Consider the following 115,343-nt stretch of genomic DNA (forward strand, 5'->3'; position numbering starts at 1 on the left):
CACCTCGCCGCCGGCCTGCCAGAGCAGCGGGTAGAAGGTCTGGTTCAGGGTCTGCTTGGCGTCACCGGCGTACGCGGTGATGTCGTAGCCCTTGGCCTTGAACTTCGGGGCCAGCGTGAGCAGGTCGTTCCAGCTGGTCGGGTAGGTCGTCTCGCCGACCGCGGCGAAGACCTTCTTGTTGCAGATCGGGGTGGCGGCGCTGGTGAGGATGGGTGCGCCCATCATCTTGCCGTCGATGCTCACCGACTGCACCACGTTCTCGTGGTAGTCGCTCTTGGCCGCGTCGTCGAGGTACTTGTCGATCGGCTCGATGTTGCGAGCGTACTTGGGCAGCTGGTCGGGGATGAGGTAGACCGCGTCGGGCCCCTTGTTGCCGGCGATCGCGGTGGCGAGCGCCTGGTCCCGGTTGGCCCAGGGGAAGATCTCGACCTTCACCTCGATATCGGGATTGGCGGCCTGGAACGCCTTGATGGTCTCGTCCCAGTGCGCGCGGTGCTTCGCCTCGTCGGCGATCACCGGGTATGTCCACATCGTCACGGTCGCCTTACCGGAGTCACCGGATCCGGAACCGCCGCAGCCCGTCGCCGCGAGCGCGGCGACGAGCGCCACCGCAACGGCCGACAGGCTCTTCCGAACACGCATCTCGCATCCTTCCGGGGGAGTCAGGTTCGCAGTACATTAACTTACGGTCCTGTCCGATACTAGTAGTGGAAAGTACCGAGGTCGTGTCGTCACTGATCGTGCGCACGTGTGGACAGATCGATCCAGCCCCGTAATGAGTGAAGGACACCGATGACCGTCTCCCTGGCCATCGTCGGCGCGGGCAACCGCGGCAGCACCTACGCCGGCTACGCGCTGCGCTCCCCCGACCGGGCGCGGGTGGTCGCCGTCGCCGACCCCCGGGACGCGCACCGCAGCGTGCTCGCCGACGCCCACCGGGTGCCGAAGGCCGACCGGTACGACTCCTGGCAGGCCCTGGCCGCCCAGCCCCGGCTGGCCGACGCGATCGTGCTCGCCACTCCCGACCGCGAGCACGCCGAACCGGCCGCCCGCTTCGCCGAACTCGGCTACCACGTGCTGCTGGAGAAGCCGATCGCGCCGACCGAGGCCGAGTGCACGGCGGTCACCGAGGCAGCGGATCGCACCGGCGTCCTGCTCGCCGTCTGCCACGTGCTGCGCTACACCCGCTACACCGACGCGGTGAAGCGGTACGTCGAGACGGGCGCGCTGGGCCGGATCGTCGGGGTGGAGCACCTGGAACCGGTCGGCTGGTGGCACTTCGCCCACTCCTACGTACGCGGCAACTGGCGCCGCGCCGAGACCTCGTCCAGCAGCCTGCTCGCCAAGTGCTGCCACGATCTGGACTGGCTGCGCTACGTGGTGGACGACCTGCCCACCCGGGTCAGCAGCGTCGGCGGGCTGCACCACTTCCACCCCGGCAACCGGCCCGCCGGCGCCGCCGCGCGCTGCCTGGACTGCCCGGTCGAGTCCCGGTGCCCGTACTCGGCCGCCCGCTTCTACCGCGACTGCCTCGCCGACCCCCAGCGGCACGAGTGGCCGCTGTCGGTGGTGACCCGCGACCTGACCGAGGCGGGCGTGACCGCGGCGCTGCGCGAAAGCCCGTACGGGTGCTGCGTCTACGCCGGCGGCAACGACGTCGCCGACCACCAGAGCGTCACGGTCTCCTTCGCTGGCGGGGCGACCGCGACGCTGACCATGAGCGCGTTCACCCCGGCCGGCCACCGGCGCACCCGAATCATGGGCACGCACGGCTACCTGGAGGGCGATGGGGAGCAGGTCAGCGTCACTGACTTTGTCACCGGCGCCACGGTCACCACGGACACCCGCGGCGGTGGGGCGGACGCCGGCTCGGGTCACGGTGGCGGGGACATGCGGCTGATGGCGGCCTTCGTCGAGGCGGTGGCCACCGGCGACCGGAGCGCCGTCCGCTCCGGGCCGCGGGAGTCGCTGGACAGCCACCGGATGGCCTTCGCGGCGGAACGCAGCCGGCTGGCCGGCGGTGCCCCGGTCGACCTCACCGAACCCGTGTCGCTGGTCTGAGCCCGGGCGGGCTCCGCAGCCGGGGAGAGCGCCCACCCCGAACCACGCGGCCCCGCCCTCCCCATCGGGAGAGGGCGGGGCCCACGGTGGCCGGGAAACCCGCCGGCGCGGCCGGGTGACCGGGTCAACGGCGGGGTCAGCGGCCGGTACGGCCGGTGGTCAAGTCAATAGCCGGGTCAGCGGCCGATGTTGGAGCGGCCAGCCGCCGCCACGATCGCATCCTGTTCGGCGCCGCTGAGCAGGCCGGCGTCGACCAGGTCGTCGGTGACCGCGGCGACGTGCGCGACGAACGCGCCGTGGCTGTCCCAGGACGCCTCGTCGCGGATCAGGTCGTTGACCGTGCACCCGCGCTCGGCGTACCGGTTCGGCACCCCGGTCGCGTCGCCCGCGTACACCTGGGCCCGCAGGTCGGAGCGGCGGCAGTCGTCGGCCTCCGGCACGTACCGCAGCAGGTGCGAGCCGTACTGCACAGCGCCGTTGGCGGCCTTGACCCCGTTGCGGAACCAGAGGTTGCCCTGGCCGTCCTGGGTCAGCCGATAGGTCTGCGCGTCCCGGATCACCCGCACGTCCTTGGTGAGCGGATCGATCCGGTGCAGGTAGCCGTCGAGCGCGGCGTAGACGTGCTCGTCGGCGGTGCTGACCACGAGTTCGTCGGCCACCCCGGAGGAACGGCCGGGCACGTCGACGCGGTGCGTCACCGCGCCGGACGCCGGGTCCAGGACGAACACCTCGCCGTCGGCGAGCCCCCAGATCATCCCGTCCGGGCCGGCCACCAGGGAGGTGATCGCGTCGGCACCGGGAACCGGCGTGTACTCGGCGGTCTTCTCCCCGGTCACCAGGTCGGCGGTGAACACCTTCGCCTCGGTGGCGCGCGGCACGGTGCCCCCGCCGCCGCCGATGGTGGTGCCCGCCCAGAGCCGGTCACCGACCACGGCCAGGCTGATCACACCCTGGTCGGCGACGATGTTCCGGTGGGTGGTGCGGGCGCCGGTGGCGGTGTCGTACACGGTCAGCGCGCCGCCCCACAGCCCGTAGTCCGGGGTGCTGCCGACGTAGATCCGGCTGCCGGCCGAGGCGAAGGCGATCGGTCGGTTCTGGCCGTCGGGCTGCAACCGGAACAGCTCGCGCGGGTTGGTGCCGAGCCGGTACGGCTGGGCCGGGTCGTACACCAGCACCCCACCGTACGGGTACACGCCCTGGTACATCAGCCCGCCGTGCCAGCCGAAGCCGTCGGCCTGGCCGAGCCGGCCCACGTTCGTCGCGGTGCCGGTGTCCGGGTCGAGGACGGCGAGGTTGCCGTTGATGTAGAGGTTGGTCCAGATCCGGCCGTCCGGGCCGGCGGTGATGTTGTTGATGTCCAGCGCCTGCGGCGGGAACGGCAGCCGGTAGCGCTCGCTGGCGCCGGTGGCCGGGTCGTAGCGCAGCGCCTGCCCGCCGTAGTTGCCGATCACCGCGTAGAGCTGGCCGTCGAGGAAACCGAACCCGATGCCCGCGCCGTCGCTGCGCACCGGAGTCCCGGCGGCGTCGCGCACCGGCCCGACGGTGTCGGTCGGCAGGTCGTAGCGCCACAGGTCGGTGCCGGAGGTGAAGTAGACCGACCGGCCGTCGGGCGCGAGCGCAGAGGTGCCGCGCGAGCCCATGGTGAACCCGTCGGCCAGCACCGCGCCGGTGTCCGGGTCGAGCACCAGCCCCTGGAGCTTGTTGCGTTTGACGAAGAGCTTCCCGCCGACCAGGTTGATGTCGTAGGGGTAGTTCGCGTCGCCGCGCATCGTCTCCGGCCAGATGTCGCGCTTCTCGCCGGTGGCCAGGTCGAGCCGGATCAGGTGGCCGGCGGTGCCGACCGCCGCCCAGAGCAGGTTGCGCGTCGGGTCCACGGCGACGTCGACGACGTACTGCTCGCCGGCGTACATCCGGCCGTGGTCGCGGAAGCCTTCGCCGGGGGCGTAGGAGAAGACGTGCGCGCCCGGGTAGGTGCCGCCGTAGACCCGGCCGTCCGCGCCGGGGCGCAGGCCGTAGAGCACGGTCTGGCCGGCGACCGGGGCGCCGAGGTCCACGGTGGTCCGGGTCTTCGGGTCGTACGAGTAGAGGTGGGCGTTGGGGTAGCTGCCGGCGTACACCGTGCCGTCGCTGCTCTGGGTGATTCCCCAGGCGCCGGAGGACTCGGGCAGGTACGCGGTGTCGAGCAGTTCCCTGGTCACCGGGTCGGTCACGCTGAGCACCCCGGGTGATCCCATCTGGACGCCGTAGACGACCGGCCGGTCGTCGGCGCCGGTTCCGTAGTGCGCCTCGAAGACGGTGAGCGCGGTCTGCTGGACACCGAAGTCGGTGACGGTGCCGGGGGTCGCCTCCGCCGGGGCGGCCGACGCGGGAGCGGTGGCCGGCAGCAGGGCGGCGGCGAGGGTCAGGACGGTGGCGGGCACGAGGGTACGGCGGAACGGCGGCACGGGCGACCTCCACGATCGACGATGCCGGCACCCTATTACGGTGGCGGCCGGAATTCCAGAGCCGCAGATCGATGCTCACGATCGGCGAGGAACTTACGGGTCGGGCCTCGACAGCACGCCACCCGGCGTGGTGCGCTGTAGCAGTTACAGCCCTGACCGAAACTAGTTTATGGAGGTCGTGTTGCGACGTACCGCGCTGACCGCGGCCCTCGCGCTGGTCGCCGCCGCCTTGGCGGTCCCGACCGGCACCGCCCATGCCGAGGCACCGGCGGCAGTCCAGGCCGAGGCGGCCCCGCCCGGCACCGTCACCGACCTCGGACCCGCGTCCGAGGTCACCTCCGTCAACGGCTCCGAGCTGATCGACGGCACGATCTACACGGCCACCGGCGGCGTGTCGCCGATCGTGGTGGGCGGCTACGACCTGGCCGAGCAGCGGGTCGACAAACGCTACGAACTGCCCACCGGCGGCGGCGCCTGGGCCACCGCGGCAGTCGGCACCGACCTGTACGTCGGCACCTACGAGCCGGGTGACCTGTACCGGATCGACACCACCGGCACCGCCGTCACCAAGGTCGCCGACGTCTCCCCGGACCGGTACATCTGGGCGCTGGCCACCGCGCCCGACGGCGTCCTCTACGGCGGCACCTATCCCAACGGGCGGGTCTTCTCCTACGACCCGGCCACCGGCGCCACCCGCGACTACGGCGTCGCCGTCCCCGGCGAGCAGTACGTGCGCAGCATCGCCGTCGACGCGACCACCATCTACGCCGGCGTCGGCGCGCACGCCCACCTGATCGCCATCGACCGGGTCACCGGCGCGAAGCGGGAGATCCTGCCGCCCGAGTTCGCCGACCGCACCTTCGTCGGCACCCTCGCGCTGCAGGACGGGCTGCTCGCCGCCGCCCTCTCCCCCACCGGCACCATGCTGCTGATCGACACCGCGGACCCGTCGCGGTACGAGGTGGTGCAGACGCCGGACAGCTTCATCACCGCGATCGCCATCGACTCGGAGCGCAACGACGTCTACGTGGGCACCCGGCCCTCCGGCACGCTGCGCCGGTACGACCGGGACACCGGCCAGCTCAGCACGCTCGCCGTGCCCTACGACGGCGCCGCCTTCGGCCGAATCTTCGTCACCGGCGACCAGCTGCGCGGAGTGGTCACCAACACCGTGGTCACCTACGACCTGAACACCGGTGAGCTGACCGGCGTCGACCTCACCGAGGCCGGCATGCCGCCGGCACCGGAGCTGGCCATGGCGATCGCCACCGACGGGGGCCGGGTGTACGTCTCCGGCAAGGCCGGGGTGCAGGTGCACGACCTGGCCGGCGGCACCTCCACCCGCCGGTTCCTGCCGGGCGAGGCCAAGGCGATGACCCCGGTCGCCGGTGAGATCTGGATGTCGGTCTACACGCTGGCGTACCTGTTCCGGATGGCGCCTGACGGTGACCCGAGGCGGGTGACCACCATCGGCCACGACCAGACCCGGCCGCTGGACGCGACCTGGTCCCCCGCCGACAAGCTGCTGGTCGTCGGCACCGAACCGGAGTACGGCCGGTACGGCGGCGCGGTCTCCTTCTACGACCCCCGCTCCGGCGCCCTGGACGTGCACCGCGACGTGATCACGGACCAGTCGATCCGGTCGGTGGCGGTGAAGCACGGCACCGCCTTCCTCGGCAGCAGCATCAACGCCGGCCTCGGCACCACGCCGCGCGCCACCGAGGCCCGGCTCGCCGGCTTCGACCTGGCCACCCGGACGAAGACCTGGGAGATCACCCCGGTGCCCGGCGCCAAGCAGATCGTCGACCTGGTCGCCACCGGCGACCGGATCCTCGGCTTGACCGAGACCAGTGTGCTCTTCGCCGTCGACCAGCGGACCCGCCAGGTGGTCGCCACCACCACTGTCGCGTCCGGACAGAACACCCTGGTGCAGGTCGGCCCGGCGATCTACGGCAGCAACGGCCGCGACGTCTGGAAGCTGGACCCGGCGACGATGACGGTCACCCCGTTCGTCACCGGCCTGAACGCCCAGTGGTACGGCGGCGGGGCGCTGCTCACCGCCGCTCCGGACGGCTCGGCGCTGTACGCGCTGCGCGGCCGCAACCTGGTCCGCATCCAGTTGTAGACCCCGCACCCCGGTGCTCACGACGGCGGGCCGGCGATCCCGAGGGGGGATCGTCGGCCCGTCTGGTGTCGCTGCCCGCGCCGCTCGCCGCGGAACGGGCCGTCAGCCGGTCACGGTGAGCCGGGACAGGTGCTCACCCGCGCCGAGGAAGACCCGGCCGTCGGGGTGCACGGCGAGGTACTCCGCCGGCTGCGCCAGCAGTTGCCGGCTGGCGCCGGTGGCCAGCTCCACCCGTACCACCTGCTGCCCGCGGACCAGCGCGTACAGCAGGTGGCGCGCGGCGTCGTAGCCGAGCTTGCCGCGACTGTCGGCGACGCCCGGCGCGAGCTGGATCCGCTGGACGACCGACCGGCTGGCCAGGTCGACGGCGAAGAGCTGCCCACCGGCCAGGCCCCACAGCAGCCCGGTCCGGTCCACCACCAGCGCCGGGATCGCCGTCGCGCCCGGCACCGGCACGAACTCGAACACCTTGACGTCGCCGGCGACGTCCCAGCCGAACAGCTTCGCCTCGCTCTGGGTGGGCGGCGGGACGCTGTAGCCGCCGGAGATCGAGGTGCCGCCGACGAGCAGGCCGTTGACGTGGGTGAGGCTGACGATCGACTGGTCGGTGACCACCGGCCGGTGCATCCGCGCGGCGCCGGTGGCCTTGTCCACGATGGCCAGCACGCCGCCGAGGGTGGTGTTCGGCATGGTGCCGTAGGCGACCTTGTCGCCGGCGTCGGTGAGCGCGCGGGCGCGTACCTGGTCGGCGGACTTCAGGTCGAGCAGCTTGGCCGGGTTGTCGGCGCTGCCGGGCAGGCCGGGCGAGTACTCCGGGCTGTGCCACGGCGCGGCCGGGTCGTACCGGTACAGCCGCGAGTCCGGGTACGCCCCCACCCACACCCGGTCGCCGGTCTCCAGCACGCTCTCCACCTGGGCGAAGCGCTGGAAGGTCGAGACGCCGGTGTCCGGGTCCACCCGGGCCAGACCGCCGTTGAGGTAACCGCCCACCCAGACCGTGCCGGTCGGGCCGACGTGCAGCGCCGCGATCGGGATCGGCGCGCCGGGCACGTCGGTCTGCACCACGTCGGCCCGCCCGGTCACCGGGTTCCAGCGGAACATGTCGCCGCGCCAGAGCAGCCCGACCAGGGTGCGGCCCGGCCAGTCCGGGTCGGCGAGGGTCACCCAGCCGATGCCCCGGTTGTTGACCACCCGGCCGGGGAAGACCAGCGGGGTGTCGGTGAACGTCCGCCGGCCCGGGTGGTAGCCGGTGAGCCGGCCGGCGCGGGTGAGGTAGACCAGGCCGCCCGGGCCGGGTGCGGAGACGTCCAGGCCGGCGACGTCGTCGATCAGGTCGGTCCACCGCTGCCCGGCGATGTCGTACACCCCGAGCCGGCCGTTGATGGCCGAGCCGAACCGCGCGTACACCCGGCCGTCGTGGGCGTTGAGGTCGTACACCGTCTGCCCGGTGCCGGTGCCCAGGCCGTCGGGCAACGGCAGCTTGCGCCGCTCGCCGGTGGCCTTGTCGATCTCGAACAGGTGGGCGTCCGGCTGGGTGCCGGCGTAGATCTTGTCGGCGGTGACGGCGAGGCTGCGAACGTACTGGGCGCCGGGCAGCACCTGGCCGTAGTCGCGGGTCGTCCCGGTGGCCGGGTCGTAGCCGAAGACCCGCGCGCCGGGGAAGGTGCCGCCGTAGACCACGCCCGCGTCGTCCACGGCGATCCGCCAGATGTACGTCTCGGACGGCAGCGGACGGCCGAGGTTCTCCACCGGGCTGTCCGGGCCCGGCCGGCGACGGTACAGGTCACCGGTGTTGTACGCGCCGACGTAGACGGTGCCGTCGGGCGCGGCGGCCACCGCGTACGAGCCGGGGGCGCCGGTGAGGTCCTGGGCGGAGACGGTCCGGCCGGTGGCCGGGTCGATCGCGGCCAGCCTGGCCGGCTCGCCGGAGACGGCGGACCAGAGCACCGGTTCGCCGGTCGGGCCGGGGGCGACGGTGCCGCCGATGAGCAGTACGTCGCGCAGTGGGATGCCGAAGTCGTCCACCGTCACCCCGTCCGCGGCGGGGTTCGCGGTCGCGGGTCCGGCGGACCAGGCGACGGGCAGGGCCGGCGCCGCGGTGAGGGCGACGGCGGAGCGGAGTAACGTGCGGCGGTTGGTCATGGGCGCCTGCTTCTCTTCCAGCGACCGCCGGGTAGCCGGCGGCCGAGCCGTAACGGTCAGAACCGGAATCTCGATGGGTCCGGGAGCGGCGGGCCACACCCGGACGATTGAGGAGCTGCTACTGGCACGTTTGGCCATGAACCATATTCGGCCAGGGCCGTAATGACCCTAGGATGCTGTCACATCGACGTCAACGCCCCGAAGGGGCGGCGTCGGTGCCGCCCGGCTCCGGTCCCCGCCGGCCGCGGCCATTGGCGGGTCTCGAAGGGCTATGCGGCGCCGCGGCGGCCGGGTACGGTCCGGATTGACCGCGATCACGGCGGCGACCGGGATCGCCGGAGGCGTCGGTCACGAGGGGGACGTGGTGAAGATCAGAGCTGGGCTGTGCGTGGCGGCGATGGTCACGGCGGGGCTGGTGGTCGCGCCACCGGCCGCCGCCGCCGAGATGGGCAGCGCCACCGTGGTGCCGATCCAGGTGACCGGCGATCCGGCCAAGCGGTTCAACCTGGTGCTGCTCGGCGACGGCTACACCGAGGCCGACCTGCCCACGTTCCGGTCGCACGTGGACAAGCACCTCAACACCCTCTGGACCATCGAGCCGTTCAAGTCCTACCGCAGCTACTTCAACGTCTACGCGGTGGAGATCGTCTCGGCGGAGTCCGGGGTGGACTGCGATCCCGGCCTGACCGGCCCGCGGCGGGACACCGTCCTGGGCATGGGCTTCTGGGGCGGCTGCAACCCGAACAGCGTGCAGCGCCTGCTCTCGGTCGACGGCGCCGCCGCCAACACGTACGCCAACCTGGCGACCGGCACCAACCCGGGCAACCGGCAGCTGATCGCGCTCGCCAACAGCGGCACGTACGGCGGCGCGGGCGGCGCCAACGCGACCGCGTCCGGCGGCAACGCGCTCAGCGCGCTGATCAGCCCGCACGAGCTGGGGCACTCGCTGGGCGGCCTGCAGGACGAGTACGACTACTACGCCCGTGGCGTGGCCGGTGACACCTACACCGGGCCGGAACCCTCCTCGGTGCACCACACCGTGCTCACCGAGCAGCAGATGCGCGACACCCAGGCCAAGTGGTGGCGCTGGCTCGGCGAGCCGAGCGAGTCCGGCGGCACGATCGGCCGCTACGAGGGCGGGCTGTACCTGCAGCGGGGAGTGTGGCGGCCCAGCCAGCACTCGATGATGAAGTCGCTGGGCTTCTACTTCGACCAGGTGGCGCGCGAGCGGATGACCCAGCGGATCGCCGGCAAGGTCAGCATCCTGCAGGGCGGCACGCCCGCCGACCGGCCCGTCGGCGCGGACCGGGTCCTTCGGGTGCAGACCCTGCACCCGGTCAGCCACGAACTCGCCGTCACCTGGTCGGTCGACGGCGTCACCGTCCCGGGCACCGGCAACGCCCGCGACCTGGACCTGCGGTCGTTGCGGCTGGCGCCCGGAACGCACACCGTCACCGCCACGGTGACCGACCCGACCCCGTTCGTCCGCGACCCCGCGGTGCGCGACTCGGCCGCGCTGACCCAGCGCCGGACCTGGACCGTCGACACCGCGCTGACCACCCCCGCCGGCGGGGAGCCGCTGGCGATCACCGCGTCGACCGCGACCGACCGGCCGGTCGGCGCGCGGGACGTGGTGTACGTGGAGAGCACCCAGCCCACCGACCGGGTGCCGACGGTCACCTGGACCCTCGACGGTCAGCCGGTGGCCAACCCGGGGCACGACGGTGACCTCGAACTGGCTCCGCTCGGCCTGGCCCGGGGCACCCACCGGCTCACCGCCACGGTCACCGACCCGGTGACCCGCGAGTCGGTGAGCCGCGGCTGGACGGTCGACGCGACCCGGCCCGAGGTGGACTACCAGGTCTCCGCGCCGCTGCTCACCACGACCAGGCCCGGCAGGCCCACCGAGTACCTGTACAACGGCCCGTTCACCATGCGGCTGACCGGCGCGGACGACGGCGCGGGGCAGGTCACCGCGGAGTTCCGGCTGGACGGCGACGGCTGGCACAACTACTACGGCTGGCCCACCGACGCCGACGAGCCGTTCCGGTTCACCGCCACCGGCACCGACGTGGACGGCCTGGTCTACGGCAACCTCGGCTCGGGCGGACTGTCGGTGTCGCCGTTCGCCGAGCGCTCCCCCGGCTACGGCCGCCACACCGTCGAGTACCGGGGCATCGACGCGGTCGGCAACATCGGCGCCCCCGGGTCGTTCGTGGCCACGCTGATTCCGTCGCCGCCGGCCTGCACCAACGTCGTCACCGGACGCCACACCGGCCCGCTGGTCGTCAGCACCGGCGTCACCTGCCTGCGCGGGGCGACCGTGACCGGCGCGGTCGTGGTCCGGCCCGGGGCCGCCCTCGTCGCCGAACGCGCCACCATCTCCGGCGCCCTGGCGGCGACCGGCGCGGGCGCCGTCGAGCTGTTGAACAGCAGCGTGCGGGGCGCGGTCACGCTGACCGGCACCACCGGTCACGTCACCGCGGTGGGCACCCGGGTGGACGGTCCGCTGGTGCTCTCCGGCAACGTCACCGGCGACACGGCGGCGATCCTCGCCGGCAACGACGTCGCGGCGCTGCACTGCGCGGGCAACAGCCCGGCCCCGGTCGACCTCGGTACGCCGAACACCGTCCGGGGCGCCGCGTCGGGCCAGTGCCGGGCGCTGTAGGCGCTCGACGGCGGGTCGCGGGCGGCAACCAGTCCCCCGCGACCCTGGCGGTGCACGCCGGTGAGGGCGAGGAGGCCGGCGGCGGCGCCCGGGGCGAGGCGGGCTACGCCCACTTCCCCTCGAACAGCGGCGTCACCGGGCGCTCCCGGCGCCCGATGCGCAGGTCCCCGAAGATGGTGCTCCGCTCCGCCCGTTCGACCTCCGCGTCCAGGTCGAGCCGCAACTCGGCGGACGCGTCGTGCGCCGCGCCGACGAGGACGACCTCGGTCCCGGGGTGGTCGAGGAAGGCGGGCGGGTCGAGCGGGGCGAAGCCGCGGCCGTGGAACTTCGCCCGCAGCGCGGCGGGCAGCTGGACCTTCCGGGATCCGCGCAGGCCGACCCCGTGCGGGGACGGCGCCTCCGGGTTCTTCACCGTGATGACGTAGCTCGCCTCCGGTTCGATGCTGAGCCCGTGCTGCGCCGGGCCGGGATGCAGGGGTAGTTCCAGCTGGTACGCCAGGTGCGTGTGGTCGTCGTGCCGGGCGATCACGTACGCCCCCTCCGCCGCTGGCCGCGTCGCCGGCTGCTCCCGCTCGCCCCGGGTCCTCGTCCGGTACCGGCGCGCCTGCAGCGTCTCGTGCAGCTGTTCCGGCCGTGCCACCACCTCGTCGACGAACGCCCAGAACCGGTCGTGCTCGTCGATACCGGGCAGCCGCTTGCGCCCGACCACGAGCAGCCGCAGGTGCCGGCCCTGCCACGGGTGCAGCACCACCAGTAGCCGTTGCACCTCGTCGAGCGAGTCGACGTGCTCCTCCGCCACCCGGGGGCGGTAGAGGAAGTAGATGTCCCCGTCCTCCAGCAGCTCGGCCACGCGTGCCGGGTACCCGCCTCGGCGGGGCCGACACCGGGACGAGCGGGGTGGCGTACGGGGATCGGGGTGGGGCGAGTCCCCCCGGTCCCTAACGTCCGGCGAGGTGGGTGCCCTAATCCGGCGGGCAGGGTTGCGGGCTCATCCCCGATGCCCGGCGGGGGCCGCCGGCCATACCGTTGCCGCCGACATCAGATCCGCCCAGGTCCGAGGAGCACCCAGATGGAAACGCAGCAGAGTGTGTCCGTGGACGCGAACGCGTCCCTGCAGGACTTCGTGCTGAACCTGCTCGCCGATGCGGGCGCGCGGTCGGCGTTCGACCTCGACCCGGAGGGCGCGTTGCGGGCCGCCGGCCTGAACGACATCACCGCCGCCGACGTGCAGGACGTCGTCCCCCTCGTGGTCGACTACGCCCCCGTCCACGGCCTCAACCCCGTCGGCCCCACCGCCGGGCAACTCGGCGTCGACCCCCTGCTCGCCGACACCACCGACGTCGTCGGCCAACTCCAGAACGTCACCCACCAGCTCACCCTCACCACCAGCGACAACGGCCTCGACGTCAAAGCCGGCGTCCTCGGCGCCATCGCCGTCGACCCCACCGCCGTCGGCGTCGGCGCCACCGTCCTACCCGGCATCGGCCTCGGCATCGGCCCCGGCGGCCTCAGCACCGACCTCACCGGCGCCCACGACCTCGCCCACACCCTCGACGCCGACGTCATCGGCGCCACCGACACCATCGCCGACCCCGCCGTCAGCGACCTCACCAGCACCCTCGGCAACCCCACCACCGCCCTCGACAGCGGCGACAACGGCCTGCTCGGCACCGGCGTCCTCGGCGGCGACGGCCTCCTCGGCGGCACCCTCGGCAACACCCAGAGCCAGGTCGACGGCCTCGTCGACGGCCTCGGCGTCGACGACACCCTCGGCGGCCTCGGCATCACCACCGGCCCCGGCAGCGTCGTCCCACCGATCGACGTGCCATCCACCGTGGACGGCGTCACCGGCCAGGTCGACGGCGTCGTCTCCGGCGCCCTCGGGTCCGTCGGCGGGATGTCCACCGGGGTGGCGCTGCACGGCGAGGCGTCCGCCTCGGCCGGCGGCACGCTGGGCATCACCGACGGCCTGCTCTGAGCAGCTGTCGGCGTACGCCGAAGGGCCGGACCACCGCGGTGGTCCGGCCCTTCGGCGTCCGGCGGACCGCGCCGGAGCCCGACCGCCGCGTTCGCGTGCCTTCGACCCGAACTCCAGCTCGACGTTACGGGCCACACTCAAATCTGCCGATGAAAATCCCCCGTCGCCCATACCGGCGAGGCCATCGGCGACGCTAGACTCTGGCGCAATTCCGGTCCCGACCGAAAGGCTGCGCCCATGGTCGCCCGTCGTCGTCTACTGCAGACCGCCGCGCTCGCCGGCGGAGTCGCGCTCCTTCCCCCTTCCCCGGCCCACGCCGACACGTCAGCCGATCCCGAAGGCACCCTCACCGACCTCGGTCCGGCCAGCGTCACGACCCCGCTGGGCAACGGCGAGTTCGTCGGATCGGTGCTCTACGCGGCCACCCGCGGACTCTCGCCCAACGTGGTGGGCGCGTACGACCTCACCGCCGACGCCGTGACCTCCCACACCGACGTGCCCACCGGCATCGGCGTGTGGGCGATGTGCCGCGTCGGCACCGACGTCTACATCGGCACCCACAGCCGCTCCGACCTCTACCGGCTCGACACGGTGACGGGTGCGCTGAACCAGGTGGGCGCCTACCCGTACCACTTCATCTGGAATCTGGCCTCGTCGCCGGACGGCAAGGTTTACCTCGCGATCTCCGAACCCGGCCGGGTCGTCGAGTACGACCCGGCGACCGGGGTGAGCCGCGACCTCGGCATGCCGGTCGAGGGCGAGGCGTACGTGCGCAGCATCGCCGCCGACGAGACCACCATCTACGCGGGCGTCGGCGCGCACGCCCATCTGATCGCGATCGACCGGGCGACCGGCGCCAAGCGCGACATCCTGCCGGCCGCGCTCGCCGGCCGCGACTTCGTCGCCAGCCTGGCGCTGTCGGAGACCCACCTGGCCGGCGGCATCTCCTCCAACGGCGAGGTGCTGGTGCTGAACAAGACCGATCCGGCCGACCACCGGGTGCTGGCAACGGGCGAGAAGTACGTGACCTCGGTGCTCATCCACGACGGCTACGTCTACTTCGCCGGGCGACCGTCGGGCATGTTCTACCGGTGTGCCATCGACGGCGGGGCCGTCGAGGCCCTGGGCGTGGCCCAGCCCGAGGCGGCCACCCACCGGCTCCTCGTCCACGACGGCCGCGTCTACGGCGTGCAGGACGGCGCGATCGTCGTCTTCGACCCCGCCGACCGCTCGCTGCGCTACGTCAACCTGGTGCAGCGCGGCTTCCGGGCCGCGCCCGAGCAGCCCATGTCGGTGCACAGCGACGGCGCGCGCGTCTACGTCGGCGGCAAGGGTGGCGCGGACGTCCACGACCTCGCCACCGGCACGCGATCCCGGCTGGGCATACCCGGCGAACCCAAGACGGCGCTGACCGTCCGCGGCGCCACCTACCTCGGTGTCTACACCCAGGCCCTGCTCTACCGTCACCGGGCCGGCGAGACCGAGGCGACCCTGCTGGCCAGGACCGGTAACCAGCAGGACCGCCCGCGCGATCTGGCGTACGACGAGGCCACCGGTCTGATCGCGATGACCACCCAGCCGGAGCCGGGCCACCTGAACGGGACCCTGGCCCTCTACCAGCTGCGGACCGGGAGGTTCGACACCTACCGGCCCGTGGTCGAGCGGCAGAGCCTCTACGCCGTGACCTGCCAGGCCGGCGTCGCCTATCTCGGTACCAACATCCAGGAAGGGCTCGGCCTGCCGCCGGTCACCGCCACCGCCCGGCTCGCCGCCTTCGACCTGCGTGGCCGCCGGCTGCGCTGGCAGGTCGAACCGGTGCCCGGGGCGAAGGTCATCCCGGGTCTCGCGCACACCGCGCTCGCCGTCTACGGCATCACCGACACCGGCGTGCTGTTCGAGTACGACCTGCGGCACGCCCGGGTCACCCGGATCACGAAGGTCAGCGCCCGCGGCTCCGATCTGCACATCGTCGGTCGGGTCGCCTACACCACCGACGGCAACGCGATCTACAAGATCGATCTGGTCACCTTCACGGTCAGCACCGTCGTCGACGGGCTGGCCGGCGAATGGTTCGGCGGCGAACCCAAGCTCGCCCTCGACCCGTCCCGGAGCGCGCTGTTCGGCCTCAAGGGGCGCAACCTGGTCCGCGTCGCGATCTCCGGCCGCTGACCACCCGTGACCGGCATCCCGCGCGCCCGAACGACAACCCGGCGGGGCGACGGCGTCTCGACCTCCACTCCCCCAGGCCGCACCGAAGAGGAGCTTGCCCATGACCCAGCTGAACCGGCGTAACCTCATCCAGCTCACGGCACTGTCCGCGGTCGGCGGCGCGGTGCTCGGCGAACTGCCGGCCGCGGCGGAGGGCCCGCGCCAGCCGGGGCAGTACGGCCCGGCCTCGCTGAGCGCGGCGATCGTCGGCATGGCGGTGGACGGCACCACCGGGTACTTCGTCACCCGGGGGCAGACGCCGCCGAAGGTGGTCACGTACGACATCGCGGCCCGCGCGGTGACCGACGTGGTGCCGCTGGAGCGGGGCGACGGCGCCTGGGCCTGCACCGTCTCCGGCGGCAAGGTCTACATCGGCACGTACTCGTTCGGCGACGTCGTCGAGTACGACCCGGCGACCAAGACCGCCCGGCGACTCGGCACCATCGGCCCGTCGGGCACGATCGTGTTCGCCGCCACCACCGCACCGGACGGCGTGGTCTACTTCGGCACCTATCCCCGGGGCGAGGTCTGGTCCCTGCAACCGGCGACCGGAACCCTGACCAACCTCGGACGCGCCTTCCCCGGATCCCAGTACGCCCGGCTGCTGGCCGCCGACGAGCGCTACGTCTACGCCGGCACGATTCCCGCCCACATCGTCCGGATCGACCGCGCCACCGGCGAGAAGGTGGACATCATGCCCACCGGCACCCCGCTGGACGCGGGACTCGGCGCGCTGGCCGCGGCCGGCGGCCGGGTCTACGCCGCGTCCGCGTTCGGGGTGCACGACATCGCCAGCGACGGTTCCGGCCACGTCGAGGTGCCCGCCGACGGGGAGTACCTGGTCGACTCGCTGAGCGTCACCGGCGACGGCGGGCTGCTCGCCCTGGGCCGGCTGACCGGGTCGATCCTGCGCCGGGAGGGCGACCGGCTGGTCACGATCGCCCAGGGCCCGGCCGGCGACGAGGGACGCGGCGTGGTGGAGCTTGCCGACGGCACCGTCTTCGCCGCCAACGGCAGTGGCCGGGTGTCCATCCTGGCCCCCGGCCGGGACACCGTCGAACAGCACGACCTGACCGACGACCCGCGGGCGGCCGGGCCCGAGCTGCTCCAGTCGATGTGCGCGGCTCCCGACGGTTCGGTCTACGTCGGCGGGCACTTCGCGATCACCGTGCACGAGCCCGCCCGCGGCGTCAGCCGCCGGTACCCCGTCGGCGGCGAGGCGAAGGACATCGTCGCCTGGCGGGACCGGATGATCAGCGCCCTGTACCCGAGCGGCGAGATCGTCGAGCTGAACCCACGCACGGGTCAGGTGCGCAGCTTCGGCCAGATCGGCCACAACCAGCAGCGGCCCTGGGACGTGGTGCACCACAAGCCGTCCGGCCTCGTCCTGGTCGCCTCGGCCCCGCGGTACGGCAGCCTGCAGGGCGCGCTCACGCTGCTGGACCCGGCGACCGGCGAGCTGGAGGTACGCCTCGACATCCTGCCCAACCAGGCGCTGAACGCCATCGCGCTGGACGGGGACCTGGCCTACATCGCCGGGGACACCTGGGGCGGCAACGGGACCCCGCCCACCGAGCCGACCTCCCAGGTGGCGGTCTTCGACATCCGCCGCCGCGAGGTGGTCGACCGGTTCGCGCCGCTGCCCGGCCAGCCCAGCATGCAGCACGTCGAGGTGTTCAACGGGGTGCTCTACGCGTCGTACAAGCGCACCAGCGGCACCTGGATCGCGTACGACCTCACCACCCGCACCGTGCTGCACTCCGGCAAGCTCAGCGGGTACGGCGAGATCGTCGCGCACCACGGCCAGGTCTACGCCGCGACGAACTTCGGCGACACCATCTACCGGCTGGGACCGGGGTTGGCCGCGGCGGAGCCGCTGTACAGCGGCATCGGCACCAACTGGTACACGGTTCCCCGGATCGAGCCGGTGCCCGGAGCGCGCAAGGCGTGGACAGCCGTGGACCGCAACCTCGCGCTGGTCGAACTGCCGGGCTGACCGGCGCCGTCGGGCCGAGGTCCCCGCGCCGCGACCAGGCGGGGGGACCTCGCGGCCCGCCGGGCCGATCGCACATCGACCGCGGCGTCAGCCGTCGGCGTACACGAGGTCCATCGTGTCGGTACGCCCGGACCAGCGCAGATCGAGGTGCCAGCAGCCGGGCTGCGGCAGGTCGATGATCGACGGGCCTGGACCGCCGGTGACCTGGCGGGTCACCCGGGTGTCGGTGCCGTGCAGCGTCGCGGTGATGACCAGCGTCGGCGAGGACGTCGGATCGGGAGAGGTGGTGGCCGGGCGGGGAACCCAGAGGATCTTGTTGTTGGAGCCGTCCGTCCGGGGCTGCCGCAGCGGGTGGCCGAACAGCACCGCGACGATCTCGCCCTTCGCACCGAAGACGTGCGCGATCCGGGGCTCCCCGCGGAACCCGCCGTGCGCCCATTCGGGCAGCAGGCCGGTCTCGACCCGGGAGCCGCAGCCGGTCGCGGCCGGCGCCGCCGCGCTCGGCGGGGCCGGGGTGGCCGCCGCGCCGGCCGGCGTGGCCGGCCCGTCGGTGGGCGTGCACGCCGCCAGCAGGACCACCGCTGCCAGCACCAACCTGCCCCGTGAACCCATCTCGTCCCCCTCCGGATGGACGCCTGGCGGAACTGACCCGTCCCGTTCTCAGGACACCGGCCGGGCGCTCCGGGTTCCCGGGCACCGGTCACGGGCCGCCCGGGTCCGGCGGGCGGATCGCCCGAAGGCCAGGTGCCGGCGCGTCGGGTTGGTGATGATCGAGGCGTGAGTGCCAGGATGCCGACCCTCGTGCGGCCGATGCTCGCCACCAGTGGCGCGCTGCCCGGCGGGCCGGGGTGGGGATACGAGTTCAAGTGGGACGGCGTTCGCGCCATCGGGTACGTCGCCGACGGGGTGCGGCTGCTCAGCCGCAACGACCGCGACGTCACCCCGGCGTACCCCGAACTGGGCGAGCTGGCGCGGCTGCTGTCGGGCCGGCGCGCGGTGCTGGACGGGGAGATTGTGGCCCTGGACGGCAAGGGGCGGCCCAGCTTCGCCGCGCTGCAACGCCGCATGCACGTCCGGGCGCCGTCCGCCGCCCTGGTCGGCGGCACCCCCGTCCGGATGTACCTGTTCGACCTGCTGCACCTCGACGGTCGGGACCTGACCTCGCTGCCGTACACCGAGCGCCGCGCCGCGCTGCAGGAACTGGACCTCAGCGGGCAGAGCGTGGACACGCCGCCCTACTGGACCGGGGACGCCGGCCGTGATCTGGCCACGGCGGCCGCCGACCTGGGCCTGGAAGGAGTGGTCGCCAAGCAGCTCGACTCGCCGTACCAGCCCGGTCGCCGCTCGCCGGCCTGGGTGAAGGTGCCCCTCAACGACACCGTCGAGGTCATCGTGGGCGGCTACCAGCCCGGTGCGGGCCGGCGCGCCGGCACCGTCGGCTCGCTGCTGCTCGGCATGTACGACCAGGACGACAAGCTGACCTTCATCGGCCACGTCGGCACCGGCTTCACCCAGGCCGCGCTGCGCGACCTGCAGCAACGCCTGGACCCGCTGCGCCGACCGGATCCACCGTTCGACTCCCCCGTGCCGCGCGAACACGCCCGGCACGCCGTCTGGGTCGATCCGGTGCTGGTCGGCGACGTCACCTTCCGGTCCTGGACCCCGGACAACCGGCTGCGCCACCCCTCCTGGAAGGGACTGCGCAGCGACCGCGAGCCGACCGAGGTCCGGCTGCACCGCTGAGCCCGCCGCACGCCCGGCAGCCGCGATCAGAGTCCCACCCGGCAGCGCCGCCGGTCGTCGTCCGGACCCCGCACAGCCCGGCTGAGGACTTCGACGCGCTAGCGGTCCGGGCGGTCGGCGGGGGCCATGATGCGCAGCGCGTTGGGGTCCAGGCCGATCCGGATCGGGGTCTCGCCGTACAACTCGCCGTCGACCTCGACCGGCGCCGGCCGGTCGGTCTCCAGCCACAGCTGGCGTACGGCGAGGAAGGGCTCCTCGCGCAGCGTGCGGCGATGCCCGGTGGCGGCGTTGCGGGCCGTGTCGCGCAGCAGCTCGCGACGGGTGGCGCCGCCCACCGGGTAGCCGACCAGCAGCCGGTCGTCGGCGTCCGCGTCGGCGGTGATCGGCCGGCCGGCGTGGAAGCCGCCGTTGGCCACGTAGAGCTGGTGGGTGACGAACTCGCGCTCCCGCCCCTCGGCGCGGACGGTGGCCCGCAGCGGCCGGTGCCGGGTCAGCAGTGCCAGCGCGGTGAGCGGGTACGCGAGCCGGCCGGTGGCCCGCTTCAGCCGCGGCGGCGTCCGGAGCATCACGTCGGCGGAGAGGCCGATGCCGACGTGGTTGGTGAACCGCATGTCGCCCACCAGGCCGAGGTCGACGTCGATCACCTTGCCGGTGGCGAGCACCTCGACCGCCGCGTCGAGGTCGAGCGGGATGCCCACGGTGCGGGCGAAGTTGTTGGTGGTGCCCAGCGGCAGCAGGCCGAGCGCGATGTCGCGGTGGGCGAGCAGCCGGGCGGCGGTGCCGATGGTGCCGTCGCCGCCGCCGGCGACCAGGAGGTCCGGCCCGAGGTCGGCGGCCGCGGCGAGGGTCTGCTCCAGCTCGCCGGGCCGGTCGACCGGGTACGCGCCGAGGAGCGTGAAGCCGGCCGCCGCGAGCCGCGCCCGGGCGCCCTCGTAGAGCCGCCGGCCCCGCCGGGAGTGGGCGTTGACCACGAGCACCGCCCGCCGTTCCCGGCGGATCGTCGCACTCAGCTCCGGCTTCGTCCGCATAGGAGCAGACCCTATCGCCGGCAGGCTGCGTCGACCTCACCTTCCCCCACGGTGGCCAACGCGCCACCGGCAGCTGCGTCGCCCTCACCTGTCGATGCCGGCGACGCCGCCGCTGGGCGGGCCGGACACCACCGGCACGGCGGTCACCGTCAACCGAGGTCGGGCGTCGGATGGGTGGGCCGGTGACCTGCCGCGGACAGGTCGGCGAGGGCCTCGTCGCGGCTGTCGAAGACCGGGAGGACGCCGTCCAGGCGCATGGTGTGCAGGACGGTGCGGACGAACCGGGAGGGACCGGCGAGGCACAGCATGACGCCTCGGTCGTGGGCGTCGCGGTGGGCGCGGACGAGCACACCCAACCCGGTGGAGTCGATGACGTGCACCCGGCTGAGGTCGACCACCACGTGCCCGCCCATGTCGGCGGCGTGTCCCAGGGCGGCGCGGAGCGTGTCGCCGCTGTCGAGGTCGATGTCGCCGGTGGCGGCGACGACGGTGGCGCCGTCGACGTGGTCGATGCCGACGATCCCACCCGGGCCGTGGTCCCGGCAGGGAACGGGACCGCCACCGGCGGGCGGCAGCAGGCTGCAGTACGGACACCGGTGGGGGCCGGTCGCGAACGGTGAGCCGCTCCAGCCGTGCTCGGCGATCAGCGTCCAGACGACCTCGGCGTCGGGCGGCACACAGGCCGTCACCGTGGTGGTGTGGCCGCAGGTGTCGCAGATCAACGCCATCAGCTGGTCGTCCGGGACGACGCTCATCGTGCTGTCCTTCCTGCCCGTCCGGGACCCGGTCGGCCACCACCCTGCCCGGCCGGATTCGCGGCCACCACGCGGGTCTGTGACAGTCGCGTGACAAAGTCGGACCGGGGGTGGGGGGTCAGCGCGCCGACGTGGTCTGATCCGGTGCGCTCGACGTGGGACCGGTGGCCTCGGGCGGAGCGGTGCCGCCCGGGGTGGCCGGCGGACCGGATCGGCCGGTCACCCCGGTCCACCGCACCCCGGCCGGCGGTCAGTCCGCCGAGGCACGCAGCCGGTTGTTGACGTCGTGCACGCCCGGGGTGCTCCAGGCGCGGTCGTGGGCGGCGGCGCTCACCTCGGCCGAACTGACCACGCCGTCCAGGATCACCACGCGGTTCTGCACCTCGATGCAGATCCGTTCGTGTCTGAGCAGCGGGTCCCGCTGCATCCGGTCCAGCAGGCGGCAGGCCAGCCGGGCGTCCTCGGAGGTGGGTCGGGTCTCGAACAGCGACGGGAATTCGTGGGGGAAGAACCAGGGGTAGGTCATGTCGAGCTCCTCGGGTTGCTGCGGCGTGCCGGTGGCCGGCTGTGCGGCCGCCGCGACCACGCCGCGGGGGTGATCCCCCCGCACTACCCCGCGGGGCCCGCGGCCAACACGACGAAACGATGACGGTTCGCGCCCAGCCTCATGACGGTCGCTGCCGTGCGCGTTCGCACCAGGGCAGCCACGCCCAGACCCTGGCCCCGGGCGACGGTCAGCTCGCCGTGAGCGGGCGGAGGGCGCCTTTCGGCGGGTCGGCCGCCACGAGACGCCCGACCGGGCGGCCCCCGCCCGCTCCCCCGCGGCGTATCCGGCCGTCGGTGGTCGGGCGGGCAGGCGGGCAGCGGCGGCGGCTACAGGTTGTGGCGGTCGTCGGACGGCAGGCGCGGCGGCTCCGCCGGCTGCGCAGACTGGCCGGGCTGACCGAGCTGCGCGACGTGGGTCGGGTCGAGGACCCGGGAGAGGAACGAGCGGGTCCGTTCGTGCCGGGGGGCGCCGAGCACCTCCTGCGGCGGCCCCTGCTCGACCACCACGCCGCCGTCCATGAAGACGACCCGGTCGGCCACGTCGCGGGCGAACGCCATCTCGTGGGTGACCACCATCATCGTCATGCCGTCCTCGGCGAGCTTGCGCATGACGGTGAGCACGTCGCCGACGAGTTCCGGATCCAGCGCGGAGGTCGGCTCGTCGAAGAGCATCAGCTTGGGGTCCATCGACAGCGACCGGGCGATCGCCACCCGCTGCTGCTGCCCGCCGGAGAGCTGCGCGGGGAACGCGGTGGCCTTGTCGGTCAGGCCGACCCGCTCCAGGTTCTCCCGGGCGATCCGCTCGGCCTCCGCCCGGCCGCGCCGGAGCACCTTGCGCTGGGCGACGGTGAGGTTGTCCAGCACGGTCAGGTGCGGGAACAGGTTGAACGACTGGAAGACCATGCCGATGCCGCGGCGGACCGCGTCGATCTCGACGTCCGGGTCGGTCATCTCGATCCCGTTCACCCAGATCTTGCCGGCGGTCGGCTCCTCGAGCAGGTTGACGCAGCGCAGCAGGGTCGACTTGCCGGATCCGGACGGCCCGATGACGCAGACCACCTCGCCGTGGCCGACCTCGAAGTCGATGCCCTTGAGCACCTCGATCGGGCCGAAGGACTTGTGCAGGTCGCGGATCTCGACGGCGGGTCGGGCTTCAGGAGTCGTCATGTGGGTCACCGAGCCTTGGCGTAGCGGAGTTCGAGGCGTCGTACCACCTGGGACAGGGGCAGGGTGATGATCAGGTAGGTGAAGCCGGCCACCAGCAGCGGCGTGGCGTTCACCCGGTCGTTCAGCGTGTCCCGGCCGAACTTGGTGATCTCGATGGTCGACGCGGTCACGCCGAGCACGTAGGCCAGCGACGAGTCCTTGGTGAGCAGGATGAGCTCGTTGGTCAGCGGCGGGATCACGATCCGGAACGCCTGCGGGATGACGATGGTGCGCATCGCGGTGAAGTGCGACATGCCGAGGGTGCGCGCCGCCTCCATCTGCCCCTTCGGCACGGCCTGGATGCCGGCGCGGATGGTCTCGGCCATGTACGCCGCGGCGGTCAACCCGAGACCGATCGCGATGGAACCGAACACGCCGCCCGGGATCTCCCGGTCCGGGAAGGCGATCGGGATGCCGTAGCCGACCAGGAAGAGGACCAGCAGCGCGGGCAGACCCCGGAACAGTTCGATGTACCCGGTGGCCACCCAGCGGTACGGCGCCACTCGGGACAGCCGCATCAGCGCGAGGATGGTGCCGAACACCAGGCCGAAGGCGAACGCGCCGAGCGTGTAGAGGATCGTGTTGCGCAGCGCGACGGTGATGATCGTCGGGAACATCGACTCGATGATGTCGACGCGGAAGAAGGCCTCTTTCAGCCTGCCCCAGTCGGCCGCGAAGATCACCACGGCGAGGACGGCGATGAAGGCCAGGTACTGCAGCCAGAGGGACAGCCGCTCTCGCTGGCGGCGGCGCAGCTTCACCGTTCGTTGCTCCTTGCCCACGCGGAGGGCGCGCGACGGGCGCGCGCCCTCCTGCCACGAGTTCCGATCACTTGGCCGGCTGCTTGCCGATCCACTTCTCGTAGATCTTGTCGTACGAGCCGTCCTGCTTGGCCTTGGCCAGCGTCTCGTTGATCTTCTTGAGCAGCTCCGGGTTGCCGTCCTTCTTCACCGAGAAGCCGTACTGCTCGCCGGTGTCGAACTCGGCGGTCACCTCGAACCCGCCCGGGTTCTCCTTGATGTACTCGGTCCAGACCGGCAGGTCGTTGATGGCGGCCTCGACCTGGCCGTTGGCGAGGGCCTGCTGCAGGGCGGCGAGGTCCTCGAACTCGACGAGCTGCAGGCCCTTCTCCGCCTCGAACTTCTTGGCGTAGTCTCGGCCGGTGGTGGCCGCCTGGACGCCGAGCTTCTTGCCCTTGAGATCGTCGAGCGACTTGTACGCCTTACCGGTCTTCACCAGCAGCGCCTGGGTGGCGTCGAAGTAGGGGTCGGAGAAGTTCATCACCTTCTGCCGCTCCTCGGTGATCGTCATGCCGGCGGCGGCCGCGTCACACTTGCCGGTGTTCAGGTCCTGGCCGGACTTGATCCCCTCGAACGGCGTGTCGACGATCTTCTGCTCGACGCCCAGTTCCTTGGCGACCAGGTCCATCACGTCGACGTCGAACCCGACGACCTTGCCGCTGGCGTCCTTCGACTGGAACGGCGCGTACGGCAGGTGGGTGCAGACGGTGAGCTTGCCCGCTTCGATGAGCTTGACCCCGCTCGCCTGGACCTCGCCCTCATCCTTCTTGGCGCATCCCGCGCTCACCGCGAGGGCGGCGATCGCCGCGATCAAGCCAGCCTTGCGGACTGCGCTGTGGAACGTCACTGCGGTGTCCTCCCCGATTCGGCCGCGTACGACTGGCGGCCCGTGTTGGTGCAAAGACGATGTGCCAGGGGACGCTACCCGATCGGACCAGCCGTACCTAGATCAAGTCGGGCGGTTGTGGCCATGCTGTTGCCATCACGGTGCGTAAACCCGGCAGTCGGTCCGCAACCGGGCGGCCCCTGCTGGCATCGGGGAGCCCGGCACAGCCTCACCAAGATCGCCACTTTGGGTGACTGTCCGTGGTGTCGCCCCACCGGGTCGTCGCCGACGACGTGCGGGGCCGGAGCAGGCACATCCGCGGGTCGGGACATCCGTGGCCGGCCGGCGGTCCGGTCCGGTCCGCCACGAGACCAGGGGCCAGGAATGGGGCAGTTGCGGGCGCGACGACGTCCGGAGAGCCGAGAAGGGCGTCAGGCCGCGGCGGACGCCCAAAAGGAAAGGCAAGGAGATGTCACCCCTTGCCACCTTTAACGTATAGCGCACCGGGGGGCTTGCGGCAAGACCCCTGTCGTGGCGCAGAATCGTCGGCCCGAGGCCACAACCTGCGGAAATGGGGGCACGACGTGCGTGTGTTGGTGTCGACGTTCGGGGGACGCGGTGACGCCGAGGCGGCGGTGGGACCGGCGGTGCGGCTGCCGGCCCTGGCCGCGGAGGAGTCGCGATGAGCGGGCCGTACGTGTTGGGTCTTCACGAGGTTGACGAGACGCAGCTCGCGGTCGTCGGCGGTAAGGGCGCGCACCTGGGCGCGCTGTCGCGGATCGACGGCGTCCGCGTGCCGGCCGGCTTCTGCGTCACGACGGACGCCTTCCGGCGGACCATGGCGGCGGCGCCGTCGATCGACGATCGGCTCGATCAGTTGTCGCGCGTGAACCCGGACGACCGGGAGGCGATCCGCACGCTCAGCGCGGAGATCCGCCGGACCATCGAAGGGATCACCGTCCCCGACGACCTGGCGGCGGCGATCACCCGCGCGCTCGCCCCGCTCGGCGAGCAGGCCGCCTACGCCGTCCGATCCAGCGCGACGGCGGAGGACCTGCCGACGGCCTCCTTCGCCGGCCAGCAGGACACGTACCTGAACGTGGTGGGGCCGGCCGCGGTCCTTGAGCATGTCAGCCGGTGCTGGGCCTCGCTGTTCACCGAGCGGGCGGTGACCTACCGCCGGCGCAACGGCATCGACCACCGTGCGGTCCAGATGGCCGTGGTCGTGCAGCAGATGGTCTTCCCGCACGCGGCCGGCATCCTGTTCACGGCCGACCCCGTCACGGGCAACCGGACGGTCGCCTCCGTGGAGGCCAGCTTCGGCCTCGGCGAGGCGCTGGTCTCCGGCCTGGTGAACCCGGACGTCTACCAGGTGCGCGACGGCGCGGTCGTCGCGAAGGCGATCGCCGCCAAGCAGCGTGCGGTTCGCGCCGTGCCGGCCGGCGGGACGCGGGAACAGGCGATCGACCCGGAGCGGCAGGAGCAGCCGGCGCTGACGGATGCGCAGGTCGTGCGGCTCGCGCAGCTCGGCCGGCGGATCGAAGCGCAGTTCGGCCGTCCCCAGGACATCGAATGGTGCCTGGTCGACGACGGCTTCCAGATCGTCCAGAGCCGGCCGATCACCACGCTGTTCCCCATCCCCGAGTCCGACGATCGGGAGAACCACGTCTATCTCTCCGTCGGGCACCAGCAGATGATGACCGACGCCATGAAACCGCTGGGGCTCTCCTTCTGGCAGATGACGACCCCCGCGCCCATGGCCGAGGCCGGCGGCCGCCTGTTCGTCGACGTCACCCAGCGGCTGGCCGCACCGACGAGCCGCGCCAACCTCCTGCAGGTCGTGAGACGTTCCGATCCACTGACCGCGGACGCGCTGCAGACCATCCTCGACCGCGACGGCTTCATCCGGCCGCTTGCCGACGAGGGTTCCCCCGGGCCACTGTTCGGCGGCGCACCAGCGCAGATCGAGACCGACCCGGCCATCGTCACCGAGCTGATCGGGCACAGCGAGGCATCCGTCGCCGCCCTGCGACGCGACATCCGCACGAAGTCCGGGGAGGCGCTGCTCGACTTCATCCAAGCGGACCTCCAGGAGCTGCGGCGGATCCTGTTCGATCCGCGGAGTCACCAGGTGTTCATGTCGGCGATGGAGGCCACGGCGTGGCTCAACGAGCAGCTGGAGGCGTGGCTGGGCGAGAAGAACGCGGCGGACACGCTCACCCAGTCCGTGCCGCACAACGTCACGTCGGAGATGGGGCTGGCGCTCCTGGACGTCGCTGACGTGATCCGCCCGTATCCGGACGTGGTGGCGTTCCTGCAGCAGGTCGAGCACGACGGTTTCCTGGATGAGCTGCCCAGGCTCGCGGGCGGGCGGGAAGCGCGGGACGCCATCGAGGGCTGGCTCGACCGGTACGGCATGCGCTGCGTCGGCGAGATCGACATCACCCGGCCGCGGTGGAGTGAACGCCCCGCCACGCTCGTGCCCCTGATCCTCGGCAACGTCAGGAACGCCGAGCCGGGCGCCGGCGAGCGACGCTTCGAACAAGGGCGGCAGGAGGCCCGGAAGAAGGAGCAGGAGCTGCTGACCCGCCTGCGGGCCCTGCCGGACGGGGAGCGCAAGGCCGAGGAGACGAAGCGGATGATCGACCGGGTCCGGACCTTCACCGGGTACCGGGAGTATCCGAAGTACGGCATGGTCAGCCGCTACTTCGTGTACAAGCAGGCCCTGTCGGAAGAAGCCGAGCGCCTCGTGCGGGCCCACGTCCTGCGTGAGCGGGAGGACGTCTTCTACCTCACGTTCGCCGAGCTCCACGACGTCGTGCGCACGGGCCGGGTGGACGACCAGCTGATCCGCCGGCGCAAGGAGGCGTTCAGGTCGTACCAGGCGCTCACGCCGCCCCGGGTGCTCACCTCCGAGGGCGAGGCCATCACCGGGGCGTACCGACGCGACGACCTGCCGACCGGCGCGCTGGTCGGCCTGGCGGTCTCCGCCGGGACCGTCGAAGGGCGGGCCCGCGTCATCCTGGACATGGCCGAGGCCGATCTCGAACCGGGCGACATCCTCGTCACGGCCCACACCGACCCCAGCTGGACGCCCCTCTTCGTCGCCATCGCGGGCCTGGTGACGGAGGTCGGAGGGTTGATGACGCACGGCGCGGTGATCGCCCGCGAGTACGGCTTGCCGGCCGTCGTCGGTGTGGTGGACGCCACCCGGCTTATCGCCGACGGGCAGCGGATCCGCGTGCACGGAACCGACGGGTACGTCGAGATCCTGTCGTGACCGACCATCACCGAGGAAGGCCCGTCCCCTGGTCGGGCGGCCGGGCCGGACGATGACCGTCCGGCCCGGCCCACCGGCCGCGGCTGCCGCCGACCACCCCGGTGACCGCGCCGGCCGGACGTCCGGCAGGCTCTGGGCATGGCTGGACAGGTGATGATGGCAGGGTCTGCGTACCGCCGTCGCGGGAACCGGGGATGACCCGGCCGCCCCGCGTCGCCCCGGCGGCGGTCGTGTTCGACCTCGACGGCACGCTGGTCGACACGATGACGATCGCTCCGGCCGTGTACGTCGACACGATCCGCGCCCTCGGTGGGCCGGACGTCTCGCCGGCCACCGTCGTCGGCACCTGGCACATCGGCCACACCCCGGTGGTGCTGGCCCATTTCCTGCAACGGCCCGTCACCGCCTCGGACGTCGAGTGTTTCCACCGCCGTTTCCAGGCCGCGATCGCCGACATTCGGCCGTTTCCCGGCGTGTTCGACCTGGCCGAGGACCTCCGTCGGGCCGGCTGCCGGCTCGGCATCTTCACCGCCGCCCTGCGCCGGACCACCACCCTGGTGCTGGCCGGCACCGGGCTCGACCGGCTGTTCCCGGTCGTGGTCTGCGGTGACGAGGTCGCCGCGCCGAAGCCCGCGCCGGACGGACTGCGGCTGGCCTGTCGCCGGCTCGGCGTCGGCGTCGCCGAGACCGCGTACGTCGGCGACGCGGCGGTGGACCTCGCCTGCGCGGAGGCGGCGGGAGCGGTGGCGGTGCACGCCCGCTGGAGCGTCACCGCCACCGCCCGCGCGGACGTGCCGCTGGTGGCCCACCGGCCCGCCGACGTCCTCGACCTGCTCTCGGCCCCCGCGTGACCGGTCCCGCTACCGCCGGCCGACCCAGCTCGGCTCCCAACTGTCGGACGGCCGGGCCGGCCGGGTTGCCACCAGGTGCCGGCGGAGCGCGGTGAGGGTGGGGTGCCGGTTGTCGGTGCGGTGCACGAACGAGTGCGGGTAGACCGGCGTCGGGCCGTGCAGCGGGATCCGGCGCAGGTCCTGGGTGGCCGGCCAGACGTGCCGGTCACCGGAGCCCACGAGGGTCGCCACGTCGGCGGCGTCGGCTATCGCGTCGAGCAGCGCCGCGCTGCCGAAGTTCGGGCCGATCGCGTCGATCCGTAGGTCGAACGCCTCGGTCAGCTCGTCGTAGTAGGCGGCCCACTCGGCGCCCGGCCGGATGCCCGGGATCCAGATCCGGTGCCCGGCCAGGTCGTCCGGGGTGAGGGTCGCGGCGGCGGCGAGCGGGTGGGCCGCGCCGACGAGCAGTTGCAGCGGGTCGTCCAGGACCCGTTCGACCAGGATGCCGTCGGGCAGTTCGCGGGCGGGTAGCGGCACGGCCCGGAAGCTCGCGTCGATCTCGCCTGCGTGGACCGCCTCGATGGCCGCCTCGACGTTGGCGTCCGGCAGGGTGACCACGTCCAGGTCGATCCCCGGGTGGGCGCGGTAGAAGCGGTGCAGGGCCTCGGCCGGGGCGCTCCGCCGGTTCAGGACGTCCACCCGCAGCGCGCGGTCGCCGGGCCGGACCGAGGCGGCGGCCCGTTCGGCGGCGCGGAGCAGCTCGCGGGCGTGCGGGAGGAACGCCTGCCCGTCGACGGTGAGCCGGACGCCGCGAGCGGTGCGGGTGAAGAGGGTGACTCCGAGGCTCCGTTCCAGGTTGGCCACCCGCTTGGAGACCGCCTGCTGGCTGATCCGCAGGTCGACGGCGGCTTCCTGGAACTGCCCCGTGTCGGCGACCGCGAGGAGGGTGCGTACGGCGTCGATGTCCACCGGCGGATGGTACGGAGGCACAAGCGTTGGTTGTGGCTCGCCCGCCCGGCGGTTGTTGGATCCCACGGCCCCCGGCCTGGTCGAATCCTCGCCGTCGACGACCGGCTGGGACGGGGGGATGCGGCGTGGGGCGGCAGCGGCTGGGGCGCTCGTTCGGATGGCTGTGGTCGGCGTACGCGGCGAGCACCGTGGGCACCTGGTTGGGGTTCGGCGCGTTCCCGCTGCTCGCGATCCAGGTGCTCGACGTCGGTCCGGCCGCGGTCTCCGCCCTCGCCGCGGCCGGGCTGGCCGTGGGTGCGCTGCTGGCGCTCCCCCTCGGCCCGTGGGTCGACCGCCGGCGCGGACCGGCGGTCATGATCGCCACCAACGCCATCCGGTGCGCGGCCCTGCTGAGCGTCCCGATCGCGTTCTGGCTCGGGCTGCTCAGCTACCTCCACCTGCTGATCGTCTCGGTGGTCGGGGCGGCGGCGAGCATCGCCTTCACCGCCGCCAGCGGCGCCTACCTGAAGTCGATCATGCGTCCCGACCAGCTGCTGGTGGCCAACGGGCGGTTCGAGTCGACCCTCTGGACGGCCACCGCCGTCGGGCCGACCCTGGGCGGTGCGGCCATCACCCTGCTGGGGCCCGTCGTCACCGTGGTCGCCAACGCGGTCGGGTTCCTGCTCTCCGCGCTCGGCATCGGCATGATCCGGGACAGCGGACCGCGCCCGGCCGCGAACCGGCCACCGCGGCCGGCCGGTGGTGGTGCCGCCGCGGGTCGGCCGCGCCGCGACGACCTGCTGGCCGGCTGGCGGTTCATCCTCGCCGACCGTGAGCTGCGCCGGCTGTTCCTGAACACGGTGACCGTCAACGCGCTGATCATGGCGACCGAGCCGCTGCTGGCGGTGCTGCTCCTCGGCGACCTCGGCTGGGCCGCCTGGCAGTACGGCCTGGCGTTCGGACTGCCGTGCGTCGGTGGGTTCGTCGGCGCCCAGCTCGCCCCGCGACTGGCGGCCCGCCACGGGCGGCGGCGGGTCCTGCTGGTCTCGGGCGTGCTGCGCGCACTGTGGCCGGTCGGCCTGGTCCTCGTCGTACCCGGCACGGCGGGAGTGGTGCTGGTGATCGCCGTCGAGTTGGTGCTGATCACCTGCATGGGCGTGTTCAACCCGCTGTTCGCCACCGAGCGGCTCCAGCGGGTGCCGGCTGACCGGATCGCCCGCGTGCTGGTCGCCTGGCGGGTCACCGGCGCCGGGACGATCGCGCTGCTGACCGCACTGTGGGGCGTGCTGGCCGCGGCCACCGGTGCCCGCGCCGCAATCGGGCTCGCCGGCGCGGCGCTGCTGGCCACGCCACTCCTGCTGCCACACCGCGGGAGCGGGAAGTCGCCGCGCGGCGAGCCGGTCCCGCCGCCGCTGGCCGCCGTGCGGTGAGGGTGCCCGGTCGGCGGATCGGGCCGGGGCGGCCGGGCCCTTGCCGAGATTCCTTGATCGGCGTAGGAAGAACACCACGCCCCACCCCCGGCTCCTGCCACCAGCGTCGGCCGCGTGGCTCCGTCCACTCCGGCCACCGTCGAAGGAGATGGTGTGACCACCCCCGGACGCCTCCGTCTCGCCGTGTCCGTGCTGGTGACGGTCGGTGCCGTACTTCTCGGCACCGCCGCCGCCGCCGAACCCCCCGCGCGGCATCCGGCCGCGCACGGCGCGTGCGACCCGATCGACCCGACGGCCTGCCTGCTGCCGTTCCCCAACGACTACTTCACCGTGCCCGATCCCGTCAGCCCCACCGGCAAACGGGTGCGGTTCACGGCCAACGCGATGCCGGCCACCGTGCAGGGCACCCCGATCGACCCGACCGAATGGAACCGGCAGGACGGGTTCAGCCCCGGCTCGCCGATCCTGGTGCACGTGCCCGGCCTGGACGCCGCGGCAACCGGGGTCGCTCCGGTCACCGACATCGGCCGGTCGCTGGCGCCGGACGCGCCGATCGTGCTGCTCGACACGGCCACCGGGAAGCGCACCCCGTACTGGGCGGAGCTGGACGCGCACGCCGCCGGCCAGCCCGACCGACAGTTGCTCATCATCCGGCCGGCGGTGGCGCTGGCCGAGGGCACCCGGTACGTCGTGGCGCTGCGCGGCCTGCGCGACCGCAACGGCAAGCTGATCCCGGCCCCGACGGCGTTCCGCGCGTACGTCACCGGCGCCGGCCACGGCCCGCGGGACCGCCGCGCCCCGCAGATCAAGCGGATCCTCGCCGAGCTGACCCGGGTCGGCGTGAAGCGGCACAGCTTGCACCTCGCCTGGGACTTCACGGTGGCCAGCCGGCAGGGTCTGACCGGACGGATGCTGGCGATCCGCGACGGCGCGTTCGCCACCCTGGGCGCGGCGGCGCCGTCGTTCACCGTCACCCAGGTGACCGACTATTCGGAGCAGCAGGACGCGCGGATCGCCCGGCAGGTGACCGGCACCGTCGCCGTGCCGTCCTACCTGACCGGCAGCGGCGGACCGGGCTCGCGGCTGCACTACGGGCCGGCCGGCGGCGACGGGACGCCACCCACGACGTACGCCCGGCCCACGCCGTCCGGCACGACGCTGCGGGCGGACTTCGTCTGCAACATCCCGCGCAGCGCCTCCGCCGCCGAGCCGGCCCACCTCTCGCTCTACGGCCACGGACTGCTCGGCCGGCCGACCGAGATCAACGCCGGCAACGTCAAGACCATGTCGGCGGAGTACGACTTCACCTTCTGCGCCACCAGCTGGATCGGGATGGCCGCCGCCGACGTCCCGTACGTGGCCGGCGCCTTCACCGACCTCAGCGCCTTTCCCGCGGTGGCCGACCGGCTGCAGCAGAGTTTCCTGAACTTCCTCTTCCTGGGCCGGACGATGATCCACCCGGGCGGGTTCGCCGCCGACCCGGCGTTCCAGGACGCCGCCGGGCGACCGCTGATCGACGTGGCCGGCGGGTTGCACTACGACGGCAACAGCCAGGGCGGCATCAACGGCGGCGCGCTCACCGCCATCGCCCAGGACTGGACCCGGTCGGTGCTCGGCGTGCCGGCGATGAACTACTCCACCCTGCTGCAGCGCAGCGTGGACTTCGCCCCCTTCCAGTCGATCATGGATGGGTCGTACCCGGACAAGGTCGACCAGCAGCTGATCTTCGCGCTGCTGCAGATGTTGTGGGACCGGGCCGAGGCCAACGGGTACGCCCAGCACATGACCGGCAACCCGTTGCCGCGCACCCCGGCGCACCAGGTGCTGATGCACGTCGCCTTCGGCGACCAGCAGGTCTCCCCCGCCGCGGCCGAGGTGCAGGCGCGCACCATCGGCGCCCGCCTGCACACCCCGGCCCTCGCCGACGGCTGGTCGCTGGACGTGCGGCCGTACTGGGGCATCAAGCCGATCCGGTCGTACCCGTACACCGGCTCGGCGATGGTGGTCTGGAACAGCGGTGCGGCGTACGCGCCGCCGCCGACGAACCTCGCCCCGGCCGGGCCGGAGTACGGCGAGGACTCGCACGAGTTCCCCCGCGCCCAGCCCGGCGCACAACGGCAGAAGGCGACGTTCCTGCTCACCGGCAGGATCATCGACGTCTGCGCGGGTCGGCCCTGCCCGTGACGCGGTGACCGGTCGCGCCGCGCAGGCGCGGCCGGTCAGCTTCCGGCCGAGGTTCGCAGGGCGCGCCAGACGCCACGACAGCGGTCACTGCCCGCCGGAAAGGTTGCCCTGCGAGTCGGGTCCGGCCGCTTACGCTGACGCGCTTACGGACGTCATGGGTGCCGATCGGCGCCGGTGGCGGCCTTCGATCACTTCTCGTCGAGAAGGTGCTCCAGAAGGAGAGCGGTGACGGCTTGTCGCTGCTCGACGTTGGCGAGGTGCGCGGCCGGCGAGAGCACCTCGAGACGTGCGTTCGGGATGCTGGCGGCGATCGCGCGACCGTGCTCCGGTGGCGTGGACGGGTCCTCGTGACCTGCGATGACGAGTGTTTTCGCGCGGATACGAGGCAGAAGGTCCGTCAGGTCCATGGATTGGATCGCGTTGCAGCAGGATGCGTAGCCTTCTGCGGGTGTAGCCGCCACCATCGCTCGCATGTCCCGGGCGGTTTCTGGGTGCGCCTGCGCCCAGCCGGGGGTGAACCATCTCGTCACGACGCCGTCGGCCACCGCTTCGACTCCCTCGCGGCGAACCAGGTCCGCCCGTTCCGCCCAGAACCGCGGCGGTCCAAGGCGGGCGGACGTGCAGCACAGCACGAGCCGGCGGACCCGCTCGGGGGCATGCGCTGCCAGCCACATACCCGTCATGCCGCCCAGCGAGAGCCCGCAGAAGTGAGCCGACGAGATGCCCAACCTGTCTAGCAACCGCAGTACGTCGGCGCCCAGGTCGGCCAGCTCGTAAGGTCCAGGTGGGACGGGTGACCTGCCGTGGCCGCGGTGGTCATAGCGCACCACGCGGAACCGAGCCCGGAGTGCTATCGCCTGCGGCTCCCACATGGCGTGGGTGCTGCCGAGGCTCGGGGACATGACGACTACCGGGGCATCTTCCGGGCCCTCCACAACGGCGTGAACGTCGACCGTGCTGCGGTCGGTGAGATCGTGCACGGGATAGGCGACGTTCGGCACGTGCTCCTCCTGCTCGCGGTGCACTGGTCGGTGTGGCTGCGCGGGGTTGCTCATCAGCACGCCTCGAGTACGACGGCGAGCCCTTGGCCGGCGCCGATGCAGAGTGCGGCGAGGCCCCAGCCGCCACCACGGCGGCGGAGCTCGTGGGCGAGGCTACCGAGAATGCGGGCGCCCGAGGCGCCGAGTGGATGACCGATGGCAATGGCGCCGCCGTTGGGGTTCACGATCTCCGGGTCGAGCTCCTTCCACTCGGCGAGGCAGGCCAGGGCCTGTGCCGCGAACGCCTCGTTGAGCTCGACGACGGACAGGTCGTCCCAGCCGATTCCGGCGCGCTCCAGCGCGGTATGTGCGGCGCGAACGGGGCCGATCCCGAACATGTGGGGATCGACAGCGGCTGCTGCCCGGCCGGCAATGCGGGCCAGCGGCTCACGGCCGATGCGGCGTGCGCCGGCCTCGTCGCTCAGCAGCAGGCCCGCCGCTCCGTCGTTGAGCGGGGAGGAGTTGCCCGCCGTTACCGTCCCGTCCGAGCGGAAGACCGGTTCGAGCCTGGCGAGCGCCTGGATCGAGGCGTTCGCGCGGATACCCTCGTCGATGGTCAGTTCGGTTCCATCGACGGGAACGACTTCGTCGTCGTAGCTGCCGTTCTTCCACGCCGCCGCGGCGCGGGTGTGGCTACGGAGCGCGAACGCGTCCTGGGCCTCGCGGGAGATGCCGTAGATCTCGGCCATCAGCTCCGCGCCCTCACCGAGGCTGATCGTCCACTCCTGCGGCATGCGCGGATTGACCATGCGCCAGCCCAGGGTTGTCGAGTACAGCGTCTCGTGTCCACGCGGGAAGGCCCGACCCGGTTTGGGCAGCACCCAGGGCGCGCGGCTCATGGACTCGACTCCACCGGCCAGTGCGAGCGAGGCATCACCGGTTCCGATCGCGCGTGCGGCCTGCACAGCGGCCTCCAGCCCCGATCCGCACAGCCGGTTGACTGTCACCCCCGGCACGGCCGTCGGTAGTCCGGCGAGCAGGACAGCCATCCGGGCGACGTTCCGGTTCTCTTCACCCGCTCCGTTGGCATTGCCGAAGACGACCTCGTCGATCATGACCGGATCCAGGTTCGGGGACCGGTCGACGAGGGCTCGCACGACGTGGGCGGCGAGGTCGTCGGGGCGCACGTCCGCCAGTGCGCCGCCGTAGCGGCCGATGGGTGTACGAGCGGCGTCGAGGATGAAGACGTCGGCCACGTGAGGTCCTTTCCGTTGTGGTCACCGGGATGCGTCGGGGGCGTATCGCCGCCCGGTGTCGTGGGGGTGCGGTGCCCGGTTCATGTCGCCGCCCTGACGAGCAGGGCCGTGGCGGCGCAGGCGGCAACGGCGAGCACGGCCGGCCGGATCCTTCCCGAGTCGAGGTACCGCCGCAGCGGGACGGCAAGTGCGAAGCCGATCGCGACGAACGGAAGCATGAACAGGCCGCCGACGACCGAACGCGGTTCGAGGTGGCCGACCAGATGGAGCATGCCCAGCGAGCCGGCTGCGCCGACGACGAAGAAGGCTCCGAGAGTGGCGCGTAGCGTGGCGCCGCCCGCCCGCTGGTAGATGAGGGCCATCGGCGGCCCGCCGATGGCCGCCGTGGTGCCGGTGACCGCGGCGACGCTTCCGGCGACGGACAGGGTCAGGCGTGTCCGGGGCACGTGCACGGGCAGCAGGCTGATACCCACGGCCACCAGCACCGTCATGGCGACGACGGCCTCCATGCCGCGTCCGGGAAACGCGGCGATCAGCCAGACGCCGCACACCGTGCCGGGGATACGGCCGAGCAGCGCCCACCCCAGACCGGGGAAGTCGATGTGCCGCCACTCCCAGGCCAGGGTCAGCAGTGGCAGGATCCCGTTGATCACCAGCAAGGACGCGGGCATCAGGGACGGGTCGGCGATGGTGATGACCGGCGCCGCCACGACCCCCAGGCCGAAGCCCACGCAGCTCTGCACGATCGCTCCGACGCACGCGGCGATCCCGACGACAAGGAGCAGCTGGTAGCTGAACATCGGCGGTCAGTAGGAGGTGCTCGGTGTCCACGGTCCGTGGACGGTGCGGAGCCGGGCGACGATCTCCCCCACCGTGGCGTACGCCCGGATGGCGTCGATACATGCCGGCATGATGTTGTCCCCGGCTTCCGCCGCGGCGGTGAGGTCGTCGAGGGCCACGGCGACGGCCCGCGCGTCGCGGCGCTTCCGCAGCGCGACCAGCGACCGCACCTGGGCCTTCTCCAGTGCCGGGTCGACCCGGAACACATCCAGCGGCTCGGTCTCGGCCGGGTACCGGTTGACGCCCACGACAATCCGCTCGCCGGTCTCGATCTGGCGGGCGTAGGCGTAGGCCGCGTCGGACAGTTCGCGCGCGAACCACCCGGACTCGATGCACGCCAGCGCGCCACCGCGCTGTTCGATGCGGCTCATCTCATCGACGATGCGCCGCTCGAGGTCGTCGGTGAGCGACTCGACGGCGTAGGAGCCGGCCAGCGGGTCGAGGGAGTCCACCAGGCCGGTCTCGTTCGCCACGACCTGCTGGGTGCGTAGCGCGAGGGTCGCGGCTGCCTCGGTGGGGACCCCGAGTGCCTCGTCGTAGGCGGACACGTGCAGGGTCTGCACGCCGGCCAGCGCGGCGGCGAGCGTTTCCACCGTCGTCCGTGCCACGTTGTTCAGTGGCTGCTGGGCGGTCAGCGTCGAGCCGGCGGTGAACGCGAAGATGCGCAGTTGTTGCGAGCGTGGGTCGCGGGTGCCGTAGGTGTCTCGCATGAGCCTGGCCCAGACCCGGCGCGCCGCGCGGAGTTTCGCCACCTCAGGCAGGAAGTCCATGGTGATGGCGAGGAACGTGAACAGTGTCGGCGCAACCTCGTCGACCGCGACCCCGCGCCGGACCGCCTCATCGAGGTAGGCGCGGGCGTTGGCGAAGGTGAAAGCGATCTCCTGGACGGCGTCGGCGCCGGATTCCCGGATGTGGTACCCGGACATGGCCAGCGGAACCCAGGTCGGGACCTTGCGGGCGACGTACTCGATGGTGTCGACCGCGAGGCGCAGGGACGGCTCGGGCGGGAAGATCTGGGTGCCGCGGGCGATGAACTCCTTGAGCACGTCGTTCTGGATGAACATGCCGAACTCGCCCGGGTCGACACCGCGCTTCTCGGCCAGCGCGACGAACATCGCCGCCCAGACGTAGCCGACGGAGTTGGCGGTGGTGCGCACCTGGGAGATGGACTCCAGCGGGATGCCGTCCATGAGGATCTCGATGTCGGCCAGCGAGTCGATGGCGACGCCGACCCGGCCCACCTCGCCGAGCGCCCGCGGGTCGTCAGAATCCAGGCCCATCTGCGTGGGGAGGTCGAGCGCGACGGAGAAGCCGGTCACCCCGGCTTCCAGTAGCGCCTTGAACCGACGGTTGGAGTCGGCCGCGGTGCCGAAGCCCGCGTACTGTCCCATGATCCAGGGCTTGGGCTCGGCCGAAACCCCGCGCGTGTACGGATACTCCCCGGGTCGCTCAGCCCCGGCCGGGGCGTAGTCCACCTTGAGGCGGCGCATCACTGACCAGCCGCCTCGGTGGCGAGCCGCTCGCGGAGGAACTTCTTGGCGATCTTGCCCGTGGAGCTGAGCGGAAGGCTGTCGACCCGGCGCAGCTCCTTGGGTTTCTTGTACGACGACAACCGGCGGCGGCAGTGCTCGAGCACCTGTTCGTCGGTGACCGTGGCCGCGTCGTGCACGGTGTAGAGCGCGGTGACCCGCTGGCCCCAGTCCGGATCGTCCACGCCGAGCACGGCGACCTCGGCGACGCCCGGCACCTCCGCGATGACGTCCTCCACCTCGCGGGGGTAGATGTTGTATCCGCCGGAGATGATCATGTCACCCTTGCGGTCGACGAGGTAGAGCCGGCTCTCCGCGTCGAGCCAGCCGAGGTCGCCGGTGTGCAGCCAGCCGTCGTGGACCGCCTTGGACAGGTCGTCGCGGCCCTCGGCGTTCCAGTAGCCGCGCATCACGTGGTCGCCCCGGGTTATCACCTCGCCGATCTCGCCGGCGGGCAGCCGCCGGCCAGACCCGTCCACGACGGCCAGTTCCACGCCCAGCGCGGGCCGACCGGCCGAGGTGAGCAGCTGCGGATCGTCGGCGAGGCCCCGCGCGTGATCGGCCGCGTCGAGCAGCGTGACCGGTGGGATCGCCTCCACCAGGCCGTAGTACTGCACGAGGTGCGGGGTGAGGCGTTCGTACGCCTGGCGCATCTGCTCCGGGGGCATCGGGGCGCCGGCGTAACTGAGCATCTTCAGCCCGGCCAGCCGCTGACGGTCGAGGTCGGGCCGGGCGAGCAGCCGGGCGACCATCGTCGGGACGAGTGCGGTGTGGGTGGCACCCCGCTGCTCCACGGCCGCGACGAACTCGTCCGGGTCCCACGACGGCAGAATCAGCTGGGTCGCGCCGGCCACCAGGAACGGCAGGACGAACAGCCCGCTGGTGTGGGTGATCGGCCCGGCGTGCACGTAGACGTCGTCGGGTCCGGGGCGTCCGGCGAGCACGTCGTAGCTCATGTTCACCAGGCTGGCGAACCAGTTGCGGTGCGTCCGCAGGGCGCCCTTCGGGTGGCCGGTGGTGCCGCTCGAATAGTGCAGCCCGCACAGCGTGTCCACGTCGAGTGGCGCCAGCGCGGCGGTGCTCGCATCCGCCAGCAGCCGTTCATACGCCGTGCCGGGGCCGTCGCCGACGACGACGAGTCGGCCGGCAAAGGCCGAGCACAGCGACTCCGCCTGCTCGGCGAAGCGGGCTTCGTAGATGAGCGCCGCCGCGCCGCAGTCGTCAGCGATCCGCGCCCAGTCGTCGGGGTGCAGCCGGTAGTTGAGCGCGACGCGTACCAGGCCGGCGCTGCGGATGGCCAGGTCGGTCTCCACGTAGCGGTTCTGGTTGGACTGCAGGTCGAGCACCCGGTCGCCCGGTCGCAGCCCCATGGCGCGCAGCGCGTTCGCCAGCCGGACGACCCGGTCGCCGAGCTCGGCGAAGGTCAGGCTGCCCCCGGGTCCGTCCACCGCCACCCGGGTGCCGTACCGCTGAGCTGACCGGGCCACGAGCTGACCGATGTCCCTCATCGCGTTGCCTTCCTTTCCTCAGACGAGGGTCGGTGCCGCAGCCGCCGCCGAGCGGTCGAGCGGGGCGTCGGCCGCCGAGACCACGTCGTAGCCCCACAGCCAGCCGCGCAGCCACAGGCCGTACGGGTCGGTCTTGGCGCGTTCGCGCATCTGGTCGTTGCGCCTGGCGATGGCGGCCGGGTCGCTGAGGTGGTAGACGGTCGCCATCTCCCGGGAGACCCGGGCGACCTCCGCCACCCGGCCCCACCGGCGCTGCTGGAACTCGCGAAGTGACTCGGCGACGGCATCGACCGAGCCGCGGGCAAGGCACCGCGACAGCACGTACGCGTCCTCGAGCGCCTGGGTGGCGCCGTTGGCGAGGAACGGCCAGATCGGGTGCGCCGCGTCGCCCAGCAGCGCGATCCGCCCCACTGTCCACTGCTCCAGCAGCGGCCGGGTGAAGATGCCGGTGATGAACGGCGTCTCGATGGCGTTGACGATGGTGGCCAGCGGCTCGGTGGCGCCCGCGTACGAGCGACGGAGGTCCTCGATGTCGCCACGGGACTCCCACGCCTCCGAGCGGACCTCGCCGGACGGTACGGTGCCGACGAAGTTCATGTGGGTGCCACCGTTGACCCAGAAGACGACGCCGCTGCGGTCGGGCCCCCACCAGGCCGTGCAGCTCGGAGGAACGTCCACGCCCTCGAGGCGCTCGCGCGGGATGAGTGCCCGCCAACACACGTAACCGGAGGCATCCGGCTGCGTGGCGCCGAAGAGCTCCGCGCGCAGGGTCGATCGGATGCCGTCGGCTCCGATGACCACGTCCGCCTCGACCACGTCGCCCGCTGCGGTGGTGAGCCGGACGACGTTTTCGTCCTGCTCCACCCCGGTGACGGCGGTGCCCAGTCGCAGCCGGGTGCGCACCACGGCCTTGTGCAGGATGTCGAGGAGGTGGTGGCGGTGGATGTGGAAGAACGGCGCGCCGTAGGTCTTCTCACCCCACTCGCCGGCGCGCGTCTCCAGGATCAGCTCGCCGTCTTCGATGTCGTAGTAGTAGTTGCCCCCGCTGACGACGCCCCGCGCCCGCAGCTCGTCCTCCAGGCCGAGGTGCCGCAGCAGGCGGGCGCCGTTGTTGGAGACCTGGATACCCGCGCCGATCTCCGTGAACTCGGGCGCCTGCTCCAGCAGGACGATGTCGTCGAAGCCCTGCCGCTCCAGGCACACGGCGGTGGCCAGTCCTCCGATTCCGCCGCCCACAATCGCAATCCGCATCCCGTACGCCCTCTCGTTCCACCCGAGTTCCCTCGGTTGTGTCTGTCCGCCTCGTCCATGTCGGTCACCCGCCGGTCGTGGCTCAGCCGGCCGGGACGGTCGTCTCCTCGGCCAGTCGGGCCCGGATCTCGGTACTCACCGCGTCCAGCTCTGTCTGGCCACCCGCCCGTACCGGTGCGGCGTCGTACTCACACAGCACGCGGGCCGGCCGGCCGAGCACGATGACCCGGTTGGCCACGGCGAATGCCTCTTCGATGCTGTGCGTGACGATGACGGCCGATGTCCCCGTCGACTCGCACAGCTCGACGAAATCGGCGCGCAGGCTACGGGCGGTGACCTCGTCGAGCGCCGAGAAGCTCTCGTCGAGGAAGATCAGCTCCGGCTTCACAGCGAACGCGCGTGCCAGCGAGACGCGCTGACGCATTCCGCCACTCAACTGGCTCGGGTACTTGTGCAGGGCGTCCTGCAGATGTACCCGGCCGAGCCACTCCTCGGCGATCCGCCGTCGTTCGGCCTTCGGTCGCCGCAGGATCTCCAGGCCGACGGCCACATTGCCGAGCGACGTCCGCCACGGCAGCAGCCGCGGCGTCTGGAAGGCCATGGCGACCCGGCCCTGGAGCTGGGCGTGCTGCGCGTACGGGTCCAGCCCGAGGATTCGAACGCTGCCCGACGTCGGCCGCATCGAACCAACCAGCAGGGACAGGATGGTCGATTTGCCCGCGCCGGTCCGACCCATCAGCGCCACCCGCTCGCCGGGCCGCAGTCGCATGCTGAACCGGTCGACCGCGCGAAGCGAGTCGAAACTCACCGAAGCGTGATCGATGTCGATCAACGGTTCCTCAGTCATCGGACGACCGCCTCTCTGCGCCACCTGAGCAGATACCGTTCGGCCAGATCGACGACCGCCGTGAGGAGGAAGTTGAACACGATCAACACCACCGTCCAGGCGAAGATCAGGTCGATCCGGAAGTTTGCCTGTGCGAGCCCCATCGAGTAGCCGACACCAGCCGTCGCACCGATCAGCTCGGCGAACACGAGGATCCGCAGACAGAACGCGCCGGCGCTGCGGAGGGTCATCAGCATGTAGGTCAGCGACTGCGGAACGAACAGCACCCGCAGGATCTGCAGGCGGGACGGCCGGAACTGGCCGATCCCCTCCATCAGTTCGTGGTCGATGTTGCGGATGCCCTCGAAGACCGCGACCACGAAGAACGGGACGCCGATGACGAAGACGATGAAGAAGATCCGCGCCTCGACGCTGTGCAGCCAGATGACCGACACCAGAATCCACGACAACGCCGGGACCGCCTGCATGATGCCGAACACCGGCCGCAGCAGCTCGCCGACGGTGGTGCGGAACGCGCCCATCAGCAGGCCGATGACCCAGCCGGCGACCATGGCACCCAGCAGCGCCCCGGTGAACCGTAGGACCGTGGCGATGATGTCGCCGCGCTCGTCGCGCAGGATCTCCAGCAGCGCCTGACCGATCGCCGGGAGGTCCGGGAAGACGTACTCCGGCATGAACAGGCTGGCTATCTGGATCCCGGCCAGCACGACCAGCAGCACCAGAGCGGTCCACAGGTGGGAACGCCGCGGAGCGAGTCGTCGTAGGCGTCCGCTCGCCGCAGGCGTCGGTGCCGGCCCAGGGGGCGCTTCCGGGTCAGTGTCTTGTCGGATCGGACGGGTGGTGGTTCCGGTGTTGGGCAAGGCCTGCCCCTCTCACTGCCTGGCTGTGGGTGGTCGGTGTGTCAGTTCGATCCGCCGTAGAACCGCGCCGGTGGCTCCTTCTCGTCGGTGCCGGTCCGGTGGATCAGCGCGAGCTGCTCCTTGAGCTGGGTCACGACCTCACCGTCGACCGGCTTCACGACGAAGGCGTGCACCGACTGCTGCATCACGTTGGCCGCGGTTCCCGCCTTGAAGCCCTGCTTGGTGGCGTACTTGTCGGCCTCCTCCGGGTGCTCGTTCAGCCATTGGGCCGCCTCCTGCAGCCGCTCGACGGCGCGCTGCTCGGCGTCCTTGCTGACGCTGTCACGGACCGCGAGGACGAGCTGCCACCCGGTGCCGAAGGTCTCGCCGGGCTTGGCGTCCGATGAGCTGAACGCCACCCTCATCCCGGGGTTGGCCCGCACGGCCGAGGTGACGGCCGGTTCCCAGCCGACCGCGAAGTCCGCGGTGCCCGCGGCCACCTGCGTCACGCCGCTCTCGGCGTTGGGCACGTTGACGACCTCGAAGTCCTCGCCCTCCTTGACCCCGAACTTGTCGGCGAGCAGGGCCTTGGTGATGCGCCATCCGCCGCTGGTGGTGATCGCGGCGATGCGCTTGCCCTTGAGGTGCTCGGCTGACGTGATCTCCGACTTGCCGACCAGCGCGGTGGAGTTCGGCGAGACGGTCGCGGCAATGTGGATCGGTGCGCCCTTCGCGGCCTGGCTCGCGAACACGTCCGGGCCGCCGATGGTCATGTCGGCTTTGCCGGAGAGCACGTCGGTGTACAGCTGCTGGAGATCGGAGTAGTTGTTGACTTTCAACTGGTCGTCGTTCGCGGCGGTCTCGGCGACGCGGTCGGTCAGGACGACGCTGAAGCCGCGCGTCCACGAGCCGATCACGTACTGCTTGTCACCGCCTCCACCAGCATCCGAGGCCGCCCCGCATCCGCTCATCGCGAGCGCGAGCCCGGCAACGAGCAGCACGCGGACATGTCTTGTCGTCCATCGACTCCGGCCACCACGCATGGGGCGCCTCCCGAAGATTTCCATAATGTGGAGGTTGCTTCTACAAGGTGGAGCCACTGTAAGATGCACCACACCAGCAGTCAATAGAGGTCTTCACGTAGCTGACCTGGGGGTAGACGAGTGAGCGGCGATGGCGCACGTTCAGGAGCGCAGGCGGTGTACCGGGCGCTCGCCGTGTTGGACGCGTTCAGCTCGGCACGACCAGCAATGACGATCACGGAGCTCGCCGAGGCGACATCACTGACCGCTCCGACCGCGCACCGCATCGCACTCGCCCTGGTCGACCGGGGTTTCCTCACACGTGACGAGGTCTCCCGACGGTTCAGCGTCGGCCCCGCCGTGCTCCGGCTGGCGCAGCTGACCGACATCGGCCACTCCGCGTTCGCACACATCGGCCCCCTCCTCGAGACCCTCAGAGCGGAGACCGGGGAGACTGTGGGCCTGCACGTACGCGTGGGGACCCGTCGGGTCTGCGTCCTGGAACTGGAAAGTCCACACCGCGTCCGGGTGGTGTCCGGCATCGGGCACACGTATCCGCTGACAGCGGCTGCGGCGAGCAAGGCAATCCTCGCCTGGCTACGACCGGATCAGATCGAATCGGCGCTCGGCGAGGCTCCACCGGAGCTCGATCAGGCGAAGCTCCGCGCCGACCTGCGGCAGGCGCGCCAGGACGGGTACGCGATCAGTTACGGCGAAACCATTCCCGGCGCGCATGCCGTCGCCGCACCCGTACTCGACTCGAGCGGCGAGGCGACCGCCAGCGTCAACGTCACCGGACCAGCCGACCGGCTACCGGAGGCACGACTGCGCAAGATCGGCACGGGTCTGTCGCAGAAGCTCCACCTCATACATCAATCGCGCCACGTTCCCCCACAGACGACCGCCCCGGAGGACTTCGCACATGTTCGCAGTGACGGTGACCAGCGGCTGCTCTCTCGAATGGACAGAGGTTGACGCGCCTACGCCCGGGACGAACGACGTCCTCATCCGCGTCGCGGCCTCCGCGCTGAACAGGGCGGACGTCCTACAGCGCAAGGGTCTGTACCCCCCGCCCGCCGGCGCGTCACCGGTGCTCGGCCTCGAGTGCGCAGGCGAGATCGTCGCGGTCGGTGCGGCGGTCTCGACCCGCCGAGTCGGTGAACGGGTCTGCGCCCTGCTCGACGGCGGCGGATACGCCGAATACGTCTGCGTGAACGAAGCCCTGACACTTCCGGTGCCCGCGGGCATGTCCACGACGGTCGCCGCCGCCCTGCCGGAGGTGGCGGCCACCGTGTGGTCCAACCTCGTGATGGTCGGCCAGGTCCAGCCGGGCACCACCGTCCTCGTCCAGGGCGGCGCAAGCGGCATCGGTACGACCGCCATCCAGGCTGCCGCCGCGCTGGGCTGTCGGGTCTTCGCCACCGCCGGAACCGAGGCGAAGGCCAAGGTCTGTGTCGAACTCGGTGCCGAGGACGCCTGGAACTACCGGGACGAAGACCTGCCCTCGCGGGTCCTCGAGGCAACCGGCGGCCGGGGATGTGATCTCGTCCTCGACAACATGGGGCCGAGCAACCTGGACCGGACCGTTGACCTTCTCGCGCGGAAGGGGCGGATCGTCATCATCGGATCCCAGGGCGGCCGGCAGGGCGCCTTCAACGTCGGGCCTTTCATGGCCAAGCAGGCGACCATCCATGCCACATCCCTGCGCCAGCGCGGGCGAACGGAGAAAGCCGAGATCGTCCGGGCCACCAAGGCAGCCTTCTGGCCGTTGATCGAATCCGGGACACTCCAGCCCGTCATCGATTCACAGTTCCTCATGTCGGACGCACTCGCGGCGCACAGCTACCTGGAAAGTGGCGTACACATCGGCAAGGTCCTGTTGACGCAGGAGCCGAGCGTGGCCGCCGACAGCCTCCACGGATCTCATCCGCTCTCGCCGGCACGACGGGCTCTCACCGTGTAAGCAGCAGGGTGCGACCAGGGGTCCGGTGATCCGCGCAGCCCGGACAGCGGGTCGTCAAGGTCCCGCCGCTGCTCCGAACTGCCGTCGGTGAGCTCGTCCGAGGGCTGCGACGGCTGCAGGACTTTGACGTCAGCTCACCAACACTACGTATCCTCGACCGGCCGCCGGGGCGACGACCCGGCCGCCTCCGGTCCCGGTGCGCCCACCAAACAGCCGCGAGGGGGTGGTCCGGCGGCGGGAGCAGGGAAGGCGGTCCACGCATGTTCAACACGGCACGCCTGCAGGTCGTGCTGGAGATCGCCCGGCACGGCACGATCGTCGCCGCGGCCGAGCAGCTCCGGCTCAGCCCGTCCGCGGTCTCCCACCAGCTCGCCACCCTGGAGCAGGAAGCCGGCGTGGCGCTGGTGGACCGGGGGCCGCGCAGCCTGCGGCTCACGGTGGCGGGCCAGCGCCTGGCCGACTACGCCCAGCAGATCGCCGATCTGATGTCGGCGGCCCGCGACGAGCTGTCCGCGCACGGGGAGGGCCGGCGGGGGGTGCTGCGGATCGGCTTCTTCGCCACCGCCGGCACGGAACTGCTGCCGCGCGCCCTGTCGAGCTTCACCGCCGAGCATCCCCAGGTCGAGCTGGCCCTGATCCTGGGCCAGCCGCCGGAGCTGCTGCCCCGCCTCAACCAGGGTGAACTGGACCTCGTGGTGGTGTTCAACCATCCGCTGAGCCCGGTCCGGGAGGCGTCCTCCCCGGCGGTCTCCCCGCTGATGGTGGACCCGCAGCTGGTGGTGCTGCCGGCACACCACCCGCTCGCCGGGCGGCGGCGGCTACGGCTCACCGACCTGGCCGACGAACCGTGGATCACCACCCTCGGCGTGCGGGACGAGGTGTCCGTGCTGGAACTGGCGGCCCGGGCCGAGGGGTTCCAGCCCCGGATCCGCTGCCGCAGCGACCACTACGAGGTGGTGCTGGGCCTGGTCCGGGCCGGCGTCGGCGTCGCGCTGGTGCCGTCGCTGGGACTGCGCAACCCGGGCGGGGTGGCGGTCCGTCCGCTCACCCACGCCAACCTGCACCGGGAGATCGGGGTCGCCCTGCGTCCCGGCAACCCGAATCCGGTGGTCGGCAGCTTCGTCGACCGGCTGACCGACGCCGCGGCGGGGCTCAGTCAGGAGTTGGCCGAGCGTTGGTCGCCGGCGAGCCGGTCGACCGCCGTACCCCAACGGCGCAGCTCCGCCACCGCGGCCCGCTCCGCGCCGGGCGGGAACGCCGCGACCACGGCGTAGACGACGGTGTGCGGGCCGACGACGATGCCGGCGTCGGCGCGTACGCCGCTGTCGGTGCCGGTCTTGTTCGCCACCCGGACTCCGCCGGTCGACCAGGGGTCGTGCCGGATGGTGTCGGCGACGAGCGTGCGGTCGGTGTTGCCGGCGAGCCACCCGTGTAGCAGCTCCGACGCCCGCGGGCTCTGCCAGGTCCCGGTCGCCACGTCGGTGAGGAAGGTGCAGAGGTCGTGCGCGGTGCCGGTGGCGAAGGTCGGCGGTACGTCGGGGCCGCGGGTGGCCCGGATCCGGTCGTGCACGGTGGTGGCGCGCAGGCCGCTGGTGCGGGCCAGGTGCTGCACGGCCTCCAGGGTCACCAGCCGCAGCAGCGCGTTCGTGGCGGCGTTGTCGCTGACCGCGGCGACCGCGGTGGTGAGGTCGGCGACGGTCCACCGGCGCGGTGAGAGCAGGCCGAGCAGGCCCGTCCCGCCCACCGCTCGGTCGTCGTCGAGCAGGTCGACCGGCTGCTCGGCGGTGAGGGTCCCGGCGGCGAGGCGGCGGGCGACCTCGCCGAGCAGCAGGACCTTCCCGACGCTGGCCAGCGGTAGGACCAGGTCCGGGTCGAGCGAGAGCGTGCGCCCGTCGTCCAGCCGCCGGACCATCGCCCCGATCCGCACCGGGGCCGCCGGGCCGCCGCTGGTCACGGCCGTCCCCGCAGGGCGGGCTCGCGGTCCGGTACGGCGAGCACCCGCCCCGGTCGGGCGTCGGTGACCCGGTCGCCGTCGACGACGACCCGGCCGTCGACCAGCACGTGGCGGATGCCGCGCGGCGGCGCCAGCGGTTCGTCGTAGGTCGCCCCGTCGACGGTCTCCGCCGGGTCGAGGATCACCAGGTCCGCCGCGTACCCGTCGGCGAGCAGGCCCCGCTCGTGCAGGCCGAAGCGCCGGGCGGGCAGGCCGGTCATCTTGTGCACCGCCTCGGTGAGGCTCAACAGCCCCACGTCGCGGACGTAGTGGCCGAGCACCCGGGCGAAGCTGCCCGCCCAGCGGGGGTGGGGCCGGCCCGGCTTGGGCACGCCGTCGGAGCAGATCATCGACAGCGGGCTGGCGAGCACCCGCCGGACGTCGTCCTCCCGCATCGAGTGGCTGATGATGGTCACGTTGCCCGCCTCGGCGGCGAGCAGGTCGCAGACGTAGTCCACCGGGTCGACGCCGCGGGCGGCCGCGAGGTCGGCGACGGTGTGCCCCTCGACGGCGGGGCTGGTGGGGGCGGACGCGACCCGGATCAGGTCCCAGCCGCCGTTGCCGACGGTGTTCTCCCAGCCGGGCAGTCCGGCGGCCAGGTCGGCGCGGATCCGGTCGCGGACGGTCGGGTCGGCGAGGGCGGCGAGCATCGCCGGCACGCCGTCGGCGATGACCCAGGGTGGGAGCATGGCGTGCAGGGCGGTGCTGCCGGCGGTGTACGGGTAGACGTCGCAGCGGATGTCCAGCCCGTCGGCCCGGGCCCGCTCGAGCCGGTCCAGGGTACGCACGGTGGCGCCCCAGGAGTGCCGCCCGGCGGTCTTGTGGTGCGAGACCTGCAACGCCGCGCCGGCCGCGGTGGCGATCTCGATGGCCTCCTCGAGCGCCGACTCGACCTGCGACATCTCGTCGCGCAGGTGGGTCACGTACGGCTTCCCGTGCGCCGCGGCCACCCGGGCGAGCGCGATCACCTCGTCGGTGCCCGCGTTGACGCCGGGCGAGTAGATCAGGCCGGTGGACAGCCCGGCGGCGCCGGCGGTGAGCGCCTCGTCGAGCAGGTCGCACATCCGCTGGACCTCGTCGGCGGTGGCGCGCCGCTGGGCGAAGCCGACGACGGCGGCGCGGAGCGTGCCGTGGCCCACCAGGGCGGCGAGGTGGTTGCGGCGGGCGGCGCCCTGCGCGGCGGCGAACTCCGCGAAGGACGGGTACGTCGCGGCGGGCGGGCCGAACGTCGCGCCGACCAGCTCCCGCACCGTCTCCGCGCGCTGGGCCGGCACCGGGAAGGGACTGATGCCGCAGTTGCCGCAGATCTCGGTGGTGACCCCTTGGCGCAGCGGCGCGAGCCGCAGCGCCTCCCGCTGCTCGTCGTGGCCGGCGAGCAGGTCGGAGTGGGTGTGCACGTCGATGAAGCCGGGGGTGACGACCAGGCCGTCCGCGTCCAGCACGTCGGCGGCGGCGCTGCCGCTGCGGGCCGGCAGCAGCAGGAGCCGGCCGTCGCGCACGCCCACGTCGGCGGTACGGGCGGGCGAACCGGTGCCGTCGACGATGGTGCCGCCGGTGATCAGCAGGTCCAGCCGGGTCATCAGAGGACCTTGGAGAGGAAGGCGCGGGTCCGGTCGTGCCGCGGCGCGGCGAGCACCTCCCGCGGTGGGCCCTGCTCGATGATCAGGCCGTCGTCCATGAACACGAGGTGGTCGCCGACCTCGCGGGCGAACCCCATCTCGTGGGTCACCACGACCATCGTCATGCCGCTGGCCGCGAGGTCCTTCATCACCTCCAGCACTTCGCCGACCAGTTCGGGGTCGAGCGCCGAGGTCGGCTCGTCGAAGAGCATGAGTTTCGGTGACATCGCCAGGGACCGCGCGATGGCGACCCGCTGCTGCTGCCCGCCGGAGAGCTGCGCCGGGTAGTGGTGTGCCCGGTCGGCGAGCCCGACCCGGTCGAGGAGGTCGCCGGCGCGCCGGCGGGCTTCCGTCGTCCCGACGCCCTTCACGGCGACCAGGCCCTCCATCACGTTCTCCAGGGCGGTGCGGTGCGGGAAGAGGTGGAACCGTTGGAACACCATGCCGATCGACTCGCGCTGTCGCCGCAGCCGGGCGTCCGGCAACGGTCGCAGCCGCCCGTTGTGCTCCTCGTAGCCGATCAGTTCGCCGTCGACGTAGACCCGGCCCGCCTGGGGCTCCTCAAGGTGGTTGAGACAGCGCAGCAGGGTGGACTTGCCGGAGCCGGACGGGCCGACCACACAGATCACCTGGCCCCGCTCGATGACCAGGTCGATGCCGCGCAGCACCTCGATCCGGCCGAAGCTCTTGCGGAGCTGCTGGCAGCACACCATCGGCGCGGTCATCGCGCGCTCCCGGTGAGGCGCAGGTTGCGCCCGATCCGCCCGCGCAACGTGCCCGAGGCGGTGGTGCCGAAGCCGCGGCTGAACCGACGCTCCAGGTAGTGCTGGCCGACGCTGGCGACGGTGGTGAGGACCAGGTACCAGATGGACGCGACGATGAGCAGGGCGATCACCTCGAAGTTGGTCAGGTAGAGCCGCTGGGCGACGGTGAGCAGGTCGGCGCCGGCGATCACCGAGACCAGCGAGGTGGTCTTGAGCATGGAGATGAACTGGTTGCCGGTGGGCGGGACGATGATCCGCATCGCCTGCGGCAGCACCACCCGCTGCATGATCTTCGAACGGGACATGCCCAGGGCGGCCGCGGCCTCCTGCTGGCCGGGATCGACGGCCCGCAGTCCGGCCCGGACGATCTCGCTCATGTAGGCGCCCTCGTTGATGCTGAGCCCGAGCAGCGCCGCGACGAAGCCCGTGATGAGGGCGTTCGTCTCCCAGGTCACCAGCTTCGGACCGCCGAACGGCACGCCGAGGCCGACCTCCGGGAAGATCAGCGCGATGTTGAACCAGAAGATCAGCTGCACCAGCAGCGGGGTGCCGCGGAAGAACCAGACGTAGGCCATCGCGCCGGTGCGCAGGATCCGGCTGCTGGAGATCTGCATCAGCGCCACCACCACGCCCAGCACCACGCCGATCAGCATCGACGCGACCGTGAGCTGGATGGTGACCCAGAGGCCCTCCAGGATGACCCGGTCGAACTGGTAGGCGACGACGATGTCCCAGTGCAGGTTGGGGTTGACGGCGATGGTCCAGCCGAACCAGACCAGGACCAGGGCGGTCACGCCGGCGGCCAGCCACCGCCCCGGGCGGAGCGGGTGGCTGATCCGGTTCGGCTGCACGAGGTCGGGCCCGTCGGGCGCCGGGCCCGCGCCGGCCGTGTCCTGCTTGTCGACCGTACGGTCCACCGGCGTGCTCACTTCTGGTCGTTGACGGTGGCCGCCTGGACGGCGCTGCCGGTCACGCCCCACTTCTCCAGGATCTTGGTGTACTCGCCGCTGTCGATCAGCTCCTGGAGCGCCCGCTGCACCGCGTCGCGCAGCTGGCTGTCCTTCTTGTCGATCGCGATGCCCCACGGGCCGGCCTCGTACTGCGCCTCCAGCACGTCGTACTTGCCGCTCTCTTGGGCGAGCATCTTGGCCACCGGGTAGTCGACGATGGTGGCGACGGCGCGTCCGGCGTCGATCTGCAGCAGGCCGGTGGGGGCGTCCTCGCTCTGCGAGATGGTCATCTTCTTCGCGCACTTGGCGTTCTGCCCCTCGCCGATGGCGAGGTTGGAGCTGCCCTTGGCGAGTACGACGGCCCGGCCGCAGAGGTCGGCGAGGTCCTTGACGCCGGCGGGATTGCCCTTGGCGACCATGATCGCGCCGCCGGCCTGGAAGTAGTCGACGAAGTCGACGGCCTTGCGCCGCTCCTCGGTGTCGCTCATCGAGGACATCGCCAGGTCCCAGCGGTCGGCCTGCAGACCGGGGATGAGCCCGGGGAAGCTGGCGTTGGTCATCTCCAGCTTCAGGCCGAGCCGACCGGCGATGGCCGCGGCCAGTTCGGGGTCGACGCCGATCAGCTCCTGGGTTCCTTCCTTGTACATCTCCATCGGCGGGTAGCCCTCGGCGGTGGCGACCCGGAGGACGCCCTTCTCCTTGAGGGCGGCCGGCACCAGGTCGGCGGCCTTGGCGTCGGCGGCGACCGAGGCGGCGCCGCCGGGCTGCGGAGTCTGCCCGCTCGTCGACCGGCCGCAGCCGGTTGCCGCGATCGAGAGGGTGACCAGACCGATGACGACGTGGAGCGCACGCTTCCTGAGCACGGTGAACCTCCTGGCTGAGCGACTGGCGGGGACCCTATCCGGGATCAGCCAGCATGAACAGCCTGAATGCTCTGCATGGTGAGCATCGATAGAATCGATGCTCAGGCGCGGTAGCGGTCGGCAGTGCCGTGACGGCGGTCAGGTCAGCCGGTGGCCGATGACCGGGTGCTGGCGCGGCTGGCCGGGCGCGGGCCGGGAGGGGTGCGCGCCGATCGTCAGCGGGCGGCGGGGGCAGACCGGCCCATCTCGGCGAGGATCCCGGTGCCCTGACCGAGTTCGATCAGGTATCCGTCCGGGTCCCGCAGGTAGCAGCGGATCTCCACGCCGTGGTCCTTCGGCTCGGTGAGGAACTGCCCACCCCGTGATCGCCACAGCTCGTAGATCGCCCGCACGTCGGTGACCCTGACGTTCATCGCGCCGCTGAGCGTGTCCGGATCCGGCGGCGCCTGTGCCCGTACGCCAGGCTTGTCGTCGGTCGGACCGCCCTCGTTGTTGATCACGATGTAGCTGTTGTGGAACCGCAGGATCGCCGGCTGGCGTTCCCGGACCACTGTCGCTCCCAGCACCCGCCGGTAGAACTCCCGGGAGCGGTCCACGTCCCGCACGATCAACAGGTGGGTGAGCACCAGCCCGCCCTCGGGCTGGAAGTAGTCCGGCGCCTCGCCCGCCATGCACGCCTCCTCCGGTCCGGTCCGCCCGGCGTACCCGCCCGCAGTGCCGACACACCCGGTCCCGGCCGGACCCGGGCACGAAATCGCGTTCCGGTCCGCCGGGCGCCGGGCCGGTGCGAGGATGAGCGCGTGCCAGCCCCGCCGGCGCCCGGCGCCGGTCGACCCGACGCGGCAGGTGGAGAGCATGCCCAACGACCAGGAAATCCGTCCCTTCCGGCTCGACACACCGGAGGAAGCGATCGCCGACCTGCGGCGCCGGATCACGGCCACGCGCTGGCCCACCCGGGAGCTGGTCGGTGACCGCTCCCAGGGCGTGCAGCTCGCGACCGTGCAGGCGCTGGCCCGCTACTGGACGACCGATCACGACTGGCGCGGGTTCGAGGCGAGGCTGAACGCCCTGCCGCAATACACGACCACCATCGACGGCGTCGAGATTCACTTCATCCACGTGCGGTCGCAGCACGAGAACGCCCTTCCGCTGATCATGACGCACGGCTGGCCGGGCTCGGTCGTCGAGCTGCTCGGGGTGGTCGGTCCGCTCATCGACCCGACCGCGCACGGCGGACAGGCCGAGGACGCCTTCCATCTGGTGCTGCCGTCCCTGCCCGGATACGGCTTCTCCGGCGAACCGACCGAGCTCGGCTGGGATTCGAACCGCATCGCCCGCGCGTGGGCGGAGCTGATGAGCCGCCTCGGCTACCCGCGCTACGTCGCGCAGGGCGGCGACGTGGGCGCCAACGTCACGGACGCGATGGGCCGCCAGGCACCCGAGGGATTGCTCGGCATTCACGTCAACCTGCTCGCCGGGGCGATCGCCCTCAAGGACAAGCTGCCGGCGCAGTCCGAGCCGGAACGCACGGCGCACGACCGGCTCAACACGTTCACGACGGACGGCTTCGGCTACTTCCTGGAGCAGTCCACCCGGCCGCAGACGATCGGCTACTCCCTGCTGGATTCACCGGTCGGGCTGGCGGCCTGGATGCTCGACCACGACACGGACAGCTACTACAAAATGTCCCGCGCGTTCGTCGACGGCGGGCCGGTGGGCGGTCTCACCCGGGACAGCATCGTCGACAACATCACGCTGTACTGGCTGACCGGCACCGGCGCCTCGGCCGCCCGGTGGTACTGGGAATTCGGCCGGTTCCGGGCCGCCGCTGCCGCGTCCGGCCAGGCGCCACCGCCGGTCAAGGTTCCGGTCGGCTTCACCACGTTCCCCGACGAGCTCTGGGCCGCCCCTCGCAGTTGGGCCGAGGCGGTCTACCCCGGCCTCGCCTACTTCAACGAGGTCGACAAGGGCGGCCACTTCGCGGCCTGGGAGGAACCCGACCTGTTCGCGAACGAGATGCGGGCCGTGTTCCGGCCGCTGCGGGCAGCCTGAGCCGGGGCGGGCGGTGCTCCTACTCCTCCTCGGCGAACACCACCTCGCGGCGCTTGCGGATCGCCGGGAGGACGGCGACGACGAGCGCCGCCACGGCCAGGGCGAGCAGCACCGCGGAGATCGGTCGGGTCAGGAAGACCGACGCGTCGCCGCGGGAGATGATCAGCGCGCGTCGCAGGTTCTCCTCCAGCAGCGGGCCGAGGACGAAGCCGAGCAGCAGCGGCGCCGGCTCGCAGCCGCACTTGATCAGGACGTAGCCCAGGATCCCGAAGAACACGATCGCGTAGACGTCGAACGCGTTGAAGCCCAGCGAGTAGGTGCCGATCGCGGCGAACAGGATGATCATCGGGAACAGCACCTGGTACGGGATGCGCAGCATCCGCACCCAGACCCCGATCAGCGGCAGGTTCAGCAGCACCAGCAGCACGTTGCCGATCCACATCGAGGCGATCAGGCCCCAGAACAGCGCCGGCTCGTCGGTGATGACCTTCGGGCCGGGCGTGATGCCGTGGACGATGAACGCGCCGACCATCAGCGCCATCACCGGGTGGGCGGGCAGGCCCAGGGTGAGCAGCGGGATGAACGACGTCTGCGCGGCGGCGTTGTTCGCCGACTCGGGCCCGGCCACGCCCTCGATCGCACCGCGCCCGAACTCCTCCGGCCGCTTCGAGACCCGCTTCTCGACCGCGTACGAGGTGAACGAGGCCAGCACGTGCCCGCCACCTGGCAGCACGCCGAGCGCGGTTCCCAGCCCGGTGCCCCGAAGGATCGGGGCGACGATGCGCCGCCGGTCCTCGCGCGTCGGCCAGAGGTTCTTCACCTTGCTGACCACGGCCTCACGGGTCTGCTCGTTCTCCAGGTTGCGCAGGATCTCGGCCACCCCGAACATGCCGACGGCGACCGACACGAAGTCGATGCCGCCGTACAGTTCGCGCTGGCCGAACACGAACCGGGGCAGGCCGGTGTAGATGTCCTGGCCGACCATGCCGAGCAGGACGCCGAGCGCGATCATCGCGAGGGCCTTGAGCGTGGAGCCGCGCGCCAGCGCGATCGACACGATCAGGCCGAACAGCACGAGCGAGAAGTAGTCCGCCGGGCCGAACTGCAACGCGACGCGGGCCAGCGGTGGAGCCGCGACCGCCAGCGCGACGGTGGCCAGGGTGCCCGCGATGAAGGACCCGATCGCGGCGGCGGCCAGGGCCGGACCGGCCCGGCCCTGGCGGGCCATCTCGTGGCCGTCCAGCGCGGTGACCGCCGCCGACGACTCACCGGGCAGGTTGATCAGGATGGCCGTGGTCGAGCCGCCGTACTGTGCGCCGTAGTAGATGCCGGCCAGCATGATCAGCGCCGTCACCGGTTCGAAGTTGAACGTGATCGGCAGCAGCATCGCCACCGTGGCCGTCGGCCCGATGCCGGGCAGCACGCCGACCGCCGTCCCGAGCAGCACGCCCACGAAGCAGTAGAGGACGTTCTGGACCAGGAAGGCGGTCGAGAAGCCCAGCGCGAGGTTGTCGAAGAGTTCCATGCCTCAATCCGGGTGGCACGTCAGAACGAGAGCCACGGGCCCCACAGCGGGATCCGCAGCTGGAGTCCGACGACGAAGATGAGCGTGCTGGCCACGGTCAGCCCGGCGGCCACGGCCAGGGCCGCGAGGATCCGCACCCGCCGGCTGGCCAGGGTGACCAGGAAGGCGGTCACCGCCGACGTCGGCACGAACCCGAGACGCCGGACGCTGTAGCCGAAGAACACGACGGCGATCACGATGACGCCCACCGCGCGCCACGGGATCGACCCGAACGAGACCACCTCGCCGGCGACGAGCCCCTTGGCGACGATCACCAGGCCCAGGGCGGCCAGGATCGCGCCGACCAGCAGCGGGAAGTAGCCGGGCCCCATCCGCAGTGGGGTGCCCAGCTCGTAGCTGAGCGACCCCACCACGAACGCGCCGCCGATCAGGACGAAGATTCCTCCGGCGAGGACGTCCGGAAAGGACCGTCGACGTTCCACCTCAGGAGGCCTCGACCCCGGCGTCGGCGATGATCTTCGCCCAGGCGCCGAGCTGCTCCTGCAGGTGTGCCCGGTGTGCCTGCGGGGTCGCGTCCTCCGCCGGCACCGGCGCGGTGCCCAGCTTGGCCATCTGATCGATCACCGCCTGGTCGGCCAGTGCCACCTTCAGCGCCTCGGACAGCTTGTCGACGACCTGCTGCGGCGTGTCGGCCGGGACGTAGAGGCCGTGCCAGACACTGACCTGGAGCTGGGTCAGCCCCGCTTCGGTCGTGGTGGGCAGGTCGGGCAGGCTCTTCACCCGTTCCGGGGTGGTGACCGCGTACGCCTTGATCTCGCCCGCGGTGATCTGGCCGCTGGTGTTGGTCGTCTGGTCGCACATGAAGTCGACCTGGCCGCCGACGAGGTCGGTCAGCGCGGGGCCGGTCCCCTTGTACGGGACCTCCTGGAGCTTGACCCCGACGGCGTGCTGGAACAGCAGGCCGCACAGGTGGGACGCGGCGCCGACGCCGGCGTTGGCCAGGGTGACCTTGTTGGCGTTCGCCTTCACGTGGGTCACCAGGTCCGGCAGCGTGGCGGGCGGGAAGTCCTTGCGGGCGACGATGGTCATCGGCACCTCGGTGACCAGCCCGACCGTCTCGAAGTCCTCGAGCGGTTTGTAGCCCAGGTTCTTGTAGAGGGCGGGCGCCGTGGACATGCCGATGTGGTGCATGAGCACGGTGTAGCCGTCGGGCTCGGCCCGGGCGACCTCACCGGCGCCGACCGTGCCGCCCGCGCCCTCGACGTTCTGTACGACGATCTTGGCACCCAGCTTCGCGGCCATCGGCTCGGCGATCATGCGGGTGACGGTGTCCGTCGGGCCGCCGGCGCTGAACGGCACGACGAACGTGATGTTCTGCTCCGGGTAGTTCCCGGCGTCGCCTCCGCCGCCGCCACCATTGCCGGAACAGGCGGCCAGCAGCGAAACGGCGCCGATCGCGGCGATCATCCGCGCGGCGGCCCGGTGCCTGGTCGTTGTCATCTCGGGGCCTCCTCGTCGACGCATGCGCATCCGTCGGTGGGTGTGCGGCCTCAGTCTCGACGGGCCGGGACGCGGATGGTGTCAGAAAAATCCCAAGAACTTGCGGGCTAACAGGAGCCTGGTCCGGGCCGTACAATTCGCCGACATGCGGATCACCGTCATCGAGGATGACGACCGCGTGGCGCGGGGTCTGGTGACCGTGCTGACCCAGGCGGGCTTCCAGGTCCAGCGCATCGCCACCGCCGCGGAGGCCGTGCGTGCCGCCCCGTCCGACGTGGTCCTCGTCGACCTGGGCCTGCCCGACGGCGACGGTCTCGACGTGATCCGCAAGCTGCGCGACCGACCGGAGACCGCCGTCATCGCGGTGACCGCGCGGTCGGAGGAGCACGAGCGGGTCCGTGGCCTGCGCGCCGGCGCCGACGACTACATCGTGAAGCCGTTCGGCATCCCGGAGCTGCTGGCCCGGATCGACGCCGTGCTGCGGCGCACCCGGGCGGCTCGGGCCCTGAGCCACCCGGCCGAGCCGCTGGTCGTCGGCCCGATGCGGATCGGCGTGGGCACCCGCGAGGTCACCGTCGACGGCACCGCCGTGACGCTGACCCGCAAGGAGTTCGAGCTGCTCCTGCTGCTGGCCCGGCGGGCGCCGAACGTGGTGAGCCGCGACGTCATCCTCGACCAGATCTGGGGCGCGACCTGGGAGTCCTCGAGTCGCACCCTGGACACCCACATCGCGGCGTTGCGGCACAAGCTCGGGTCGGCCGTGCTCATCCGCACGGTCCACGGCGTCGGCTACCGGCTGCTGGCCGACCAGCCGGAGCTGATCGGCTGACCCGCCGTGCACCGTCGCCTGCTCGCCGTCCTGGTGCCCCTCGCGGTGCTGCTCGTCGCGGCGCTCGGGGTGCCGCTCAGCGTCACCGTGGCCGAGCGGGAGATGCAGGAGACCTACGTCGACCGGCTGGGCGACGTCGGCCGGTTCGCGTCGCTGGCCGAGACCGCGCTGTCGACCGGACGCACCGAGGCGCTGCACCAGGAACTGGCCCGCTACCACCAGCTCTACGGCATCCCGGCCGCGGTGATCGACACCTCGGGCACGGTGCTGCTCGGCCCGGCCGGCGCGTACCAGGAGGCGGCGCGGGCCGAGCCGGCGGTGCCCCGGATCGTCACCGCGGCGCTGGCCGGGGCGAGGTCCGAGCCGTCCGGGGAATGGGCGCCGTGGGACGACTCCGCCCTGGTGGTGGCGGAGCCGGTGGGCCGGGACAGCGAGGTCGTCGGCGCCGTCGTGACGATCTCCGACCTGTCGCAGACGCGCGGTCACATCCTGGTGCGGTGGGCCCAGCTCGCCGCGCTCGGGCTGCTGCCGTTGATCGCGCTGGTGGCCGTCGCCTGGCCGGTGTCCGCGTGGGTGCTGCGGCCGGTGCGGGAGCTGGACGCGGCGAGCGCGCGGATCTCGCGGGGCGACCTCACCATCCGGGCCGACGCCGAGGCCGGCCCGGTCGAGCTGCGGCGGCTGGCCGGGTCGTTCAACACCATGATGGACGCGGTGGAGAACGCCGTGCAGCGGCAGCGGGCGTTCGTGTCCGACGCGTCGCACCAGTTGCGCAATCCGCTGACCAGTCTCCGGCTGGCGGTGGAGAGCCTGGAACCGCATCTGCGCCCGGCCGGCGACGGGCGGCAGCTGTACGACGTCGCCGTCGACGAGCTGAAGGCGATGCAGCGGATGTTGAACTCGCTGCAGGCCAGCGCGCGGATGGAGAGCATCCGGACGGCGTCGCCGGTCGACCTCGACGCGGTGCTGGCGACCCGGGTGAACCGGTGGCGGGCGTTGACCGCGGCCGCGGGGCAGACCCTGGTGGTCAACGTGCCGCCCGGGCTGCGGTTGCTGGAGCCGCCGGGCGGACTCGGCAGCGTCCTGGACGAGCTGATCAGCAACGCGTTGCGGCTGTCGGGCTCGCAGACCGTGCAGGTGACCGCCCAGCTCTCCCCTGCTGCTCCGGACGCCGCACCCGGCGACGCCGCCCGGGCCGGTGGGCTGGTCACGATCGCGGTCCGCGACGACGGCCAGGGGATCGACGTCGCCGAGCGGGCTCAGGCGCTGCGGCGGTTCTGGCGGTCGCCGCGGCACCAGAACGTGTCCGGGACCGGCCTGGGACTGGCGATCTGCGCCGACCTGGTCGGGGCGGCCGGGGGCGAGCTGCGCCTGGAGGACGGCCTGCCGCGTCCGGACGGGTCCGGGCACGGATTCGCCGCGGTGGTCGCGCTGCCGGTCGCCGCGCGGGCGGCGGCGGCCGACGCCGCGTCGCCGGTCTGAGGACTCCCCCGCCGGCCGGTCACCGGTTGGTCAGCGCTTGCGGTCGCGGAACCAGGCGGCCGCGCCGGGATGCAGCGGGACCGACCCGGTGGAGATCCCGGTACGCACGTTGATCTGCCACGCCTCGGGAACGGCCTCGGCGTCGTCGCGGCTGGCGGAGGTGATCGTCCGGGTGTGCGTGAAGATCGTGTCGGTGATGGCGTAGACCAGGTCGTCGGGCAGGTCGTTGCGCACCAGGAGCACGTTCGGCACCGCGACGGTCCGGGTGGCCGGGACGCCGGCGTAGGCCGTCGCGGGGATCCTGGCCGGAGCGTACGGACCGGGGTACGCGGTGAAGAGGGCGCCGGCCTGCGCGTCCAGCGGGATCAGCCGGATCGGGTGCCACTGCGCCAGCTCGGTGATGGCGGGTGTCGGGACGCCGGTCAGGGAGAACATCGCGTCGATCCGGCCGGCGCGCAGGGCGGCCGCCGATTCGGCCTGGCTGAGGGACCGGCCGTCGGCCCGCACCCGGCCGAGTTCCAGCACCCGCAGCGAGGTGAACTCGGTGCCCGAGTCGCGGGCGCCGAGCGATATCCGCCGGCCCGCGAGGTCCCCGAACTCGTCGATCGCGGAGGCGGCCAGGACCACGAGGTGCAGGTGGCTGTCGTAGAGCCGGCAGATCGCCGAGAGTCCCTCGGGGGCGCTGCCGTCGGTCGTGATCAGCGCGTCCAGGCTGGTCAGCCCGAGGTGCACGTCGCCGGCCCGGAGCATCCGGATGTTGTCGGTGGACGCCCCGCTCGGCACGGTGGTCACCGTGGCACCCGGTACCTGTTCGGAGATGTGGGCGGCGATCGCACCGCCGATGCGTCGGTACACCGCCCCCGCCGGCCCGGTGGCCAGTCGCAGGTGGACCGGGTCGACCTCGGACTGCCGGGAACAACCGGCGAGCAGCCCGCCGGCGGCCAGGAGCACCGCCCGCCGGCTGAACCGCACCGCCGGGTCCAGCGCCATGCCGAGATGATACGGAGGGTCCCGCCCGTCCGATCGCCGGACGGGCGGGACCCCGGTCCGGCTACAACTGGATGAGGCGGGTCAGGTCCACCGTGGAGATCGCCCCGGCGCGCACCTGGGCGACCGCGATCGGCTGGCCGACGACGCGATTGGGCAGGTCGACCTGCACCAGGTAGGTCCCCGGACGCAGGTGCACGAAGCCGAACCAGCCGTCGCCGTCGGTGGCCCGGGTGATCGGCGCACCGCCGGTGGTCAGCGGCCGCAGGGTGACGGTGGCCTGGTCCAGCGGCGCGCCGGTGTGCAGCGCGACGCGGCCCGAGACGTGCCCCTCGGCGGGGGTCGCCTTCCACGGCATCACCGGCACCGCCGGCTTGTCGGCGAACGGGGCGTCCGGCCCGGTCGTCAACGCCTCGGCCAGTTTGTCCCGCTCCGCGTTACGGACGGCCAGCGGCTGATTGACGCCGGCGCGGGTCGGGTTAGCGTACGAGTATCCGCTCCAGCCGGCGGCGGTGTTGCCCGCCGCGGTGGGGGCGAGCGCCGTGCGTACCTGCTCGAGGCTGTCGGGGATGTCGTTGAGGTACAGGGCCGGGCCGATCACCGCCTGCCGGTCGCCCTGCCAGTCGGCGAGCACCTCGGTCCACTCGTCGTACATCTGCTTCTGGTCGGGCATCCAGTTGCGCTTGTAGTTCATGGCCACGACGGTGTCCATGATCCCCTCGGCCAGCCAGCCCTTCCAGTCCTGCAGCACCTCGGCGTAGGGCCGGGTCTGCTCCCAGCCGCCCATGGTCTGCGGCCCGTAGCTGTAGGTGATGCCGTCCATCGACAGGCGGGCCCGCGGGTCCACCTGCCACATGCCGAGGTAGATCTTGCGGACCAGGTTGGTCATCTGGTTGCGCCGCCAGTCCGAGAACTGCGGGTCGGCGGGCAGCGGCGTGTCGGTGCGGCCGGTGGCGGCGCGGAAGCGGGCCAGCGAGGTCTCGCTGTAGCCCCAGTCGCTGTGCGTGGTGGTGGAGTTGAAGTCCGGGTAGCGCACGTAGTCGAGGTTGATGCCGTCGACGTCGTACTCCCGCACGATGCTCTGGATCGCCGAGACGATGTAGTTGACCGCGGCCGGGTTGGCCGGGTCCATGTAGGCGTTGTTGCCCATGAGTTCCTGGCCGTCGTACCGCTTGTTGAGCCAGCGGTCGGCGCCGGTGGCGGACCGGCCGTGCTTGTTGAAGACGTGCTCGGGCGAGGAGTGCGGGGTGGCCGAATTCCACATCGTGTTGACGTTGACCCAGGCGTGCACCTCCAGGCCCGCCGCGTGTCCCTGCGCGATCATCTCGTCGAGCGGGTCGTACGGCAGTGGGGCGATCGCCGCGTCGGTCCGCGGGTAGAGCGCCCGGTTGCAGAAGCAGTCGTAGCGGCGGGCGATCTGGACGATCAGGGCGTTGGCGTTGATCTTCTTGGCGTCCTGCACAAGCCGGGTGACCTGTGCCGGGGTGTAGATGCCCTCGTTGAACGCGTCGACCCAGTAGCTGCGCCACTGCTGGGTGGGCTCCGCTTCCGGGTCGGCCTTCGCGGCGGTGGCCATGCTGAGCGTCAGGACGATGGCGGTGAGGACGGCTAGTGCTCGTTTTGTCACTGGAAGCCTCCACGTGCGGGAGTGCGCTGAAGGATTTCTGCAAGTGATTGCAGTAAATGCGAAGGTAAGCTACGGCCCACCGTGGGGGCAAGGGTGCCGGCGATCCCGGCGGCGGCGCCGACACCCACACCGTGACCTCGGCTGGCGACGTCGAGTGGGCGGCTCCGTGGCGTCCGGCCAACCCGAGCCTGAGCGAAAGCCGGTGGCGGACCACGGCGGCCACTGTTAGCCTTCGGCGACCGTGCGAGAGATCGAGGAGGTGGTACCCGTGAACGTATCGACGTGGGTGCTCCCCTCCGGGGTCACGGTCGGGCGATAGGTCGTCCGGGAGCGCCGTTCACGAGCACTCCCGAAAGGCACGACCGTGCGATTCACTTCCGAACAGCGCCTCGACGACGGCGTCCTCGAGCGCGAATTCACCCTCGGCGAGATCCCCGGCATCCTGTGGACGCCCGGATCCGCATCCGCACCGGCCCCGCTGATCCTGCTCGGCCACCCCGGCGGACTGCACAGGATGTACCCCCGACTGGTGGCTCGGGCCCGGCACTGCGCGGCGGAGGGCTTCGCCGCGGCCACCATCGAGCTGCCCGGGAGCGGTGATCGGCCCCGTTCCGCGGCCGCCGAGGAGGCCCGCGCTGATCTGCACCGGGCCTTGGAGGCCGGCGAGCCGGTCGACGACGAGATCGTCGGCCGGCTCGTCCTCCCGTTGGTCGAGAAGGCGGTCCCGGAATGGCGGGCCGCCCTGGATGCCCTCCTGTCGCTGCCCGAGATCGGCGGCCCGGTCGGGTACGCGGGCGGGGTGATCGCCATCGGCGTCCGGCTGGCGGTGGTCGAGCCGCGCATCTCGGCCGCCCTTCTGTTCGCCGGGAGTTACGTGCCCCGCGCCATGTTCGAGGAGGCCCGGCAGGTCACCATTCCGTTGCAGGTCCTGCTGCAGTGGGACGACGAAGGAAACGACCGACAGCTGGCCCTGGACCTGTTCGACGCCTTCGGCTCCGCGGAGAAGACGCTGCACGCCAACATGGGCGGGCACACCGGCGTCCCGGGGTTCGAGGGGGACGACGGGAACCGGTTCTTCGCCCGGCACCTGAAGTGAGGCTGGGCCGTCGAGCCGGCAGCAGACGATAGGCCCTGCCGGCCTGGATGCCGCTCATCGAGGAGGACAGCCGCGCCCCCCTCGATGAGCGGTGGCCAGCAGCTGCACAACAGGGCTCGTACCGGTCGGGGGTCGCGGCAGCGGACCTGGACAGCCGGAACTCAGCGGGTTCCCGAGCCGAGGAGCTTGTTCAGCCAGGCGAGCTGTTCGAGCTGGTGCGCGGCTTCGCCGCCTTCGTGGTCGTTGAACTCGTACACCCGCAGCTCCTTCTCGCCGCCGTACCGGTGGTAGGCGACGAAGCAGGTCGAGGGCGGGCAGACCTGATCCAGCATCGCGATGGAGAACAGCGCGGGCGCGGTCGCCCGGGGCGCGAGCACGGCGGCGTCGACGTAGGACAGCGTGCGGAACACCTGTTCGCCCCGGTCGCGGTGCAGTTTGAGGTATTCGGTGACCTCGCCGTACGGGCCGCGACCGGCGACCTGCACGCCGCGCCGGATGTCGCACAGGAAGGGCACGTCCGGCATGACCGCCGCCACGCCCGGATCCAGCGCGGCCACCGCCAGCGCCAGGCCGCCGCCCTGGCTGATGCCGGTGACGGCGACCCGGTCGGCGTCGACGGCGGGATGCTCCCGGGCGGCGCGGGCGAACCGTACCGCGTCGGTGATCAGCCGGCGGTAGTAGCAGGTCTCCGGGTCGGTGACGCCGCGGGTGAGGAATCCGGGCACGGTGCCCGCCGGGTACGGGTGCGGGTCGGCGGTGCTGCCGGACGCGGCACTCCAGCCCTGGCCGCGACTGTCCATGATCAGGTGCGCGTAGCCGGCCGCGGCCCAGAACAGCTTCTCGTGGGGCAGGCCACGGCCCCGGCCGTAGCCGAGGTACTCGACCACGCACGACAGCGGTCCGTCGGCGTTCGCGGGCAGGTGCAGCCAGCCGCGCACGGGCTCGCCGCCGTAGCCGGGCACGGTGACGTCGAAGGTGCGGACCTGGACGAGCCCGGTGTCGACGGGCTCGTAGGCCGCCGGTCCGGGTTCGTCGGCGGCCAGGGTCCGCGCCCAGAAGGCGTCCAGGTCCGCGGGAACGTCCAGGTCGGGCCGGTACGCCCAGCAGTCGGCGAGGGTGAGATCGGTCAGGGGCACCGCGTGGCCTCCGGTCAGCAGGATCGTCGGTTGTCGTCGTGGTGGGGCGCGCCGGTGGGCCGGTCCGCTACCGGGCCTCGGCGACGGCCGAGGCGAACCAGCCGGTGATGGTGGTGGGGTGGGTGATCGCCGTGCCCACCACCACCGTCCACGCGCCGGCGCGCAGCGCCTGCGCGGCCTGCTCCGGGCGGTGGATCCGGCCCTCCGCGACCACCGGCACGTCGATCGCGGTGGCGAGCCGCGCGACCAGGTCCAGGTCCGGGCCGGGCTGCTTGCTGGTGTACGCCGTGTAGCCGGCCAGGGTGGTGCCGACCAGGTCGGCGCCCGCCGCGGCAGCGCCGACCCCCTCCTCCAGGGTGGAGCAGTCGGCCATCACCAGGGCTCCGGTCCGCTCCTTGACGGCGGCGACGGTCTCGCCGAGGGTTCGGCCGTCGGGTCGTGGCCGGGCGGTGCCGTCGAGCGCGACGACGTGCGCGCCGGCGCGGGCGACGGCCAGCGCGTGGTCGAGCGTGGGGGTGATGAAGACGTCGTCGTCGCCGTCCTTCCAGAGCCCGATCAGCGGGAGGTCGACCGCGTCCCGGATCGCCGCGATGTCCGCCAGGCCCTGGGCGCGGATGCCGGCGGCGCCGCCCCGGGCGACCGCGAGCGCCACCCGGCGCATGGTGTCCGGGTCGCGCATCGGCTCACCGGGGTACGCCTGGCACGACACGACCAGGCGGTGGCGCAACTGTTCGACCAGCGGGTTCACGCGAGGACCTCCCAGGCGAGCGAGGCGGCGCCGAGCAGCGGGGCGTCCGACCCGAGGGCCGAGGCCAGCACGGGCACGTCGGCCAGGCTGGGCAGGGTCTCCCGCCGTACCGCGTCCCGCAGCGCCTGCCACCACGGCGCGCCGAGGCCGGTGACGCCGCCGCCGACCACGACGGCGTGCGGGTCGAGCAGGTTGACCAGCCCGCCGACCGCCGAGCCGACGGCGGCTCCGCCCAGCGCGACCACGTCGCGGGCGGTATCGTCGCCGTCCTCGGCACGCGCGGCCACCGATCGCAGGTCGTCGACCGGCCGGCCGGTACGCCGGGCGTACTCGCCGGCGAGGCCGGGACCGGCGGCGATCGCCTCCAGGTGGCCCTGTCCCCCGCACGTGCAGGGCAGCGACCCGGCGTACGGGGAGGGTTGGTGGCCGGCGTGCCCGGCCGCCGAGTGGGCGCCGGCGAGCACGGTGCCGCCGACGACGAACGAGGCGCCGACGCCGGTGCCGACGGCGACGTAGAGCACCGTGTCGCGCCCGGCCGCGACGCCGTGACGCGCCTCGCCGAGGGCGTGGGCGTGCACGTCGTTGATGACCGTGACGGGCAGCCCCAACCGCCGGCGCAGGGTGCCACGCAGGTCGGTGCCGGCCCAGCCGGTCAGCACGTCGGTGGCCGAGAGCACCCGGCCGCTGCGGTGGTCGATCACCCCGGCGCTGCCGACCCCGAGCGCCCGGACCGGCGTCCCCGCCGACCTCGCCCGCAGCTGCTCGACGAGGCCGGCGGCGGTGTCCAGCACGGCGGACGCGCCGGCCCGGCCCGGGGTGGCGGCGGTGACCCGGTCGAGGATCTCGCCCCGCCTGGTCACGATGGCGGCCGCCGTCTTGGTGCCGCCGATGTCGAGCGCGGTCACCGCCTCGGCGTGATTGCGTGCCTCGGGCATGGTCAGAGCAGCCCCGCCAGTTCCAGCTGGGTACGCACCCGGGCGGCCTCCTCGGCGTCGAGCGGGCGCAGCGGCAGCGACACCGCGTTGCTGGCGATGACGCCGAGCAGGTTAAGGGCGGTCTTGAACGCGCCGACCCCCCGGGTCGCGCCGGCCGAGGTGGCCGGGTCGGCGGCGTCGACGATGCGGAACAGCCGGGTGAGGCGGTCCTGCTCGCGGCGGGCCGCCGCCCAGTCGCCGCCGGTGCAGGCCCGGTGCAGCCGTACGTAGCCGGCCGGGTCCACATTGCCCAGCCCGGGTACCGAGCCGGCGGCGCCGGCCAGCATCATCGCGTCGACCACCACCTCGTGCCCGGTCAGCAGGCTGAAGTCGGTGTCCGGCGCGTGTTCCGCGATGGACAGCGCCAGCTGGCGGAAGGCGACGTCGTCGCCGCTGGAGTCCTTGACGCCGGCGAGGATCCCCTCCGCGGCCAGCCGGGTCAGCAGGTCGGTGGAGAGCTTGCTGTGCACGCAGACCGGGATGTCGTACGCGAGCAGGGGAAGCTCCACCCCGGCGGCGAGCGACCGGAAGTGCCGCTCGATCTCGTGCGGGCCGACGATGGCGTAGAAGGGGGCGGTCGCGACCAGCCCGTCGGCGCCCAGCCGGGTCGACGCCTCCGCCCGATCGAGGACCCGGCGGGTGGTCGGTTCGATGCAGCCGGCGAGGACGGGTACGGCGCCGCCGACGGTCTTCACGATGACCTCCAGCGCCCGGTCCCGCTGCCGGTCGGTGAGGAAGACGGTCTCGCCCGAGCTGCCGAGGGCGAAGATGCCGTCGACGCCGGCGTCGAGCAGCCGCTCGACGAGCCGCTCGAGGGAGGTGACGTCGACCTCGCCCTGGTCGGTCAGGGGGGTGACGGTCGGCGGCACGACTCCGGCGAACCGCGGGGCTGGGCTGGTCACGCTGTCTCCTGGGCAGGTAGAGGGGTGGTGCGTCCGGTTGCCGCGCTGGCGAGTTCGACCAGCTCGGCGTTGCTGGTCCCGGCTGGGACCGGGTGGTAGCACCGGAACTCGTGGGCCGTGCCGTCGGCGTCGCTGCGCTCGGCCGGCGGCATCTCGGTGGCGCACCGGTCGGTGGCCTTCCAGCAGCGGGTCCGGAACGGGCATCCGCTGGGCGGTCGGGTGGCCGACGGGACCGGGCCGACCAGTGGGATGGGGTCGATGGGCGAGAGCAGGCCCGGCGTGGCCGACAGCAGTGCCCGGGTGTACGGGTGCTGGACCCCCTCGGGCAGCAGGGCGGCCGGCGCCTGCTCCACGATCCGGCCGAGGTACATCGTGACGACGCGGTCGCTGATCCGCTTGACGGTCTGGATGTCGTGAGAGACCAGGACCATGGCCAACCCGAGCCGGTCCTTGAGGTCCAGCAGCAGGTTGAGGATCTGGGCCCGTACCGAGACGTCAAGGGCGCTGGTGGGCTCGTCGGCGATGACCAGTCCCGGCTCCAGGGCCAGGGCGCGGGCGATGGACACCCGCTGGCGTTGCCCGCCGGAGAGCTGGCTCGGCAGGACGTCGGCGACCGAGCGGGGCAGGCCCACCAGGGCCATCAGCTCGGCGACCCGCGCTTCCCGCTGCGCCCGGGTGCCCCGGCGGTGCACGTCGAGCGGGTCGCGCAGGATGTCGCGTACCGGCATCCGCCGGTTCAGCGACGTGGCCGGGTCCTGGAAGATCATGCCGACGCCGGCGCCGATGTGCTGGCGGCGTTTTGCGGCGCTCATCGACCACACGTCCTTGCCGGCGAAGGTGACCGCGCCGCTGGTCGGGCGTTGCAGCCCGACCAGCACCTTCGCCAGGGTGGACTTGCCGCAGCCGGACTCGCCGACGATGCCGACGGTCTCGCCGGCGCGGACGGTCAGGTCCGCCCCGGTGAGGGCGTACACCCGCTCGCGGCTGAACATGCCGCCGCCGCGGGTGCGGTGGACCACGTGCACATCGCGCAGCTCGACGATCGGCTGGCGGACGGCTGTCGCGCTCATCGGGCCAGCTCCTTCTCGCTGACGGTGACGGCCGGGTGGTGGCAGGCGTAGCCGTGGGCGGTGGTGCCCGCCAGGCTCGGTGCCGTGTCGTGGCAGACCTGGGTCGCCGCGGGACAGCGGTCGGCGAACCGGCAGCCGCGCGGGAAGTCGGCCGGCGACGGCACCACGCCGCGAATCTGGGTGAGCCGCTCCGCGCCGGCCTCCAGGGAGAGGACGGACCCGAGGAGCCCGCGGGCGTAGTGGTGCGCGGGCGCCTCGATCACGTCGGCGGTGACGCCGGTCTCGACGATCTGCCCGCCGTACATGACGACCACGCGGTCGGAGATGTCGCTGACCAGCGCGAGGTCGTGGCTGACCAGGATCAGGGCGAAGCCCAGCTGCTCCCGCAGCCGCAGCAGCAGCTCCATCACCTGCGCCTGGACGGTGACGTCGAGCGCGGTGGTCGGCTCGTCGGCGATGATCAGGCGCGGGTCCCGGGACAGCGCCATCGCGATCACCACGCGTTGCCGCTGCCCGCCGGACAGCTCGTGCGGGTACGCCGCCAGGGTGCGCTGCGGGTCCAGGCCCACCAGCCGCATCAGTTCCTCGGCCGACCGGGTGCCGCCGCGGCGGATCATCTGCGCCAGTTGCGTCCCGACCCGCAGCGCGGGGTTCAACGCGGACAGGGCGTCCTGGTAGACCATGGCGATCTCCCGCCCCATCAGGGCACGGCGCCGCTTGGCGGCCAGGGTCAGCAGGTCCGTGCCCTGGAAGCGGATCTCCCCGCGTACCCGGGCGCCCTGCGGCAGCAGCCCCATCACGGCGAGCGAGGTCAGCGACTTGCCGGAGCCGGACTCCCCCACCAGGCCGACGACCTCGCCGGGGCGGACGTCGAAGGAGAGGCCGTCGACGATGTCGACGCCCTGGTGGCGGCCGTCGAAGCCGATCGACAGGTTCCTGACCTCGAGCACGGGCTGGCCCTGCGGGAGGGGACGGGCCCGCTCGCGCAGCCGCTGCGCCGCCTCCGCGAGACCGGGCAGGCGCACGGTCTCGCCGGTGCCGGGCCGCGGCTGCTCCAGCGGGTCACCGGCCGACGTGGTGGTGGCGCGGCGGGCCGCCGGTGCGGCCCAGGCGTCGGAGATCCCTTCGGAGAGCACGTTCAGGGCCAGCACGGTCAGCAGGATCAGCAGGCCGGGGAAGAACGTGGCCCACCAGCCGCCGATCTGCACCATCTCCTTGCCGAAGGCGATCACCGAGCCCCACGAGGACTCCGCCTCCTGCGGGGCCAGCCCGCCGCCGATGAAGGACAGCGACGCCTCGAAGACGATGGCGTCGGCGACCATGACGGTGACGAAGACGAGCACCGGGGCGGCGCAGTTGCGCAGCACGTGCCGCCAGAGGATGTGCGGACGCCGGGCGCCGATGATCCGTTCGGCCGCCACGTAGTCCTCGCGGTACTGCGACAGCACGTTGGCCCGGACGATGCGGGCGACCGACGGGGTGAACACGAAACCGATCGCGACCACGAGGACGAGCAGGCTGTTCTTGCCGAACGAGATGATCAGCAGGGCGGAGAGCACGATGGCCGGGAAGGCCATGACGACGTCGAGGCAGCGCATGATCACCTCGTCGACGGCGGTCCGGCTGCTGCCCGCCAGCGCGCCGAGGATCCCGCCGACCAGCAGGGCGAGGCCGGCCGCGCCGGCGCCGACGATCAGCGACCGCCGGGTGCCGGCCACCAGCCGGGAGAAGACGTCCCGCCCGAGCTTGTCCAGGCCGAACCAGAAGTCGCCGTTCGGGCCGGTCGTCGCCGCGCCGAGCCCGGCCTGGGCGGGGTCGTGCCGGATCAGCAGCGGGGCGAGCAGGCCCACCAGGACGATGAGCAGGACGAAGCCGAGCGCGAACCGGGCCGGTACGCCGAGCCGGGTGAAGGCGATGCCAGGGCGGGAGAGCCGGGCGGTGAGGGTGCGGCGCATCAGTGGCCTCCGCGCAGTCGAGGGTTGGCGAAGAGGTAGAGGATGTCGACCACCAGGTTCACCAGGACGAAGCCGAGCGCGATCGTCAGCACGGTGCCCTGGGCGAGGGCGGTGTCGTTCTGCTGCACCGCGCTCATGATCTGGGTGCCCATCCCGGGCAGCGAGAAGATGGCCTCGATGACGACCGTGCCGCCGATCAGGTAGCCGATCCGCAGGCCCAGCGCGGTGAGCGGGTTGACCAGCGCGTTGCGCAGCACGTTGCGGCCGATCACCACCCGGGGCGGCAGTCCGGCGCCGACCGCCGTGCGGACGTAGTCCTTGTCCAGTTCCTCGACCATCGAGGTGCGGACGATCCGGGCGAGTGAGCACCCGACCGGCACGGCGAGCGCGAGCGCGGGCAGGGCGAGCGACTGCAGCCAGAGGCTGACCGAGTCGGCGGGGTTGACGTAGCCACCGGTCGGCAGGATCGGGCGGCGGACCGCCAGCTCCTGGATGAGCAGCAGGGCCAGCCAGAACGACGGCGTGGCGATGCCGGCCATGGAGACGAACCGGATGACCTGGTCGGGCCAGCGGTCCCGGTACAGGGCGGCGAGGATGCCCAGGGCCAGCGCGATGACCAGGGCGCCGAGCACACCCAGGGCGGTCAGCTGGATGGTCAGCGGCAGGGCGGTGGCGATCTTGTCGGCCACCGGCACCGACGGCGGGAAGGTCATGCCCAGGTCGCCGCGGGCCAGGTCGCCCAGGAAGTGCAGGTAGCGCAGCGGCAGCGGGTCGTTGAGGCCGTTGGCGGCCTTGAACGCCTCGATCTGCGCCGGCGTCGCCTGGTCACCGAGGACGGACAGCGCGGGGTCGATCGGGGAGAACTGCATGATCACGAAGACGAACAGCGTGATGCCCAGCACCAGCGGGACCAGGGTCAGCAATCGTCGCGCGACCAGGCTCAGGACGGTCAGCATGGTTCTCTCTCTCGTGGCGGGGCGCCGGGGCGTCCCGCCCGGCCCCACGGATCACGCGGGCGGGGCGGGACGCGGTGGACGGGGGTCCGGTGCCCCCGAGCGCAGGCTCAGCCGTTGCGGCTGGCGCCCAGGAAGTACAGGCCGGTGGTCGCGGCGCCCGAGAAGCCGGTGAGCTTGCCGGGGTCGTACGCGGTGACGACCTTGGTGTGCAGGATCGGGTAGAGCGGAACCTCGTCGGCCACCTTGTCCAGGGCCTGCTTCCACAGCGCCTTGCGGGCCGCCTCGTCGGAGGTCTGGGCCGCCTGGTCGAGCAGGGCGGCCATGGCCTTGCGGTCGGCGTCGCTCCAGCGGTAGCGCTTACCCGGCCAGGTCTCGCCGTAGTAGAACCAGCGCATCAGCAGGTCGGTGTCGACGCCGAAGACGCTGGGGTCGCCGGTGGCCATCAGCACCCGGAAGGTGTCCTTCGGGACGACGTCGCCGTAGATCGCCGCGGACGGCACGGTGTTGAGGCTGGCGTTGACGCCGATCTTCTTCCACTGCTCGACGACCAGCGGGGCGACGTCCTTCACGATCGAGCTGTCGGTGGTGTCGAGCTGGATCGACAGGTTGCTGACGCCGGCTTCGGCGAGCAGGGCCTTGGCCTTGTCCAGGTTGTAGTCGTAGACGGTGGCGGCCTTCTGGTAGTCCTTGTTGCCCTCGTCGAGGTAGCTGGTCGCCGGGCTGCCGTAGCCGTTGAGCGCCGTCTTGATGACCGCGTCCTTGTCGATGGCGTAGTGCAGGGCCTGGCGCACCCGCTTGTCGTTGAACGGCGCCGCCTGCGTGTTGAACATGAGGAAGACCTGGTTGAATGCCTGCTTCACGTCGACGGTGTACTTGCCCTTGAGCGAGTCGACGTTCAGGTACGGCACCGACTCGATGGCCTGGACCCGGCCGCCCTGCAGATCCGACACCCGGGCCGCGGCCTCGGTGGTGGTGTTCCAGGTCATCGCGTCGGCGGTGGCGGGACGAGGGCCATTGTAGGTGTCGTTCCTGCTCAGCTTGATGCCGGACTCCTTGGACGCGCTGTCCATCTTGAAGGGCCCGGAACCGATCGGCGCCGTGTCGAAGGCCTTCGCGGCGGCCGCGTCGCCGGTCTTCGCCTTCGGCACGATCTTGACGACCGAGATGCGCTCGGCGAAGAGCGCGAACGGGTACTTCAGCTTGAACTCGGCGGTGGTGGCGTCCTTCGCGGTGACCGCCTCGATGAACGGGATGAACCCCTGCATCAGCGGCGGGGCCGCGGGGTCGGCCGGCTTCAGCACCCGGGTGAAGGACCAGGCGACGTCCTCGGCGGTGACCGGGGAGCCGTCGGAGAACTTGGCGCCGTCGCGCAGGGACACCGTGTACGTCAGTCCGTCGCCGCTGGCCACCGGGTCGGCCTTGGCCAGCGCCAGGTACGGCTCGCGGGTGATCGGGTCGAGGTCGACGAGAGCTTCGAAGATGTGCTGGTTGACCGCCGTCGCGACCGCCGAGGACGCGTTCGCGGGGTCGAACCCGCTGGACAGGGTGAAGGCCATCGTGGCCTCGATCGTCTTGCCCTTGCCGCCCTCGACCGCGTTCGTCGAGGCCGGGCCGCCGCTGCACGCCGCCAGCCCGAGCGCCAGGGTGGTCGCGGCCGCGGTCAGGGTCAGGGCGCGGCCGCGGCGCACGGGGCCGAGGCGTCGCCTCGTCGGCTTGTCGGTGGTGCTCACGTAAATGCCTCCATAGGCTCTGCATGCGCTCCGCGGGTCCGCTCGGCGCTGCGGGGGGTAGAGGTTTTATGGGGTATGGGTCTGACGTCTGACGTCTGATGCCGGTAGGCTGAGCGTGACAGATCCGTGAAGGAAGGGCAAGGGGCAGATGACGACGATTGACGCGAGCCCGCTACGCGGGCAGGAGCGCCCGGGTCCCCGCCGCCAGGAGGTGGTGACCGGGATCAAGGAGTACATCCTGCGCAATCGCCTGAAGCCTGGGGACCTGCTCCCCACCGAGACGGAACTGTGCGAGGCCGTCGGCGCCAGCCGCTCCAGCGTCCGCGAGGCGGTCAAGATCCTCTCCGCGCTCGACATCGTCGAGGTGCGGCACGGTCACGGCACCTTCGTCGGCCGGATGTCGCTGAACGCCCTGGTGGAGAGCCTGGCCTTCCGCGGCCTGCTCAGCGGCGAGGAGGACCACCGGGTGCTGGGTCAGGTGGTGGACGTCCGGCAGACCCTCGAGCAGGGCCTCGCCGCCGACATCATCGACGTCCTCGACGCCGGACACCTCGCCGGCCTCGCCGCGCTCGCCGACCAGATGGCCGACCTCGCCGCCCAGGACAAGGACTTCCTCGAGGTCGACCGGGAGTTCCACCTGAAGCTGATGGAACCCCTGGGCAACGACCTGATCCTCCAGCTCACCGAGGCGTTCTGGCAGGTGCAGGCCATCGTGGCCCCCACCCTGCGCACCGACCCGGAGGACCGCGTGATCACCGCCCAGCGGCACCGGGCGATCGTCGACGCGATCTCCGCCGGCGACCCGGCGGCCCTGCGGGCCGCCATCGCCGACCACTACGCACCCGTCCGCGCCAGCCTGGCACGCGCCGTCCAGTCCTGATCGGTACGACCAGCTCGCTGGCGTGGAACAATCTGCCGCTACGGCTGGCTGGCCTTCAGCGCCCTGTCGGAACACCGAGCGGCCGCGCCCGGGCCGTCCGCCGCCCTTCCCCGCCAGCGGGTGACGGACGGCGCCGCGGCATCGCCCCACGCCCCACTCCCCCACCGCCAGGCGGTCGCGCGCCCGCGCCCGCTCCGGCGATCCTCGCATCGCGCTCCGCCACCCGGGTCCGCCACCGGATCAGCCCTGCCGACCGACCCTGGTGATGAGTTGTCGCGTCCGCAGCCGTCACACCTACGACGGAACACGACGAGGCGGAAGGATGACGTGATGGGTGCGGACACGCGGCTGGAGGAACTGGGCGTGAGCGGTCTGGGCGAGAACGGGCTGGGCGTGGGCGGTCTGGGCGAGGTCGACGAGCCGGCGTTCTCGGGGCTGGCCGAGCGGCACCGGCGGGAGCTGCACGTGCACTGCTACCGGATGCTCGGGTCGTTCGAGGACGCCGAGGACGCCGTGCAGGAGACGTTCCTGCGTGCCTGGCGGCGTCGGGAGACCTTCGCGGGGCGGTCGACGTTCCGGGCCTGGCTGTACCGGATCGCCACCAACGCCTGTCTGGACCTGCTCACCAAGCGCCGCCCGGAGCCGGCGACCGGCGGCGAGGTGCGGTGGCTGCAGCCCTACCCGGACCGGCTGCTCGACGAACTGCCCGCGGGCGACGCGGACGAGCCGGAGGCCGTCGCCGTCGCGCGGGAGACGATCGAGCTGGCGTACCTGGTCGCGGTCCAGCACCTCGCGCCGCGTCCGCGGGCCGTGCTGATCCTGCGGGACGTGCTCGGCTGGCCGGCGAAGGACGTCGCGGAGCTCCTCGGGGACTCCGTCAACTCGGTGAACAGCGCGCTGCAGCGGGCCCGCGCCGGCATGCGGGAGCACCTGCCCGCCGAGCGGCAGGACTGGACCGGTGGCGAGGAGGACGCCGGGACGCGCGACCTGGTACGCCGATTCACCGAGGCCAGTGTGGCCACGGACATCCCGGCGATCACCGCGATGCTGCGGGACGACGTCCGGTGCTCGATGCCGCCCACGCCGGGCCTGCAGGTCGGCCGCGACGCGGTGGTGACCAGCTGGATCGAGGACGGCTTCGAGGGCATGACGGGTCTGCGCGCCGTCCCCACCGCCGTGAACCGGCAGCCCGCCGTCGCCTACTACCACTGGCGGGAGCAGGAGCAGGCGTACCTGCCGCTGACCATCGACGTCCTGCGCATCACCGGCGGGGCGATCACCGAGATCACCATCTTCCACGACGACCAGTTCCCGCGGCTCGGGCTGCCGGAGCGCCTGTCGGCGGACGGCACGGAGTAGCTCCCGTGCGGACGCTCGCGCTGCGTGGTGGCGCGCGTGTCGCGGTGGTTGCAACGGAGTGGCACGACGCGTTCGGCGTCGTCACCCGCGGGCGGGTGCAGCTGGAGCTGCGCGACGGCCAGCCCGGCCCGGTCCTCGGCACCGACGCCGCCTTCTGGCTCCGCGGCACCGGCGTCCGCGCCCTGCGCAACCCCGGCCGACGCACGGCGACGGTACGCATCGTCACGCCCAGGACCGTCACCGGTCAGTCAACACAGCCTGTGCGCCAGTTAGATGGAGGAACAGCCATGAACAGCATGAATGACACCGTCGCGGGCCCGGCATCGGGCCGGACCCGCCGCACTTACCGATTCCGCGGGCTCGTCGGTACCGGCCTCGTCGCCACGCTCGCCGCGATGGTGACCACCACCCTCGCCGCCGCGCTCGCCCGGGCCGTCGGCGTCGACTTCGAGATCCCCGATGGTGGCGAGGCGATCCCGTTGGGCGGGTTCGCCGTGGTGACCGGCTTCTTCTCGGTCGTGGGCGTGGTCATCGCCGCCGCCCTTCTCCGGTGGAGCGCCCGCCCCGCCGACCGATTCGTGTGGACGGCAGTGGCGCTGACGGTGATCTCGTTGATTCCGCCCCTCCTCTCCGGGGCCGACGCCGCGACCACCACCGCCCTGCTCGGGCTGCACCTCGTCCCCGCGGCGGTGATGATCCCCACCCTGACGCGGAGCCTCCGCACCCGGACCGAGTGACCGTCTCGCAACAGGACAACGCGGGGCGCCAGCGCACCGACGTCGCCCCCGGTCGCGCTCACCTGGCGCTACCGGGGGCCGGGCGTCGCTCGCCGTACGCGACGCGACGCGGCGCGCCCGGCCAGGCCGGGCGCGCCATCAGGTCACGGGGTCAGATGATGTCGGTGAAACCGCCCCAGCCGCTGCCGATCTGCCGGGCGTCCGGGCTGCTGTACGGCACGCCGTTGTCGCGCTCGATGTTGTTCGGGTACAGCCACAGCGTCCCGTCGGTCTTGCGGGCCACCAGGTCGGTGTAGCCGTCGCCGGTCACGTCGGCGCCGACGACGTGGTTGAAGCCGCCCCAGCCGCTGCCGATCTGGCTGGCGCTGCCGTAGGGCACGCCGTTGTCGCGGACGAAGTTGTTCGGGTACAACCACAGCGTCCCGTCGGTCTTGCGGGCCACCAGGTCGGTGAACCCGTCACCGGTCACGTCAGCGCCGACCAGGGTGTTGAAGCCGCTCCAGCCGTGGCCGATCTGCCGGGCCGTCGAGCCGCTGTAGGGCACGCCGCCGTCGCGGACGAAGTTGTTCGGGTAGAGCCACAGGGTGCCGTCGGTCTTGCGGGCAACCAGGTCGGTGAACCCGTCACCGGTGGCGTCGGCGCCGATGATCCGGTCGAAGCCGCCCCAGCCGCTGCCGATCTGCCGGGCGTCCGGGCTGCTGTACGGCACGCCGTTGTCGCGCTCGATGTTGTTCGGGTAGAGCCACAGGGTGCCGTCGGTCTTGCGGGCAACCAGGTCGGTGTAGCCGTCACCGGTGACGTCGGCGTTCACGACCTGGTTGAAGCTGCCCCAGCCGCTGCCGATCTGCCGGGAGCTGCCGTACGGCACGCCGTCGTCGCGGACGAAGTTGTTCGCGTACAGCAGCATGGTGCCGTCGGCCTTGGTGCCGATCAGATCCGCGAACGAGTCGCCCGTCACGCTGTGGCCGACGTTGCGCTCGTCGACCGGGGTGCCACTGCCCACGCCCGCGGGCGACACGTACCCGTCGATGTCGGTGTTGGTGCGTGAGTAGCTGGCCCGGCTGACCTTGCTGGAGTAGTTGTTCGAGTTGCCCTGGTTGCCGCCGATCGTGTTGACCTGGGTGCTGGTGGCACTGGTGACGATGGCGACGTGGTCGATCGGGTGGCCGTCGCCGGAGGCGTGGTCCCAGTCGAACACGATGGCGTCGCCGGGCTGCGGCACGTACCCGCTGGACCGCGAGTGGTAGAGCCCGCGCCCGATTCCGTACGTCTTGAACGACTGCGCCCACGAATCGAGGCCACTCACGTCGGAGACGCCGGCGGTGCGCCACACCCAGCGGGCGAACTCCGCACACCATTCGATGCCGCAGCTGTTGTAGTAGCCCGGGTTGCAGCCGGTGCCGCCGAGCTGGTTGGTGGCCACGCTGACGATCTGCTGCCGCGTCGTGGCGGCGGTCGCGGGCGGCGCCATCAGGCCGACGCCGCTCGCCATGGCGAGCAGGGAGATCAGTACGGTGCGGCCGAACCGTCGTCGCACGGCGCGTGGGGTTTGCGGTGGGCCGGTGACGAAGTTGTCGCTGGCGGCGGCGCGGCTGTTCGTCGTCCTGGTGGTTGAGCGTCGCATCAACATCTGCTCCTGGGTCCTTTCCGGGGTTTCGATCAGTTCGGGATGGGTCTGCTGGTACGGGTCGACCGGCAAGGGACCGGCCATTCGACACATAGACTTACTTACATATATCGATGTCCTTTCCACGGCTGTACCGCTGCCTGATGTTCGGGGGGTCTGCTCGGCGGATCTCCGGTGGTTTCCGCCGCGCTGAATGAAGCATCACGGACCCGGCGGACGTTGTCACCAGCCCTGACCTGGCGAAAAGACGCCCGGCCGGATCACGCCAGCGTCGAGAGATCGAGTTCGGCCTCGTCGACGGGGTGCGCGTGTTCCGCTGTCCGGTCGATCGACAAGCGCCACGCTGTTACCCGGCGGCGATGGCGGCGAGACTCCCACCAGCATGAATAGCTGTATGACAGGTCGGAGCGGGTGGTCACTGCCGTCGCAGGCCCAGGTGGCCCGAGCGTCGCCGGGCGGTTCGGTCAGCTCACTGGGTCGTTGAGCCGCCCGGATCGGGCAGCGCGCCGCGCACGATGGCGCGGGCGAGCGGCTCGACGAGCTGCCTGTTGACGAGGTCGACCGGCGTGGTGACCAGGACGAACAGCGCGCCACCGTAGAGAGTGACCAGCGTCGGCACGGCCTCGGCGGGGATGGGCAGGCCGAGGGCGCCGTGGTGGTCGGCCGTCAGACCGATCGAGCTGTCCTGAAGTCCGGCGAGAGCGGAGGCGAGGGCCGGCCGGCGTACCGCCTCCAGCTGGAGTTCGTAGATCGCTCGGTACCGGGTCCGAAGCGTGGTGGCCGCGGTGAGCAGCGCGTCGGTCAGCAGGGCCGCCAGTCGGTCGGCGAGGCTCGCGTGGGTCGGCGGGGTCGCCGTGTCGGTGTGGTGGTGTCGGGCGGTCCGGTCCATGTCGGCGTGGTGCAGCTCGACGATGCGGCGCGCGGTGGCGACCAGGAGCGCCTCGCGGCTGGGGAAGTAGTTCGACGCCGTTCCCGGGGGCAGCGCAGCGGCGTTCTCGACGGCCCGGTGGGTCACGCCGTGAACTCCGGACGCGGCGAGCAGGTCGATGGCGCCGTCGGTGAGCGCTTGGCGACGGGCGGGGTTGGTCGGCGGCACTCCACCATGATAGGACTACGGGCGTACTAGTACGATCGTAGTGAGGTGGGCACATGCGAGTCGTGGTGGTCGGCGGCGGCCTGGGCGGGGTGTCCGTGGCGGTCGGGCTGCATCGACAGGGACACGAGGTGTCGCTGTACGAGCGCGGTGCCGAGCTTCGCGAGGCGGGCACCGGCGTGGTGCTCATGCCCAACGGAGTCCGGGCGCTGGATGCTCTCGGCCTGGGTGACTACGTGCGCGGCCAGGCGATGCGGGCCACCACCGGCGGGTTGCGCGACTGGCGCGGACGGCCGCTGCTGGTGACCGACGCGGTCCACGCCGAACGAACGGTCGGCACCGCCCACGTGGTGAGCCGAGCGGAGCTGCACCGGGCACTGCGTGCACCGCTGCCCGCCCACCTGGTGCACACCGCCGCGCCGGTACAACGGCTGGAGCCCGATCCGTCCGGAGTGGTCGTCGTCAGCCACGGCCAGCCGGTGACCACGGCGGATGCGGTGGTCGTGGCCGATGGCATCGGTAGCAGCCTGCGGCGTCAACTCTTTCCCGCCCATCCCGGAGTACGGCAGGTCGGCCGGTTGGACCTGCGCGGCATGCTGCCCACGCCGTCGGGGCTCGACGTCACCGACCTGCTGGCCAGCATCATGGTCGACCGCCGGACCGGCGCCATGTTCGGACTGTTCCCGGTCGGTGAGCGCGAGCTGTACTGGTTCACCGACACCGCGCTGCTCGAAGCGCGGCCCTCCGCGCACGACGCGCGCCAACAGGTACTGGCTCTGCTGGCCGACTGGCACCCGGCGGTTCCGGCGCTGATCAGGGCGACGCCGCTCGCCGCTGTCCACGTCGACGCCATCGCGCGCCTCGCCACTCCGCTGCCGTCGTTCGCGGTCGGCCGTATCGCGCTACTCGGCGACGCCGCCCACGCGATGACCCCCGATCTCGGACAGGGCGCCAGCCAGGCATTCGAGGACGCGGCGGCGCTGACTCGGCACCTCAGCGAGGCCGACCCGGCCGATATTCCCGAACGACTGCTCCGCTATGACGCCGAACGCCGGCCCCGTACCAGTCGACTGATGGCCGCGGCATCCCGGCAGTCACGGATGACCTCGCAGACCGGCGCCGTCGCGTGGCTGCGCGACACCCTGCTGCGCGCGGCACCGCCCCAGCTCGCCACCAAGCTGCTCGCCGCGACCTGGCACGCACAGTAGGCGGTTCAGTTCACGGGGTGGGTCGCCTGCACGAAGGTGACCCGGCCGAACCTGTGGTCGGCGTGCGCGACCTCCCGGGCGTCGCCGAACCCGGCGTCGGCCAGGAGCGTGACGATGCCATCGCCGTGGTTGCGGGCCACGACCGGGCTGTCCGCCACCCGGCGAGGCATGAGGCGGGTCAGGCGCCGGAGGGCATGGACAGGGCTGTGGCCGTGGCGGTGTGTCGGGTGTCCGGCGTCCTCGACCTTGTGGGCTGGGCCGCCGAAGTCGACGATCGTGACCCTTCCTCCCGGCCGAAGGGCCCGCAGCGCGTCTCGCGCGAACGCGATCCGACCGTCGTCATCGACGTGGTGCAAGGCCAACGACGAGACAACATGGTCGAGCGAGGCGTCCTCAGCGGGGATCCGGTCGGCATATCCCTGAACGAGGGTGAGAGCGGCGCTACGGCGGCGCGCCTTGCGCGCTGCCCGGCGCAGGGCGGCTCCGTCCGGGTCGAGGCCGGTCACCCGCGCGCTCGGCTGGGCCGCGAGCACGGCGAACGAGAGGTTGCCCGTGCCACAGCCGACGTCGACCACCGTCTGGCCGGGCTCGATGCCGGCGAGCTCGACCACACGTTCGTGCAGTGCGCGGACGCCGGCCACCCGGGTGAAGACGTCGTAGAACGGAAGGAGCCAGGTCCTTCCCGCGCCCGGCAGGAACGGGCGGTCCCGGTCCTCCGGAGTTCGCTGGTCAATGATGCGTACCTGGGTCGACGGTGCCATCGGTGCCTCCTGTGCGTGCGGGGACGGGTCTGCCTCGGCGGCCCGTGATCGACCGGTGTCGCCACCTCTCAGTCTTGGATATCCTGCGGTAGCCGAGCAGGATTTATCGTGGCAAACATGGGACATTCTTCGGTCGGTGACGCGCCGGGGGTCCGGTCGAGGGCACGCACGGTACGGTCCGACGGGACGCCCATCTACCGCTACCGGCAGCGCCCCGGCCTGCCTCCTGTCTCGGTGACCCGCTTCGACACCGAAGCCGCCCACTCCAGGCTCCCGCCGGACCACCGGCACGCCCACGACTTCCTCGTCCTGGTCTATGTCGAGGAGGGCATGGGCTCGTTCACCGTCGACGGCGTCGAACGGCCGCTGCGCGCTGGCGAGGTCCACGCTCTGTCGCCGGGACAGGTCATCGGCGTCGCGGCCACGGCCGAGCTCGCCCGCGGTCGCGCGTGGTCGGTCGCGTTCACCCCGGACGCCGTCCCTACCCTGACCTCGGTCTCCCCACTGGCCTGGGCGCACCATCCCCTCCTCGCCCTGTTCGCCGTCAGCGCGGGCCACGGTCGGATCGCGGAGCCCGACCAGGCGAACTGGTCGGCGTGGCTGGCGGACCTGGCCGACGAACTCGCCGACCCAGACCGTCTCGGCGCCAGCGACGCCATCGCCGCACTGCTCACCCGGCTTCTGGTCGCGGCCGCGCGACTGGCACCCTGCGCTCCGGCCGCGCCGGACCCACTGGTCGAGCGGGTCTTCGCCGAGATCGAGGCGACGTTCCGCGAACCGGTCTCCGCCACCGATGTCGCCCGCAGGCTCGGCTACACTCCGGGGCACCTCACGACCGTGCTCCGCCGGCGCACAGGCCGCCCCCTGCTGGAATGGATCACCGAACGGCGGATGACCGAGGTCCGGCGAATGCTGCGCGAGACCGACCTGCCGCTCGACGCCGTGGCAACCCGAACCGGCCTACGCGACGCCACCTATCTCGTCCGCCGCTTCCGCGACCGCTACGGCATCACCCCGCAGCGATGGCGCCGCGCCCAGCGCGCATGGTCATGACCCTGGCTCCATCCGCACACACCGCTCCACCGCCTCCGAGTAGACGTCGCCGTCCGCGTTCAGTCGGGTGCGGGGATGCCGGCCACCCGGTGCGAGGCAGCGTGGATGACCTCGGTCACGAGCTGCCGGACATGCGGGCCCCGGGCCCTGTAGAGGGCCCGGCGGCCCTCCCGCCGCGCGGAGCTTCGGCACTGGTTCGCGGGCCGCGACATCTCACGCGGTGGTCGGCGGGGTTGGTGGGCCAGGGGGCCGCCGCCAGGCAAGCGCGTTACCGGTCGCAATAGCCCGGCGAGAACGTACGCCAACGCGGGCCGATCAAGGACCCGGACGACACCCCGGTTGCGCAGGGGATGCCCGGTGGGCACAACGGCGGGGAGTTCGGCCGGGCGTCCGGCCACGACGACCCGCATCCCGGCCTCGGGCCGCGCGGGCAGCAGCGCTGCGATGCTGTACGACCGCGCCGCGTCGCGAACCCCGGAGTCCTGATCCGTGGCAGTCCTCTTCGGCACGTGGTGTGTGTCGCACGTAACGCTGCGCCATGGATGAACGCCTATCGATGAGGAAGCCGGATGAGCGGCTTCCACCGACCGGGCATGACCTCCACCCGTCCCCCACCGGCCACTCAGGTCATACCGCCACCGACCACCGTCAGTGGCGGCGACTCACCGGGCCACCACCCGTCTGGTCCATCGCTCCCGTAGGAGGAAGAGACAGTGAGGATCACAAGGAATCCCTCCCGCAGCCGCATCGCTCGATCCGCCCAACTGCTGGCCGTAGCCGTCGGCATGATCGCTACCGCCGCCTTTACCCAGCCAACCGCCGCGTCGGCATCCCCCCAGGACTACAGTCCCCGCCAACTCGCCGAGGTGACCGACGCGGTGGACAGGTCGGGCGTCGAGGGCATCGCCTGGCACGTGGACGCCGCGTCCGGCCGCGTCGTCGTGGTCGCCGACAGCACCGTCAGCCGCGCCGAGATCGCGAAGATCAGGCAGAGCGCCGGCGACAAGGCCGGCGCGGTCCGGGTCGAGCGCGCCTCCGGAGTCTTCAGGCCGCTGCTGGCCGCCGGTGACGCCATCTACGGCGGGGGTTACCGCTGCTCGCTCGGCTTCAACGTCGTCAGCGGCAACACCTACTACTTCCTGACCGCCGGGCACTGCGGGGACGTGGCCAACACCTGGTACACGAACTCCAGCCAGACCACGCTCATCGGGGCGACCGTCGGCTCCAGCTACCCGGGCAACGACTACGCGCTGGTCCGCTACGACAACGCGTCGCTGAGCCACCCCGGCGGGTTCTCCGTGGCGGACGCGTACGTCGGGGAGTCGGTCAAGCGGACCGGGTCGACCACGGGTACCCGCAGCGGAACGGTCACCGCGCTCAACGTCTCGGTCCGCTACATCGGCCAGGGCGGCGGCAAGGTGAGCGGCATGATCCAGACCAACGTGTGCGCCGAGCCCGGTGACTCCGGCGGCCCGCTGTACGACGGGTCGAAGGCGCTCGGCATCACCTCCGGCGGCAGCGGCGACTGCCGGTCCGGCGGCACCACCTTCTACCAGCCGGTACGCGAGGCGGTCAACGCGTACGGCGTAACCGTCTACTGATCCCACCAGCGAGGCGACGGGCTTCCGGCCGTGGCCGGGAGCCCCGTTGCCGTGGCACCCGCGCGCCCATTCCAGGCGGCCCACTCTCGTCCCGGCCGGCGCCTGCCGACCGGACGCGAGTGGCGCCTGCCGTCAGGGATTGTTCCGAGCAGGAATGAGGAGCCAGCGCGCGAAGCAGCTGTCATTGTTCAGCTCGGTGTACCAGCGGGTTGTGAACCGATAGGCAGTGACGTTGGCGGTCAGGATCAGCAGGCCCGGTCAGGCTCTCGCCGCGGTGCGCCGTGGACGAGCGGTACTGGGCCCGGGCGTGCCGGCGACAACGGGACAAAGTACTCGCCGGTGCCGTCCAGTGCTGTGTTGAAGACGACCCGTTCGAAGTCGTCGTTGCTGCAACCGCGCCACTCGCCGCGACCGATGGCGTCGATAGCGAGGAACGGTTCACCGTCGGTCCACAGCCGGCCGACATAAGCCCATGATCCTCGCATTCAGGCTAGCCTCACCTACACGTTCCCACCGTGGTTGCGCTGGACTCCTCGACCGCCGCCCTGCGCTCGCTTCGGCGGTTGCTTCCGGTCCCTCCGCTTCGTCGGATTCTCTCGGCGCATGCGGGGTACGAGTGCTCGGTGAACCCTGATGATCGCTGGTCAGGCGTTGCTCGGTCACGGGTTGATCGCGGTGCTGAGCAGGTGAAGGTCACGGCGTCCCGAATTCGAGGTCGAAGTGGGCAGGCGGGTCGCTCGCGGCTGCATCAGCTGGAAGTCGCCGTGGTTATCTCGGTGCAGGCAGGGCTCGCTGCGGCGCTGGCCTGGTTGATCGGGCACGATGTGCTGGGCAACCCCTCGCCGGTTTTCGCGCCGTCGGCTGCGGTGGGCACGATCGTCGCCGCGCTCGGCCAGCGCGCCCGCCGCACGGTCGAGCTGCTCCTCGGGGTCGGACTGGGTATTGCCACCAGCGACCTTCTGCTGGCGGTTCTGGGTACCGGGTTCTGGCAGACCGGGTTCGTCGTCGGATGCGCCATCCTTGCCACGCTCATGCTGTTCGGGCGCAGCGGGGCAGCTGTCGGGCAGGCCGGCGGTACGGCGGTGCTGCTGGCGACCTTGTCACCGGCCCAGCAGGACCTGGAATGGCCGCGGATCGTCGACACACTGGTCGGCGGTGTCGTCGGTCTGGTGGTGGTCGCGTTGCTGCTGCCGATCAACCCGATGCGGATCCTCGACCGCGACGCGGCCCCCATCTTCCGATGCCTCGCCGCCCAGTTGAGGGAGGTTGCCGCAGCGCTGGCGACCCACGATCAGCCCCGGGCGGTTCGCGCGATGGAGGCGCTCCGCGACATGGGACCTGACCTCGGCCGGCTGCACGAGGCGATCAGCGGCGCCGAGGAGGTGGTCAGCCTGGCGCCGGCCCGCTGGCGACGCCGCCAGGATGTGGAACGCTTCGCGCACGCGGCCGCGCACATGGATCGAGTCGTCGAACACAGCCGAGGATTGGCCCACCGGTCAGCGATTGCGCTGCAGTACAAGGAGCCGATTCCCCGCGACCTGTCACCCAGCGTCGACCAACTCGCCGAGGCGGTCGAGCTCCTGCGCCATGAGCACCGTACCGGGCGCCCATCGGACAGAACCCACCACAAGATCCGCGACGCCGTGCATTTGGCCGGCCAAGCTCGAAGCCAGAGAGTCGACGAATTCGCAGACGCGGTGGTGACCCAACTGCGCACCGCCGCCAGCGAGCTGCTCCGAGCCACCGGCCTCGACCCGACATTGGCCAATCAAGCGGTCCGGAAGGCAGCGCAGCGCGGCAAGGAGCCTGCTCGGACCCTTCGTAGGTCCGGCTGAGTAGCGGGGCCACGACGACGAGGGCACGCACGGGCTGGCCGGGCAGATCCTCACCGACCCCGGCTACCTGTCCACGTCGATCAGCCCGGAGCCGCCGCCGAGTTCGCCGCCGCGGACGTGCAGTGGCTGATCCGCGTACCCCCGAGACACCCCGGCTCTCTACCTGGGGGTACCGCCGTTCGACGCCGTCGACGGCGAGCAGGAGCTCCTCCTGGGCCGTGGCCAGCGGTTGCTGGTGCACGGCGTCTACCGGGGGCCCGGACCGCGAGTACCGCCCGCCGTGGGCCGGGTCGCAGACGATCTTCGGGCAGTGGTTTGTGGAGGCCGAGGTCGTCCCGCCCGAATGGCGCCGAATTAGCCATTCTCAACAACCTGCGCACTGCTCGCGGCGAGATGAGTACGGCAACTCATCCTCCGCGTGCAGCCAGCCAGCATCCTCTTAACCATGACTCCTCGTCGCCTGGTCACGTTGGCAACGGCGGCACTTCTGCTGCTCACCCTGGCGGCCTGCGGGTCAGACGCGCCCACGCGGGAGGAAGCCAGCCGGGAAGCGGAATCGGCCGCAACCCGGCAGGCAAGCGCGTCGAGCGCTGAGCAGATCAGCAGCGTGCTCGTCGCCGTGGCCCGGGCGTCTTCGCTCAGGCCGGTCGCAACGTCGACACTCGACGTCTGCCATGCCGGAGCCACCAATGGGCTATGGCCGCACGACGACTACCGCCTCAGTTGCGGTCTTAGCGAGATCAGGTACTTCGAGGCGGACGGCGACCTTCTAGCTGTGCTGCGCGAGGTCGACAAGCGCGCCAAGGCTGCCGGGCTGGTGCCGGCCACCACCTCGGCCATCGAGGAAGTCGAGAGGTACTACGCGGCGAACGGCAAGACCGAAGACGGGCTACTACTCTCCATGCCGGGATTGAGCTACCTCGTACCCGGGAGCGACTCGACGGTTCAGGTCGGATGGTCGCAGGACAGCAACCCGTTGAACAATCAACCGGTCCCGGACCTCACCTGGCCGACTGTCTTCGTTGAGGCCCACCCCGTTGACTTCGACACGCTGCGGAGTGGCCTGCGAAGGCACCAGCATCTCGTCACCATCTCCTCGGGGACCACGTACTACGAAGTTCCCTGGCCCTCCTGACAAGACGTAGGACCGGGCAACGGACAGCGACATATGGCAGGGCCTCGGAACGCTGTCTCAGCCGCCGACGTTGTCGGCGTCACGGCGGTGGCAGCGCCGTTCGGCCGGTGCCGGGTCGGAAGGGCCACACCTCTACGCCTGGGCCTGCCTCGACGAGGTCACCACTGACGCCGACCCCGATGACGGCGGCCGGCACAGCGTACTGATCAGACGCAACACCACCGCGGAGGTGCCGCAGATCGTGCAGTTGCTGGCCTCGCCCGTGCATCGCTTACCTGGGCCGGCCCGCCGACGGTCCGGCGCCGGCCTCACCCGGCGAACTGGGCGTGATCCGCCTGCGGGCGGGCCTCGGCATCGTCGGTGACCGGTACTCGGCAAGCCGGCCCACCGCGAGGCGAGCGTGACCGTGATCGCGCAGGAGTCGTGCCGGTCTGGGCCGACCTGGTGCAGGTCCGGCGCAAGGTGCTCACCACCGGAATCGCCATGGACGGGTGATCGGCGCCGGGCTCATCCTAGACGCCGGCGCAGGCCGGTCAGCCTGCGGGACAACCGCCCGGCGAACCCCTGCGCCTGGAAGGACGTCGCCGTCGGCCCCCAACGCCTGGAAGGCGCCGCGCCGCAGGGGCGGCATCCGCTGCACCCCAAGGAGCGACGGCACCCTGCGCCGGACCGGTCGACGTGACGGTCAGCCGCTGACAACCGGCCGCCACCACCGACTGGCCGTCTGGCATCGGCCGGTGATCGCCCTCAGGCAGCGCCGACGTCGGTGGTGAAGGTCGCGAAGGCGAGCAGGCCGGAGTAGGCCACCAGGCCGACGGTGAACCAGGTGAGGCTGGAGTGCCGCTCGGGGGCCAGTTCGTCGACGAAAACGTTGAGCAGGATCCCGCCACCCAGGAACGCGGTGAGCACGTTCATCAGCACGCCGGTGGGCTGGACGGCGACCGCGGTCACCCAGCCACCGGCGGCACCGGCGACCAGGACGAGACGCCACCCGGTGGTGAGGCTGACCGGGAAGTGCTCGGCCAGGACGCCGTCGGTGGCCAGCACGTGCAGCCCCATGGCGACGGCGAACAGCACCGCCGGCCCGAGCCCCGCGTCCAGCTTGGTCGCCAGGGTGTACGTGATCAGGCCGCTGTACAGGGCGAAGAAGCCGAGCTGGAACCCGAAGACCAGCCGGGTGGGCTCCTGCCGGCGCTGCTGCGAGCGGTGGGTGACACGTTCCAGGGCGTAGAACGTGAAGAAGCCGACCAGCGCGACGAGGAACAGCACGAACCCACGGGCCGGGGTGGCCGTGACCTCCTCCTCCAGGACATGGGCCACCGCCTGGTTGCCCTCCGCGAGGCGCGGCAGCAGGTAGAGGAACACGTACGCGGCGGCGATGCCGCCACCGAGGGAGGTCGCCGCGTGGATGGGCACCGGCAGTCGCCGGCGGATGGCCGGCGCGAGAAGGTGCAGGGCTCCCAGCGCCACCGCCGCCGCCAGCGCCGCCCACAGACTGCCCGCCCGGGTGAGCGTCACCGGGGCGGTGGGTTGCCGGCGGCCGGCTTGGAGCGCTGGAAGATGCCGAACAGCCAGAGCAGGGAGGGCGCCAGCAGCAGCGCTCCGACCGCGAGGACGGCGAGCACAGTGGCGAGCACAGTGGGATCACCGGCCGCCTCGGTGACGGTCAGGTCGGGTGGCAGCAGGTCTGGGTACTGGGCGGCGCCCCAGGCCCAGAGGACGGCCGCGACCGCGAGGGCCGCGGTCACCCGCACCGCCCGGTAGCGGCCGGTGGCGATCAGCACCAGCGACCCGAGCCCCGCGGCGAACGAGAGCAGCACCAGGGCGAGCGCCCGGCCCCGAAGATCGGCGAAAAGGTCCGGCGCGTCGGCGGCGACGACGGCCAGCCCGGCCGCCGCGCCGACGCCCACCACCATGCCGGTGACCAGGGCGCGGCGGCGGAACTGGGCCACCAGGTCGGCGGCACCGGCGCGGCGCGCGTCGTGGATGATGTAGACCGCGGCGAGGTACGCGCACACGCCGACCGCGAGCAGGCCGGCGTAGATGGAGGTGGGATTGAGCCAGCTGCGCCAGATGTCACCCTCGGCGATGCCGGGTGGGACGCGACCGGAGGCGACCGCGCCGACGATGGAGCCGAGGAAGAACGGGGTGGCCACCGAGGAGAGCGCGAAGGTGGCGCCGTAGAGGCGTTGCTCGGTGAGGGTGTGACTGGCCTTGCGGAAGGCGAAGGCCGCGCCACGACCGATGATGCCCAGCGCGGCCAGGGTCAGCGGGATGTAAAGGGTGGAGGCGAACGCGGCGAACGCGGGCGGAAAGGTGGTCCAGAACAGGGTGATCACCAGGATCAGCCAGACGTGGTTGGCCTCCCACACCGGGCCGATCGAGTGCGCGATCAGTTCCCGGCGGGCTGCGCCGCGGCGCGTCCCGCCGGCGAGGAGGTCCCAGATCCCGGCGCCGAAGTCCGCGCCGGCGAGCAGGGTGTAGAGCGTCAGACCGGCCAGCAGCACCCCGAGCAGGACGTCGGCGACGGTCATCGGCCGCTGTCCACCGGTTCGGGTACGCCCTCCTGCGGAGCGATCGGCTCGTCGCGGTGCCGGGCCATCCGCCACAGCACCGCGACGGTGGCGACGGTGAGCACCGCGTAGACGGCGGCGACCAGGGCCAGGCCGGTGGCCAGGCCCGGCGCCGGATTTACCGCCTCGGCGGTGCGCAGGACGCCGTACACGATCCAGGGTTGCCGGCCGACCTCGGTGACGACCCAGCCGGCCTCGACCGCGACGGCGGCGGCGACCCCGGACAGGGCGGCGGCCCGCAGGAACCACGGCGAGCGCGGCGGACCCCGACGCCGCCACCATGCAAGCGCCCACCAGGCGGAGAGCGCCACCAGCCCGAAGCCGATGGCCACCATCAGCTGGAACGCCCACTTGACCACCGTCACCGGTGGCTCCTGATCGTCGGGCACCTGGTCCAGGCCCATGACCACGGCGTCCGGATCCCACCTGGCCAGCAGCGACAGGGCGTTGGGCACCTCGACCGCGTACCGCAGTTCCCCGTCGACGTAGACGCCGCCGAGCGAGAGCGGCGCGCCGGCCTGGGTGCGGGCCAGCCCCTCCATCGCGGCGAGCTTGGTGGGCTGGTACTCCCCGACGAAGTGCGCGGCCCAGTCGCCGACCACCACCTGCACCGGGGAGAGCACCGCGGCGACGGTGAACGGGATGGCGAAGCCGAGCCGGTGGTAGCGGTCCCGGCGGCCGCGCAACAGGGCCACCGCGTAGACGCTGGCGATGCCGAAGCCGGTCACCATGAACGCCGCCACGATCATGTGAACGGTCTGCGGCGGCGTCGCCGGGTTGAACATCGCCTCCCACGGCCTGACGTCGGTGACCTCGCCGGAGACCAGGTCGAAGCCGCGGGGCTGGTTCATCCAGGCGTTCGCCGACACCACGAAGAACGCCGACGCCACGCCCGCGACACAGACCGGCAGTCCGGAGAGCAGGTGCGCCCGGGGTGGCACCCGGTCCCAGGCGTACAGGTAGATCCCGACGAAGATCGCCTCGACGAAGAACGCGATGCCCTCCATCGCGAACGGCAGGCCGATCACGTCGCCGAAGCGGCCCATCAGGCCGGGCCAGAGCAGCCCCATCTCGAACGACAGGATGGTCCCCGACACCGCGCCGACCGCGAACAGCACGCCCATCGCCTTGGCCCAGCGGCGCGCCAGCCGGGTGAAGGTCGGGTCCCCGGTGCGCAGCCCGCGCCACTCGGCGAAGACGGTGACCGCCGGCATGCCGACGCCGAACGAGGCGATCACGATGTGCCAGCCCAGGGACAGGGCCATCTGCACCCGCGCCGCCATGAGGTCTCCCGGTGCGGCGTCCTGGGCGAGCAGGTCAACCAGCATCGGGTTCCCCACCTTCGTTGCGTGTCAGCCCCATGGTGGTCTAACGGCCCGGCTGCTGGCCGGCAACGCGAATGCCGCATCCCGGGCGCGGAATCAGGGCTTGTACTCGCTGCGGGTGCGGGGCAGCCACTGCGGGTGGTTCTCCCGCAGGTAGCGAACCATCGCCTCGCGCAGGTCGCAGCGGAGGTCCCAGGCGCTGGGCCCGTCGGCGGCGGAAGCCTGGAGCTGGATGACGACGGTCTGCGGGTTGGCATCGACCATTTGGAGCACCCGCTGGCGCCGGTCCCGGTCCCACAGCGGCGCTGCCCGAGCACGGGATCGTCATGCACCCCGGCTGCGACGCCTCGATCAGGCGCTGCGCCTCGACGCGCAGGTCGTCCAGGTTGGCGGTGTGGTCGACGTGGATCTGGACCTTGCCGACCACCCCGCTCGGACCATCAGCTGCCGTTCACTGCGGCATCGATGGTCATTACTTCCGCTCCCGTCCGGGTCGTCCCCCACGGCAGCGTGTCACGAGACGGCCGATCGCCGGGCGTACATCGCGACCGGCCGAAGTCCCCCGGCGGCCGCGGCACGCGGCGCCGCCGCCCGGGGCTCGGGTGGCGAGGAGGTCACCGTGATCAGCCGCGCCCGCTACGTAGCTAGGGCGGCGGGCTGCAGGGAGCAGGAAGCCATCCGGACGCCGGGCGCTGTTCCACGCGTAGCGTCCGAGGGAATCTCCGTCCGCGAAGGCGGAGAGAGGGTCAAGGCTTGAGCACGACCTTCACGCAATCCTCCTGCTTGTTCTTGAAGATGTCGTAGCCGCGGGGAGCGTCGTGCAGGTGCATCGTGTGGGTGATGATGAAGCTCGGATCGATCTCGCCCTTGCGGATCCGTTCCAGCAACGGCCGCATGTAGCGCTGCACGTGGGCCTGTCCCGACCGCATGGTCAGGGACCGGTTCATGAACGACCCCATCGGGAACTTGTCGATGAAGCCGCCGTACGCGCCGATCGCCGAGATGGTCCCGCCGTTGCGGCAGCTCAGCACCGCCTCGCGGAGCGCGTGTGGGCGGTCCGTCTCCACCTTCATCGCCTGCTTGGCCCGGTCGTAGGCGTGCAGCGCAGCGGACGGGTGGTGCCCCTCCATGCCGACCGCGTCGATGCACGCGTCCGGCCCGCGGCCGGCCGTCATGTCCCGCAGCGCGTCCATGACGTCGGTCTCCTCGTAGTTGATCGTCTCTGCGCCCGCCTTCGTCCGCGCCATCTGCAGCCGGTACGGGAACCGGTCGATGACGATGACCCGTTCCGCCCCGAGCAGGTACGCGCTGACGGCGGCGAACTGGCCGACCGGCCCAGCACCCCAGATGGCGACAGTGTCCCCGGGCTTGATGTCGCACATCTCGGCGGCCATGTACCCGGTCGGCAGCACGTCGGACAGGAAGAGCACCTTCTCGTCCGGCAGGTCGTCCTCGATCTTAAGTGCCCCGACATCGGCGAACGGCACCCGCACGTACTGGGCCTGTCCGCCCGCGTAGCCGCCCATGAGGTGCGAATAGCCGAAGATCCCGGCGGGCGAGTGGCCCATCGCCACCTCGGCTATCGCGGCATTCGGGTTCGAGTTCTCGCAGATGGAGTACAGGCCCCGTTGACAGGTCATGCAGTTGCCACAGGCTATGGGGAAGCCGACCACCACGCGGTCGCCGATGCTCAGCCCGTCGCGTACGCCCGGGCCGAGCTCCACAATCTCGCCCATGAATTCGTGCCCGAGGATGTCGCCCTTCTTCATAGCCGGGATGAAGCCGTCGAGCAGGTGCAGGTCGGAGCCGCAGATCGCCGCCGAGCTCACCCGCACGACGGCGTCCCGGGGGTTGAGGATCTGCGGGTCGGAAACGTCTTCGACGGCCACGTTGTTCGGGGCGATCCAGCAGTTGGCTTTCATCGATTTCCTCCTCAACCGACCCGCGGCGTCGCCAGCGGCCGCGCCGCCCGCTGCTTCGCCTGCTGCTGCATGCTGGTGCCCTGCGGGCTGCCGTCAGATCGGACGATCTCGCCCGTCTCGATCACCTGCTTGAACCGCCGGAGGTCGTCGCAGACCTGCTGCTGCGGGTTCTCGCCGAAAGCCTTGGCGACCATCGCGCCCAACCTGCGGCCGGGCGCCGAAAACTCCAGCTCCACCCGCACCTCGGTGCCGCGTCCCCCGGTTGCTGGCTGGAAGCGCACCGAGCCGGAGTTCGGTACCTTCGAGCCCTCGACCGAACGCCACATGATCAACTCGTTGGGGCGGTCGGCAACCACCTCGGCCTCCCACTCGACACTCCTGCCCGCCGGCGCCTTGGCCGTCCAGCACGACCGCCGGTCGCTGATCGTCCGCACCGACTGCAGGTGGTACATGAAACGCGGCAGATTCTCGAAGTCGTGCCAGAACCGGTATGCCTGCTCGACGCTGCGGTTGACCGTCACCGAGGCGTGTACCCGGTTGCCGGCGTTCATCGGTCGGGCCCGAGTGGTACGAAGCGCCGTATAGAGGTCGACGGCGGTGATGCCGGCGACCGCTCCGGTCGCGTACATCAGGCGCCGCTGGCGTTCGCCACAGCGGTTCCGCATCGCCTGACCACACGCGGCCAGGTCCATGATGTCGCCGGCGACCCGCGTCCACGCCCCCCACCCGGCCCGGCGCGGTATCAGCAGCGCCGCAGCGTGGCCGAACTCGCGCATACCGGCGATCTGCAGCACGGTCTGCGCGGTCCGAGAGTCGTCGATGCCGCAGAGTCGGCTGACCCGTTGTCGTGCCCCGACAGAGGCCGCGCCCAGGCCAAGACTGAACCAGCCCAGCAACCTCGCCATCCCTTGCGATCGACGGTCCGGAGTCTCTCGTTCGATGCCGAGAGCGTCCGTCACCGACCGGAGACCCATTGTGCTTTTCCGACCCATCTGTCCTCACTTCAATCCGGCGGCGGTCGCCCTACCTGCCGACGCGGGGCTTCCCAAAATCGCAGCGTTCACGCACGCGGGACGCAACAGCCGCATTCGGAGCAGCAGCCCGGGGTGTGGAGCCGGCCCGAGCGGGAAGTCACATCCGCTCTCGTGCGACGCGATTGGGGGGACATGGTTGCCAGAAACCTGGTGGTGATCGGTGGCACCAGCGGTCTCGGGCTGGCGGCGGCCCGTCTGCTCGTGCACGAGCACCGGGTCACCGTCTTCAGCGACCGGCCGGACGAGGTTGTCGCGGTGACCAATGACCTCGGTTGTGCCGGCGCCGTCTGCGATGTCTCCTCCTACGAGCAGGTGCGGGACGGATTCGCAAGCGTGGTCGACATGTACGGCACCATCGACGGAGTGGCCACCTGCGCCTCGGTGTGGGCGGGCGGCGACCTGGAGAGCCTCAGCCCGCAGCGCATCCGGCGGGCGGTGGAGGTCAACGCGCTCGGCACGACGTACGTACTCAAGGAGGCGCTGCACCACCTGCGCCGGCAGGGCTACGGCAACGTGGTGTACACCGGCGCGATGGCGGTGACCCGGCCCCGACCCGGCATCCCGGTCTACAGCGCCACGAAGAGCTACGGCACCAGCCTGGTCGAGTCGCTGGCCGAGGCGCAGCACAGCAACCGAATCAAGGTGATGCAGCTGCATCCCGGGCCGATGCCCACCCAGCTCCAGGAGCGGGTCGGAGACGAGTTCCTGGACCAGATCTACGCGCGGCCGGAGGAGGTAGCCGGGGAGGTCGTTCGGCTGCTCCTGCTCGCCCCCGATGACCTCTACGTCTCCGGTGAGCGCGTGCTGCGCGCGGACGGGCGGTGGTGACGCCCGGAGGCATCCCCGCCGAGGCTCCCGTCACGGCGTGGTCACCGCTGCGGACGGCGGTCTACCGCAACCTCTGGCTCGCCCTGCTCGCCGCCAACATCGGCACCTGGATGCAGACCGTCGGCGCGCAGTGGCTGCTGATCCACGAACCGAACGCCTCGACGCTGGTCGCCCTAGTCCAGACAGCCAGCCTGCTGCCGATGCTGCTGCTGGCGTTACCGGCCGGCGCGCTCGCGGACGCCCTGGACCGGCGGCACCTGCTGATCTCGGTACAGCTGTTCCTGGTCGCGGTGGCCGGGGCGCTGACCGTGCTCACCGCGACCGGCCGGATGCCGCCGGCACTGCTGCTCACCCTCACCTTCGCGTTCGGCGCGGGGCAGGCGCTCACCCTGCCCGCCTGGGCGGCGGTGATCCCCCAGCTGGTGCCACGCGAACAGTTGCGGTCTGCTTCCGCGCTCGGCTCGATCAGCGTCAACGTGGCCCGGGCTGTCGGCCCGGCCGCGGCCGGTGTGTTGATCGCCAAAGTGGGGGTGGCTCCGGTCTTCGCCCTCAACGCCGTGGCGTTTCTGGTCTTCGCGCTAGCGCTGGTCCGCTGGCGACCCGCCAACGCCCGGGCCGTCGAGGTGCCGGAGCCGTTCACCGCCGCGCTGCGCGCCGGCGGTCGCTACGTGCGGCACTCACCGATCGTCCGCCGGCTGCTCCGACGCGCGCTGGTCTTCGTGATTCCGGCCAGCGCGCTCTGGGCGCTGCTGCCGCTGGTGGCCAACCGGCGGCTCGGCATGAACGCCAGCGGGTACGGCCTACTGTTGGGCGCCCTCGGAGTGGGCGCCATCCTGGGCGGCCTGCTCCTGCCGTGGGTCCGGACCCGGATGTCGCCCAACCAGTTCCTGCTGGTGGCCGGGGCGCTCTACGGCGGGTCGCTGATCGCGGTGGCGTCGGTCCAGGTCGTGCCGGTGGCGCTGGTCGCCCTGCTGCCGGCCGGGGTGGCCTGGGTGACCGTACTCGCCAGCATCAACGCCGAGATCCAGCTCTTCCTGCCGGGCTGGGTACGCGCCCGCGGACTAGCCGTCTACCAGGTGGTCCAGGGCGGCGGGCAGGCCGTCGGCGCGTTCGTCTGGGGCGTGGTCGCCGACACCGTCGGACTGGTCGCCGCGTTGCTCGCGGCGGGCGCGTTGATGCTTGTCGGTGGCGTGACGAGCCAGATCTGGCCGCTGCCCGAGCTGCGCGAGGTGACGAAGGACCCGACGGTCTACCTGCCCCCACTGCGGGAACTCGCCCTCGAACCGGACCCCCGGGTGGGCCCGGTGCTGGTGCTGGTGGCCTATATCGTGCGGCCGGAGCGGGAGCAGGATTTCATAAAGGCCATGGATCTTGTACGCGGCTCGCGGCAGCGCACCGGGGCGATGCGCTGGGGGCTTTTCCGGGAGGGCGAGTGCCGGGACCGCCTGGTCGAGGTCTACCTGGTGCCGTCCTGGGACGAGCACCTGCGCCAGCACGGCGGTCGGCTGACGGGAGCCGACCAGGAGGCGGAGGAACGGGCGAAAGAACTCGCCGACGGCGAACCGGAGGTGCGACACCTGCTGCCGGCCGGGCCTATGTTGACCGAGCGGGAAGAGCCATGAGCCGCCCCGGGCGGCCGGCGGCCACCGCCGACGGATGCCGAGGCCGTCCCCGTTTCGGATACCTCTGAGCCCATCGTCCTAGATATTCCCGGCAGCGCGTCGGTAGATCGCCTCGTAGCCGCGGGCCATCCGCTGCGTGGAGAAGTTCTCCCCCACGTGGGCGACGCAGGCCGCCGGGTCGAGGGTGGTCGCCTCGTGCAGCGCCGCCGGCGGTTCCTCGTCGGCCTCGCAGACCAGGCCGGTCAGGCCGGGTCGGACGAGTTCCGAAACGGCGCCGCGGTTGAACGCGACCACTGGGGTGCCGGTCGCCATGGCCTCCAGCATGGCCATGCCGAAGGGCTCCTCCCACTGGATGGGCATGATCAGGCAGCGGGCGTCGACCAGCAGCTGCAGCACGGCCTCCCGGTCGGCGTTGAACACCACCGTGACGTCCTCGCCGAGCAGCGGCCGGATGACCTCGTCGTAGTAGCGGCTTTCGATCGGCTCTCTGCACTTGCCAACCAGCATCAGCGGCAGGTCGGCGGCCCGGCACGCCCGGATGGCAACGTCCGGTCCCGCAGCGGCCGCTGCTGCGAGCGGTCGGCCAGCCGGTGGTTGGTGCCCACCATGTCCTCCCGTTGATCCACTGGCGTGGAGTTCCATGTGTGTCGTGCTGTCGTTTCCCGTCGCCGACAGAAGATGTTCTCGGCTTCCCCGGTGCAGGGATGCTGTGCAGGCAGGCCGCAGCCGGAACGTGGTCATCCCGGGTGGCGCATGTGGTGATCAGGTTGACTGACCCGAGGACAGTGCCGAGCCAGACAGCACCAAGCCGATGATCCGCCGATTCTTCCGGCGCCGCTACCGCTCGGGCTTTCTGGGGTCCACACGCCTTAGCTAGGTGCCGACCCGGCGGGGCTCGAGCCGTCCCGTCCCCGGCCCGGTCAACTGCCAGAACTCCTGGGGCAACTGGTCGACAAGGTCCCCGTACTCCTTGGCGCTGGCCGACTCGCGAAGGGTATCCAGCACGGCCTGTGCTCCGTCGGTGGCCGCCTGGCGATCCACCCCGGCCCGTGACTGCACCCGTCCGAAGAACTCGGCGAGCCCGAACCGTTCCGGATCTTCGGTGGGCCTACGCACCAGGCCTCGTAGCTCCTCAGGGAGCTGGGAGGCGAGATCCCTCGCCTGGCCGCCAGTGATCCGTTCTGCCAACGTCTCGAGCGTGGCGCGGGTGATCGGTTCCGCCTGCCCCGGCGGAACCTTCGGTCGCGCGGCCACGGACTGGATGAACTCGGTGTAGTTCACCTCGGATCCCCTCTCCAACCGGATTGCGGCGGGTACCCGCGCCCGCCGGGGTGAAACGGCGATTCGCCCGCCCTCAGGCGCGGAGTGGGGCGGGCGGTGGGTGATCCGGTGGGTCACCCGAAGCTGGTACAGGCCGGCGCTGGTGATGGCGTAGAAGACGGACAGCAGGAGGACCGCCGTCTCCTTGGCCGCACCTCTGAGCCGTTTGATGCGTCGGGACACGGGTAGACCGCGACCCGGTCCGCGGGGGTGGGCCGAGGGCCCGAGCCACATACCGATGGTGGGCTCCATTCGGTCCGCATGCGAGGCGAGGCCCGAGGAGTGCGGGATGGCCGAACCGGAGAGCCGGAACACGGGCGCACGGGAGTCGCCCCCGGAACAGCGCGAGCAGGTCGATCGGCAGCGCGACGCCGAGGAGGGCGCGGAGGTCGCCGGTCGGGGCCAGAACCTGGGTCCCGGCGGCGAGCCAACGGGTGCCGAGCCCGGCAACCGCCCCGCCGCCACCAGGCGTGGTGAGCACGACGTTCCCCAGCCGGCTGGCGGGCACAGCAGCAAGACCATGTCAGACCCAGACGTCGTCCTCCAGATCCCGCAGGTCAAGGTCGAACAGATCTACGTCGAGGTCGACAACCTGGACGTCTCCGTCTCACTGCGAGCCCGGCTGGGTAGCCTGCTCCAGCTCGACGTGGGCGTTCAGGCGCATCTCGGCACGGTGAAGATCGACATCAAAGGCGTTGAGGCCGAGGCGATGCTCGAGGTTCGCCTCGAAGAGCTCCGCGGCATTCTCGACAGCGCCCTGCGCACCATCGAGCGCAACCCTCAGATCATCGAGTCGGTGGTGAAGACGGTGGACACCGCCGTGAACCAGGTCGGGCAGACAGCTCAGCAGGTGCTCGGGCCGCAGGGGCCGCTAGCGCGGACGCTCGACCACGTCGGGCAGACGGCGCAGGAGGCGCTGGGACCCCATGGGCCGCTGTCGCAGACACTGCAGCAGGCCACCCAACGGGTCGGTCAACAGCTCGGGCAGACCACGCAGCAACTGGCTCAGAACCAGCGGGCGGCGGCTGGCGGCGGTGCGGGGGGCCTGGGTGGCGTGAGGGGCGGATCTCCGGCCCGAGCGGCGTGGCAACAGATGAAGAAGATCGTCAACAACAGCCAACCGCTGAGGCACGTCACGGCACGGCTGGTAGGACAGCAGGGGCAACAGCCGCAGAGCTGATCGGCGTCCGCCGTGGTGCCTGAACGCTCAATAGCGTCGGGTTGCCGATGCTTTATGAAACGACCGGGAGAAGTCGGTGCACCGGATCTAGTAGTCGCCGATGTCGGGCGTGCTGAGCAATGGCAGGATCCCGGTCATCGACAGCACGCGCCGAACATGGCCGGTGGGATTGACCAGGGCGAGGCTGACGCCCCTGTCGGAGGCACGGCCGTGGGCGTTGACAAATGCGTTCAGCACGGTGGAGTCGATGAAGCTGACCCTCGCCAAGTCGACCTGGACGCGGGGCGCGCGGGCGATCGCGCCCTGCATGACGTCCCCTAGCGGGTTGGCTGCGTCGGCGAAGGCGACCTGGATGCCGGCGAAGGCGTTGCCGAGAGCGATGCGCGCGGACAGGCCGAGCAGCGCGCCGACGACACCCGCCGAGGTGAGCACGGACAGCCCGATGCTTCGCAGGGACGGGAAGGTGCTGAGGGTCAGGCCGATGGCCGCGACCGTCACCGCGACCGAGGTGAGGCGCCGTACCGGTCGGATCTGGGTGCGGGCGCGTCGGACCCGGCGGTCGGCCCGCGTCTGGCCCGGCAGTCGGCTGAACGCGACCTCTCGGCGACGTGCAGGGCGCGCAGCACCAGCCACGCCGCGCTCGCGATCAACAGCACCACGACGACGCGCCGGACGATTCGGTGTCCCGCGCCGGGGTACGCGCGGCTTCCCACGTACAGCGCCGCAAGGAGCAGCACGGCGGCGGCGGGGGTGCCGGGATGCGCGGTACAGCGGCGCGAGCAGCCAACGGTAGCGACGACCATCGGCCCGACGCTGGACCAGCACGCCGGCCAGCAGGCCTGCTGTGACAACCAGGGCCACCGCGACCACCAGGGCCATCCTCGTGGTCATCAATCGACTTTCCTGCCGGCGGCGACCGTCGTCGTGCACTCTCATCCGTTCCGCTCGCGGTCGCGTGGGCGCGTCCCGGCCGGTCTGAGTGGCGATCCGCCTGGGCACCATCGACCCCTCCCGGTGCGACCAGCGCGTTCGTCTGCCGCGGGCGTCGTCCAGCGTCATCGAGTGGGTGATGATGAAGCTCGATCTTGCCCTTGCGGATCCGCTCGAACAGCCGGCGCTCGGTGGGGTCATGACTGACCAAGGTTGGTGACCAGGTTGACGGCGACGGCCAGGATGCCGGTTCCGAAGGCGTACGAGAGCAGCGCGTGCCCGAGCGCGATCCGGCGCATGTGGTTACTCGTCGGTTCGTTCTCGCCCGGGCCGTAGGACATGCCGACCGTGAAGGCGATGTACGCGAAGTCGGCGTACGCCGGTGGATCTTCCCGCTTGAAGTCGATGCCACCGCCGTCGTCGCGGTAGTACAGTCGGGCGTACTTGAACGCGAAAACCGTGTTCACCAGCGCCCACGCCAGGACCACCGCGACGACGCTGAGGATCACCAGCGTGACAGCCACTGCGTCGTGCCGGTTCGAGGCGCGAACGAGCGCCTCGGCCACGGCGGCGAGGCTGATAGCGGATGCGATCAGGATCGCCGAGTCGGTGGACCGGGAGTGCTGCTCCGCCTCGGCAAGCCGCTCGGTACGCTGTGGGCTCGCCGACCAGCAGGCCCGCCACACCCAGACGAGGACCGTGCCCGCCGCGATCGTCCAGATCACCAGCGGCGTCAGCTCCGGCGCCCCAACCAGCGCGGTGGCCGTCCCAGCAACGACACCGACGGCCAGCGACCACAGGGCACGCCCGACGGACAGCAGGCGTCCCAGCGCCGGTCGTCCCGATCGCTGCTCCACCCGTTCAGCGTCCCGCCTCGACCGGGTCGCGCAGGGGAATCCCCGAGCGATCACCGGATCGGACTGCATCGAGGGTGGCGAGTCGTCCATCCACGCTCGGGCCTTGGCCGACCTTCATCCGCCAAAGGCCCTGGCGTCTTAGAGCGTGTTTGAGATGGCGTGATCAGGTCCGGCTGAAGGTGAGGCGGTTTTGTCGGCGAGCGGGTTCGCCGTGGGTGATGCGGCGCGCCATGCCGGCGATGGCGGCCCACCGGATGGCGGGTCATTCTGGACGAGGCGGTGACGCGGGTCGCATGCCGGTGCGTGCCGGCGGAGCGGCGCCGGACCGCCGCGGTGTTCGTGGAAGGGCCGCTGTCGGGCGTGGAACGCAAGATCTGCTGGTCCTTGGCGGAACGGGCGGGTCACGACGATCGGCAGGCCATGCAGCGGCGTAGCCGGTCGCCTGACCGTCAGCGCCCCGATGCCGGGGGGCGATGCCCGATCCGGCGGGTGAGAGGCACCTGGTACAGACCGGCGCTGGTGACGGCGTAGAACACCGGCAGCACGACGAAGATCACCAGGCCGGCGAGTGGTGCGACCAGGTAACCGATGAGCCCTGCGGCGGCATAGAGGATGACCCCGACGAGTGCCCGCACCCGCTCGGCGGGGAAGTGCCGTTCACTCACCTCCGTCTTGAGCAGGTCTTTGCGCCGGGCCAGGTAGTGGAAGAATGCCAGCCAGCTCGCGCAGAGCAGCGCGCCGATCAGCGCGTAGAGGGCGACGGCCACGCGTTGGTCCTGCTGGTCGTGCTCCTGAAGGGCGTGCGAGACGACGGCGGTCGGGAACGGCAGCAGCGCGGTGGTGAACAGGACGAAGAGATTCACCCAGTGCAGGCCCCGATCACTCTCCTTGACGCGGTTGAACGCGCCCTTGTGGTTGAGCCAGACGACGGCCACGTAGGTGTACGAGGCGAGATAGGCGACGTAACCCGGCCACTGCTCCAGCAGTCCGGACAGCAGGCGACCGGGCGGTACGTCCGGCACCCGGAGATCCAGCACGAGCAGCGTGATGATGATGGCGAAGACGGCGTCGCTGAACGCGATGGCACGGCTGGTGTCCGACCGGGCGCCGAGGTCGTCGGTAGGCGTGCTCACGACCGGTGGCTACCCACCGGCACCTGCGATAACCGGCCCTCGCGGAACCGAACCAATAGTGCGGATCATGAAGTGAAGGGCGAAGCGGATTGCAAGAATTCGACTGCCAGGCGGTCTTGGAACCGCGGTAGGGGCGGAAATCTTCACGCGGGGGTAGGGAATGAAGGCAGTCGTGTACGACGGGCCACGGACGGTCAGCGTCAAGGAGGTGCCGGACGCCAGGATCGAGCGACCGACGGACGCCTTGGTACGCATCACGACGACGAACATCTGCGGGTCCGACCTGCACATGTACGACGGGCGCACGGATCTGCAGCCGGGCACGGTGCTCGGGCACGAGAACATGGGTGAGGTCGTCGAGGTCGGCGAAGGGGTCGACGTGGTCAAGGTGGGCGACATGGTCTGCCTGCCGTTCAACGTCTCCTGCGGCGTCTGCGCCAACTGCAACCAGGGCCTGACCGCGTTCTGTCTGGTGGCCAACCCGGCGCCCGGCATGGCCGGGGCCGCCTACGGCTACGCCGACATGGGTCCGTACGCGGGCGGTCAGGCTGAGCTGCTGCGGGTGCCGTGGGCCGACTTCAACTGCCTGGTCCTGCCGCCGGACGCCCGGGACATGAGCAGGCAGAGGGACTACGTGATGCTCTCGGACATCTTCCCCACCGGCTGGCACGCGACCGAGCTCGCCTGCGTGCAGCCGGGCGACAACGTGGCAGTTTATGGTGCCGGACCCGTCGGGTTGCTCGCCGCGTACTCCGCGATCATCAAGGGTGCCAACAAGGTGATGGTGGTCGACCGGCATCCGGACCGGCTGCGCCTGGCGGAACAGATCGGCGCGATCCCCATCGACGATTCTAAGATGTCGCCGGTGGACCAGATCCTGGAGCAGACCGGCGGGATGGGCGCGGACCGCGGCTGCGAGGCCGTCGGTCACCAGGCGCACGACCCGAGTGGACAGGAGAAGTCGGCGCTGACGTTGAACAACCTCGTGCACTCCGTGCGGTTCGGCGGCACGATCGGCGTGGTCGGCGTGTACTTCCCCAAGGACCCAGGATCCCCAGACCCGCTGCAGAAACAGGGCAAGGCGCCGTTCGACTACGGCATGTTCTGGTTCAAGGGACAGAGCATGGGCACCGGTCAGTGCAACGTGAAGAACTACAACCGGCAGCTGATGAACCTCATCGCGAACCACAAGGCCGAGCCCTCGTTCCTGGTGTCACACGAGCTGAAGCTGGACCAGGCACCGGAGGGGTATCGGAACTTCGACGCCCGGAACGATGGCTGGACCAAGGTCCTGCTGCACCCGGACGGCGGGCGCTGACAACGGCTTGGCCCCGTCACGCGCGGAGGCGGCACCCGGTGTGGGTCCCGCCTCCGTGGCGTTGGTTACCTGAGGAGGGCAGACGCTGCACGAGCCGCAGGCGGGTCCAGCACCGGCCATGGCCGTCCCGGTCTCCCACACCACCGCACGCAGCAGCCGCTGCATCGCCTGCGGATCGTCGTGACCCGCCCGTTCCCCCAGGGACCGCCACCGGGTGGGGTCCACCCTGTGGCCCACGGCCACCGCACGATCTTCGGTTGTCCTCACCAACCATCGATGATCAACGCGGTGGCCGTCCTCATGCTTCCGGATGGCCGCCGCGGATGTGGGCCGGCTCCGGATCCTGCTCACCGCGTTCGAGGCCGCCGCCACCCCGCCGGTCCTCTGGCCGGGGGCGCCGGCCGCCGTCGCGGGCGAGGTGGCCGCGGAGGCCATGGAGGTCGTCCAGACTGGCGACATCTCGGGTACGGCCCGCCGGGCGCCCTGCCGACGGTGCCCGCGCCGAGGGCCGCCCAGGGGCATTCACGACGGCGGCTACGAGGAGCCCCGCGGTCGGTGGATCCCGTTGTTCGTGGCTCGGCTGCTCGTCGAGCGGTGACGTCCTTTGCCCGCGCGGTGTCGCGCCCGTACCACTGCCCCATGCCGGGCGCGGGAATCACCAGCGTGACAGTGCACCGATATGACAGGGTTTATCCGTGACGGAGCCGTCGGTCGGGCAGATGCGGCGACGGGTGGGGTCGACTCTGGGGCGTACATGAGGGCATTGGTCAAGGCAGGGGCCATCGTTGTCGGAGGGTTGGCCCTCCGCAGGTTCCTGCTTCCGTCGGGCCGGCAAGGGCCCTGGCAGCGGGCCCCGTTGATGCGGCGCGAGCCGCGGTGGCACGTGGTGACCGTGAACCCGGCCCGCGACGAGCTGACCCCGGACTCGCCGCTTCCGGAGCCACTGGCCGGTCTCGGTGACGCCGTGGACGTGCAGATCCGCCGCGCCGCGGGTGACCGCGGCATCGAGCTGGCGGTGCGGCTGCGTGACGGCGCCCAGTCGCCGGTGACCGCGGGAGCCAGGCGACTCGCGGGTCGCGACCCCAACCAGGCGATCCGCGCCGCACTACGGGAGGTGAAGCAGTTGCTGGAGACCGGCGAGGTGCTGCACCCCGACTCTCCACCCACCACCCAGACCACGGTGGTCAACAAACCGCTGCAGATGGCGACGCGGCAGGGGCGCCGGGAGGGGCGACTGTGAAGGCACTGTTGTGGCAAGGCGTCAACGAACTGTCGGTGGACGAGGTTCCGGACCCGACCATGCGCAACGAGCAGGACGCCATCATCCGGGTGCGCAAGACGGCGACGTGCGGCTCCGACCTGCACCTGCTGGGTGGGTACATCCCGTTCATGGAGCGGGGCGACGTCCTCGGGCACGAGTTCCTGGGCGAGGTGGTCGAGGTCGGCTCGCAGGTGCGTAAGCACAAGGTGGGCGACCGGGTGGTGGTCTGCTCGTTCGTCTCCTGCGGCCGCTGCTGGTACTGCCAGCAGCAGCAGTACTCCCTGTGCGACAACGGCAACACCAACCCCGCGATCACCGAGAACGTCTGGGGATTCGCACCCGGCGGCTGCTACGGCTACTCCCACGCGCTCGGCGGCTTCGCGGGCAGCCACGCCGAGTACATCCGCGTTCCCTACGCCGACCAGGGGGCCTTCACCGTCCCGGACGGGGTGAGCGACGAGCGTGCTCTCTTCGCCTCCGATGCCGCCCCGACCGGCTGGATGGGCGCGGACCTCGGTGGGGTCAAGGCCGGTGACGTGGTCGCGGTGTGGGGCGCGGGCGGGGTGGGCCAGATGGCCGCACGCGCGGCCGTCCTGCTCGGCGCGGAGCGGGTGATCATTATCGACCGTTTCGCCAATCGGCTGCAGATGGCGGAGAAGTACCTGGGCGTGGAGACGCTCAACTACCAGACCCAGGACGTCGGCGGTGAACTACTGGAACGCAGCGGCGGACGCGGGCCTGACGTGTGCATCGAGGCGGTGGGGATGGAATCCCACAGCACCGGACCGCAATACCTGTACGACCAGATCAAACAGCAGCTGCGCCTGGAATCGGATCGTCCGATCGCCGCCCGGGAGGCCATCTACCACTGCCGCAAGGGCGGAAGCGTGTTCCTGCTCGGCGTCTACGCCAACCTCGTCGACAAGTTCCCGCTCGGGGCGCTGATGAACAAGGGCCTCACCCTGCGCGGCGCCCAGCAGCACGGACACCGCTACATCCCGATGTTGCTCGAACGGATGGCACGCGGCGAACTGGTCACCGAACACCTCGCGACACACACCATGCCACTCGATGAGGCACCGCACGGATACAACATGTTCAAGAACAAGCTCGACGGCTGCGTACGCGCCGTCTTCGAGCCCGCCCGATGATCGGCAGCGGCGGGCATCCGCTGGCGTTGCCACGGTCGGGTGACCCGATCACGGTGACTTCGTGCGGCACACGCCGGGCCGGCGGCGCTTACCCAGGGCATTTGCCGCTCAGGGCCTCGGGAAGAGGCGTCGCGCCGACAGTCAGGAGCAGCCGATGAACGGGCCCCTAGCCGACGAACCCGTCGGCGACCTCGAACTCGTGCACACCTTCACCGGGCCCATGCCCACCGGGGTGAGCGTCTCGCACACCGGCCGGGTCTTCGTGAACTTCCCCAAGTGGGGCGACGAGGTGCCCGCCACGGTGGTCGAGCTGCGCGACGGCCGCGAGGTGCCCTTCCCGGACCAGGCCTGGAACCAGCCCGCCCGGGACGACGACACCGGCGCATTCGTCTCGGTGCAGAGCATCGTGGTGGACCCCGCCGACCGGCTCTGGGTGCTCGACACCGGCAGCCCGATGTTCCGGCCCACGAAGCCGGGCGGGCCCAAACTGGTCCGCGTCGACCTGGACAGCAACTCCGTCGCCCAGGTCATCACCTTCCCTGCCGACGTCGCGCTGCCCTCGACGTACCTCAACGACGTGCGGTTCGACCTGCGCAGGGGTGACGCCGGGATCGCCTACATCACCGACTCCTCGGACTCCGGGCCGAACGGGATCGTCGTGGTCGACCTGGCCAGCGGCGCGTCCTGGCGGCGGCTGCACGACCACCCGTCCACCAAGGCCGAGCCGCTGTCCACCTACCGGCCGATCGTCGAGGGCCGGCCGTTCCTGGAACGCCCGGCCGACGGACCGCCGAAGCCGCTGTCGATGGGGTCGGACGGGATCGCCATCTCGGCCGACGGCTCCCGGCTGCACTACTGTCCCCTCGCCTCCCGCCGCTGGTACAGCGTCGCCACCGACGCGCTCGCCGACCGCGCCCTCACCGAGGACCTGGTCGCCGCCACGGTGGCGGACGAGGGTGACAAGGGCGGCGGCTCCGACGGCTTGGAAACAGACGACGCCGGCCGGTTCTACCTCACCTCGTACGAGAACAACGCCGTGCTGCGCCGCCGGCCGGACGGCGAGTACGAGACCGTCGTGCACGATCCCCGTCTGCTCTGGCCGGACACCATGTCCGTCGCCACGGACGGGCACCTCTACGTCACCGCCAACCAGCTGCACCGGCAGCCGAAGTACCAGCGGGGACAGGACCTGCGGCGCAAGCCGTACGCCCTGTTCCGCACCCGCATCGACGCCGGACCGGTCCTGCTGCGCTGAACCGCCGGGAGTGACCGGGATCGAGACGGCGACGGTGTCCTTCAACGGGGGGACTCGACTGGCAGCGGGCCGATCTCCGCGCACTCCGCGAGAGGTCCGACAGCGAGCGAGCGTGGGTCGTGGTGGGGCTGATCGAGGCGTCGCGGGATCTGCGGCGGTGGTACGGCCAAGCGTTCCAGGTGGCGACGACCAGGTAGGTGCCCCCGGTCAGCCGAGTGGGCCGCGCTCGCCCCCGCGGGCCGTCCGTACCCCCTCGGAGGGCGCATGCGCCGGATGATCATGCGGGCTCTGCTGACGGGAAGACAGGCGTGAGTGTACGCGGCCGACCCATGTTCAGTGCGGGTGTAGCCGGGCGCCAACGCCTGGCTGGGACGTGCGCTGACCAGCGTCGACCCGCCCGTTCGGGTTCTTGGCGACATGCCAGGTTATGCCGCGAAGGCGGCGCCGGTTGCGGTAAGTGTGGAGGAGGAGGTGTCCGATGACGCTGCCGTACGCGACCATGCCGGGCGACCTCGACCACCTGATCGCCGACGACCACGTGGTGGTGGACCGCCTCTTCGAGCACCTCGAGGCCGGACGCGGTGACCGGCGCATGCTGGTCGACCAGGTGAGTTACGGCCGCGCCCTGCACGCCCACGCCGAGGAGGAGGTGTTGTATCCGGCGCTGGCCGAGATCGGCGCCGCCGCGGACGCCGAGGAGGGGCGGGCCGAGCACCAGGCCCTCAAGAGGCTGCTGGTCCTGCTTGACCATGCGGATCCCGGCAGCCGCGAATTCGAGCGGGCGCTGAACAAGCTGATCGGCGGTGTCCGGCACCACATCGACAAGGAGGAACGGGAGTTCCTGCCGGCGCTGCGTCGGGCCGTGGGCGCGGAGGAGATGGGTCGGCTCGGCGAGCGGTACCTCGCCGCCAAGCGGTCGGGTCCGGCCCGCTCGCATCCCACCGTCCCGCCCACCGGACGCCGTCGCAGGCTCATGCACGTGGCCGCCGGGTTCATGGACAAGGTACGCGACCGGGTATCCGGCCGCAGCAACGTCCTGTCGACCGACGCCTCCTGGCTGCTCGACACCCAGGCGCAGCGGATCCTCGACACCTGGTCCCGACTGGTACTGGCCCCGTAGCTCCTCACCCTCGAGCAGGCCCGCCAGCAGCCGAGCCTCGCCGACGCGGCGATGGAGATCCTGCAGCAGGACGGGCGGCCGACGGACCCCGAGGAGGTCGGATCGGCGGCGGACATCACCGTGCCCGGCCCGGGTGGTGATCTGGTCGTACGCGTCTACAAGCCGCTCGGCCAGGCCGGCGATCCGGTGCCCGTCGTGATGTGGGTGCACGGTGGCGGTTGGATCCTGTTCACGAACGACGACTATGACGCCTTCTGCCGCGCCCTGGTCACCCGGACGGGCGCGATCGTGGTGTCGCCGGAGTACCGCAAGGCTCCCGAGCACGTGTTCCCGGCCGCCCACGAGGACGTGCTGGCCACCTACCGGTGGCTCCGGACCAACGCCACCGGGCTCGGCGGCGACCCGTCACGCATCGCCATCGGCGGCGAGGGCGTCGGGGCGAACATGGCGGCCGCGACCTGCGGTCAGCTCAAGCAGGCAGGTGAGCCACTACCCGTGGCGCAGGTGCTCGTCTGCCCGCTGACCACCACCGCCCAGTACGGTGCGTCCATGCGGGACGCCGCAGACGCCCGGCCGCTGAATCGTCCACTGCTGTCCTGGATGATGATGCACGCCTTCCGTGGCGTGACCGACAGCCTGAAAGACCCCAGGGTCGATCTGCTCCCGCTCTCCGCGCAGGGCCTCGCCGGTCTGCCGCCGACACTGATCGTCACCACCGACCGCGACGTGCTGCAGAGCCAGGGCGACGAGTGGTGCGCCCGCTTGGAGGCCGCCGGCGTGCGGGCCACGTCGGTCCGTTACGGGGCAGTGATGCACGACTTCTTCGGCCTTGCCGCGGTGCTGGACAAGGCCGCGCAAGCCCAAGAGGAGGTCGCTCTGCACCTGCGCCAGGCGTTCGGGGAGGCCTCGGCCGCACATGCGGTGGATGGTGGGCCAATGCGAAAGCCCAAGGTCATCGGGTGACGCTGGCTGGCCTGTCGCGGATCGTCCAGCTGCTGGCCTCGCCCGTACATCGGTATGTGTTGTGGATGAGATTGGCGGCCGTGCAGCATGTGGGGATAGACCTGCACCGACGGCGCAGTGTGATCGTGCGGATGACGTGCGCGGCGAAGGGATGACCGGCAACCAGACCACCGGTTCCGCCACACCGTCCAGTCGGGACATCGGGGAAGAGGGCCCACACCCGAACAGCCGCCGTTCCCGGCGCGACGATAATGCGCCGCCCGGGGTCGGCGTCAAGGCCAGGCCCTACCGGTCGACCTCCGGTCGAACCTTTGACGCCGACCCCTCGACGGCGCATGCCTACACCGCCCAGGAAATTAGCAGAAACGGCTACAAACACTCGACGTCCGATACCTGAACGGCCCCGCTCCTTCAGGGATGACCCCCAGTCGGCCGGCCGGTCGACGAGCTTCGGGTCGGCCTCCCGGATCAGGTCGCCGTCGAAGCCAGCGCCGGCCATCACGGCGAAGTGTTCACCGTTGAGCTTGCCGAGGTCGAGGGTGCGGCGCGGCCCGTGCAGGCCGATCCGGACCGCCTCGGGCAGGTCCTCGGGGGATGCCGAGGTTGGCCGAAGAGGTTGGCGGCGCCGGCCGGCAGGATCGCCATGGGGCGCCCGTGCTGGCGAGGGCGTCCGCGCAGCGTTGCACGATGCCGTCGTCGCCCCAGACGATTCTTCAGCGCCTTGCGGACCTTCTTCGGGCCTTGCGGCTTTCGGCACCCCGTACCAGGTGGGGTCCTCGACGCCCGCGCCGGCCGGCTCCGCGCGCAGCTCGTCGAGGGCGGCCGCCGAGGGTCTTCCGGCGGTGGGCGTCGACGACGACGGTGCCCACCCGGGCGGCGGCCACCCGCTCGGCGCCCACCGCAGTGCTCGTGCTCATGGCCGCCGGTGTCACCCAGCCGTTCAGATCCGTACGCGTCGGCTCTCACCGCGGTGTCGGCGGCTATGAATGCCACCCGGAAAGGGTGTTCTTGCCAGGAAAAGCTCCGTGTTCTCCCGGTGTGCATAGGGTCAGGCGGTAACCCGTCCTCTGTACGTCATGACGTGGGCGAGGAGCGCAGCGGGATGACGGTCGAGACCACGGCGGTCCCCGCCTGATGCGCGCGGCGTTGATCACGCTGGCCACGCTGGTGGTGGCCGTGCTGCTGGACATCGGCACGCGCAGGCTCGTCCGTCGCGCCGACCACGGCCGCTACCGGTGGGTCCTGGGACCACTGCGGAAGGCCTGCCGCCGTCCGACGGCCGTCGTGCTGCTCCTCACCGGGCTGTACCTCGCCCTGCCGCCGCGGTCAACGGGATGGCTCGGCGACGTCCGACACGTCGTCGGGCTGTTGCTCATCGGCGGCGTCGCCTGGCTGGTGATCAAGGCGTTGCACGTCGCCGAGGGCGTCACCTTCAGCCGGCTGCCGCCGGAGGTGGTCGCGGACCGCCGGATCCGGCGGGCCCGAACCCAGATCCGCCCGTCCGGCGCTTCACCGCGGTAGTGGTCACAATCGTGGCCATTGGCCTGATCATGACCACCTTCCCGCCCATCCGCGCGTTCGGGATCTCCGTCCTGGGCTCGGCCGGCGTCATCGGCGCCGTCATCGGCCTGTCCGCCCGGACCGCGCTGGGCAACGCGTTCGCCGGTATTCAGGTCGCCTTCTCGGACGGTCTGCACGTCGGTGACGTGGTGGTCATCGAGGGCGAGTGGGGCCGGGTCGAAGAGGTCAAGCTGACCAACGTGGTCGTCCGGCTGTGGGACGACCGGATGCTCATCCTGCCGACGATGTACTTCACCGAGCGCCCGTTCCAGAACTGGTCCCGGCACGAGGCGCGGGTGGTCGGCAAGGTCCAGATCCATGTGGACCACACCGCCGACCTCGAGGACCTGCGCACGGAGACGCAACGGCTCGTCGAGTCCTCACCGCTGTGGGACCGGATCCGGTGGGTGCTGCAGATGGTCGACGCCACCGCATCGAGCGTCGTTATCGAGGTGCAGGCCACAGCCGCCGACGGGGCCAGCGCCTGGGACCTCCGCTGTGACCTCCGCGAGGGCCTGATCGGCTACATCCGCGACAACCACCCGCAGTGGCTCCCCCGCACCCGCAGCGAGTACAAACCCTGACCTCCCCGCAACCCACAAAAGCCGCCTTGACGGGCGAAAGGTGCGTAGCGTTCAGATGGGCCTGTGCCGAGGACCCGCCCACCGACAGGAAGGTATGAGATGTCGCTCGACGCGTTCCGCATCCCCGGCGGCTCCTTGGACGACCTGATCAGTCGGTTCTTCGGCGGAGACCCGTTCGCGGGACGTCCGGTGGAGCGTGTGGACCTGTCCCGGCTGCTCTCCACCGAATCGCGGCAACTGCTGCAACGGGCAGCCGAGCAGGCTGCGGCGTGGGGCAGCCCGTACCTCAACGTCGAGCACCTGCTGTGGGCCGCCGCCCAGTCCGACCCCACCCGCCGGACCCTCGACGCGAGCGGCGCCGACCCCGACGACCTGGCCCGCCAGATCGAGGCGGCCGTCCCCAGAGGCAGGCCACGCGAGGACACGCCTCCGCTCGCGCCAGCGGCGAAGCGCGCCCTACTCGACGCGCACCGCGAGTCGCGACGGTCCGGCGCGACGTACATCGGCCCCGAACACATCCTGCTCGGCATCGCCGCGAACCCGGAGACGACCGCGGGCCAGGCGTTGCGCGCGCTCGGCGGGGCCGTCACCGGCCCCGCGCGGCCGGCGGGCGGCGCCGACGGGCGGGGCGTCAGCACCACCCCCACCCTGGACCAGTACGGGCGGGACCTCACCGAGGACGCCCGGGCCGGGCGGCTCGATCCGGTCGTCGGGCGTGACGACGAGATCGACGACACGATCGAGGTGCTCTCCCGGCGTACGAAGAACAATCCGGTGCTCACCGGCGAGCCGGGCGTCGGCAAGACGGCGATCGTCGAGGGCATCGCGCAGCGCATCGTCAACGACGACGTGCCCGAAACCCTGGCCAACCGGCGGGTGGTCGCACTCGACCTGTCCGGGATGGTGGCGGGCGCCAAGTACCGCGGTGAGTTCGAAGAGCGACTGAAGAACGTGATCCAGGAGGTGACGGCCGCCGAGGACGGGCTGATCCTCTTCATCGACGAACTGCACACCGTGGTCGGCGCGGGCGGCGGCGGCGAGGGGGCGATGGATGCCAGCAACATGCTCAAGCCCGCCCTGGCCCGCGGCGAACTGCACGTGGTCGGCGCGACGACGCTGAACGAGTACCGTCGCTACATCGAGAAGGACCCGGCGCTGGAGCGCCGGTTCCAGCCGATCCTGGTGTCGGAGCCGAGCGTGGAGGACACCGTCGCGATCCTCAAGGGCGTACGCGACCGGTACGAGGCGCACCATCAGGTGCGGTACACGGACGAAGCCCTGGACGCCGCGGCCGAGCTGTCCCACCGCTACATCACCGACCGGTTCCTGCCGGACAAGGCGATCGACCTGCTCGACCAGGCGGGGGCGCGGGTCCGGCTGCGTTCCCGCACCCCGGCTCCGGACAAGAAGGAGATCGAGAAGCGGCTGTCCCAGTTGCGCCGGGAGAAGGACAGCGCGGTGGCGAACGAGGACTACCAGCGCGCGGGTGCGCTGAAAGCCGAGATCAGTGCGGCCGAGCGGGACCTGGCGGCGGCGCAGGAGGGCACGCCTCCGGTGCCCGAGGTGCACATGAGCGACATCGCCGAGGTGGTCAGCCGCCGTACCGGTGTTCCCGTCACCCAGCTCACGGAGGTGGAGAAGCAGAGGCTGAGGCGCATCGAGGAGCAACTGCACGAGCGCGTGGTCGCCCAGCACGAGGCCGTACGCGCCGTGGCGGCCGCCGTACGCCGATCGCGTTCCGGGCTGAGTGACCCCCAGCGACCCGACGGGTCGTTCCTCTTCCTCGGACCCACCGGCGTCGGCAAGACCGAACTGGCCCGGGCTCTCGCCGCGGCGCTCTTCGGCGACGAGTCCAGCATGATCCGCTTCGACATGAGCGAGTTCCAGGAGCGGCACACGGTCAGCCGGCTGGTCGGGGCGCCCCCGGGCTACGTCGGGTACGAGGAGGCCGGCCAGCTCACCGAGGCGGTCCGGCGCCGGCCGTACTCGGTGCTGCTCTTCGACGAGGTGGAGAAGGCGCACGCGGACGTGTTCAACACGCTGCTGCAGGTGCTCGACGACGGTCGCCTCACCGACTCGCAGGGTCGCACGGTCGACTTCAGCAACACCATCCTGATCATGACGAGCAACATCGGCGCGGACCGCATTCTGGCCGCCCAGACGGCAGGGCGTCCGGTCAGCGACCTGCGCGAGGAACTGATGGGGCTGCTGGGGCAGCGGTTCCGCCCGGAGTTCCTCAACCGGATCGACGAGATCATCATCTTCACCGGCCTGGACCGGGAGCAACTCCGCGAGATCACCGGCCTGCTGCTGGACCGTACCCGCCGCCGGTTGCACGCACAGGACATCAACCTTGAGGTCAGTCCGGACGCCGTGCAGTGGCTGGCCAACCGGGGCTACCAGCCCGAGTACGGGGCGCGGCCACTGCGGCGCAGCATCCAACGCGAGTTGGAAGACCGGCTGTCGACCCTGCTGCTCGAGGACGGGGCGAATCCGGGCGACACCATCGAGGTCAACGTCGTCGGCGGCGAACTCGACCTCTCGGTCCGGCCCGCCGCCGTGCCGGCCGGCACGTGAGGCCCGCCCTGGCCGGGCTGACGACACGCAGGAGATCTGCGGGGCGGCGTCCAGAAGACGCCCCCTCTCGTGCCTCCTAACGGTCACCGTCACGGTGCCGGCCTCACAGCGTGCGGGCCAGCCGGTCGGCAGGGATGCGGGTGAGCCGGGACGGCTCGGCGAGCTCCCCACCCTCGGCGAGCAGCGCCATTCCGTACAGCAGCTCCGCGGTCTCCTTCAGCCGTCCTCTGTGCCGCCCGGGTCAGGTTGCCGTCATGCGGCCCCCAGCTCCGTGGTGAAGTCGCGATCGCGAGGAGCGCTGAATAGCTGGCCAGCCCGACGGTGAACCAGGCGAAGCTCGAGTGCCGCTCGGGTGCCAGTTCGTCGACGAAGACGTTGAGCAGGATCCCGCCACCGAGAATCGCCGTCAGCAGATTCATCACCACGCTGGTGGGCTGGGCGACGACCGCGGTCAACCAGCCGGCACCGGCGCCGGCGACGAGGAGGAGGCGCCATCGGGTGGTGCGGCGGACCGGGAAGTGCTCGGCCAGCACGCCGTCGGTGGCCAGCACGTGCAGCCCCATGGCGACAGCGAACAGCGCCGCCGGCGCGAGGCCCGCGTCCAGCTTCGTCGCCAAGGTGTACGTGATCAGGCCGCTGTAGAGCGCGAAGAATCCGAGTTGACATGCGAAGACCAGCCGGGTGGGCTCCTGCTCGTGCCCGTTCGCCCGATGGGTGGCGCGTTCCAGGGCGTAGAACGTGAAAAAGCCGATCAGCGCGACGAGGAACAGGATGAATCCGCGCACCCGGCCGACGCGGACCTCTTCCTCCAGGACGTGGGCGACCGCTTCGTTGCCCTCGGCGAGGCGCGGCAGGAGGAGAGGAAGACGTACGCTGCGGCGATGCCGCCGCCGAGCGAGGTCGCCGCCTGGGTGGACACCGGCAGTGTCCGCCGGATGTACGGCGCCAGCAGGTGAAAGGCTCCCAGGACCAGCGTCACCGCGAGCGTCGCCCACAGGCTACCCGCTCGGCTCAGCGTCACCGCAGCGTACGGGGTGGATTGTCTGCCTGGTACGGCCGCTGCCCGAGCATGGGTGCGATCCTACGAGGCCAGGCCCTGAGCTTCGCCGGCGCCTTCGTCGAGACGCTGCCCTCCTTCGGGGTGCTGCTGGTCGGGCTACTGGTGTCGCTGCTCATGGCGGGCCGGTACTTCCGGTGGAAGCCCCGGCACGGATGATCGGGGCAGCGATCGCGTCACGACGTGAACATGGACCGGGCGCAGGTCGGGCGGGATCTCGGCTGCGCCGCGCCCGCGCGGTCACCACCAGGGCGATGATCAAAACCGCCATCATCTGGCTCCGATGGCGGCACCGCGGCCGCTAATCCACGCTCTTACCGAGGGACAGACCGGCGTCGCTGTAGCCGTGCCGGCTGTAGAAGCGCACTGCATCAACGTTGCGGTGGTAGATGCCAGCCAACAGGTACGTGATCCCCCGGTCGCTTGCCCACCGTTCGGCCGCCGCAATCAACGCTGATCCCACCCCGAGCCCCCTGGCACCGGGCAGCACAACCGTGTGGACCTGGGCCGAAGGTTCAGGACGCAGGATCTGATGGTCCGGAGGATCGGAATGCCGCAGCACTTCGACCATACCGACCACCTGGCCGTCATGCCCCTCAGCGACGAGGACGCCATCCCGCCCGGCCTCATCGGTCAGCATGGCCGCGAAATGGCGCGCTACCGCGTCACCCTGTGGAACGCGATAGGTGGCAGCGTCGAGGGCAAGGTGCGCCTCAGCGTTGGCCAGGCGCAACTCCACCAATGAAGCAACATCGGCCACGCTCGCTGGCCGAACCGTTAGCCGTGTCTCCTGCATCATCCTGATCCTAGAGTCGAGGCAGCCACTCGGGCACCCGGCCATGATCGCCAGGACGGTGACTAGGTAAGAGCTGTCTCGCAGCTCTTACCTGGTCACGGATTCCGGTGGACTGTCAGGAGCGATGATCAGAAACTGTGGCGATGGAGCCGACGGAGACTGCGCTGATCGTCGCCGTGCCCGAGGCCGAGCGGACCGTGGGGCGCTTCCGGTCCGCTCTGGACATCGCGGCCAGCTGGGGAGTGCCCGCTCATGTGACCGTGCTCTACCCGTTCCTGCCCCCAGACCGGATCAACGACGATGTGCTCGCCACCCTGAGCCAGATCTTCGAAGCCGCACCGCGGTTCGATATCTCGTTCGCGGAGGTCAAGTGGTTCGGAGACACCGTGGTCTGGCTCTCGCCCCAGCCGGACGGCGGGTTGCGCCACCTCACCGCAGCCGTGTGGCGGCGATTCCCCGAGGCTCCGCCGTATGCCGGCGCCCATGCCGACGTCGTACCGCATCTGACCATCGGTCATGACGCCCCGAAGCACGTCCTGGCCCAAGCCGCCGAGGCTGTCGCCGGCCACCTGCCGATCCGCGCCACCGTCGACGCGGTTCGACTCATTGCCGGGGCCCCGGAACCCGACTCCTGGCACACACTGCGCGAGTTCCGGCTCGGCGCGGCTTAGCGCTGTTTACGAGCACACGCGCCGCTTCCACGGTAACGGACGGTGTCGGGAAGGCAGGCAGGCCGATCAGCAGCGGGCCGGGGGCGGCGCAGCCGCCCTACCGTCTTCCCGCCCGAAGGGCTTGCGATGCCTGACATAGGACGTAGGATGTCCTCCAACCGTTCCTAGCTGCTTCCGACGGAGCACCTGAAAAGAGCTGCGGACAATCCACGAGCGCAGCAGGTGCGACAACCAGCAGTCGGGACTCCCCTGCCGCTCGACACGAGCCGCCCCAGCGGTGACCAGTGGAGGTATCGCATTCCATGACGAGGCAGAGACACAGCAGAAGACATCCCCGCCGACTGTTGTCCACCATGGTGATCGCGGCGATGGCTGCCGCCCTGCTCACCAGCGGCACCGCGCAGGCCGCGGAGCCGTACCACGAGGAGCGTGCGGTCTACACCGCGAACACGGACGGGTACTTCTGCTTCCGCATCCCGGCGATCGTGAGGGCCACCAACGGGGACCTGCTGGCGTTCGCCGAAGGCCGGATCGACAACTGTAACGACAGGGGCGACATCGACCTGGTGCTGAAGCGGTCCCACGACGGCGGTCGTACCTGGGGGCCGCTGCAGGTTGTGTCGCGCGGCAACGGTGACACGCACGGCAACCCGATGCCGATCGTGGACGAACGGACCGGTCGGGTCGTGCTGTTCACGACCCACAACCCGGGCACCGGCAGCGGTGGCCGCGTTCCGTTCCTGCAGGTCAGCGACGACCACGGAGTGACCTGGAGCGCGCCGCGAGAGATGACCGAGCTGATGCTGCCGGAGTGGTCCGCGTGGTACGCCACCGGTCCGGTGCACGCCATCCAGCTCAAACGCGGCCCGCACGCCGGGCGGCTGGTGATGAGCGCCAACCACGAGTCCTTCGCGTCGGACGGGCGGCGCATCGCCGGAGTCCACCTCGGTTACAGCGACGACGGCGGCGAGACCTGGCATCGCGGCGCCAGCGCCGGTGGCGCGGAGGACGACATCCTCGTCAACGAGT

General features: G+C 71.5%; 98 protein-coding genes and 1 pseudogene (2 of these 99 cut by a window edge). 43 read left to right on the top strand and 56 right to left on the bottom strand.

Annotation, left to right across the window (positions count from 1 at the left end; translation table 11 throughout):
* On the bottom strand, positions 1-642 hold the 5' portion of the coding sequence (locus tag GA0070609_RS13310) for an ABC transporter substrate-binding protein (RefSeq protein ID WP_088994106.1). It extends 600 nt beyond the left edge of the window; 642 of the gene's 1,242 nt are visible here — the first part of the coding sequence; it begins with the start codon at positions 640-642; its stop codon lies beyond the left edge, outside the window.
* Between the two features lie 150 nt (positions 643-792).
* On the opposite strand from GA0070609_RS13310, the gene GA0070609_RS13315 reads away from it, so the two are divergent.
* Positions 793-2,061 carry a Gfo/Idh/MocA family protein gene (locus tag GA0070609_RS13315; protein WP_088994107.1) on the top strand — a complete coding sequence of 423 codons (1,269 nt, stop codon included), beginning with the start codon at positions 793-795 and terminating at the stop codon, positions 2,059-2,061.
* A 176-nt stretch (positions 2,062-2,237) separates the two neighbouring features.
* Here GA0070609_RS13315 and GA0070609_RS13320 read toward each other — a convergent pair whose 3' ends face one another.
* Complete coding sequence (locus tag GA0070609_RS13320; protein WP_088994108.1) at positions 2,238-4,505, bottom strand: YncE family protein; 2,268 nt, start codon at positions 4,503-4,505, stop codon at positions 2,238-2,240.
* A 178-nt stretch (positions 4,506-4,683) separates the two neighbouring features.
* Between GA0070609_RS13320 and GA0070609_RS13325 the strand changes: the two genes are divergently transcribed.
* Positions 4,684-6,630: a hypothetical protein gene (locus GA0070609_RS13325; protein WP_157748133.1), complete on the top strand. Its 1,947-nt coding sequence runs from the start codon at positions 4,684-4,686 to the stop codon at positions 6,628-6,630.
* 102 nt (positions 6,631-6,732) lie between these two features.
* Here the strand turns inward: GA0070609_RS13325 and GA0070609_RS13330 are convergent, their stop codons facing one another.
* Complete coding sequence (locus tag GA0070609_RS13330) at positions 6,733-8,772, bottom strand: ligand-binding sensor domain-containing protein (RefSeq protein WP_088994110.1); 2,040 nt, start codon at positions 8,770-8,772, stop codon at positions 6,733-6,735.
* 304 nt (positions 8,773-9,076) lie between these two features.
* Here GA0070609_RS13330 and GA0070609_RS13335 point away from each other — a divergent pair, with 304 nt between their 5' ends.
* Positions 9,077-11,440, top strand: a complete 2,364-nt coding sequence (locus GA0070609_RS13335; RefSeq protein ID WP_197700269.1) for a M64 family metallopeptidase — start codon at positions 9,077-9,079, stop codon at positions 11,438-11,440.
* A gap of 103 nt (positions 11,441-11,543) precedes the next feature.
* Here GA0070609_RS13335 and GA0070609_RS13340 read toward each other — a convergent pair whose 3' ends face one another.
* Positions 11,544-12,290 (bottom strand): hypothetical protein, encoded by a 747-nt coding sequence (locus tag GA0070609_RS13340; protein WP_088994111.1) that lies wholly within the window; start codon positions 12,288-12,290, stop codon positions 11,544-11,546.
* A gap of 219 nt (positions 12,291-12,509) precedes the next feature.
* Between GA0070609_RS13340 and GA0070609_RS13345 the strand changes: the two genes are divergently transcribed.
* The 3 genes from GA0070609_RS13345 to GA0070609_RS13355 all read left to right on the top strand — a co-directional run bounded on the left by GA0070609_RS13345 (position 12,510) and on the right by GA0070609_RS13355 (position 17,622).
* A complete protein-coding gene (locus GA0070609_RS13345) occupies positions 12,510-13,418 on the top strand; it encodes an IniB N-terminal domain-containing protein (protein ID WP_157748134.1) in 909 nt (302 codons plus the stop codon).
* 237 nt (positions 13,419-13,655) lie between these two features.
* Positions 13,656-15,587 carry an NHL repeat-containing protein gene (locus tag GA0070609_RS13350; protein ID WP_088994113.1) on the top strand — a complete coding sequence of 644 codons (1,932 nt, stop codon included), beginning with the start codon at positions 13,656-13,658 and terminating at the stop codon, positions 15,585-15,587.
* Between the two features lie 100 nt (positions 15,588-15,687).
* A complete protein-coding gene (locus GA0070609_RS13355) occupies positions 15,688-17,622 on the top strand; it encodes an outer membrane protein assembly factor BamB family protein (RefSeq protein WP_088994114.1) in 1,935 nt (644 codons plus the stop codon).
* A gap of 87 nt (positions 17,623-17,709) precedes the next feature.
* Here the strand turns inward: GA0070609_RS13355 and GA0070609_RS13360 are convergent, their stop codons facing one another.
* On the bottom strand, positions 17,710-18,234 hold the full coding sequence (locus GA0070609_RS13360) for a hypothetical protein (RefSeq protein WP_088994115.1): 525 nt from the start codon (positions 18,232-18,234) through the stop codon (positions 17,710-17,712).
* Positions 18,235-18,399: 165 nt separating this feature from the next.
* On the opposite strand from GA0070609_RS13360, the gene ligD reads away from it, so the two are divergent.
* On the top strand, positions 18,400-19,365 hold the full coding sequence (ligD, locus tag GA0070609_RS13365; RefSeq protein ID WP_231928712.1) for a non-homologous end-joining DNA ligase: 966 nt from the start codon (positions 18,400-18,402) through the stop codon (positions 19,363-19,365).
* Positions 19,366-19,463: 98 nt separating this feature from the next.
* On the opposite strand, the gene GA0070609_RS13370 is transcribed toward ligD, so the two are convergent.
* From GA0070609_RS13370 to GA0070609_RS13395, 6 genes are all read right to left on the bottom strand, one after another.
* Positions 19,464-20,393 (bottom strand): diacylglycerol/lipid kinase family protein, encoded by a 930-nt coding sequence (locus tag GA0070609_RS13370; protein WP_088994116.1) that lies wholly within the window; start codon positions 20,391-20,393, stop codon positions 19,464-19,466.
* 149 nt (positions 20,394-20,542) lie between these two features.
* On the bottom strand, positions 20,543-21,148 hold the full coding sequence (locus GA0070609_RS13375; protein WP_088994117.1) for an STAS domain-containing protein: 606 nt from the start codon (positions 21,146-21,148) through the stop codon (positions 20,543-20,545).
* A gap of 250 nt (positions 21,149-21,398) precedes the next feature.
* Positions 21,399-21,674: a BON domain-containing protein gene (locus GA0070609_RS13380; protein WP_146228105.1), complete on the bottom strand. Its 276-nt coding sequence runs from the start codon at positions 21,672-21,674 to the stop codon at positions 21,399-21,401.
* A gap of 347 nt (positions 21,675-22,021) precedes the next feature.
* On the bottom strand, positions 22,022-22,861 hold the full coding sequence (locus tag GA0070609_RS13385) for an amino acid ABC transporter ATP-binding protein (protein ID WP_088997710.1): 840 nt from the start codon (positions 22,859-22,861) through the stop codon (positions 22,022-22,024).
* Positions 22,862-22,866: 5 nt separating this feature from the next.
* Positions 22,867-23,661, bottom strand: a complete 795-nt coding sequence (locus tag GA0070609_RS13390) for an amino acid ABC transporter permease (RefSeq protein WP_088994119.1) — start codon at positions 23,659-23,661, stop codon at positions 22,867-22,869.
* 67 nt (positions 23,662-23,728) lie between these two features.
* Entirely contained in the window at positions 23,729-24,547 is an 819-nt protein-coding gene (locus GA0070609_RS13395; protein ID WP_088994120.1) for a basic amino acid ABC transporter substrate-binding protein, read from the bottom strand.
* Between the two features lie 661 nt (positions 24,548-25,208).
* On the opposite strand from GA0070609_RS13395, the gene rph reads away from it, so the two are divergent.
* Both rph and GA0070609_RS13405 read left to right on the top strand, forming a co-directional pair.
* Complete coding sequence (rph, locus tag GA0070609_RS13400) at positions 25,209-27,806, top strand: rifamycin-inactivating phosphotransferase (protein ID WP_088994121.1); 2,598 nt, start codon at positions 25,209-25,211, stop codon at positions 27,804-27,806.
* A 194-nt stretch (positions 27,807-28,000) separates the two neighbouring features.
* Positions 28,001-28,657 (top strand): HAD family hydrolase, encoded by a 657-nt coding sequence (locus GA0070609_RS13405; RefSeq protein WP_088994122.1) that lies wholly within the window; start codon positions 28,001-28,003, stop codon positions 28,655-28,657.
* 9 nt (positions 28,658-28,666) lie between these two features.
* On the opposite strand, the gene GA0070609_RS13410 is transcribed toward GA0070609_RS13405, so the two are convergent.
* The gene (locus tag GA0070609_RS13410; RefSeq protein WP_088994123.1) at positions 28,667-29,605 is read right to left on the bottom strand and encodes a LysR family transcriptional regulator; all 939 of its coding nucleotides are present in this window, start codon (positions 29,603-29,605) and stop codon (positions 28,667-28,669) included.
* 125 nt (positions 29,606-29,730) lie between these two features.
* Between GA0070609_RS13410 and GA0070609_RS13415 the strand changes: the two genes are divergently transcribed.
* Together GA0070609_RS13415 and GA0070609_RS13420 are read left to right on the top strand one after the other, a co-directional pair.
* Positions 29,731-31,014, top strand: coding sequence for an MFS transporter (locus tag GA0070609_RS13415; RefSeq protein ID WP_088994124.1), 1,284 nt, complete (start codon positions 29,731-29,733; stop codon positions 31,012-31,014).
* Between the two features lie 153 nt (positions 31,015-31,167).
* The gene (locus GA0070609_RS13420; RefSeq protein WP_088994125.1) at positions 31,168-33,198 is read left to right on the top strand and encodes a hypothetical protein; all 2,031 of its coding nucleotides are present in this window, start codon (positions 31,168-31,170) and stop codon (positions 33,196-33,198) included.
* Between the two features lie 188 nt (positions 33,199-33,386).
* Here the strand turns inward: GA0070609_RS13420 and pcaD are convergent, their stop codons facing one another.
* The 9 genes from pcaD to GA0070609_RS13465 all read right to left on the bottom strand — a co-directional run bounded on the left by pcaD (position 33,387) and on the right by GA0070609_RS13465 (position 43,249).
* The gene (gene pcaD / locus GA0070609_RS13425) at positions 33,387-34,253 is read right to left on the bottom strand and encodes a 3-oxoadipate enol-lactonase (RefSeq protein WP_088997711.1); all 867 of its coding nucleotides are present in this window, start codon (positions 34,251-34,253) and stop codon (positions 33,387-33,389) included.
* Positions 34,253-35,434 (bottom strand): thiolase family protein, encoded by a 1,182-nt coding sequence (locus GA0070609_RS13430; RefSeq protein WP_088994126.1) that lies wholly within the window; start codon positions 35,432-35,434, stop codon positions 34,253-34,255. Before GA0070609_RS13430 ends, pcaD begins: the two co-directional genes overlap by 1 nt.
* Positions 35,435-35,514: 80 nt before the next feature.
* Entirely contained in the window at positions 35,515-36,234 is a 720-nt protein-coding gene (locus GA0070609_RS13435) for a sulfite exporter TauE/SafE family protein (protein ID WP_088994127.1), read from the bottom strand.
* Between the two features lie 6 nt (positions 36,235-36,240).
* Entirely contained in the window at positions 36,241-37,764 is a 1,524-nt protein-coding gene (locus GA0070609_RS13440) for an acyl-CoA mutase large subunit family protein (RefSeq protein ID WP_088994128.1), read from the bottom strand.
* Complete coding sequence (locus GA0070609_RS13445) at positions 37,764-39,311, bottom strand: AMP-binding protein (RefSeq protein ID WP_088994129.1); 1,548 nt, start codon at positions 39,309-39,311, stop codon at positions 37,764-37,766. Before GA0070609_RS13445 ends, GA0070609_RS13440 begins: the two co-directional genes overlap by 1 nt.
* A gap of 18 nt (positions 39,312-39,329) precedes the next feature.
* Positions 39,330-40,562: an FAD-dependent monooxygenase gene (locus GA0070609_RS13450; protein WP_088994130.1), complete on the bottom strand. Its 1,233-nt coding sequence runs from the start codon at positions 40,560-40,562 to the stop codon at positions 39,330-39,332.
* An 82-nt stretch (positions 40,563-40,644) separates the two neighbouring features.
* A complete protein-coding gene (locus GA0070609_RS13455) occupies positions 40,645-41,409 on the bottom strand; it encodes an ABC transporter ATP-binding protein (RefSeq protein WP_088994131.1) in 765 nt (254 codons plus the stop codon).
* Complete coding sequence (locus GA0070609_RS13460) at positions 41,406-42,128, bottom strand: ABC transporter permease (RefSeq protein WP_088994132.1); 723 nt, start codon at positions 42,126-42,128, stop codon at positions 41,406-41,408. The genes GA0070609_RS13455 and GA0070609_RS13460 overlap by 4 nt, the downstream gene beginning before the upstream one ends.
* A gap of 182 nt (positions 42,129-42,310) precedes the next feature.
* A complete protein-coding gene (locus tag GA0070609_RS13465) occupies positions 42,311-43,249 on the bottom strand; it encodes an ABC transporter substrate-binding protein (protein WP_157748135.1) in 939 nt (312 codons plus the stop codon).
* Positions 43,250-43,447: 198 nt separating this feature from the next.
* Between GA0070609_RS13465 and GA0070609_RS13470 the strand changes: the two genes are divergently transcribed.
* The 3 genes from GA0070609_RS13470 to GA0070609_RS13480 all read left to right on the top strand — a co-directional run bounded on the left by GA0070609_RS13470 (position 43,448) and on the right by GA0070609_RS13480 (position 46,507).
* Positions 43,448-44,245 carry an IclR family transcriptional regulator gene (locus GA0070609_RS13470; RefSeq protein WP_172899334.1) on the top strand — a complete coding sequence of 266 codons (798 nt, stop codon included), beginning with the start codon at positions 43,448-43,450 and terminating at the stop codon, positions 44,243-44,245.
* Positions 44,193-45,233 carry an NAD(P)H-quinone oxidoreductase gene (locus tag GA0070609_RS13475; RefSeq protein ID WP_088994135.1) on the top strand — a complete coding sequence of 347 codons (1,041 nt, stop codon included), beginning with the start codon at positions 44,193-44,195 and terminating at the stop codon, positions 45,231-45,233. Before GA0070609_RS13470 ends, GA0070609_RS13475 begins: the two co-directional genes overlap by 53 nt.
* 260 nt (positions 45,234-45,493) lie before the next feature.
* The gene (locus tag GA0070609_RS13480; protein WP_088994136.1) at positions 45,494-46,507 is read left to right on the top strand and encodes a LysR family transcriptional regulator; all 1,014 of its coding nucleotides are present in this window, start codon (positions 45,494-45,496) and stop codon (positions 46,505-46,507) included.
* Here the strand turns inward: GA0070609_RS13480 and GA0070609_RS13485 are convergent.
* The 6 genes from GA0070609_RS13485 to GA0070609_RS13510 all read right to left on the bottom strand — a co-directional run bounded on the left by GA0070609_RS13485 (position 46,390) and on the right by GA0070609_RS13510 (position 52,093).
* On the bottom strand, positions 46,390-47,187 hold the full coding sequence (locus GA0070609_RS13485) for a serine hydrolase (protein WP_088994137.1): 798 nt from the start codon (positions 47,185-47,187) through the stop codon (positions 46,390-46,392). The two genes, GA0070609_RS13480 and GA0070609_RS13485, sit on opposite strands and share 118 nt — an antisense overlap.
* Positions 47,184-48,806 carry an N-acyl-D-amino-acid deacylase family protein gene (locus GA0070609_RS13490; protein WP_088994138.1) on the bottom strand — a complete coding sequence of 541 codons (1,623 nt, stop codon included), beginning with the start codon at positions 48,804-48,806 and terminating at the stop codon, positions 47,184-47,186. Before GA0070609_RS13490 ends, GA0070609_RS13485 begins: the two co-directional genes overlap by 4 nt.
* The gene (locus GA0070609_RS13495) at positions 48,806-49,570 is read right to left on the bottom strand and encodes an amino acid ABC transporter ATP-binding protein (protein ID WP_269459282.1); all 765 of its coding nucleotides are present in this window, start codon (positions 49,568-49,570) and stop codon (positions 48,806-48,808) included. The genes GA0070609_RS13490 and GA0070609_RS13495 overlap by 1 nt, the downstream gene beginning before the upstream one ends.
* Positions 49,567-50,526 carry an amino acid ABC transporter permease gene (locus GA0070609_RS13500; RefSeq protein WP_197700270.1) on the bottom strand — a complete coding sequence of 320 codons (960 nt, stop codon included), beginning with the start codon at positions 50,524-50,526 and terminating at the stop codon, positions 49,567-49,569. Before GA0070609_RS13500 ends, GA0070609_RS13495 begins: the two co-directional genes overlap by 4 nt.
* Positions 50,527-50,534: 8 nt before the next feature.
* A complete protein-coding gene (locus tag GA0070609_RS13505) occupies positions 50,535-51,422 on the bottom strand; it encodes an ABC transporter substrate-binding protein (RefSeq protein ID WP_088994139.1) in 888 nt (295 codons plus the stop codon).
* 215 nt (positions 51,423-51,637) lie between these two features.
* Positions 51,638-52,093, bottom strand: coding sequence for a VOC family protein (locus tag GA0070609_RS13510; protein WP_088997714.1), 456 nt, complete (start codon positions 52,091-52,093; stop codon positions 51,638-51,640).
* Positions 52,094-52,277: 184 nt separating this feature from the next.
* Here GA0070609_RS13510 and GA0070609_RS13515 point away from each other — a divergent pair, with 184 nt between their 5' ends.
* Complete coding sequence (locus GA0070609_RS13515) at positions 52,278-53,474, top strand: epoxide hydrolase family protein (protein ID WP_088997715.1); 1,197 nt, start codon at positions 52,278-52,280, stop codon at positions 53,472-53,474.
* 19 nt (positions 53,475-53,493) lie between these two features.
* Here GA0070609_RS13515 and GA0070609_RS13520 read toward each other — a convergent pair whose 3' ends face one another.
* From GA0070609_RS13520 to GA0070609_RS13530, 3 genes are read right to left on the bottom strand one after another with little or no spacing between them, the layout of a single operon-like run.
* A complete protein-coding gene (locus tag GA0070609_RS13520; RefSeq protein WP_088994140.1) occupies positions 53,494-54,999 on the bottom strand; it encodes a tripartite tricarboxylate transporter permease in 1,506 nt (501 codons plus the stop codon).
* 20 nt (positions 55,000-55,019) lie between these two features.
* Entirely contained in the window at positions 55,020-55,481 is a 462-nt protein-coding gene (locus GA0070609_RS13525) for a tripartite tricarboxylate transporter TctB family protein (RefSeq protein ID WP_088994141.1), read from the bottom strand.
* Between the two features lies 1 nt (position 55,482).
* The gene (locus GA0070609_RS13530) at positions 55,483-56,499 is read right to left on the bottom strand and encodes a tripartite tricarboxylate transporter substrate-binding protein (RefSeq protein ID WP_197700271.1); all 1,017 of its coding nucleotides are present in this window, start codon (positions 56,497-56,499) and stop codon (positions 55,483-55,485) included.
* A gap of 145 nt (positions 56,500-56,644) precedes the next feature.
* Between GA0070609_RS13530 and GA0070609_RS13535 the strand changes: the two genes are divergently transcribed.
* Positions 56,645-57,328: a response regulator transcription factor gene (locus tag GA0070609_RS13535; RefSeq protein WP_088994143.1), complete on the top strand. Its 684-nt coding sequence runs from the start codon at positions 56,645-56,647 to the stop codon at positions 57,326-57,328.
* Positions 57,329-57,334: 6 nt separating this feature from the next.
* The gene (locus GA0070609_RS13540) at positions 57,335-58,807 is read left to right on the top strand and encodes a sensor histidine kinase (protein WP_088994144.1); all 1,473 of its coding nucleotides are present in this window, start codon (positions 57,335-57,337) and stop codon (positions 58,805-58,807) included.
* 30 nt (positions 58,808-58,837) lie between these two features.
* Here GA0070609_RS13540 and GA0070609_RS13545 read toward each other — a convergent pair whose 3' ends face one another.
* Together GA0070609_RS13545 and GA0070609_RS13550 are read right to left on the bottom strand one after the other, a co-directional pair.
* Positions 58,838-59,797, bottom strand: coding sequence for a TAXI family TRAP transporter solute-binding subunit (locus tag GA0070609_RS13545; RefSeq protein ID WP_088994145.1), 960 nt, complete (start codon positions 59,795-59,797; stop codon positions 58,838-58,840).
* A gap of 61 nt (positions 59,798-59,858) precedes the next feature.
* On the bottom strand, positions 59,859-61,421 hold the full coding sequence (locus GA0070609_RS13550; protein ID WP_231928714.1) for a family 10 glycosylhydrolase: 1,563 nt from the start codon (positions 61,419-61,421) through the stop codon (positions 59,859-59,861).
* Between the two features lie 364 nt (positions 61,422-61,785).
* Here GA0070609_RS13550 and GA0070609_RS13555 point away from each other — a divergent pair, with 364 nt between their 5' ends.
* The gene (locus GA0070609_RS13555) at positions 61,786-62,517 is read left to right on the top strand and encodes an alpha/beta hydrolase (protein ID WP_088994147.1); all 732 of its coding nucleotides are present in this window, start codon (positions 61,786-61,788) and stop codon (positions 62,515-62,517) included.
* Positions 62,518-62,678: 161 nt separating this feature from the next.
* On the opposite strand, the gene GA0070609_RS13560 is transcribed toward GA0070609_RS13555, so the two are convergent.
* The 8 genes from GA0070609_RS13560 to GA0070609_RS13595 all read right to left on the bottom strand — a co-directional run bounded on the left by GA0070609_RS13560 (position 62,679) and on the right by GA0070609_RS13595 (position 71,988).
* The gene (locus tag GA0070609_RS13560) at positions 62,679-63,653 is read right to left on the bottom strand and encodes an acetylxylan esterase (RefSeq protein ID WP_088994148.1); all 975 of its coding nucleotides are present in this window, start codon (positions 63,651-63,653) and stop codon (positions 62,679-62,681) included.
* 67 nt (positions 63,654-63,720) lie between these two features.
* On the bottom strand, positions 63,721-64,401 hold the full coding sequence (locus GA0070609_RS13565; protein WP_088994149.1) for an N-acetylmannosamine-6-phosphate 2-epimerase: 681 nt from the start codon (positions 64,399-64,401) through the stop codon (positions 63,721-63,723).
* Entirely contained in the window at positions 64,398-65,336 is a 939-nt protein-coding gene (locus GA0070609_RS13570; RefSeq protein WP_088994150.1) for an ROK family protein, read from the bottom strand. Before GA0070609_RS13570 ends, GA0070609_RS13565 begins: the two co-directional genes overlap by 4 nt.
* Positions 65,337-65,338: 2 nt before the next feature.
* Positions 65,339-66,277, bottom strand: a complete 939-nt coding sequence (locus GA0070609_RS13575) for a dihydrodipicolinate synthase family protein (protein WP_088994151.1) — start codon at positions 66,275-66,277, stop codon at positions 65,339-65,341.
* A complete protein-coding gene (locus GA0070609_RS13580; RefSeq protein WP_088994152.1) occupies positions 66,274-67,347 on the bottom strand; it encodes an oligopeptide/dipeptide ABC transporter ATP-binding protein in 1,074 nt (357 codons plus the stop codon). Before GA0070609_RS13580 ends, GA0070609_RS13575 begins: the two co-directional genes overlap by 4 nt.
* The gene (locus GA0070609_RS13585; RefSeq protein ID WP_088994153.1) at positions 67,344-69,302 is read right to left on the bottom strand and encodes a dipeptide/oligopeptide/nickel ABC transporter permease/ATP-binding protein; all 1,959 of its coding nucleotides are present in this window, start codon (positions 69,300-69,302) and stop codon (positions 67,344-67,346) included. Before GA0070609_RS13585 ends, GA0070609_RS13580 begins: the two co-directional genes overlap by 4 nt.
* Entirely contained in the window at positions 69,302-70,258 is a 957-nt protein-coding gene (locus GA0070609_RS13590) for an ABC transporter permease (protein WP_088994154.1), read from the bottom strand. Before GA0070609_RS13590 ends, GA0070609_RS13585 begins: the two co-directional genes overlap by 1 nt.
* A gap of 107 nt (positions 70,259-70,365) precedes the next feature.
* Positions 70,366-71,988: an ABC transporter substrate-binding protein gene (locus GA0070609_RS13595; RefSeq protein WP_088994155.1), complete on the bottom strand. Its 1,623-nt coding sequence runs from the start codon at positions 71,986-71,988 to the stop codon at positions 70,366-70,368.
* A 148-nt stretch (positions 71,989-72,136) separates the two neighbouring features.
* Between GA0070609_RS13595 and GA0070609_RS13600 the strand changes: the two genes are divergently transcribed.
* The 3 genes from GA0070609_RS13600 (at position 72,137) to GA0070609_RS13610 (ending at position 74,964) form a co-directional block, all read left to right on the top strand.
* Positions 72,137-72,868, top strand: coding sequence for a FadR/GntR family transcriptional regulator (locus GA0070609_RS13600; RefSeq protein WP_088994156.1), 732 nt, complete (start codon positions 72,137-72,139; stop codon positions 72,866-72,868).
* A gap of 330 nt (positions 72,869-73,198) precedes the next feature.
* A complete protein-coding gene (locus GA0070609_RS13605; RefSeq protein WP_088994157.1) occupies positions 73,199-74,227 on the top strand; it encodes an RNA polymerase subunit sigma-70 in 1,029 nt (342 codons plus the stop codon).
* Between the two features lie 44 nt (positions 74,228-74,271).
* Positions 74,272-74,964, top strand: a complete 693-nt coding sequence (locus tag GA0070609_RS13610; protein WP_231928717.1) for a DUF6069 family protein — start codon at positions 74,272-74,274, stop codon at positions 74,962-74,964.
* 151 nt (positions 74,965-75,115) lie between these two features.
* Here the strand turns inward: GA0070609_RS13610 and GA0070609_RS13615 are convergent, their stop codons facing one another.
* The gene (locus GA0070609_RS13615; RefSeq protein WP_172899335.1) at positions 75,116-76,588 is read right to left on the bottom strand and encodes an FG-GAP-like repeat-containing protein; all 1,473 of its coding nucleotides are present in this window, start codon (positions 76,586-76,588) and stop codon (positions 75,116-75,118) included.
* A gap of 472 nt (positions 76,589-77,060) precedes the next feature.
* Positions 77,061-77,687, bottom strand: coding sequence for a TetR/AcrR family transcriptional regulator (locus tag GA0070609_RS13620; RefSeq protein ID WP_088994160.1), 627 nt, complete (start codon positions 77,685-77,687; stop codon positions 77,061-77,063).
* 53 nt (positions 77,688-77,740) lie between these two features.
* On the opposite strand from GA0070609_RS13620, the gene GA0070609_RS13625 reads away from it, so the two are divergent.
* The gene (locus GA0070609_RS13625) at positions 77,741-78,892 is read left to right on the top strand and encodes an FAD-dependent monooxygenase (protein WP_088994161.1); all 1,152 of its coding nucleotides are present in this window, start codon (positions 77,741-77,743) and stop codon (positions 78,890-78,892) included.
* A gap of 5 nt (positions 78,893-78,897) precedes the next feature.
* Here GA0070609_RS13625 and GA0070609_RS13630 read toward each other — a convergent pair whose 3' ends face one another.
* A complete protein-coding gene (locus GA0070609_RS13630; RefSeq protein ID WP_088994162.1) occupies positions 78,898-79,653 on the bottom strand; it encodes a class I SAM-dependent methyltransferase in 756 nt (251 codons plus the stop codon).
* 234 nt (positions 79,654-79,887) lie between these two features.
* Between GA0070609_RS13630 and GA0070609_RS13635 the strand changes: the two genes are divergently transcribed.
* The 4 genes from GA0070609_RS13635 to GA0070609_RS13655 all read left to right on the top strand — a co-directional run bounded on the left by GA0070609_RS13635 (position 79,888) and on the right by GA0070609_RS13655 (position 85,277).
* On the top strand, positions 79,888-80,706 hold the full coding sequence (locus GA0070609_RS13635; RefSeq protein ID WP_197700272.1) for an AraC family transcriptional regulator: 819 nt from the start codon (positions 79,888-79,890) through the stop codon (positions 80,704-80,706).
* Positions 80,707-81,491: 785 nt separating this feature from the next.
* Positions 81,492-82,307: a S1 family peptidase gene (locus tag GA0070609_RS13640; RefSeq protein WP_088994164.1), complete on the top strand. Its 816-nt coding sequence runs from the start codon at positions 81,492-81,494 to the stop codon at positions 82,305-82,307.
* A 764-nt stretch (positions 82,308-83,071) separates the two neighbouring features.
* Positions 83,072-84,142 carry an FUSC family protein gene (locus GA0070609_RS13650; protein WP_231928721.1) on the top strand — a complete coding sequence of 357 codons (1,071 nt, stop codon included), beginning with the start codon at positions 83,072-83,074 and terminating at the stop codon, positions 84,140-84,142.
* Positions 84,143-84,587: 445 nt separating this feature from the next.
* Complete coding sequence (locus GA0070609_RS13655; RefSeq protein WP_157748137.1) at positions 84,588-85,277, top strand: hypothetical protein; 690 nt, start codon at positions 84,588-84,590, stop codon at positions 85,275-85,277.
* Between the two features lie 747 nt (positions 85,278-86,024).
* Here the strand turns inward: GA0070609_RS13655 and GA0070609_RS13665 are convergent.
* From GA0070609_RS13665 to GA0070609_RS13690, 6 genes are all read right to left on the bottom strand, one after another.
* Positions 86,025-86,795 carry a hypothetical protein gene (locus GA0070609_RS13665; RefSeq protein WP_088994166.1) on the bottom strand — a complete coding sequence of 257 codons (771 nt, stop codon included), beginning with the start codon at positions 86,793-86,795 and terminating at the stop codon, positions 86,025-86,027.
* Complete coding sequence (locus tag GA0070609_RS13670) at positions 86,792-87,811, bottom strand: cytochrome d ubiquinol oxidase subunit II (protein WP_088994167.1); 1,020 nt, start codon at positions 87,809-87,811, stop codon at positions 86,792-86,794. Before GA0070609_RS13670 ends, GA0070609_RS13665 begins: the two co-directional genes overlap by 4 nt.
* Positions 87,808-89,178 (bottom strand): cytochrome ubiquinol oxidase subunit I, encoded by a 1,371-nt coding sequence (locus tag GA0070609_RS13675; protein ID WP_088994168.1) that lies wholly within the window; start codon positions 89,176-89,178, stop codon positions 87,808-87,810. Before GA0070609_RS13675 ends, GA0070609_RS13670 begins: the two co-directional genes overlap by 4 nt.
* A 93-nt stretch (positions 89,179-89,271) precedes the next feature.
* The gene (locus GA0070609_RS34265) at positions 89,272-89,439 is read right to left on the bottom strand and encodes a hypothetical protein (protein ID WP_231928723.1); all 168 of its coding nucleotides are present in this window, start codon (positions 89,437-89,439) and stop codon (positions 89,272-89,274) included.
* 482 nt (positions 89,440-89,921) lie between these two features.
* Entirely contained in the window at positions 89,922-91,097 is a 1,176-nt protein-coding gene (locus GA0070609_RS13685; protein ID WP_088994169.1) for a zinc-dependent alcohol dehydrogenase, read from the bottom strand.
* A gap of 11 nt (positions 91,098-91,108) precedes the next feature.
* Positions 91,109-92,002, bottom strand: a complete 894-nt coding sequence (locus GA0070609_RS13690; protein WP_088994170.1) for an SRPBCC family protein — start codon at positions 92,000-92,002, stop codon at positions 91,109-91,111.
* Positions 92,003-92,263: 261 nt separating this feature from the next.
* Here GA0070609_RS13690 and GA0070609_RS13695 point away from each other — a divergent pair, with 261 nt between their 5' ends.
* Entirely contained in the window at positions 92,264-92,959 is a 696-nt protein-coding gene (locus GA0070609_RS13695) for an SDR family oxidoreductase (protein ID WP_088994171.1), read from the top strand.
* Entirely contained in the window at positions 92,953-94,581 is a 1,629-nt protein-coding gene (locus GA0070609_RS13700; RefSeq protein ID WP_088994172.1) for an MFS transporter, read from the top strand. The genes GA0070609_RS13695 and GA0070609_RS13700 overlap by 7 nt, the downstream gene beginning before the upstream one ends.
* Positions 94,582-94,659: 78 nt before the next feature.
* Here GA0070609_RS13700 and GA0070609_RS13705 read toward each other — a convergent pair.
* Both GA0070609_RS13705 and GA0070609_RS34270 read right to left on the bottom strand, forming a co-directional pair.
* Positions 94,660-95,136 (bottom strand): annotated as a pseudogene (locus GA0070609_RS13705) (glycosyltransferase); the annotation flags it as partial.
* Between the two features lie 318 nt (positions 95,137-95,454).
* Entirely contained in the window at positions 95,455-95,862 is a 408-nt protein-coding gene (locus GA0070609_RS34270; RefSeq protein WP_231928725.1) for a DUF2267 domain-containing protein, read from the bottom strand.
* 328 nt (positions 95,863-96,190) lie between these two features.
* On the opposite strand from GA0070609_RS34270, the gene GA0070609_RS13715 reads away from it, so the two are divergent.
* On the top strand, positions 96,191-97,081 hold the full coding sequence (locus GA0070609_RS13715; RefSeq protein ID WP_088994174.1) for a hypothetical protein: 891 nt from the start codon (positions 96,191-96,193) through the stop codon (positions 97,079-97,081).
* Positions 97,082-97,168: 87 nt separating this feature from the next.
* Here GA0070609_RS13715 and GA0070609_RS13720 read toward each other — a convergent pair whose 3' ends face one another.
* From GA0070609_RS13720 to GA0070609_RS13735, 3 genes are all read right to left on the bottom strand, one after another.
* Positions 97,169-97,972, bottom strand: coding sequence for an STAS domain-containing protein (locus GA0070609_RS13720; protein ID WP_157748138.1), 804 nt, complete (start codon positions 97,970-97,972; stop codon positions 97,169-97,171).
* A 236-nt stretch (positions 97,973-98,208) separates the two neighbouring features.
* Positions 98,209-98,868, bottom strand: a complete 660-nt coding sequence (locus GA0070609_RS13725) for a DUF1345 domain-containing protein (RefSeq protein ID WP_231928727.1) — start codon at positions 98,866-98,868, stop codon at positions 98,209-98,211.
* 449 nt (positions 98,869-99,317) lie between these two features.
* Positions 99,318-100,001, bottom strand: a complete 684-nt coding sequence (locus tag GA0070609_RS13735; RefSeq protein WP_197700273.1) for a TMEM175 family protein — start codon at positions 99,999-100,001, stop codon at positions 99,318-99,320.
* A 160-nt stretch (positions 100,002-100,161) separates the two neighbouring features.
* Here GA0070609_RS13735 and GA0070609_RS13740 point away from each other — a divergent pair, with 160 nt between their 5' ends.
* From GA0070609_RS13740 to GA0070609_RS13775, 10 genes are all read left to right on the top strand, one after another.
* Positions 100,162-101,319 carry a glutathione-independent formaldehyde dehydrogenase gene (locus tag GA0070609_RS13740; protein ID WP_088994178.1) on the top strand — a complete coding sequence of 386 codons (1,158 nt, stop codon included), beginning with the start codon at positions 100,162-100,164 and terminating at the stop codon, positions 101,317-101,319.
* Positions 101,320-101,629: 310 nt separating this feature from the next.
* Positions 101,630-101,917, top strand: coding sequence for a hypothetical protein (locus tag GA0070609_RS13745; protein ID WP_088994179.1), 288 nt, complete (start codon positions 101,630-101,632; stop codon positions 101,915-101,917).
* Positions 101,918-102,205: 288 nt separating this feature from the next.
* Positions 102,206-102,559 carry a hypothetical protein gene (locus GA0070609_RS13750; protein ID WP_157748139.1) on the top strand — a complete coding sequence of 118 codons (354 nt, stop codon included), beginning with the start codon at positions 102,206-102,208 and terminating at the stop codon, positions 102,557-102,559.
* Positions 102,556-103,731: a zinc-dependent alcohol dehydrogenase gene (locus GA0070609_RS13755; protein ID WP_088994181.1), complete on the top strand. Its 1,176-nt coding sequence runs from the start codon at positions 102,556-102,558 to the stop codon at positions 103,729-103,731. The genes GA0070609_RS13750 and GA0070609_RS13755 overlap by 4 nt, the downstream gene beginning before the upstream one ends.
* Positions 103,732-103,885: 154 nt before the next feature.
* Complete coding sequence (locus GA0070609_RS13760) at positions 103,886-104,986, top strand: L-dopachrome tautomerase-related protein (protein WP_088994182.1); 1,101 nt, start codon at positions 103,886-103,888, stop codon at positions 104,984-104,986.
* Between the two features lie 478 nt (positions 104,987-105,464).
* Positions 105,465-106,106, top strand: coding sequence for a hemerythrin domain-containing protein (locus GA0070609_RS33845; protein WP_197700274.1), 642 nt, complete (start codon positions 105,465-105,467; stop codon positions 106,104-106,106).
* Positions 106,107-106,157: 51 nt separating this feature from the next.
* Entirely contained in the window at positions 106,158-107,069 is a 912-nt protein-coding gene (locus tag GA0070609_RS33850; RefSeq protein WP_197700275.1) for an alpha/beta hydrolase, read from the top strand.
* Positions 107,070-108,203: 1,134 nt separating this feature from the next.
* Positions 108,204-108,590 carry a hypothetical protein gene (locus GA0070609_RS34275; protein WP_231928736.1) on the top strand — a complete coding sequence of 129 codons (387 nt, stop codon included), beginning with the start codon at positions 108,204-108,206 and terminating at the stop codon, positions 108,588-108,590.
* 11 nt (positions 108,591-108,601) lie between these two features.
* A complete protein-coding gene (locus GA0070609_RS34280; protein ID WP_231928737.1) occupies positions 108,602-109,213 on the top strand; it encodes a mechanosensitive ion channel family protein in 612 nt (203 codons plus the stop codon).
* A gap of 99 nt (positions 109,214-109,312) precedes the next feature.
* Positions 109,313-111,790 carry an ATP-dependent Clp protease ATP-binding subunit gene (locus tag GA0070609_RS13775; protein ID WP_088994183.1) on the top strand — a complete coding sequence of 826 codons (2,478 nt, stop codon included), beginning with the start codon at positions 109,313-109,315 and terminating at the stop codon, positions 111,788-111,790.
* 89 nt (positions 111,791-111,879) lie between these two features.
* Here GA0070609_RS13775 and GA0070609_RS13780 read toward each other — a convergent pair whose 3' ends face one another.
* Complete coding sequence (locus tag GA0070609_RS13780) at positions 111,880-112,575, bottom strand: hypothetical protein (protein WP_197700276.1); 696 nt, start codon at positions 112,573-112,575, stop codon at positions 111,880-111,882.
* 30 nt (positions 112,576-112,605) lie between these two features.
* Between GA0070609_RS13780 and GA0070609_RS33855 the strand changes: the two genes are divergently transcribed.
* Entirely contained in the window at positions 112,606-112,746 is a 141-nt protein-coding gene (locus tag GA0070609_RS33855) for a hypothetical protein (RefSeq protein ID WP_197700277.1), read from the top strand.
* Between the two features lie 113 nt (positions 112,747-112,859).
* On the top strand, positions 112,860-113,006 hold the full coding sequence (locus tag GA0070609_RS33160) for a hypothetical protein (protein WP_157748140.1): 147 nt from the start codon (positions 112,860-112,862) through the stop codon (positions 113,004-113,006).
* Between the two features lie 142 nt (positions 113,007-113,148).
* On the opposite strand, the gene GA0070609_RS13785 is transcribed toward GA0070609_RS33160, so the two are convergent.
* Positions 113,149-113,643, bottom strand: coding sequence for a GNAT family N-acetyltransferase (locus tag GA0070609_RS13785; protein WP_157748141.1), 495 nt, complete (start codon positions 113,641-113,643; stop codon positions 113,149-113,151).
* Between the two features lie 143 nt (positions 113,644-113,786).
* Between GA0070609_RS13785 and GA0070609_RS13790 the strand changes: the two genes are divergently transcribed.
* Complete coding sequence (locus GA0070609_RS13790) at positions 113,787-114,314, top strand: 2'-5' RNA ligase family protein (RefSeq protein ID WP_088997719.1); 528 nt, start codon at positions 113,787-113,789, stop codon at positions 114,312-114,314.
* A gap of 302 nt (positions 114,315-114,616) precedes the next feature.
* A protein-coding gene (locus GA0070609_RS13795) for a sialidase family protein (RefSeq protein WP_197700278.1) crosses the window boundary here: on the top strand, positions 114,617-115,343 show its start. 1,175 nt of this gene lie beyond the right edge of the window; the window shows 727 of its 1,902 coding nt (coding positions 1-727); its start codon is at positions 114,617-114,619; its stop codon lies beyond the right edge, outside the window.

Origin of the sequence: Micromonospora echinaurantiaca, assembly GCF_900090235.1 — a bacterium.
Taxonomy (GTDB): domain Bacteria; phylum Actinomycetota; class Actinomycetes; order Mycobacteriales; family Micromonosporaceae; genus Micromonospora; species Micromonospora echinaurantiaca.

Bases quoted from the DNA above. Each gene is read 5' to 3' on its own strand.
- GA0070609_RS13315 (WP_088994107.1), top strand. From the start codon at position 793: ATGACCGTCTCCCTGGCCATCGTCGGCGCGGGCAACCGCGGCAGCACC.
- GA0070609_RS13330 (WP_088994110.1), bottom strand. From the start codon at position 8,772: ATGACCAACCGCCGCACGTTACTCCGCTCCGCCGTCGCCCTCACCGCG.
- GA0070609_RS13345 (WP_157748134.1), top strand. From the start codon at position 12,510: ATGGAAACGCAGCAGAGTGTGTCCGTGGACGCGAACGCGTCCCTGCAG.
- GA0070609_RS13350 (WP_088994113.1), top strand. From the start codon at position 13,656: ATGGTCGCCCGTCGTCGTCTACTGCAGACCGCCGCGCTCGCCGGCGGA.
- GA0070609_RS13355 (WP_088994114.1), top strand. From the start codon at position 15,688: ATGACCCAGCTGAACCGGCGTAACCTCATCCAGCTCACGGCACTGTCC.
- GA0070609_RS13360 (WP_088994115.1), bottom strand. From the start codon at position 18,234: ATGGGTTCACGGGGCAGGTTGGTGCTGGCAGCGGTGGTCCTGCTGGCG.
- GA0070609_RS13370 (WP_088994116.1), bottom strand. From the start codon at position 20,393: ATGCGGACGAAGCCGGAGCTGAGTGCGACGATCCGCCGGGAACGGCGG.
- GA0070609_RS13375 (WP_088994117.1), bottom strand. From the start codon at position 21,148: ATGAGCGTCGTCCCGGACGACCAGCTGATGGCGTTGATCTGCGACACC.
- GA0070609_RS13380 (WP_146228105.1), bottom strand. From the start codon at position 21,674: ATGACCTACCCCTGGTTCTTCCCCCACGAATTCCCGTCGCTGTTCGAG.
- GA0070609_RS13385 (WP_088997710.1), bottom strand. From the start codon at position 22,861: ATGACGACTCCTGAAGCCCGACCCGCCGTCGAGATCCGCGACCTGCAC.
- rph (WP_088994121.1), top strand. From the start codon at position 25,209: ATGAGCGGGCCGTACGTGTTGGGTCTTCACGAGGTTGACGAGACGCAG.
- GA0070609_RS13405 (WP_088994122.1), top strand. From the start codon at position 28,001: ATGACCCGGCCGCCCCGCGTCGCCCCGGCGGCGGTCGTGTTCGACCTC.
- pcaD (WP_088997711.1), bottom strand. From the start codon at position 34,253: ATGAGCAACCCCGCGCAGCCACACCGACCAGTGCACCGCGAGCAGGAG.
- GA0070609_RS13435 (WP_088994127.1), bottom strand. From the start codon at position 36,234: ATGTTCAGCTACCAGCTGCTCCTTGTCGTCGGGATCGCCGCGTGCGTC.
- GA0070609_RS13440 (WP_088994128.1), bottom strand. From the start codon at position 37,764: ATGCGCCGCCTCAAGGTGGACTACGCCCCGGCCGGGGCTGAGCGACCC.
- GA0070609_RS13445 (WP_088994129.1), bottom strand. From the start codon at position 39,311: ATGAGGGACATCGGTCAGCTCGTGGCCCGGTCAGCTCAGCGGTACGGC.
- GA0070609_RS13450 (WP_088994130.1), bottom strand. From the start codon at position 40,562: ATGCGGATTGCGATTGTGGGCGGCGGAATCGGAGGACTGGCCACCGCC.
- GA0070609_RS13455 (WP_088994131.1), bottom strand. From the start codon at position 41,409: ATGACTGAGGAACCGTTGATCGACATCGATCACGCTTCGGTGAGTTTC.
- GA0070609_RS13475 (WP_088994135.1), top strand. From the start codon at position 44,193: ATGTTCGCAGTGACGGTGACCAGCGGCTGCTCTCTCGAATGGACAGAG.
- GA0070609_RS13480 (WP_088994136.1), top strand. From the start codon at position 45,494: ATGTTCAACACGGCACGCCTGCAGGTCGTGCTGGAGATCGCCCGGCAC.
- GA0070609_RS13490 (WP_088994138.1), bottom strand. From the start codon at position 48,806: ATGACCCGGCTGGACCTGCTGATCACCGGCGGCACCATCGTCGACGGC.
- GA0070609_RS13495 (WP_269459282.1), bottom strand. From the start codon at position 49,570: ATGACCGCGCCGATGGTGTGCTGCCAGCAGCTCCGCAAGAGCTTCGGC.
- GA0070609_RS13510 (WP_088997714.1), bottom strand. From the start codon at position 52,093: ATGGCGGGCGAGGCGCCGGACTACTTCCAGCCCGAGGGCGGGCTGGTG.
- GA0070609_RS13515 (WP_088997715.1), top strand. From the start codon at position 52,278: ATGCCCAACGACCAGGAAATCCGTCCCTTCCGGCTCGACACACCGGAG.
- GA0070609_RS13520 (WP_088994140.1), bottom strand. From the start codon at position 54,999: ATGGAACTCTTCGACAACCTCGCGCTGGGCTTCTCGACCGCCTTCCTG.
- GA0070609_RS13530 (WP_197700271.1), bottom strand. From the start codon at position 56,499: ATGACAACGACCAGGCACCGGGCCGCCGCGCGGATGATCGCCGCGATC.
- GA0070609_RS13535 (WP_088994143.1), top strand. From the start codon at position 56,645: ATGCGGATCACCGTCATCGAGGATGACGACCGCGTGGCGCGGGGTCTG.
- GA0070609_RS13545 (WP_088994145.1), bottom strand. From the start codon at position 59,797: ATGGCGCTGGACCCGGCGGTGCGGTTCAGCCGGCGGGCGGTGCTCCTG.
- GA0070609_RS13570 (WP_088994150.1), bottom strand. From the start codon at position 65,336: ATGCCCGAGGCACGCAATCACGCCGAGGCGGTGACCGCGCTCGACATC.
- GA0070609_RS13580 (WP_088994152.1), bottom strand. From the start codon at position 67,347: ATGAGCGCGACAGCCGTCCGCCAGCCGATCGTCGAGCTGCGCGATGTG.
- GA0070609_RS13585 (WP_088994153.1), bottom strand. From the start codon at position 69,302: ATGCGCCGCACCCTCACCGCCCGGCTCTCCCGCCCTGGCATCGCCTTC.
- GA0070609_RS13590 (WP_088994154.1), bottom strand. From the start codon at position 70,258: ATGCTGACCGTCCTGAGCCTGGTCGCGCGACGATTGCTGACCCTGGTC.
- GA0070609_RS13600 (WP_088994156.1), top strand. From the start codon at position 72,137: ATGACGACGATTGACGCGAGCCCGCTACGCGGGCAGGAGCGCCCGGGT.
- GA0070609_RS13605 (WP_088994157.1), top strand. From the start codon at position 73,199: ATGGGTGCGGACACGCGGCTGGAGGAACTGGGCGTGAGCGGTCTGGGC.
- GA0070609_RS13615 (WP_172899335.1), bottom strand. From the start codon at position 76,588: ATGCGACGCTCAACCACCAGGACGACGAACAGCCGCGCCGCCGCCAGC.
- GA0070609_RS13625 (WP_088994161.1), top strand. From the start codon at position 77,741: ATGCGAGTCGTGGTGGTCGGCGGCGGCCTGGGCGGGGTGTCCGTGGCG.
- GA0070609_RS13630 (WP_088994162.1), bottom strand. From the start codon at position 79,653: ATGGCACCGTCGACCCAGGTACGCATCATTGACCAGCGAACTCCGGAG.
- GA0070609_RS13640 (WP_088994164.1), top strand. From the start codon at position 81,492: ATGATCGCTACCGCCGCCTTTACCCAGCCAACCGCCGCGTCGGCATCC.
- GA0070609_RS13655 (WP_157748137.1), top strand. From the start codon at position 84,588: ATGACTCCTCGTCGCCTGGTCACGTTGGCAACGGCGGCACTTCTGCTG.
- GA0070609_RS13670 (WP_088994167.1), bottom strand. From the start codon at position 87,811: ATGACCGTCGCCGACGTCCTGCTCGGGGTGCTGCTGGCCGGTCTGACG.
- GA0070609_RS13675 (WP_088994168.1), bottom strand. From the start codon at position 89,178: ATGCTGGTTGACCTGCTCGCCCAGGACGCCGCACCGGGAGACCTCATG.
- GA0070609_RS34265 (WP_231928723.1), bottom strand. From the start codon at position 89,439: ATGGTCGATGCCAACCCGCAGACCGTCGTCATCCAGCTCCAGGCTTCC.
- GA0070609_RS13685 (WP_088994169.1), bottom strand. From the start codon at position 91,097: ATGAAAGCCAACTGCTGGATCGCCCCGAACAACGTGGCCGTCGAAGAC.
- GA0070609_RS13690 (WP_088994170.1), bottom strand. From the start codon at position 92,002: ATGGCGAGGTTGCTGGGCTGGTTCAGTCTTGGCCTGGGCGCGGCCTCT.
- GA0070609_RS13695 (WP_088994171.1), top strand. From the start codon at position 92,264: ATGGTTGCCAGAAACCTGGTGGTGATCGGTGGCACCAGCGGTCTCGGG.
- GA0070609_RS13715 (WP_088994174.1), top strand. From the start codon at position 96,191: ATGGCCGAACCGGAGAGCCGGAACACGGGCGCACGGGAGTCGCCCCCG.
- GA0070609_RS13720 (WP_157748138.1), bottom strand. From the start codon at position 97,972: ATGACCACGAGGATGGCCCTGGTGGTCGCGGTGGCCCTGGTTGTCACA.
- GA0070609_RS13740 (WP_088994178.1), top strand. From the start codon at position 100,162: ATGAAGGCAGTCGTGTACGACGGGCCACGGACGGTCAGCGTCAAGGAG.
- GA0070609_RS13745 (WP_088994179.1), top strand. From the start codon at position 101,630: ATGGCCGCCGCGGATGTGGGCCGGCTCCGGATCCTGCTCACCGCGTTC.
- GA0070609_RS13760 (WP_088994182.1), top strand. From the start codon at position 103,886: ATGAACGGGCCCCTAGCCGACGAACCCGTCGGCGACCTCGAACTCGTG.
- GA0070609_RS33845 (WP_197700274.1), top strand. From the start codon at position 105,465: ATGACGCTGCCGTACGCGACCATGCCGGGCGACCTCGACCACCTGATC.
- GA0070609_RS33850 (WP_197700275.1), top strand. From the start codon at position 106,158: ATGGAGATCCTGCAGCAGGACGGGCGGCCGACGGACCCCGAGGAGGTC.
- GA0070609_RS34275 (WP_231928736.1), top strand. From the start codon at position 108,204: ATGCGCGCGGCGTTGATCACGCTGGCCACGCTGGTGGTGGCCGTGCTG.
- GA0070609_RS13775 (WP_088994183.1), top strand. From the start codon at position 109,313: ATGTCGCTCGACGCGTTCCGCATCCCCGGCGGCTCCTTGGACGACCTG.
- GA0070609_RS33160 (WP_157748140.1), top strand. From the start codon at position 112,860: ATGGGTGCGATCCTACGAGGCCAGGCCCTGAGCTTCGCCGGCGCCTTC.
- GA0070609_RS13785 (WP_157748141.1), bottom strand. From the start codon at position 113,643: ATGCAGGAGACACGGCTAACGGTTCGGCCAGCGAGCGTGGCCGATGTT.
- GA0070609_RS13790 (WP_088997719.1), top strand. From the start codon at position 113,787: ATGGAGCCGACGGAGACTGCGCTGATCGTCGCCGTGCCCGAGGCCGAG.